118 protein-coding genes, 1 tRNA gene and 2 other RNA genes (2 of these 121 cut by a window edge) are annotated in these 111,066 nt (G+C 66.6%); 62 read left to right on the top strand and 59 right to left on the bottom strand.

Annotated elements, in window-relative coordinates; translation table 11 throughout:
• Both trpE and MF610_RS02030 read right to left on the bottom strand, forming a co-directional pair.
• Positions 1–1,028: the 5' portion of an anthranilate synthase component I gene (gene trpE, locus MF610_RS02035; protein ID WP_242192436.1), read on the bottom strand. Its footprint begins 469 nt before the window's first position; only the first 1,028 of its 1,497 coding nucleotides appear in the window; the start codon lies at positions 1,026–1,028; its stop codon lies beyond the left edge, outside the window.
• Complete coding sequence (locus tag MF610_RS02030; RefSeq protein ID WP_277923829.1) at positions 1,025–2,977, bottom strand: peptidylprolyl isomerase; 1,953 nt, start codon at positions 2,975–2,977, stop codon at positions 1,025–1,027. Before MF610_RS02030 ends, trpE begins: the two co-directional genes overlap by 4 nt.
• Positions 2,978–3,105: 128 nt before the next feature.
• On the opposite strand from MF610_RS02030, the gene tpiA reads away from it, so the two are divergent.
• The 3 genes from tpiA to ffs all read left to right on the top strand — a co-directional run bounded on the left by tpiA (position 3,106) and on the right by ffs (position 4,524).
• On the top strand, positions 3,106–3,852 hold the full coding sequence (tpiA, locus tag MF610_RS02025; protein WP_242192434.1) for a triose-phosphate isomerase: 747 nt from the start codon (positions 3,106–3,108) through the stop codon (positions 3,850–3,852).
• A 119-nt stretch (positions 3,853–3,971) separates the two neighbouring features.
• Entirely contained in the window at positions 3,972–4,391 is a 420-nt protein-coding gene (locus MF610_RS02020; RefSeq protein ID WP_242192433.1) for a hypothetical protein, read from the top strand.
• Positions 4,392–4,429: 38 nt separating this feature from the next.
• Positions 4,430–4,524: signal recognition particle sRNA small type (gene ffs / locus MF610_RS02015), an RNA gene on the top strand.
• On the opposite strand, the gene MF610_RS02010 is transcribed toward ffs, so the two are convergent.
• On the bottom strand, positions 4,524–5,852 hold the full coding sequence (locus MF610_RS02010) for a serine hydrolase (protein ID WP_242192432.1): 1,329 nt from the start codon (positions 5,850–5,852) through the stop codon (positions 4,524–4,526). The two genes, ffs and MF610_RS02010, sit on opposite strands and share 1 nt — an antisense overlap.
• 63 nt (positions 5,853–5,915) lie before the next feature.
• On the bottom strand, positions 5,916–7,895 hold the full coding sequence (gene parE, locus MF610_RS02005) for a DNA topoisomerase IV subunit B (RefSeq protein WP_242192431.1): 1,980 nt from the start codon (positions 7,893–7,895) through the stop codon (positions 5,916–5,918).
• 154 nt (positions 7,896–8,049) lie between these two features.
• Between parE and MF610_RS02000 the strand changes: the two genes are divergently transcribed.
• A complete protein-coding gene (locus tag MF610_RS02000; RefSeq protein ID WP_242192430.1) occupies positions 8,050–8,874 on the top strand; it encodes an outer membrane protein in 825 nt (274 codons plus the stop codon).
• Between the two features lie 150 nt (positions 8,875–9,024).
• Here MF610_RS02000 and MF610_RS01995 read toward each other — a convergent pair whose 3' ends face one another.
• Positions 9,025–9,780, bottom strand: coding sequence for a GcrA family cell cycle regulator (locus MF610_RS01995; protein ID WP_242192429.1), 756 nt, complete (start codon positions 9,778–9,780; stop codon positions 9,025–9,027).
• 85 nt (positions 9,781–9,865) lie between these two features.
• On the opposite strand from MF610_RS01995, the gene MF610_RS01990 reads away from it, so the two are divergent.
• From MF610_RS01990 to queE, 7 genes are all read left to right on the top strand, one after another.
• On the top strand, positions 9,866–10,702 hold the full coding sequence (locus tag MF610_RS01990; RefSeq protein ID WP_242192428.1) for an ABC transporter permease: 837 nt from the start codon (positions 9,866–9,868) through the stop codon (positions 10,700–10,702).
• Positions 10,703–10,799: 97 nt separating this feature from the next.
• Positions 10,800–11,990 carry an aspartate aminotransferase family protein gene (locus MF610_RS01985; protein ID WP_242192427.1) on the top strand — a complete coding sequence of 397 codons (1,191 nt, stop codon included), beginning with the start codon at positions 10,800–10,802 and terminating at the stop codon, positions 11,988–11,990.
• Positions 11,991–12,134: 144 nt separating this feature from the next.
• Entirely contained in the window at positions 12,135–13,052 is a 918-nt protein-coding gene (argF, locus tag MF610_RS01980; protein WP_242192426.1) for an ornithine carbamoyltransferase, read from the top strand.
• Positions 13,053–13,418: 366 nt separating this feature from the next.
• On the top strand, positions 13,419–14,333 hold the full coding sequence (gene hslO, locus MF610_RS01975; RefSeq protein WP_242192425.1) for an Hsp33 family molecular chaperone HslO: 915 nt from the start codon (positions 13,419–13,421) through the stop codon (positions 14,331–14,333).
• A gap of 24 nt (positions 14,334–14,357) precedes the next feature.
• Positions 14,358–14,777, top strand: coding sequence for a hypothetical protein (locus MF610_RS01970; protein WP_242192424.1), 420 nt, complete (start codon positions 14,358–14,360; stop codon positions 14,775–14,777).
• Positions 14,778–14,930: 153 nt separating this feature from the next.
• Positions 14,931–15,632 (top strand): 7-cyano-7-deazaguanine synthase QueC, encoded by a 702-nt coding sequence (gene queC / locus MF610_RS01965; protein ID WP_242192423.1) that lies wholly within the window; start codon positions 14,931–14,933, stop codon positions 15,630–15,632.
• Positions 15,629–16,264 carry a 7-carboxy-7-deazaguanine synthase gene (queE, locus tag MF610_RS01960; protein WP_242192422.1) on the top strand — a complete coding sequence of 212 codons (636 nt, stop codon included), beginning with the start codon at positions 15,629–15,631 and terminating at the stop codon, positions 16,262–16,264. Before queC ends, queE begins: the two co-directional genes overlap by 4 nt.
• On the opposite strand, the gene MF610_RS01955 is transcribed toward queE, so the two are convergent.
• Together MF610_RS01955 and MF610_RS01950 are read right to left on the bottom strand one after the other, a co-directional pair.
• The gene (locus MF610_RS01955) at positions 16,261–17,760 is read right to left on the bottom strand and encodes a sensor histidine kinase (RefSeq protein ID WP_242192421.1); all 1,500 of its coding nucleotides are present in this window, start codon (positions 17,758–17,760) and stop codon (positions 16,261–16,263) included. The two genes, queE and MF610_RS01955, sit on opposite strands and share 4 nt — an antisense overlap.
• Positions 17,761–17,851: 91 nt before the next feature.
• Complete coding sequence (locus MF610_RS01950) at positions 17,852–18,019, bottom strand: NepR family anti-sigma factor (RefSeq protein ID WP_242192420.1); 168 nt, start codon at positions 18,017–18,019, stop codon at positions 17,852–17,854.
• 236 nt (positions 18,020–18,255) lie between these two features.
• On the opposite strand from MF610_RS01950, the gene MF610_RS01945 reads away from it, so the two are divergent.
• The 3 genes from MF610_RS01945 to MF610_RS01935 all read left to right on the top strand — a co-directional run bounded on the left by MF610_RS01945 (position 18,256) and on the right by MF610_RS01935 (position 19,991).
• Positions 18,256–19,062 carry a response regulator gene (locus MF610_RS01945; protein WP_242192419.1) on the top strand — a complete coding sequence of 269 codons (807 nt, stop codon included), beginning with the start codon at positions 18,256–18,258 and terminating at the stop codon, positions 19,060–19,062.
• Between the two features lie 39 nt (positions 19,063–19,101).
• Positions 19,102–19,239, top strand: a complete 138-nt coding sequence (locus MF610_RS01940) for a hypothetical protein (RefSeq protein ID WP_242192418.1) — start codon at positions 19,102–19,104, stop codon at positions 19,237–19,239.
• 116 nt (positions 19,240–19,355) lie between these two features.
• The gene (locus MF610_RS01935) at positions 19,356–19,991 is read left to right on the top strand and encodes a sigma-70 family RNA polymerase sigma factor (protein WP_125658812.1); all 636 of its coding nucleotides are present in this window, start codon (positions 19,356–19,358) and stop codon (positions 19,989–19,991) included.
• Between the two features lie 6 nt (positions 19,992–19,997).
• Here MF610_RS01935 and MF610_RS01930 read toward each other — a convergent pair whose 3' ends face one another.
• Positions 19,998–20,174: a hypothetical protein gene (locus MF610_RS01930; RefSeq protein WP_242192417.1), complete on the bottom strand. Its 177-nt coding sequence runs from the start codon at positions 20,172–20,174 to the stop codon at positions 19,998–20,000.
• 85 nt (positions 20,175–20,259) lie between these two features.
• On the opposite strand from MF610_RS01930, the gene MF610_RS01925 reads away from it, so the two are divergent.
• The 8 genes from MF610_RS01925 to MF610_RS01890 all read left to right on the top strand — a co-directional run bounded on the left by MF610_RS01925 (position 20,260) and on the right by MF610_RS01890 (position 27,458).
• A complete protein-coding gene (locus MF610_RS01925; RefSeq protein WP_242192416.1) occupies positions 20,260–22,941 on the top strand; it encodes a bifunctional [glutamine synthetase] adenylyltransferase/[glutamine synthetase]-adenylyl-L-tyrosine phosphorylase in 2,682 nt (893 codons plus the stop codon).
• Positions 22,928–23,383, top strand: a complete 456-nt coding sequence (locus tag MF610_RS01920; RefSeq protein WP_242192415.1) for a peroxiredoxin — start codon at positions 22,928–22,930, stop codon at positions 23,381–23,383. The genes MF610_RS01925 and MF610_RS01920 overlap by 14 nt, the downstream gene beginning before the upstream one ends.
• Positions 23,384–23,641: 258 nt before the next feature.
• Positions 23,642–24,814, top strand: coding sequence for a M23 family metallopeptidase (locus MF610_RS01915; protein ID WP_242192414.1), 1,173 nt, complete (start codon positions 23,642–23,644; stop codon positions 24,812–24,814).
• Between the two features lie 63 nt (positions 24,815–24,877).
• On the top strand, positions 24,878–25,210 hold the full coding sequence (locus tag MF610_RS01910) for a HesB/IscA family protein (RefSeq protein ID WP_242193554.1): 333 nt from the start codon (positions 24,878–24,880) through the stop codon (positions 25,208–25,210).
• A 1-nt stretch (position 25,211) separates the two neighbouring features.
• Entirely contained in the window at positions 25,212–25,982 is a 771-nt protein-coding gene (xth, locus tag MF610_RS01905) for an exodeoxyribonuclease III (RefSeq protein ID WP_242192413.1), read from the top strand.
• Positions 25,979–26,737, top strand: a complete 759-nt coding sequence (locus tag MF610_RS01900; RefSeq protein ID WP_242192412.1) for a transporter — start codon at positions 25,979–25,981, stop codon at positions 26,735–26,737. The genes xth and MF610_RS01900 overlap by 4 nt, the downstream gene beginning before the upstream one ends.
• A 167-nt stretch (positions 26,738–26,904) precedes the next feature.
• A complete protein-coding gene (locus MF610_RS01895) occupies positions 26,905–27,222 on the top strand; it encodes a hypothetical protein (protein ID WP_242192411.1) in 318 nt (105 codons plus the stop codon).
• 23 nt (positions 27,223–27,245) lie between these two features.
• Positions 27,246–27,458 (top strand): hypothetical protein, encoded by a 213-nt coding sequence (locus MF610_RS01890; RefSeq protein WP_242192410.1) that lies wholly within the window; start codon positions 27,246–27,248, stop codon positions 27,456–27,458.
• A 211-nt stretch (positions 27,459–27,669) separates the two neighbouring features.
• Here MF610_RS01890 and MF610_RS01885 read toward each other — a convergent pair whose 3' ends face one another.
• The 11 genes from MF610_RS01885 to MF610_RS01835 form a co-directional block, all read right to left on the bottom strand.
• Positions 27,670–28,818: an N-acetyltransferase gene (locus MF610_RS01885; protein WP_242192409.1), complete on the bottom strand. Its 1,149-nt coding sequence runs from the start codon at positions 28,816–28,818 to the stop codon at positions 27,670–27,672.
• Positions 28,819–28,914: 96 nt separating this feature from the next.
• Positions 28,915–29,673, bottom strand: a complete 759-nt coding sequence (locus tag MF610_RS01880; protein ID WP_242192408.1) for a sterol desaturase family protein — start codon at positions 29,671–29,673, stop codon at positions 28,915–28,917.
• A 96-nt stretch (positions 29,674–29,769) separates the two neighbouring features.
• Entirely contained in the window at positions 29,770–30,861 is a 1,092-nt protein-coding gene (lptG, locus tag MF610_RS01875; RefSeq protein WP_242192407.1) for an LPS export ABC transporter permease LptG, read from the bottom strand.
• Complete coding sequence (gene lptF, locus MF610_RS01870; protein WP_242192406.1) at positions 30,861–32,054, bottom strand: LPS export ABC transporter permease LptF; 1,194 nt, start codon at positions 32,052–32,054, stop codon at positions 30,861–30,863. The genes lptG and lptF overlap by 1 nt, the downstream gene beginning before the upstream one ends.
• Before the next feature lie 193 nt (positions 32,055–32,247).
• Positions 32,248–33,507 (bottom strand): serine palmitoyltransferase, encoded by a 1,260-nt coding sequence (gene spt, locus MF610_RS01865; RefSeq protein ID WP_242192405.1) that lies wholly within the window; start codon positions 33,505–33,507, stop codon positions 32,248–32,250.
• Between the two features lie 22 nt (positions 33,508–33,529).
• Positions 33,530–33,775, bottom strand: a complete 246-nt coding sequence (locus MF610_RS01860; protein WP_242192404.1) for an acyl carrier protein — start codon at positions 33,773–33,775, stop codon at positions 33,530–33,532.
• Between the two features lie 45 nt (positions 33,776–33,820).
• Positions 33,821–34,711 (bottom strand): NAD-dependent epimerase/dehydratase family protein, encoded by an 891-nt coding sequence (locus MF610_RS01855; protein WP_242193551.1) that lies wholly within the window; start codon positions 34,709–34,711, stop codon positions 33,821–33,823.
• Between the two features lie 5 nt (positions 34,712–34,716).
• Positions 34,717–35,829: a glutamate 5-kinase gene (gene proB, locus MF610_RS01850; protein WP_242192403.1), complete on the bottom strand. Its 1,113-nt coding sequence runs from the start codon at positions 35,827–35,829 to the stop codon at positions 34,717–34,719.
• Positions 35,830–35,963: 134 nt separating this feature from the next.
• A complete protein-coding gene (obgE, locus tag MF610_RS01845; RefSeq protein ID WP_242192402.1) occupies positions 35,964–37,010 on the bottom strand; it encodes a GTPase ObgE in 1,047 nt (348 codons plus the stop codon).
• A gap of 42 nt (positions 37,011–37,052) precedes the next feature.
• Entirely contained in the window at positions 37,053–37,535 is a 483-nt protein-coding gene (locus MF610_RS01840) for a GNAT family N-acetyltransferase (RefSeq protein ID WP_242192401.1), read from the bottom strand.
• Entirely contained in the window at positions 37,535–38,116 is a 582-nt protein-coding gene (locus MF610_RS01835; RefSeq protein ID WP_242192400.1) for a TetR/AcrR family transcriptional regulator, read from the bottom strand. The genes MF610_RS01840 and MF610_RS01835 overlap by 1 nt, the downstream gene beginning before the upstream one ends.
• Positions 38,117–38,163: 47 nt before the next feature.
• On the opposite strand from MF610_RS01835, the gene MF610_RS01830 reads away from it, so the two are divergent.
• The 3 genes from MF610_RS01830 to MF610_RS01820 are packed head-to-tail and all read left to right on the top strand — an operon-like array spanning position 38,164 to position 39,729.
• The gene (locus MF610_RS01830; RefSeq protein WP_242192399.1) at positions 38,164–39,012 is read left to right on the top strand and encodes a metal-dependent hydrolase; all 849 of its coding nucleotides are present in this window, start codon (positions 38,164–38,166) and stop codon (positions 39,010–39,012) included.
• A gap of 41 nt (positions 39,013–39,053) precedes the next feature.
• Positions 39,054–39,251 (top strand): hypothetical protein, encoded by a 198-nt coding sequence (locus tag MF610_RS01825; RefSeq protein WP_242192398.1) that lies wholly within the window; start codon positions 39,054–39,056, stop codon positions 39,249–39,251.
• 25 nt (positions 39,252–39,276) lie between these two features.
• Positions 39,277–39,729: a GrpB family protein gene (locus MF610_RS01820; RefSeq protein ID WP_242192397.1), complete on the top strand. Its 453-nt coding sequence runs from the start codon at positions 39,277–39,279 to the stop codon at positions 39,727–39,729.
• A 173-nt stretch (positions 39,730–39,902) separates the two neighbouring features.
• On the opposite strand, the gene MF610_RS01815 is transcribed toward MF610_RS01820, so the two are convergent.
• The 3 genes from MF610_RS01815 to rplU form a co-directional block, all read right to left on the bottom strand.
• Entirely contained in the window at positions 39,903–40,445 is a 543-nt protein-coding gene (locus MF610_RS01815) for a GNAT family N-acetyltransferase (protein ID WP_242192396.1), read from the bottom strand.
• Positions 40,446–40,602: 157 nt separating this feature from the next.
• On the bottom strand, positions 40,603–40,872 hold the full coding sequence (rpmA, locus tag MF610_RS01810; RefSeq protein WP_055755412.1) for a 50S ribosomal protein L27: 270 nt from the start codon (positions 40,870–40,872) through the stop codon (positions 40,603–40,605).
• A gap of 30 nt (positions 40,873–40,902) precedes the next feature.
• Positions 40,903–41,229 carry a 50S ribosomal protein L21 gene (rplU, locus tag MF610_RS01805; RefSeq protein WP_055785208.1) on the bottom strand — a complete coding sequence of 109 codons (327 nt, stop codon included), beginning with the start codon at positions 41,227–41,229 and terminating at the stop codon, positions 40,903–40,905.
• 254 nt (positions 41,230–41,483) lie between these two features.
• On the opposite strand from rplU, the gene MF610_RS01800 reads away from it, so the two are divergent.
• Positions 41,484–44,057 carry a TonB-dependent receptor plug domain-containing protein gene (locus tag MF610_RS01800; protein WP_242192395.1) on the top strand — a complete coding sequence of 858 codons (2,574 nt, stop codon included), beginning with the start codon at positions 41,484–41,486 and terminating at the stop codon, positions 44,055–44,057.
• A gap of 174 nt (positions 44,058–44,231) precedes the next feature.
• On the opposite strand, the gene MF610_RS01795 is transcribed toward MF610_RS01800, so the two are convergent.
• The 8 genes from MF610_RS01795 to MF610_RS01760 all read right to left on the bottom strand — a co-directional run bounded on the left by MF610_RS01795 (position 44,232) and on the right by MF610_RS01760 (position 49,463).
• Positions 44,232–45,338, bottom strand: a complete 1,107-nt coding sequence (locus MF610_RS01795) for a Gfo/Idh/MocA family protein (RefSeq protein ID WP_242192394.1) — start codon at positions 45,336–45,338, stop codon at positions 44,232–44,234.
• Positions 45,339–45,395: 57 nt separating this feature from the next.
• Positions 45,396–46,502 (bottom strand): AI-2E family transporter, encoded by a 1,107-nt coding sequence (locus MF610_RS01790; protein WP_242192393.1) that lies wholly within the window; start codon positions 46,500–46,502, stop codon positions 45,396–45,398.
• A gap of 126 nt (positions 46,503–46,628) precedes the next feature.
• The gene (locus MF610_RS01785) at positions 46,629–47,099 is read right to left on the bottom strand and encodes a MerC domain-containing protein (protein WP_242192392.1); all 471 of its coding nucleotides are present in this window, start codon (positions 47,097–47,099) and stop codon (positions 46,629–46,631) included.
• Between the two features lie 164 nt (positions 47,100–47,263).
• A tRNA-Glu gene (locus MF610_RS01780) sits at positions 47,264–47,338 on the bottom strand.
• Positions 47,339–47,677: 339 nt separating this feature from the next.
• A complete protein-coding gene (gene rplI, locus MF610_RS01775; protein WP_242192391.1) occupies positions 47,678–48,271 on the bottom strand; it encodes a 50S ribosomal protein L9 in 594 nt (197 codons plus the stop codon).
• Positions 48,272–48,283: 12 nt separating this feature from the next.
• Positions 48,284–48,508 (bottom strand): 30S ribosomal protein S18, encoded by a 225-nt coding sequence (rpsR, locus tag MF610_RS01770; protein WP_010543816.1) that lies wholly within the window; start codon positions 48,506–48,508, stop codon positions 48,284–48,286.
• A gap of 12 nt (positions 48,509–48,520) precedes the next feature.
• Positions 48,521–48,937, bottom strand: coding sequence for a 30S ribosomal protein S6 (rpsF, locus tag MF610_RS01765; RefSeq protein ID WP_055761007.1), 417 nt, complete (start codon positions 48,935–48,937; stop codon positions 48,521–48,523).
• Positions 48,938–49,085: 148 nt separating this feature from the next.
• Complete coding sequence (locus MF610_RS01760) at positions 49,086–49,463, bottom strand: RcnB family protein (protein ID WP_242192390.1); 378 nt, start codon at positions 49,461–49,463, stop codon at positions 49,086–49,088.
• Between the two features lie 167 nt (positions 49,464–49,630).
• Between MF610_RS01760 and fabD the strand changes: the two genes are divergently transcribed.
• The 7 genes from fabD to mltG all read left to right on the top strand — a co-directional run bounded on the left by fabD (position 49,631) and on the right by mltG (position 54,957).
• On the top strand, positions 49,631–50,566 hold the full coding sequence (gene fabD / locus MF610_RS01755; RefSeq protein WP_242192389.1) for an ACP S-malonyltransferase: 936 nt from the start codon (positions 49,631–49,633) through the stop codon (positions 50,564–50,566).
• 41 nt (positions 50,567–50,607) lie between these two features.
• Positions 50,608–51,036, top strand: a complete 429-nt coding sequence (locus MF610_RS01750) for a GxxExxY protein (protein ID WP_242192388.1) — start codon at positions 50,608–50,610, stop codon at positions 51,034–51,036.
• A 3-nt stretch (positions 51,037–51,039) separates the two neighbouring features.
• Positions 51,040–51,777, top strand: a complete 738-nt coding sequence (fabG, locus tag MF610_RS01745) for a 3-oxoacyl-[acyl-carrier-protein] reductase (RefSeq protein ID WP_242192387.1) — start codon at positions 51,040–51,042, stop codon at positions 51,775–51,777.
• Positions 51,774–52,283 carry a hypothetical protein gene (locus tag MF610_RS01740; RefSeq protein WP_242192386.1) on the top strand — a complete coding sequence of 170 codons (510 nt, stop codon included), beginning with the start codon at positions 51,774–51,776 and terminating at the stop codon, positions 52,281–52,283. Before fabG ends, MF610_RS01740 begins: the two co-directional genes overlap by 4 nt.
• Before the next feature lie 92 nt (positions 52,284–52,375).
• Positions 52,376–52,612 (top strand): acyl carrier protein, encoded by a 237-nt coding sequence (locus MF610_RS01735; RefSeq protein WP_055760552.1) that lies wholly within the window; start codon positions 52,376–52,378, stop codon positions 52,610–52,612.
• A 115-nt stretch (positions 52,613–52,727) separates the two neighbouring features.
• A complete protein-coding gene (gene fabF, locus MF610_RS01730; protein WP_242192385.1) occupies positions 52,728–53,984 on the top strand; it encodes a beta-ketoacyl-ACP synthase II in 1,257 nt (418 codons plus the stop codon).
• Positions 53,985–53,988: 4 nt separating this feature from the next.
• Positions 53,989–54,957 carry an endolytic transglycosylase MltG gene (mltG, locus tag MF610_RS01725; protein WP_242192384.1) on the top strand — a complete coding sequence of 323 codons (969 nt, stop codon included), beginning with the start codon at positions 53,989–53,991 and terminating at the stop codon, positions 54,955–54,957.
• 224 nt (positions 54,958–55,181) lie between these two features.
• Here the strand turns inward: mltG and eda are convergent, their stop codons facing one another.
• The 8 genes from eda to MF610_RS01685 all read right to left on the bottom strand — a co-directional run bounded on the left by eda (position 55,182) and on the right by MF610_RS01685 (position 63,195).
• Positions 55,182–55,790: a bifunctional 4-hydroxy-2-oxoglutarate aldolase/2-dehydro-3-deoxy-phosphogluconate aldolase gene (gene eda / locus MF610_RS01720; RefSeq protein ID WP_242192383.1), complete on the bottom strand. Its 609-nt coding sequence runs from the start codon at positions 55,788–55,790 to the stop codon at positions 55,182–55,184.
• A complete protein-coding gene (locus MF610_RS01715; RefSeq protein ID WP_242192382.1) occupies positions 55,787–56,755 on the bottom strand; it encodes a glucokinase in 969 nt (322 codons plus the stop codon). The genes eda and MF610_RS01715 overlap by 4 nt, the downstream gene beginning before the upstream one ends.
• Before the next feature lie 121 nt (positions 56,756–56,876).
• Positions 56,877–58,697 carry a phosphogluconate dehydratase gene (edd, locus tag MF610_RS01710; protein ID WP_242193550.1) on the bottom strand — a complete coding sequence of 607 codons (1,821 nt, stop codon included), beginning with the start codon at positions 58,695–58,697 and terminating at the stop codon, positions 56,877–56,879.
• The gene (gene pgl, locus MF610_RS01705) at positions 58,697–59,401 is read right to left on the bottom strand and encodes a 6-phosphogluconolactonase (protein ID WP_242192381.1); all 705 of its coding nucleotides are present in this window, start codon (positions 59,399–59,401) and stop codon (positions 58,697–58,699) included. Before pgl ends, edd begins: the two co-directional genes overlap by 1 nt.
• A 128-nt stretch (positions 59,402–59,529) precedes the next feature.
• Entirely contained in the window at positions 59,530–60,990 is a 1,461-nt protein-coding gene (gene zwf / locus MF610_RS01700; RefSeq protein WP_242192380.1) for a glucose-6-phosphate dehydrogenase, read from the bottom strand.
• A 129-nt stretch (positions 60,991–61,119) separates the two neighbouring features.
• The gene (gene argC, locus MF610_RS01695) at positions 61,120–62,049 is read right to left on the bottom strand and encodes an N-acetyl-gamma-glutamyl-phosphate reductase (RefSeq protein WP_242192379.1); all 930 of its coding nucleotides are present in this window, start codon (positions 62,047–62,049) and stop codon (positions 61,120–61,122) included.
• Entirely contained in the window at positions 62,046–62,843 is a 798-nt protein-coding gene (locus tag MF610_RS01690) for a C40 family peptidase (protein ID WP_242192378.1), read from the bottom strand. Before MF610_RS01690 ends, argC begins: the two co-directional genes overlap by 4 nt.
• A gap of 28 nt (positions 62,844–62,871) precedes the next feature.
• Positions 62,872–63,195 (bottom strand): MarR family transcriptional regulator, encoded by a 324-nt coding sequence (locus MF610_RS01685; protein WP_242192377.1) that lies wholly within the window; start codon positions 63,193–63,195, stop codon positions 62,872–62,874.
• Positions 63,196–63,420: 225 nt separating this feature from the next.
• Between MF610_RS01685 and secG the strand changes: the two genes are divergently transcribed.
• Entirely contained in the window at positions 63,421–63,783 is a 363-nt protein-coding gene (gene secG, locus MF610_RS01680; RefSeq protein ID WP_242192376.1) for a preprotein translocase subunit SecG, read from the top strand.
• A 96-nt stretch (positions 63,784–63,879) separates the two neighbouring features.
• Positions 63,880–65,529 (top strand): CTP synthase, encoded by a 1,650-nt coding sequence (locus MF610_RS01675; protein ID WP_242192375.1) that lies wholly within the window; start codon positions 63,880–63,882, stop codon positions 65,527–65,529.
• Positions 65,530–65,742: 213 nt separating this feature from the next.
• Here the strand turns inward: MF610_RS01675 and MF610_RS01670 are convergent, their stop codons facing one another.
• Complete coding sequence (locus tag MF610_RS01670; protein ID WP_242192374.1) at positions 65,743–66,231, bottom strand: Hsp20 family protein; 489 nt, start codon at positions 66,229–66,231, stop codon at positions 65,743–65,745.
• A 650-nt stretch (positions 66,232–66,881) separates the two neighbouring features.
• Here MF610_RS01670 and MF610_RS01665 point away from each other — a divergent pair.
• From MF610_RS01665 to MF610_RS01655, 3 genes are read left to right on the top strand one after another with little or no spacing between them, the layout of a single operon-like run.
• Positions 66,882–68,132 (top strand): lipoprotein-releasing ABC transporter permease subunit, encoded by a 1,251-nt coding sequence (locus MF610_RS01665; RefSeq protein WP_242192373.1) that lies wholly within the window; start codon positions 66,882–66,884, stop codon positions 68,130–68,132.
• A complete protein-coding gene (locus MF610_RS01660) occupies positions 68,125–68,799 on the top strand; it encodes an ABC transporter ATP-binding protein (protein ID WP_242192372.1) in 675 nt (224 codons plus the stop codon). The genes MF610_RS01665 and MF610_RS01660 overlap by 8 nt, the downstream gene beginning before the upstream one ends.
• Positions 68,796–69,284: a glutathione peroxidase gene (locus MF610_RS01655; RefSeq protein WP_242192371.1), complete on the top strand. Its 489-nt coding sequence runs from the start codon at positions 68,796–68,798 to the stop codon at positions 69,282–69,284. Before MF610_RS01660 ends, MF610_RS01655 begins: the two co-directional genes overlap by 4 nt.
• Positions 69,285–69,335: 51 nt before the next feature.
• On the opposite strand, the gene MF610_RS01650 is transcribed toward MF610_RS01655, so the two are convergent.
• A complete protein-coding gene (locus MF610_RS01650; protein ID WP_242192370.1) occupies positions 69,336–69,887 on the bottom strand; it encodes an HdeD family acid-resistance protein in 552 nt (183 codons plus the stop codon).
• 98 nt (positions 69,888–69,985) lie between these two features.
• Here MF610_RS01650 and dnaE point away from each other — a divergent pair, with 98 nt between their 5' ends.
• Both dnaE and MF610_RS01640 read left to right on the top strand, forming a co-directional pair.
• Positions 69,986–73,573 carry a DNA polymerase III subunit alpha gene (gene dnaE / locus MF610_RS01645; RefSeq protein WP_242192369.1) on the top strand — a complete coding sequence of 1,196 codons (3,588 nt, stop codon included), beginning with the start codon at positions 69,986–69,988 and terminating at the stop codon, positions 73,571–73,573.
• 47 nt (positions 73,574–73,620) lie between these two features.
• A complete protein-coding gene (locus MF610_RS01640) occupies positions 73,621–75,195 on the top strand; it encodes a long-chain fatty acid--CoA ligase (protein ID WP_242193548.1) in 1,575 nt (524 codons plus the stop codon).
• 16 nt (positions 75,196–75,211) lie between these two features.
• On the opposite strand, the gene MF610_RS01635 is transcribed toward MF610_RS01640, so the two are convergent.
• Positions 75,212–75,655, bottom strand: coding sequence for a TetR family transcriptional regulator (locus tag MF610_RS01635; protein ID WP_242192368.1), 444 nt, complete (start codon positions 75,653–75,655; stop codon positions 75,212–75,214).
• 138 nt (positions 75,656–75,793) lie between these two features.
• Here MF610_RS01635 and MF610_RS01630 point away from each other — a divergent pair, with 138 nt between their 5' ends.
• Entirely contained in the window at positions 75,794–76,144 is a 351-nt protein-coding gene (locus MF610_RS01630) for a VOC family protein (RefSeq protein ID WP_242192367.1), read from the top strand.
• 12 nt (positions 76,145–76,156) lie between these two features.
• On the opposite strand, the gene MF610_RS01625 is transcribed toward MF610_RS01630, so the two are convergent.
• A complete protein-coding gene (locus MF610_RS01625; RefSeq protein ID WP_242192366.1) occupies positions 76,157–77,374 on the bottom strand; it encodes a TetR/AcrR family transcriptional regulator in 1,218 nt (405 codons plus the stop codon).
• A 130-nt stretch (positions 77,375–77,504) separates the two neighbouring features.
• On the opposite strand from MF610_RS01625, the gene MF610_RS01620 reads away from it, so the two are divergent.
• Genes MF610_RS01620 through MF610_RS01605 form a run of 4 tightly spaced genes read left to right on the top strand, consistent with a single transcriptional unit; the run spans position 77,505 to position 81,685 of the window.
• Positions 77,505–78,749 (top strand): acyl-CoA dehydrogenase family protein, encoded by a 1,245-nt coding sequence (locus MF610_RS01620; RefSeq protein WP_242193546.1) that lies wholly within the window; start codon positions 77,505–77,507, stop codon positions 78,747–78,749.
• Positions 78,739–79,752 carry a phosphotransferase family protein gene (locus MF610_RS01615; protein WP_242192365.1) on the top strand — a complete coding sequence of 338 codons (1,014 nt, stop codon included), beginning with the start codon at positions 78,739–78,741 and terminating at the stop codon, positions 79,750–79,752. Before MF610_RS01620 ends, MF610_RS01615 begins: the two co-directional genes overlap by 11 nt.
• A complete protein-coding gene (locus MF610_RS01610; protein WP_242193541.1) occupies positions 79,752–80,546 on the top strand; it encodes an SDR family NAD(P)-dependent oxidoreductase in 795 nt (264 codons plus the stop codon). Before MF610_RS01615 ends, MF610_RS01610 begins: the two co-directional genes overlap by 1 nt.
• A gap of 59 nt (positions 80,547–80,605) precedes the next feature.
• A complete protein-coding gene (locus MF610_RS01605; RefSeq protein WP_242192364.1) occupies positions 80,606–81,685 on the top strand; it encodes a catalase family protein in 1,080 nt (359 codons plus the stop codon).
• A gap of 239 nt (positions 81,686–81,924) precedes the next feature.
• Here the strand turns inward: MF610_RS01605 and MF610_RS01600 are convergent, their stop codons facing one another.
• The 4 genes from MF610_RS01600 to MF610_RS01585 are packed head-to-tail and all read right to left on the bottom strand — an operon-like array spanning position 81,925 to position 87,145.
• Positions 81,925–82,797, bottom strand: coding sequence for an acyl-CoA thioesterase (locus MF610_RS01600; protein WP_242192363.1), 873 nt, complete (start codon positions 82,795–82,797; stop codon positions 81,925–81,927).
• Positions 82,797–83,924, bottom strand: a complete 1,128-nt coding sequence (locus MF610_RS01595) for an acyl-CoA dehydrogenase family protein (protein WP_242192362.1) — start codon at positions 83,922–83,924, stop codon at positions 82,797–82,799. The genes MF610_RS01600 and MF610_RS01595 overlap by 1 nt, the downstream gene beginning before the upstream one ends.
• Before the next feature lie 21 nt (positions 83,925–83,945).
• Entirely contained in the window at positions 83,946–85,124 is a 1,179-nt protein-coding gene (locus tag MF610_RS01590) for an acyl-CoA dehydrogenase family protein (protein ID WP_242192361.1), read from the bottom strand.
• On the bottom strand, positions 85,121–87,145 hold the full coding sequence (locus MF610_RS01585; protein ID WP_242192360.1) for a 3-hydroxyacyl-CoA dehydrogenase NAD-binding domain-containing protein: 2,025 nt from the start codon (positions 87,143–87,145) through the stop codon (positions 85,121–85,123). Before MF610_RS01585 ends, MF610_RS01590 begins: the two co-directional genes overlap by 4 nt.
• 162 nt (positions 87,146–87,307) lie before the next feature.
• Here MF610_RS01585 and MF610_RS01580 point away from each other — a divergent pair, with 162 nt between their 5' ends.
• From MF610_RS01580 to MF610_RS01560, 5 genes are all read left to right on the top strand, one after another.
• Positions 87,308–89,059 (top strand): class I adenylate-forming enzyme family protein, encoded by a 1,752-nt coding sequence (locus MF610_RS01580; RefSeq protein ID WP_242192359.1) that lies wholly within the window; start codon positions 87,308–87,310, stop codon positions 89,057–89,059.
• A gap of 573 nt (positions 89,060–89,632) precedes the next feature.
• Positions 89,633–91,489 carry an ABC-F family ATP-binding cassette domain-containing protein gene (locus tag MF610_RS01575; protein WP_242192358.1) on the top strand — a complete coding sequence of 619 codons (1,857 nt, stop codon included), beginning with the start codon at positions 89,633–89,635 and terminating at the stop codon, positions 91,487–91,489.
• 712 nt (positions 91,490–92,201) lie between these two features.
• Positions 92,202–93,848 carry a DNA polymerase III subunit gamma/tau gene (locus tag MF610_RS01570; protein ID WP_242192357.1) on the top strand — a complete coding sequence of 549 codons (1,647 nt, stop codon included), beginning with the start codon at positions 92,202–92,204 and terminating at the stop codon, positions 93,846–93,848.
• Entirely contained in the window at positions 93,845–94,168 is a 324-nt protein-coding gene (locus MF610_RS01565; RefSeq protein WP_055761101.1) for a YbaB/EbfC family nucleoid-associated protein, read from the top strand. The genes MF610_RS01570 and MF610_RS01565 overlap by 4 nt, the downstream gene beginning before the upstream one ends.
• Before the next feature lie 71 nt (positions 94,169–94,239).
• The gene (locus MF610_RS01560) at positions 94,240–94,488 is read left to right on the top strand and encodes a hypothetical protein (protein WP_242192356.1); all 249 of its coding nucleotides are present in this window, start codon (positions 94,240–94,242) and stop codon (positions 94,486–94,488) included.
• A gap of 266 nt (positions 94,489–94,754) precedes the next feature.
• On the opposite strand, the gene mtgA is transcribed toward MF610_RS01560, so the two are convergent.
• The 3 genes from mtgA to MF610_RS01545 form a co-directional block, all read right to left on the bottom strand.
• Positions 94,755–95,486 carry a monofunctional biosynthetic peptidoglycan transglycosylase gene (gene mtgA, locus MF610_RS01555; RefSeq protein WP_242192355.1) on the bottom strand — a complete coding sequence of 244 codons (732 nt, stop codon included), beginning with the start codon at positions 95,484–95,486 and terminating at the stop codon, positions 94,755–94,757.
• 226 nt (positions 95,487–95,712) lie between these two features.
• Positions 95,713–96,618 carry an RNA polymerase sigma factor RpoH gene (rpoH, locus tag MF610_RS01550; protein ID WP_055761109.1) on the bottom strand — a complete coding sequence of 302 codons (906 nt, stop codon included), beginning with the start codon at positions 96,616–96,618 and terminating at the stop codon, positions 95,713–95,715.
• Positions 96,619–96,672: 54 nt separating this feature from the next.
• Complete coding sequence (locus tag MF610_RS01545) at positions 96,673–97,626, bottom strand: RluA family pseudouridine synthase (RefSeq protein ID WP_242192354.1); 954 nt, start codon at positions 97,624–97,626, stop codon at positions 96,673–96,675.
• 17 nt (positions 97,627–97,643) lie between these two features.
• On the opposite strand from MF610_RS01545, the gene MF610_RS01540 reads away from it, so the two are divergent.
• The 11 genes from MF610_RS01540 to MF610_RS01490 all read left to right on the top strand — a co-directional run bounded on the left by MF610_RS01540 (position 97,644) and on the right by MF610_RS01490 (position 106,241).
• Positions 97,644–98,138, top strand: coding sequence for a M67 family metallopeptidase (locus tag MF610_RS01540; RefSeq protein ID WP_380870620.1), 495 nt, complete (start codon positions 97,644–97,646; stop codon positions 98,136–98,138).
• A complete protein-coding gene (locus MF610_RS01535) occupies positions 98,135–98,773 on the top strand; it encodes a histidine phosphotransferase family protein (RefSeq protein ID WP_242192353.1) in 639 nt (212 codons plus the stop codon). Before MF610_RS01540 ends, MF610_RS01535 begins: the two co-directional genes overlap by 4 nt.
• A gap of 246 nt (positions 98,774–99,019) precedes the next feature.
• A complete protein-coding gene (locus MF610_RS01530) occupies positions 99,020–101,365 on the top strand; it encodes a chemotaxis protein CheA (protein WP_242192352.1) in 2,346 nt (781 codons plus the stop codon).
• Between the two features lie 2 nt (positions 101,366–101,367).
• Positions 101,368–101,808, top strand: a complete 441-nt coding sequence (locus MF610_RS01525) for a chemotaxis protein CheW (protein ID WP_242192351.1) — start codon at positions 101,368–101,370, stop codon at positions 101,806–101,808.
• A gap of 63 nt (positions 101,809–101,871) precedes the next feature.
• Positions 101,872–102,237, top strand: coding sequence for a response regulator (locus MF610_RS01520; RefSeq protein ID WP_242192350.1), 366 nt, complete (start codon positions 101,872–101,874; stop codon positions 102,235–102,237).
• A gap of 13 nt (positions 102,238–102,250) precedes the next feature.
• Positions 102,251–103,291, top strand: coding sequence for a chemotaxis protein CheB (locus MF610_RS01515; RefSeq protein ID WP_242192349.1), 1,041 nt, complete (start codon positions 102,251–102,253; stop codon positions 103,289–103,291).
• The gene (locus MF610_RS01510) at positions 103,288–104,124 is read left to right on the top strand and encodes a CheR family methyltransferase (RefSeq protein ID WP_242192348.1); all 837 of its coding nucleotides are present in this window, start codon (positions 103,288–103,290) and stop codon (positions 104,122–104,124) included. The genes MF610_RS01515 and MF610_RS01510 overlap by 4 nt, the downstream gene beginning before the upstream one ends.
• 65 nt (positions 104,125–104,189) lie before the next feature.
• Complete coding sequence (locus tag MF610_RS01505) at positions 104,190–104,879, top strand: N-acetylmuramoyl-L-alanine amidase (RefSeq protein ID WP_242192347.1); 690 nt, start codon at positions 104,190–104,192, stop codon at positions 104,877–104,879.
• A 33-nt stretch (positions 104,880–104,912) separates the two neighbouring features.
• Positions 104,913–105,318: RNase P RNA component class A (rnpB, locus tag MF610_RS01500), an RNA gene on the top strand.
• 70 nt (positions 105,319–105,388) lie between these two features.
• On the top strand, positions 105,389–105,925 hold the full coding sequence (locus tag MF610_RS01495) for a J domain-containing protein (protein ID WP_242192346.1): 537 nt from the start codon (positions 105,389–105,391) through the stop codon (positions 105,923–105,925).
• Between the two features lie 10 nt (positions 105,926–105,935).
• Complete coding sequence (locus tag MF610_RS01490; protein WP_242192345.1) at positions 105,936–106,241, top strand: (2Fe-2S) ferredoxin domain-containing protein; 306 nt, start codon at positions 105,936–105,938, stop codon at positions 106,239–106,241.
• A gap of 12 nt (positions 106,242–106,253) precedes the next feature.
• Here the strand turns inward: MF610_RS01490 and MF610_RS01485 are convergent, their stop codons facing one another.
• The 10 genes from MF610_RS01485 to MF610_RS01440 all read right to left on the bottom strand — a co-directional run bounded on the left by MF610_RS01485 (position 106,254) and on the right by MF610_RS01440 (position 110,448).
• On the bottom strand, positions 106,254–107,195 hold the full coding sequence (locus tag MF610_RS01485; protein WP_242192344.1) for a hypothetical protein: 942 nt from the start codon (positions 107,193–107,195) through the stop codon (positions 106,254–106,256).
• A 65-nt stretch (positions 107,196–107,260) separates the two neighbouring features.
• Positions 107,261–107,665, bottom strand: coding sequence for a SufE family protein (locus tag MF610_RS01480; protein WP_242192343.1), 405 nt, complete (start codon positions 107,663–107,665; stop codon positions 107,261–107,263).
• A gap of 23 nt (positions 107,666–107,688) precedes the next feature.
• The gene (locus tag MF610_RS01475) at positions 107,689–107,919 is read right to left on the bottom strand and encodes a hypothetical protein (RefSeq protein WP_242192342.1); all 231 of its coding nucleotides are present in this window, start codon (positions 107,917–107,919) and stop codon (positions 107,689–107,691) included.
• 26 nt (positions 107,920–107,945) lie between these two features.
• Positions 107,946–108,209 (bottom strand): hypothetical protein, encoded by a 264-nt coding sequence (locus tag MF610_RS01470; RefSeq protein WP_242192341.1) that lies wholly within the window; start codon positions 108,207–108,209, stop codon positions 107,946–107,948.
• An 11-nt stretch (positions 108,210–108,220) separates the two neighbouring features.
• Positions 108,221–108,529 (bottom strand): hypothetical protein, encoded by a 309-nt coding sequence (locus tag MF610_RS01465; protein ID WP_242193540.1) that lies wholly within the window; start codon positions 108,527–108,529, stop codon positions 108,221–108,223.
• A 20-nt stretch (positions 108,530–108,549) separates the two neighbouring features.
• On the bottom strand, positions 108,550–108,864 hold the full coding sequence (locus MF610_RS01460; protein WP_242192340.1) for a hypothetical protein: 315 nt from the start codon (positions 108,862–108,864) through the stop codon (positions 108,550–108,552).
• A gap of 35 nt (positions 108,865–108,899) precedes the next feature.
• Positions 108,900–109,280, bottom strand: a complete 381-nt coding sequence (gene pspC / locus MF610_RS01455; RefSeq protein WP_242192339.1) for an envelope stress response membrane protein PspC — start codon at positions 109,278–109,280, stop codon at positions 108,900–108,902.
• Positions 109,280–109,564, bottom strand: a complete 285-nt coding sequence (gene pspB, locus MF610_RS01450) for an envelope stress response membrane protein PspB (RefSeq protein ID WP_242192338.1) — start codon at positions 109,562–109,564, stop codon at positions 109,280–109,282. The genes pspC and pspB overlap by 1 nt, the downstream gene beginning before the upstream one ends.
• A 5-nt stretch (positions 109,565–109,569) precedes the next feature.
• Entirely contained in the window at positions 109,570–110,238 is a 669-nt protein-coding gene (gene pspA, locus MF610_RS01445) for a phage shock protein PspA (RefSeq protein ID WP_242192337.1), read from the bottom strand.
• Positions 110,239–110,304: 66 nt separating this feature from the next.
• On the bottom strand, positions 110,305–110,448 hold the full coding sequence (locus MF610_RS01440) for a hypothetical protein (protein ID WP_242192336.1): 144 nt from the start codon (positions 110,446–110,448) through the stop codon (positions 110,305–110,307).
• A 172-nt stretch (positions 110,449–110,620) separates the two neighbouring features.
• Here MF610_RS01440 and pspF point away from each other — a divergent pair, with 172 nt between their 5' ends.
• Positions 110,621–111,066, top strand: partial view of a phage shock protein operon transcriptional activator gene (gene pspF, locus MF610_RS01435; RefSeq protein ID WP_242192335.1) — the beginning only. Its footprint extends 583 nt past the window's final position; 446 of the gene's 1,029 nt are visible here — the first part of the coding sequence; it begins with the start codon at positions 110,621–110,623; its stop codon lies beyond the right edge, outside the window.

Raw genomic sequence — 111,066 nt, 5'->3', positions numbered from 1 at the left:
CCGAGGTCGAGCAGCATCAGATGCTCGGCACGTTCCTTGGGATCGGCGAGCAGGCTGGTCCGGTTCGCCTCGTCCTCCGCCGCCGTGGCACCGCGCGGGCGGGTGCCCGCGATCGGCCGAATGGTGACCTCGCCATCACGCAATCGGACGAGGATTTCGGGGCTCGAGCCCGTCAGCGCGAAGCCCGGCAGGTCGAGGTGATAGAGGAACGGCGACGGGTTGATCCGCCGCAGCGCGCGGTACAACTCGAACGGTTCGAGCGGGAAGGGCGTGGTGAATCGCTGCGCCAGCACGACCTGAAAGATGTCACCCGCCGCGATATATTCCTTCGCCGCCGCGACCATATCGCCATAGCGCCCGGCGGGCAGCGTGGGCGTCAGCACCGGTTCGGGCACGTCGTTCCGTCGCGTGGCCGGCGGCAGGATCGCGGCATCCAGCGCCGCTGCCGTCGCCTCGATCCGCTCTGCCGCCGCATCGACGCTGCCGTCCGGCCACACGGGTGCGACGACGAACAGCGTGTCCGACAGCCGGTCGAACACCAGCAGCACCGTCGGCCGCACGAACATCATGTCGGGCAGGCCCAGCGCGTCGCTGGCGGCTTGCGGCAGGCTTTCGACCAGCCCGACCGTCTCATAGCCAAAATAGCCGACGAGGCAGGCCAGCGCCCGGGGCAGGGGGGCGGGCACGTCCATCCGGCACTGCGCGACCAGCGTCCGCAACGCGGCGAGCGTCGGTTCGTCGCAATCGGCAAAGGCAGTGCGGTCGGTCAACCAGCGGTCGTTGATCGCCGCGCCGTGCCCCTGCGCGCGAAAGACGAGGTCGGGGGCAAGGCCGAGCAGGCTGTAGCGCCCGCGCACCGACCCGCCCTCGACCGATTCGAGCAGGAAGTCGCCGCGCCCCGACTGCATCAGCTTCAACGCGGCGGCGACCGGCGTTTCGGTATCCGCGACGCGCGTGGTCCACAACAGCGCCGGGCGCCCGTCCGCCAGCGCGGCGCGGGCGGCGGCTACCCCCTCGACGCCGGTCATTGCGCCGAAGCGGGAGCGGCGCCGCCGACCAGTTCGTTGCGCACGCGGTTGATGGCCTGTTCGTTGCGCTTTACGCCGACCTGCCGCCGCACCGCCTCGACGAACTGTTCGGCATATTCGTTGCCGGTCATCCGCCCCAGCTCGCGCCCGACGCCGGTGATCGCCGCCTTGTCATTGGTGGCATCGCCGCGCTGGATACCGTCGAGATATACCAGCAGCCAGCCTTCGCCATTCGGCGCCACGGTCAGCCGCACCTTCTTGGGCGCCATCGAGAACATCAGCGACAGCGCGGGCGGCACCTGCGGACCCAGCTGTGCCAGCTGTGCGCGCGATGCGGTGACCGGACGCGGCGCGGGCAGGCGGACGCCCGACTGCGCGACCGCGGTGCTGAGCGGCATGCCGCCATTCACCTTGTTCAGGATTTGCTGCGCGACCGCGCGCGCCGCCTTCAACGCCTGATCCTGGCGATACTGGCCGGCGACCTGATCGCGGATGTCGGCCAGCGGGCGCGGTGCGGCGCGGGTGACGTCGCCGGTCGCGACCAGCGCGAAGGTGCCGTCGGCGGCGGTCTGCACGATCTGCGGCGCGTCGCCGGCTTCGGCAGCGAAGCCCGCTTCGACGATCGGTGCCAGCTTGGGATCGGGCTGCGCCGGGCTCATCGGGTCGATGCCCTGCGCGGTGATCGGTGGCGTCGCCTGCGCGCTCAGCTTGGCGTCGGCCACGATCTCATCGAACGTCGCACCATCGGTGATGCCGCCGTCGATCGTTTCCTGGATCGCGCCCAGCGCGGTCGCGCCCTTGGTCTTGCTCAGCTCGGCGACCAGTTCGGGACGCGCTTGTTCAACCGTCTTGCCCGGTACCTGCGTCACGGCGTCGACCTTCAACACGACGAAGCCGAACGGTGACTGTACCGGCCCGACCACCGCGCCCTGCTGTGCTGCAAAGGCGGCGTCGGCGACGGCGGGCGACGTCTTGCCCGCCAACTGCCCGCGCGTCTGCCCGGCAAAGGTCGTCGCCTCCAGCCCGATCGCGCTGGCCCCGGCACCCAGCGCCTGTCCACCACGCACCGCCTGCGCCAGCTTGGTCGCGGCCGCCTGATCGGCGACGACGACCTGCGACACGCTGCGCGTCTGCGACGGCGCGAAGCGGGCGGCGTTGGCCTTGTACGCCGCCTGCACCTCGGCATCGCTCGGCGCCGATTGCGCCGTGACGCTGGCCGGCGTGACGATCGCGTAGCGGATCACGCGCCGTTCGGGCACGGTGTAGCGCGCGCGGTTGGCGGTGTAATAGGCCTGCAGCTGCTGGTCGGTCGGCGCGGCCGGCGCGGGGAAGGCGGCGGTCGGCACGATCGCGACCTGTCCGCTGCGCGCTTCCTTCGCCAGCGACGCATAGGGCAACGCCAGCTGCTGCGGCAGGAAGCTGCTTTCGATCGTCCGCTCCAGCATCAGGCGGGTCAGCGTCGCGCGGCGAATATCGTCGCGCAGCTGCTGCGGCGTGATCCGCGCGCGCGACAGCGTCTGTTCGAACGTCTGCTGGTTGAACTTGCCGTCCAGTCCCTGGAACGCGGGCAGGCTGGCGATCTGGCCATCGACATAGCGATCGGACACGACCAGCCCGTGCTCCTGCGCGAACTGACGCAGCGCCGCGTCGGAAATGGCGCGGTTCAGCGATCCGTCGAACCCGCCGCGCGCGATATATTGCGCGACGTCGAGCCCCGGCTGGCGCTGTGCCGCCTGCTGCACGTCGCCGCGAATCCGTTCGGTCAGCGCTGTGTCGGTGATCTTGTCGTCGCCGACCGTCGCCACGGCGGTCCCGTTGCTGCCGGTCGAACCCGGGCGCAGGCCGTTGAGATCGGCCATTGCGAAGCCGATGGCGATGACCGCCAGCAGCAGCAGGCCGACGAAGATGCCGACCTTCGACTTGGTCATGCGCCTGAAGAAACCGAGCATCCGTGCAACCGATCGAAAGGAATGAAAGGATGCCGCTTTAGAAGGCGGTTGCCGCCGCTTCAAGGTTGCGCGAAACGCCAGAGCCGCTATCGGCTGTAGAACATGTAAAACGCCTGGGGAGCCGTGGTATGAGTCGTCGCAAGCTGGTCGCGGGCAATTGGAAGATGCACGGGCTTCGCGGCCAGCTGGCGGAGATCGCCGCGATCGACGCTGCGGCTGCCGCCGCGCCGGGCGTCGATGTTGCGCTGTGCGTGCCTGCCACGCTGGTCCACCATGCCGCCGAAGTCGCGAAAGCGATGCAGATCGGCGGGCAGGACGTCCACGCGAACGAACGTGGCGCGCATACCGGCTGTATCTCGGCGGAAATGCTGGTCGAGGCGGGCGCGACGGTGGTCATCGTCGGCCATAGCGAACGCCGGGCCGACCAGAACGAAACCAGCCACGACGCGTGGGCGAAGGCGGCGGCGGCGCGGCGGCAGGGACTCGACGTGATCCTGTGCTGCGGCGAGACCGAGGCCGAACGCGACGCCGGTCGTGCCGAACGGGTCGTGCAGGCGCAGATCGAGAAGTCGGTGCCCGAAGGCGCCAGTGGCGACTGGTTCACGCTCGCCTATGAACCGCGCTGGGCGATCGGCACCGGCCGGACCCCGTCGCCCGACGAGATCGCGCAGGTCCATGCGATCGCCCGTGCCAAGCTGCGCCAGATGGTCGGCGACGCCGCCGATGGCATCCGCATCCTCTATGGCGGGTCGGTCACCGGCGCGAACGCCGCGACGATCCTGTCGATCGACGATGTCGACGGCGCGCTGGTCGGTGGCGCCAGCCTGACCGCGGAAAAGTTCGTACCGATCATCGAGGCGGCGGCCACGCTGTAACGGGCAGGCCAAGCCGCTGAACGGGATGGGGATTGCGTGGGAACCGAACCGGCGTCAGCATGCGTTCATGCCGGTGATGCTAACGACGGCATCGACCATCCAACGCGGGATTCCGAATCATGCGCCTGTTCAGCCTCTTGTCCGTCATGCTCCTGGCCGGCAGCGCGATACCGGCAGGCGCACAGGATCGCGCCGCCGAGCGCGCCGCTGCAGGCGAGGCGGCGCTGTCGCGGATCACTGCCGGGCGGACTAGCGACAAGCCCGTCGACTGCATCAACCTCCGCAACATCCGGTCGAGTGAGATCGTGCAGGATACCGCGATCGTCTATCGCATGAACAACGGCACATTGTTCGTGAACCGGCCGGCGGGGGGCGGGATCCTCGACCGTGACGATATCCTCGTCACGCGCACGATCGGCACCCAGCTGTGCCGGATCGACATCGTCAATCTGGTCGATCGTAATTCGCGGATGTTCAGCGGATCGCTGTCGCTCGGCGATTTCGTCCCCTATTCGCGGTTGCCGCGCACCCGCGACTGATGCTCTTGCGCGCGGGCCACGCTTCGCCCATATGGCGCTCGGGAGTCGGGCGGACGATGCCGTCGCCAACCCGGTCAGGTCCGGAAGGAAGCAGCCGCAACGATTTCGCAGCGGGTCGTCCGGCTCCCACCCCTAACGCGGCGCGGCCAGTTCCAGCGCGCGACCCATCAACCCGGTGAATTGCAGCGTATCGACCTCTTTCGCCGGGTCGTTGACCCCGCCCGCCATGGCATACCAGCTGCCGTCCTTGCCCTGCAGCAGCAACGCCATCGTCAGCACGCCGGGCTCCGACCCGCCCTTGTACCCGACATAGCGCCATCCCTTCGCCGCGTCGGGCAGGCCGGGGTTCTTCGATAGGACTGCGTGCAGATCGGCACCCGCCGGGCCGTCCATATGCCGCCGCAACCAGTCCAGCGCACGAACCAGATCGTTCGGGCTGGCGAACCATTCCAGTTCGGCGATGCGCAGCGGCTTGCCGTCCTGGAACAGCGCCTTCGGGATCGCCGCGATCGGCGTATCGTGGACCGGCCCGTCGAGGAATGCGCGACGTTCGGTGGGTGACAGCGCCAGATACCGCGCGCCGAGCGCACCGCCGTCCACCCCCTTCAGCTTGAACAGTTCGAGCGCGCCGAGGAACGGCACGTTGCGCGGCGCCCCGTCGGTGAAGCCGACGACAGGCAGCATCGCCTCCACCTTCCGCCGGCCCAAGTGGAACAGCAGGATGTCGGTCGCACTATTGTCGCTGACCGAAATCATCCGCTCGGCCAGTGCGCGGAACGCGATGCGGGTCCCCTTGGGCTCCTGCGCATAGCCGCCGCCGGGCAATGCCGACCCGTCGAGCGTCACGACGTCGCTCCACTTGCGCTCCCCCGCCTCGATCGAGCGGACCAGTTCGGCGAGGATGACCAGCTTGAACGCCGAGCCGATCGCGAGGGGGGTGGTGGGGTTGTGGCTTTTGTCGATGGTCGGCGCGCCAGTGCCGAGGCGTGCCAGCACGAACCCGCTCTTGCCGGGAAGCGCGGCCACCCGTTCGACGACCGCATCGATCGTTGCCGCCGCGGGGCCCCGTGGCTCGACGCCGCGCGTCAGCAGTCCACCGATACGATGAGCCGCCGCGGCATCGACCGCGATATCGGCGTTGAGAATGCCGCGTTCATAGCCGATCCGGATGCGCGCCGACCAAGGGCCGTTCGGTTGCACCGCCTCGATTCCCGTCGGTCGACCCAGCGCCTGTGTCAGTTGCGCAGCAATCGCGTCGAACTTCGCCCGCGGCACTGCGGCGCGAAAGGCGGAGGAAAAGATCGCGTCATAGTCGCCCGTGCCGGACAACACGGTCACGACGTCGCGGGCGCGCCGTTCGACCTCCGGGTTTGCCGCCACGGTAGCGGCCGGCGGGGCGGGGGGCGGTACCGTGGCTGCCTGCAACCCTGCCGCCATCAACGCGCTTGCCGCCACGAGCATCCGACTTCCCCTCATTCCCGAGAAACCAGGGTGGCGGATGCCATCGGCCCCGTCAACGCGACGTCAGGCGTCGATCACCTCGTCGTCCAGTCGCGCGGCATTCTCCTGGATGAAGGCAAAGCGATGCGCCGGATTGGTGCCCATCAACCGGTCGACCAGGTCCTTTACCGCCGCGCGTTCCTCGTATTCCTGCGGAAGGGTGATGCGGATCATGCTGCGGGTCTTGGGGTCCATCGTCGTTTCGCGCAGCTGGCCGGGGTTCATCTCGCCCAGCCCTTTGAAGCGCGACACCTCGACCTTCTTGCCTCTGAACGCCGTGCGCTCCAGCTCGGCACGGTGCGCGTCGTCGCGCGCGTAGAGCGACTTCGCTCCAACCGTCAGGCGGTAGAGCGGCGGTTGTGCAAGATGCAGGTGCCCGCGCCGGACGATGTCGGGCATTTCCTGAAAGAAGAACGTCATCAGCAGCGTCGCGATATGCGCACCGTCGACATCGGCGTCGGTCATGATGACGATGCGTTCGTAGCGCAGCGCATCGGGCTGGCAGTCCTTGCGCGTGCCGCACCCCATGGCGAGGATCAGGTCGGCGATCTCCTGGTTGGCGAGAATTTTGGCGCTGGTGGCGGAGGCTACGTTCAGGATCTTGCCGCGGATCGGCAGGATCGCCTGGGTCTTGCGGTCGCGTGCCTGCTTGGCCGAACCGCCCGCCGAATCGCCCTCGACGATGAAGAGTTCGGTGCCCGCGGGATCATCGGACGCGCAGTCGGTCAACTTGCCGGGCAGACGCAGTTTGCGCGACGACGTCGCGGTCTTGCGCTTGACCTCGCGTTCCGCCTTGCGGCGCAGCCGTTCGTCCATCCGGTCGAGGACGAGGCCCAGCAGCGCCTTGCCGCGTTCCATATTGTGGCTGAGGAAATGGTCGAAATGGTCGCGGACTGCTTTCTCGACGAGGCTGGCCGCCTCGACGCTGGTCAGCCGGTCCTTGGTCTGGCTCTGGAACTGCGGATCGCGGATGAAGACCGAGAGCATCAGCTCGCACCCGACCGTCACGTCGTCGGCGGTCATGTCCTTGGCGCGCTTGTTGCCGATCAGATCGGCGAATCCGCGCAGGCCCCGCACCAGCGCCTGCCGCAGGCCCTGTTCATGCGTGCCGCCATCGGGGGTCGGGATGGTGTTGCAATAATAGCTGTAGCTGCCGTCGCTCCATAACGGCCATGCGACCGCCCATTCGACGCGGCCCTGTTCGCCCGGAAAGTCCTGTGTGCCGGTGAAGAAGTCCGCGGTCGCACATTCGCGCCCGCCAATCTGTTCGCGCAGGTGATCGGCAAGGCCGCCGGGGAACTGGAACACCGCCTCGGCGGGCACGTCGGTTCCGGCGACCAGCTCGGGCGCGCATTTCCAGCGGATTTCGACGCCGGCGAACAGATAGGCTTTCGAGCGCACCAGTTTGTGCAGCCGCGCCGGCTTGAACTGGAGGTCGGCGAAAATCTCGGCATCGGGGGTGAAGGCGACCAGCGTGCCGCGGCGATTGGGGGCGGCGCCGACATGTTCGAGCGGGCCGACCGTCTGCCCCTGCGAGAAACGCTGGCGATAGAGTTGCCGGTCGCGCGCCACCTCGACCACCGTATCCACCGACAGCGCGTTCACGACCGAAATGCCGACGCCGTGCAGACCGCCCGACGTCGCATAGGCTTTCCCGGCGAACTTGCCGCCCGAATGCAGCGTCGACAGGATGACTTCGAGCGCTGACTTGTCCGGAAATTTCGGGTGCGGATCGACCGGGATGCCGCGGCCATTGTCGATGATGGTCAACCGGTTGCTGATATCCAGCTGGACCTCGATCCGCGTCGCATGGCCCGCGACCGCTTCGTCCATCGCGTTGTCGAGCACTTCGGCGGCGAGATGGTGCAGTGCGCGTTCGTCGGTGCCGCCGATATACATGCCCGGCCGGCGACGTACCGGCTCCAGCCCCTCCAGCACCTCGATCGACGACGCGTCATAGGCGGGGGTGGTGGGGACGTTCGCTTCGAACAGATTATCGGCCATGCCGGCGGTATAGAACGAAACGGGGTCATCCGCAAAGTGCGGTCGCGGCGCCCAGCGCCCGGATTTACGGCAACGAAATGTTACGCTGCATCGCGGGAGCGACGGCGCGCACCATCCGTTCGACGGGGGCACAGAGCGTGTTGGAGTATAGTATATGCGTTTTTCGATGTTCGTGGCGACCGGTGTAGCGGTGATGACGGCGATGCCCGCCATGGCCCAGGATGGCCGGAGCTGGACCGGTCCCTATGCCGGTATCAGCGCGGGGCTGGATTTCCAGGGGAACGACAGCAACGCGCCGGTCGAATTCGACACGAACCTTGACGGAACGTTCGGCGATACGGTGCGCACCACCGCTGGCGCCGATGCGTTCTCGCGCGGGTTTTGTGGCGGACGGGCGCTGGGACCGAACCCGACCGGGTGTCGGCGCGACAGCGACCGGCTCGGCTATGCCGGGCATGTCGGATACGACGTTCAGTTCGGCAACATCGTCGTCGGTGCGGTCGGCGAATTCGGCAACAGCAATATCGTCGATTCCTCCAGCGCCTATAGCACCACGCCTGCGCGCTATGCGTTCGTCCGGTCGATGGACTGGAATGCGCAGGGCCGGCTTCGTGCAGGCTATGCCATGGGCGATACGCTGCCCTACGTAACCGGTGGTGCGGCACTGGCTCGTGTGGATCGCGGGTTCGAAACGAGCAATGGTGCCAACAGCTTCACCCAGGATCGTGACAAGCGCAACGCATGGGGCTGGACTGCCGGCGGCGGTGTCGAACAGCGCGTATCGGACAATTTTTCGATCGGCGTGCTGTACACGTACACTACCGTCAACGATCGCTCGCCGACGGTGCGGGTCGGGCGGGGTACGGCCCTTCCAAACAACCCGTTCCTGCTGGTCAATTCGGCCGGTACCGATATGCGTCGTAGCGACAACCGGTTCGACTGGCACAGCGCACGCGTGCGGGCGAGCTTCCGCTTCTGAGGCAGCGCCCGACGGAAAAGCCGCTCCGTTCGGCACGGAGCGGCTTTTAAGGCGGGCATGGGCAAAGCCCATGCCGTCGATCGCGGCTTTGGCCGCGCCGGCCGCGCTGATCGCCGAGAGCGCGGTCGAGCTTTGCTCGACCTTGCGCGATCAGCGGACGCGCGGGCCGCCATAGGGCAGCGGTGGCGGCGGGCGGCGGTCGCGACGCGGAAGCTGCGCCTGATAGGCATGGCCGCAATGGTCGACGCAATAGGGGAAGCCTGGGTTCACCTTGTCGCCGCAGAAATGGAAGTCGGGCTCGCCGGGATGGCCGATCGGCCATTTGCAGATGCGGTCGTTCAGGTCGAGCAACGTCGTCTTGCCCGCGATCGCATCGCTCGGCCGTGCGGGCACGAGGCGACGCGGCGGTGCCGGCGTCAGCGGCGCGCTCTGCTCGCCCGGATTCTGGCGCAGGAAGCCACCGGGGCCGACCGAGCGCATCACCGGTTCGGCACGACGCGGCGCAGCGGCCGGGGCGTCGTCCTCTTCCTCTTCTTCCTCGACCTCATCCGCCTGATCCTCTTCAGGCAGCGGCGTGAAAGGATCGTCCTCAACCGGCGCAGCGGCAACGGGTTCGGGGGCAGGCGCGGGTTCCGGCGCCGGCTTGGGCGCGGGCGGCGGGGGGGGCGGCGGTGCGGCGACGACCGGCGCGGGTTCGGGGGCTGCGGGCTTCGGCGCAGGCGCCGCTGCCTTGGCCGCATCGTTCGAGCGCACCGGCGACGGGCGCGACTGCAGCCCCAGGCGATGTGCCTTGCCGATTACCGCATTGCGGCTGATCCCGCCCAGTTCCTCGGCGATCTGGCTGGCGGTCATGCCCGATTCCCACATCTTGGCCAGCGTCGCGATGCGTTCTTCGGTCCAGCTCATGCCCGTCCTTGTCCTTCAATTCACTCATGCGCGCCGCGACCATCGTCCTTGCCGCCGCGCGCGCCAGCGATTAGGCGACACAGCCATGCAGGAACAATCCCCGTTACGCGCGAAAATCACCATCGCCGACCCCGGCGTGCCGGTTATCCGGAACATCAACTGGGGTGGACTGCGCACGCTCTATATCAAGGAGGTGCGCCGGTTCTTCAAGGTGCAGCTGCAGACGATATGGGCGCCGGCGGTCACGACGCTGCTGTTCCTGGTCATCTTTTCGGTGGCGATGGGTGGGGCGGGGCGCACCGTTCTGGGCGTGCCGTTTCCCGATTTCGTGGCGCCCGGGCTGATTGCGATGGCGATGCTCAACAACGCGTTCGCCAATTCCAGCTTCGCGCTGCTGGTCGGCAAGATTCAGGGGACGGTGGTCGATTATCTGATGCCGCCGCTGTCGACCGGCGAGTTGCTCGCGGCACTGGTCGGCGGCGCGGTGACGCGCGCGTTCCTCGTCGGTATCGTCCTGTGGGGGGCGATGCTGCTGTATCCCGGCGTCCATGTGATGCCGCGGCATCCGGGCGCCGTTCTGTGGTTCGGGCTGTTCGGATCGACCTTCCTTGCGCTGGCCGGCGTGATGACGTCGATCTGGGCGGAGAAGTTCGACCATGCCGCCGCGATCACCAATTTCGTGATCGGGCCGCTGACGCTGCTGTCGGGCACCTTCTATTCGGTCGAGGCGCTGACCCCGCTGTTCCGGTCGATCAGCCACCTCAACCCGTTCTTCTACATCATCTCCGGCTTCCGCTACGGCTTCCTCGAAAGCGCCGATTCGCCGGTGCTGGTGGGCGGGGCGATCATCCTGCTGGTCGACATCGCGATGGCGTTCGGCTGCTACGCCTTGCTGCGGTCGGGATGGAAGCTCAAGAATTGACGGAACGGCATCGGGGGCGGTAGAGCGTCGCTCCGGGCGGCCCGGTTGGCCGCCCTTTTGCGTTTTCAACGCCGTTATTTCTCAAAGGAGCAGTTCGATGACGACCCCCGCGCTCATGCCCGTCTACCCACGGTGCGGCGTGCGTCCGGTCCGAGGCGAGGGCTGCTACCTGTACGGTGAAGACGGCACCGAATATCTCGACTTCGCCGCCGGCATCGCCGTCAACGCGCTGGGCCATGGCCATCCGCACCTGACGAAGGCGATCCAGGAACAGGCCGCGACGCTGATGCATGTCAGCAACCTCTATGGTTCGCCGCAGGGCGAGGCGCTGGCGCAGCGGATCGTCGACAACAGCTTTGCCGACACGGTGTTCTTCACCAATTCGGGTGCCGAAGCGGTCGAGTGCGCGATCAAGACCGCGCGCCGGTTCCACTTCGCCAATGGTAACCCGCAGCGGCACACGCTCATCACCTTCAACCAAGCGTTTCACGGCCGTACCCTCGGCACCATCTCCGCCACCAATCAGGCGAAGATGCGCGACGGGTTCGAACCGCTGCTGCCCGGCTTCAAATATGCCGAGTTCAACGATCTCGAAGGCGCGCTGGCGTTGATCGACGACAGCACCGCTGGCTTCCTGGTCGAACCGGTGCAGGGCGAGGGCGGCCTGCGCACCGCGACGCCGGAATTCCTGACCGGACTGCGCAAGGCATGCGACGAACATGGCCTGTTGCTGGTGCTGGACGAGGTGCAGTGCGGTTATGGCCGGACCGGTACGCTGTTCGCGCACGAGCAATATGGCGTGACGCCGGACATCGTCGCGGCAGCCAAGGGCATTGGCGGCGGCTTCCCGTTCGGTGCGTGCCTCGCGACCGAGGAAGCGGCCAAGGGCATGGTGTTCGGTACCCATGGCTCGACCTATGGCGGCAACCCGCTGGCTTGTGCCGCGGGGCAGGCGGTGCTCGACGTGATGCTGGCGGACGGGTTCTTCGCGCATGTGAAGGCGATGGGCGACCGCCTGCGCTCCAGCCTCGAACAGATGATCCCGAACCACGATCACCTGTTTCAGGAAGTGCGCGGCATGGGGTTGATGCTTGGGCTCAAGCTCAAGTCGGACAGCCGCCGCTTCGTGGCGCATCTGCGCGATCAGCACCAGTTGCTGACCGTGGCGGCGGGGGACAATGTCGTCCGCGTGCTGCCACCGCTGGTGATCGACGAAAGCCATATCGCGCAAGCGGTGGAGAAGCTGTCAGCTGCGGCCCGCGTGTACGTGCCGGTCGCCGACGATTGATTGAAACTCCTCCCCGCTCGCGGGGAGGGGGACCATGCAAAGCATGGTGGAGGGGGAGTTCCTCAAAGCGCAGCGCTGGTGGAGAACCCCCTCCACCGTCCTGCGGACGGTCCCCCTCCCCGTGCCGGGGAGGATCTACCCATAATGCGCCATTTCCTCGATCTCGCCTCGGCCGGTGCCGACGGCATCGCCGCTATTCTCAACGACGCCCTCGACGCGAAGGCCGCGCGCAAGGGCTGGCCCAAGGGCCGCGCCGACGCCGACGCCTCGCTTGCCGGCCACACGCTGGCCTGCGTGTTCGAAAAATCGTCGACCCGTACGCGCGTGTCGTTCGACATGGCGATGCGGCAACTGGGCGGATCGGCGCTGGTGCTCGACGCCGGCACGACCCAGCTCGGCCGCGGCGAGACGGTTGCCGATACCGCGCGGGTCCTGTCGGGCTATTGCGATGCGATCATGGTGCGCACCGATGACCCGGCGAAGCTCGATGAAATGGTGCGCTATAGTTCGGTTCCGGTCATCAACGGCCTGACGGATCACTCGCATCCGTGCCAGATCGTCGCCGACCTGTTGACGGTGATCGAGGCGGGCAAGGCGCTGCCGGGCACGAAATGGGCGTGGTTGGGCGACGGCAACAACGTGCTGCATTCGATCGTCGAGGCGGGCGCGCTGATGGGCTTCGATGTCGTCGCTGCCTGTCCGGAGGGCTATGATCCGTCGGCAGACGTCCTGTCGGCGGCCGGTGCGCGCGCGACGATCACCCGCGATCCGGTCGCGGCCGTGCGCGATGCCGATGTCGTCGTCACCGATACCTGGATATCGATGGGGCAGGCGCATGCCGATCAGAAGCTGGCGGCAATGGCGCCGTACCAGGTGGATGCCGCACTGATGGCGTATGCCAAGCCCGATGCGGTGTTCCTCCATTGCCTGCCCGCCCATCGCGGCGAGGAAGTCGCGCCGGACGTCATCGACGGTCCGCAGTCGCATATCTGGCCGGAAGCCGAGAACCGGTTGCACGCGCAGAAGGCGATCCTGCGCTGGTGCTTTGGATTGGTGGGGTAGGGCTGAACACACTCCCCGGCGTGCCGTAGATCATCCTCACTCTTCCGCGGCTTCGGCGCTCCCTCCCTCTCCCGCCGGGAGGGGGAAGGGGCCCGCACGGCGGAGCCGGGTGGGAAGGGTGAGGGTGCTTCAACCAAAGTGCAAAAGCTCGAAGGCCTTCAGGGAGCCGGCGAGGCTCCAGTTCCGCGCTATCATTGAGAAACCCCGGTCTTTGGGAATGAAGTCGGTTCGGCTGGACGAATTACGTCGCCACCTCCCGACATTTCGCAATCGCAGCATATCGCAAAGCGCTTGCGAAATCGGCGGCGGGCTCCCATGTGAGCGATCGATCACAGTTTGCCCGCTCAGGGTTTATGGAGCTTCCGCTTGACCGATACCGTCCGCCTGCCCGATCTCGACCGTGCGATCGGGTTCACCCTTCCCGATCATCATGCGCGCGGCCGCGTCGTACGGCTGGGGTCGGTGGCGCAGTCGATCCTTGCCGCCCATGCCTATCCCGCACCGATTGAAAAGCTGCTGGCCGAAACGCTGGCGTTGACCGCGCTGCTCGGATCGACGTTGAAGGAAGCCGAAGGCCAATTGACGCTACAGGCGCAGACCCAAGGCGGGATTATCCGCCTGATGGTGTGCGACTATAAGAACGGCGAACTCCGCGGTTATGTCGATTTCGACGCCGACCGCTTGGTCGAACTGGGCGAGGACCCGTCGCTGTTCGCGATGTTCGGGCAGGGCTATTTGGCGATTACGTTCGATCAGGTGACGTCGGGCGAACGCTATCAGGGGATTGTTCCGCTCGACGGCGATTCGATCGCGGCGGCGGCGGAGAGCTATTTCCTGCAGTCCGAACAGATCCCGTCGCTGGTGCGACTAGGCATCGGCTTCGACGATAATGGCCAGCGGATTGCGGGCGGCATGTTCCTCCAGCACCTGCCCGAGGGGGAGGAAGGGCGCGAGCGGCTCCATACCCGGCTCGACCATCCCGAATGGCATCATGTCGAGGCGCTGGGCGCGACGATGAGCCCCGACGAACTCGCCGATCCGATGGTGCCGCTGGAAACGCTGGTATGGCGGCTGTTCAACGAGGAACGCGAAGTCCGCGTCCTTGCCAGCACGACGCTCAGCCGCGGGTGCCGGTGCGACCGCGACTATATCACGGGCGTCATCTCGCGCTTTCCGGAGGAGGAACGGGCGGCGATGGCGGACGAAGCCGGGATCATCACTGTCGACTGCGCATTTTGCGCGACGAAATTTCCGCTGGCGCTGGCCGATATCGCCGCCTGACGCGGGCCATTTGGGGGAATGGGCATGGGGGGATTGCCGTTACGGGGCGCGCTGATCGGTGCGCTGGCCCTCGCCTCGGCGGGCGTCGCGCAACCGGTCGCCGCGCCGACATTGCGCGCGATGCAGTCGGTGGCGCCCGGGCAATGGGCGTTGCGCAGCCCCGGTTCGCCCGAGGCGGCACGCGACAGCTGCGTCGCCGATACGGCCGTGCTGTTCCGCCTGCGGCTGCGGTCGGCACAGTGCAGCCGGTTCGTGATCGACGATACGCCGCGCATCGCGACGGTCCATTACACCTGTCCGGGATCGGGCCATGTCCGCACCACGATCCATGTCGACACGCCACGGGCGCTGCGGATCGAAAGCGAGGGGATCGTCGACGGCATGCCCTTCGCCGATGCGTACGAGGCGCGGCGGGTGGGGACGTGCGGTGGCCGCTCGCGTTAAGCCGACGTTTAGCCTCCATCCTGTAAGACAGTGAAATGTCCTTACGGGCATGCATGTTATCCCTAAGCATGAACCCTCTTCGGGCCGCCGCCGTGCGGCCCGTTCTTTGTGTGGCGGTTGCCCTCCCTTCCCGAAAGCCCTAGCGAGCGCGGCATGACGAATACTCCCCTCAGCGTGGTGCTGGTGTCGGGCGGACTCGACTCGATGGTGTCGGCAGCGCTGGCCCGCGAGGCCGGGCACCGGTTGCTGGCGCTCTCGATCGATTACAACCAACGCCATCTGGTCGAACTGGCGGCGGCGCGGCGGATCGCGGCGGCCCTGGGTGCCGAACGCCATGTCGTACTGCCGCTCGACCTGTCGGCCTTTGGCGGCTCGGCACTGACCGACGCGTCGATCGCCGTGCCCAAGGACGGCGTGGTCGAGGACGTGATCCCGGTCACCTACGTCCCGGCGCGCAACACGATCTTCCTTAGCCTGGCACTGGGTTGGGCGGAGGCGGCGGGCGCGCGCGATTTGTGGATCGGCGTCAACGCGCTCGACTATTCGGGCTATCCCGACTGTCGGCCGGAGTTCATCGCCGGGTTCGAGCGGCTGGCCGAACTGGCGACGCGGGCAGGGGTCGAAGGCGATCCGTTCCGCATCCACGCCCCGCTGCAGAACATGACCAAGGCCGATATCGCGCGCGAAGCGGCCCGGCTGGGCATCGATGCCGGGATGAGCTGGTCGTGCTACGATCCGGTCGGCGATCTTCATTGCGGGCGCTGCGACAGCTGTCGCCTGCGCGCACGCGGTTTCGTCGAGGCGGGCCTGCCCGACCCGACGCGCTACGCGGAACAGCCCGACACCGGCCGATGACCTATTCGGTCAAGGAAATGTTCCTGACCCTGCAGGGGGAAGGGGTGCATGCCGGTCGGCGCGCGGTGTTCGTGCGCTTTGCCGGGTGCAATCTATGGACCGGGCGTGAAGTCGACCGGGCGAGTGCGATCTGCAAATTCTGCGACACCGATTTCGTCGGCACCGATGGGGCGGGCGGTGGCAAGTTCGTCGATGCGGCGGCATTGGTCGCGGCGGTGGTCAGCCACTGGGATGGTGCGATCAATCGCCGCTTCGTCGTGCTGACCGGTGGCGAGCCGATGTTGCAGATCGACGATGCGCTGGTCGACGCCCTGCATGCGACGGGCTTCACCGTTGCGATCGAGAGCAACGGCACGATTGCGGCGCATCCCGGCATCGATTGGGTCTGTATCAGCCCGAAGGCGGGCAGCGACGTGGTCCAACGCCGGGGCGACGAGCTGAAGCTGGTCTGGCCGCAAGCCGGGATCGACATCGACGCACTGGAACGCTGGGACTTCGCCCACCATCTGGTGCAGCCGATGGATGCGATCGGCATGGAAGCGATCAACCGCGACGCAGCGGTCGCCTTCGCGATGGCGAGGCCGAAATGGCGCCTTTCGCTGCAAACGCACAAGCTGCTCGGTCTGCGTTAGGCTGCCTTCGCGGCGATCGTGATCTCGTAGGCGCCGATCAGTGGGTCGTGATGCAGCGGCGCGCGCAGCTGACGCGACAGGCCCAGAACGATCCGGCCATAGCGGCTGGCGACGAGCGACTCCAGTTCCTCGCCTTCGACCAACGCCGGCGAGCTGGCGCGCAGCACCGCGGTATCGGTGCCCGCGACGTGACGAAGCGAGACGCCGATCTGCGCCTCCGCGTTCACCGACACCGCGAGTTCGATCAGCTCGGTCAGCAGGAACGACACCGCCACCGCGACGTCCTGCGTCACCAGTACGGATTCCACGTTCAGCGTGATGCCGAGCTTCGTCGCGTTGCTAGATGCGGTGGCGCGGATGTTCGAGGCCAGTTCGCCGATCACCGATTTCAGCTCGAGCCCGCGATTTTCCTCCATTTCGGCATAATGGTGCCGATGGACCACCGCGAGCGCGTCGACGCGGCGCTGGATCGTGGCATAGGCGTCGACCGCCGCCTCGCCATGCGCGCTGCGGGCGTGAAAATTGATCAGGCTGGCGATGACCTGCAGGTTGTTCTTCACACGGTGATGCACTTCGCGCGTCAGCTTGGTTTGCCGCACCAGTCCATCGGCCATCGATTGCTCGTGGCGCTCCACAGTGTGGGTCAGTTCCTGGAACGTCTCGCCCAGATCGGCGATTTCCTGCGCCGGTATTGCACCCAAATTGACCTGCGCCATCGGATGGCCGGGGCGATAGCGTTCAATATCATCGCGCAGCCGCCGCAGCGGACGGATCAGCAGCCGGTCGACCACGAACCAGCCGATACCGGTCGCCGCGATCCACATCACCAGCGGCAACAACATCGCCACGATCGCCGACGAGGTAAACGGCGCGCGCCGGACCGCCATGGTGAAGGCGAGGTCGTCGATGCCGAGCGGTATGCTGACCCCTTCGCGTCGGTCGATGCCCGACTGGACCGGCAACTGCGTCAGGGTGAGCTCGCCGTCCCGGCCATGCTGCAATCCGCCCTCGAACGGGGTGGCAAAGCCGCTGGGCTGCGCCAGTTCGCGCAGCATCGTCACCGGAAAGAACGCGACCGCGCGCGATTCGCTGACGCCACGGATATCCAGCACCAATCCGCCATCGGGCACGATCTGCGCACGAACGCCGCCGGCGTCGGGCGCACCGGTCATGCGCACGGGGATCGCGGTCCCGCATACCAGCCGCCCGTCGGACGAGTAGATGCCGAAACGCGCCCCGATCGAGGTCTGTTGCGCGAACACGCCTTCGACGCGCGCGCAGCTGGGCGAGTTGGCCGGATCGGTGCTGAGTGCGGTCATCGCGACGCGCAGCGCCGTCATGTCGCCGACCAGCTCGATCGCCAGCGCGCGCGACGCCTCGGTCGCAGCCACGCGCAGCCGCGCCCGCAGATCGATGTCGGCGATCCGCGACGTCTGCAGCGTCGCGAACAGCGCGATCAGCGCCAGCGGAAGGAGCGCCGCGCTGAGGATCAGCATCAGCTTCGCGCCGGTCGGTGCCCGGCGAAGCGCGGCGGTCGGACTGGGCGGTTTTAGTCGAGCGGATGAGGTGCTTGTCACGCCCCCGCGGCTATTTCAACTTGCTCAACAAGTCGAGCATCTCATCGGGAACGGCCTCGCCCGCTGCATCCTGATAGACGGCGCGCAGGGCATTGCCGAGGTTCGACGCATCCCTCTTGTCCGGCAGGGTCGCAGCGGTTTTCGCCTTCGACTGCTGAGCCGCCTGTTCATCCTTCACGAAGCAATGCCTTCCCCCGATGCGCGGTCAAATGCCGGCACGAAAATCACATGCCAGACAACGTCGATACAATCTGGCGTCAACGCGTCGGGCGCACATGAAACTAAAGACGCGCTCGCTGGTTCCATTACCCGACGCGAACTCGGGGGAGGCGTTTTCTCCGTGATTGTATCGTTGATGTTGAGTTTTGCGGTGACGGGTCGACCGGCGCCGCGTCCAAGGAGACCTATCTGACCATGTCGCTCGGACAGCAGCTTGCGCCGCACCTTCCTTTCCTCCGGCGCTACGCCCGGGCGCTCACCGGCAGCCAGAGCGAAGGCGATCAATATGTCCGCGCGACGCTGGAAGCGATCGTCGCGGCACCCGAAGAATTTCCGCGCGATGTCGATCCCCGGCTGGGCCTATATCGCACCTTCCAGGCGATCTGGGCCTCGTCGCAGCCCGAAGCGTTCGGTGCGGCCAGCGCATCGGGCGACGAGAACGAGGCGATCGCCCAGGCGCGCCTCGCCCGCATCGCGCCGTTGTCGCGTCAGGCACTGCTGCTGACCGCGATGGAAGGCTTCACCACCGAAGACGCCGCCTATCTGATCGAAGCGAGCCCCGACGAGGTCGAGGATCTGGTTGCCGAGGCGCTGCGCGAGATCGAGCAGCAGACCCGTTCGCGCGTGATGATCATCGAGGACGAGCCACTGATCGCGATGGACCTGGAGCAGATTGTCCGCGATCTGGGCCACGACGTCACCGGCGTCGCCGTTACCCGCGACGAAGCGGTCGCGTTGGCCATGCAGGATCGCCCCGGCCTGGTGCTGGCCGACATCCAGCTGGCCGACGACAGCTCGGGCATCGATGCGGTCAAGGATATCCTGTCGGAATTCAACGTGCCGGTGATCTTTATCACCGCATTCCCCGAGCGGTTGCTGACCGGCGAACGTCCCGAACCGACGTTCCTGATCACCAAGCCGTTCCAGCGTTCGACCGTGAAGGCGGCGATCAGCCAGGCGCTGTTCTTCGACGAAGCGACGGTGCCGGAAGCTGCCGAATAACGGTACGGACCCAAAACGAACTTCGGGGGTTGATAGGCCATGGCAGACGATCAAGACCGCATCCATGTGAGCGCCACCGAAGCGCGCGCAGGCGCAACCCCCGGCGTGACCCGCTATATCCTGATCGTGTCGCTCGTCGCCGCGATCGGGGTCATGGCGTATATCCTGCTCACCTGAAGGCGTCGGCCGGACCGTCCGGCACGGACCGCCGGGCAGTGCTGGCAATCGGCCATCGACAACCCTATGTTCGGGTCAGCCCCCACACGGGCCGACTGCGTAGCGAACGGATAAGAATGACTGAATCCGACATCAGCGAGGACGCGGCAGGCGAGGTGCGGGAGCACGTCGCGTTGCCGGACCCCGAGTTCAAGAAGCAACTGGCGCAGGTCATCCCGCATCTGCGCGCGTTCGGCAGGTCGCTGTCGGGCAGCCGCGATCTGGCGGACGATCTGGTGCAGGAAACGCTGCTGAAGGCATGGGCCGCGCGCCAGCGGTTCCAGGCCGGCACCAACATGCGCGCGTGGACCTTCATCATCCTGCGCAACCTGTATCTGTCGCAGATGCGCCGTGCGCGCTTCAAGGGCGAGTGGGACGATCTGGTCGCCGACCGCATCCTTGCCGCCCCTGCAAGCCAGGATCGCCACGTCGAACTGGCCGACATGCAACGTGCGTTGCTACACCTGCCACAGCCGCAGCGCGAAGCGCTGATCCTCGTCGGTGCCGGTGGCTTTGCCTATGAAGAAGCAGCGGAAATCTGCAATGTCGCGGTTGGCACGATCAAGAGCCGCGTGGCACGCGGTCGCGTTGCGCTGGAAGCGTTGATGACCGAAGGCAAGCTGCCATCGCGTGCGGAACAGCCGGACAACAACGGCCAGACCGTACTCGACACGATCATGGGCGAAGTGGACGACCTCAGCCGAGAGCGCTGAGGTCGATTACCGGTCGGACCATTTGTCCAGCCGTTGCACATATTGATCCCACATTCCCGGCAGGCGCATGTCCTGCCCATAGACATCGCGCAACGCCCGGCCGATCCCATCACCGGCGTTCGGCGCACGAACGACCTGCCCCGCAAAGGGCCGTTTGACGGAAGGGGGGACATAGGGTGCCATGCGTCTCTAACGAGCGCATCGTCGTTTCGTTTCACGCATTTACCCGATAGCTAGCCCCATTGGTCGCGGTTGCTACGAGGGCAAAATGGAAATTTCATCGGATGTGCTGGCGCGGGTGCGCGACGGTTCGCCCTTCCTGTCGACACTGATCGATCGTGAAGCCGATTTCCTGACGCGGACCCACGGGTTCAATGACGATATCCTGTCGGCGATCGCCGCGGAGCCAGATCTGCCATTGGCGCGGCAGTTGCGGATCGAGCGGCGGCGGGTCGCGTTGCTGGTGGCGCTGGGCGATCTGTCGGGTGCCTACGACCTGACGAAGGTGACGCGGACGCTCAGCGATTTCGCTGACCGCGCGCTGCACCGCGCGATCGTGCAGGCGATCGAGGAGCGCACGCCGGGTGCCGCGCCGGTCGGTTTCGCCGCGATCGCGCTGGGGAAACAGGGGAGCCACGAACTCAATTACTCGTCCGATATCGACCCGATCCTGCTGTACGATCCCGCCGTCCTGCCCCGGCGCGAATGCGACGATCCGGCGGAAGCGGCGGTGCGGGTTGCCAGGCGCGCGGTCGAGCTGCTGCAGGCGCGCGACGGCGATGGCTATGTGCTGCGGGTCGACCTGCGGCTGCGGCCGTCGCCCGAAGCCACGCCGATCGCGCTGCCGGTCGATGCCGCGGTATCCTATTACGAATCCGCCGCACTGCCATGGGAGCGCGCCGCGTTCATCCGCGCACGGGCGGTGGCGGGCGATCGCGCGCTGGGCGATCGGTTCCTCGAGGCGATCCGGCCGTTCGTATGGCGGCGTGCGCTGGATTACGGCGCGATCGGCGAAATTCGGGATATCACTCGCCGCATCCGCGACCATTATGCGCAGGGGCAGGCGTTCGGGCCGGGATACGACCTGAAACGCGGGCGCGGCGGCATCCGCGAGGTGGAGTTCTTCGCGCAGGTCCATCAACTGGTCCATGGCGGGCGTGATCCGGCATTGCGCGCGCCGGCGACCCGCGATGCGCTGTCGGCGCTGGCGACGGGCGGACGGATCGATCGTAGTGAGGCGGTGGCGATGGATGCCGCCTACACCTTGTTCCGCACGATCGAGCATCGGTTGCAGATGGTCGACGACCGGCAGACGCACAGCCTGCCCGAACAGGACGAGGCGCTGGACCGGGTGGCGCGGCTGCATGGTGCGGCGGATGGGCGGGCGCTGCTCGACCTGCTGGCGCCGCATGTTGCGGCGGTCGGGGCGATCTATGACCGGCTCGACGGAGCGGGGTCGAAGCGACTGCCGGTCGAGGCGGAGCCATTGGCGGAGCGATTGACGGCGCTGGGCTTCGCATCGGGCGAGCAGGGCGCGCGGCGGATCGCCGATTGGCGCGGGGGTGCCTATCCCGCGTTGCGCAGTCCGGCGGCGCGTGCGGCGCTGGAGGACAGCCTGCCCGGGCTGGTCGAGGGATTGGCGACCGCTGCCGATCCGCACGCCGCGCTGTTGCGGCTCGATGCGATGCTGGCGCGATTGCCGAGTGCGATCAACCTGTTCCGCCTGCTGGAGGCCCAGCCGGCACTGGCACGGTTGCTCAGCAGGATCCTGTGCCATGCCCCGACACTGGCCGAGGCGCTGGCGCGGCGGGCGACGTTGCTGGACGCGCTGATCGATGCGCGGGCGCTGGAACCGGTCGGCTCGGTCGAGGCGCTGGCCGCGGAGATGGATGCGCGGGGCGGCGACGGGTATGAGCGACTGCTCGACCATGTGCGCGACGTGGTGAACGAAAAACGGTTCATGCTGGGCGTGCAGGTGGTCGCCGGGACCGGCGATCCGCTGGCGGTGGCGGCGGGCTATGCGCGGGTGGCGGAAGCGGCGGTGCGGGTGCTGTCGGCGGCGACGACCGATGAGTTTGCGCAGCGGCATGGCCGGGTGCCATGCAGCGAGTTGATCGTGCTGGCGCTGGGGCGGCTGGGGGGCGGGGCGCTGACCCATGCCTCCGACCTCGACTTGGTCTATTGCTTCACGGGCGATTTTTCCGGCGAGTCCGATGGGGCGAAGCCGCTGGGGGCGGTACTCTACTACAACCGGCTGGCGCAGCGATTGACGGCAGCGTTGTCGGTACAGACCGCGTCGGGGCCGCTGTACGAGGTCGATACGCGGCTGCGGCCGTCGGGCGCGCAGGGGCCGCTGGTCGTGTCGCTGGCCGGGTTCGAACGCTATCAGCGCGAGGATGCGTGGACGTGGGAGCATATGGCGCTCGCCCGGGCACGGCCGATCGTCGGATCACCGGCGGGGCAGGCGGAGGCGGCGGCAATCATCGCGCGCGTGCTGGGTGGCGATCGGCCGGAGCGTGACGTGGCGGCCGAAGCAGCGACGATGCGCGCCGACATGGCGCGGCACAAGCCGCCTTCGGGACCGCTGGATGCGAAGCTGGCGCCGGGCGGGCTGGTCGATCTGGAGTTCGCCGTCCATGTCACGCAGCTGCGCGCCGGGCAGGGGCTGGTGCCGCAGCTGGGCGCGGCGATCGATGCGCTGGTGGAGCAAGGGCTGCTGCCCGCGGCACTGCGGCCGGCGCATGATTTCCTGACCCGGTTGATCGTCGCGATGCGGCTGGTGGCACCCGACGGGCAGGTGCCGTCGGCGGCGACACAGCCGATCCTGGCGGCAGCGCTGGGGTGTGCCGACTGGCCGGCGGCGCTTGCCACGCTGGACGACGCGCGGCAGATCGTCGCGGAAACCTGGGCCGATGTGGCGCAGCAGGAGGGCAACGATGGAAACCGGTGATATGCTACCCGAAGGCCGGCTGACGCTGGCTGATGGCACGGTCGTGGCGCTGCGCGACTATGTCGGACGCCCGCTAGTGGTCTATTTCTATCCCAAGGCCGATACGACCGGCTGCACGCGCGAGGCGCAGGACTTTTCGGCACTGGCCGAGGGGTTTGCGGCGCGCGATGCGACCGTGATCGGCGTGTCGCGCGACACGCCGGCCAAGCTGACGCGGTTCGTCGCCAAGCACGCGCTGACCGTGACGCTCGCCAGCGATGAGGACGGGTCGGTGTGCGAGGCATTCGGCGTGTGGATCGAAAAGCAGATGTACGGCCGCAGCTATATGGGGATCGAACGGGCGACGTTCCTGTTCGATGCCGCGGGAAAACTGGCGCAGCAATGGCGCAAGGTGAAGGTTGCGGGCCATGCGCAAGCCGTGCTCGACGCCGTCCCGGCGTGAGACGATCGAATCGATTGCGATGGCCGCGAACATGCTGAGCGAACGGAACAAATCGGCATTCCGCAAACAGGGTTAAACGACTCACCGTATGGGTACGACGGTTCGACGCGACGAACGGCCGTCGCGCTTGCGTAGCACGGGCCCCTTCCGGCAAGTCCTGCATCCGTCAGCACGCGGTGGGGCAGCCGTCGAGACATTGGGGTTCATCGTTCGTGTCGGCGTTCCGACGCGCGCATAACGCTCGGATAGCGGGACAGAATGTCGATTACTTCCGTATTGAAAAATAACGTCGCTCCGTTCGCGGGGTTCCGTTCGATCTTCCGGACCCGCCATTTCCTCCTGCACGACGGCAAGCAGCTGCGTCGTCACACGATCACCGGCCGGAACCAGGCGGCCGCCGCCGGGCTCGCCGCGATTACCGTCGCTTTTTCGGCCTATGGCATGGGGCAGGCGGCGATCGGGACCGCGGTCGCGTCGGACGACAAGGTCGCATCGATGCAGCAGCAGGTCGATGCGATGCGCGCCGATGTTGCTCGCCTGCACGCCGATGCCCGCGCCCATGCCGCCCGGCTGGACAAGCGGCAAGCGGCGCTGGCCGCGGTGCTGACCGGCGGCGACAATGCCGATGGGCTGGTGCTCGCCGCGCTCGAACAGAAGCCCGCCAGCGAAGCCAGCCTCGTCACCCGTCCGTTCGACCGCGTTGCGCGGCAGCAGGCGGCGATGGCGGTGCAGGCCAAGGCGATGGCCGACGCCCGCTATGCCGATACCGCGCGCACGCTGCGCAAGCTGGGGCTGAACCCGCGCCGCGTGATGCCGGCGATGGGCGGTCCGTACGAACCGGTCGACGCCGCGACCGCTGCCGCCGCCACCGCCGCGTCGGCGACCGCCGATGCGCAGGCCGACGCGCAGTTTCGCGCGCTGTTCATGAGCTGGAAGAAGCTCGACACGATCGAACGCGCCGCGATCTCAATCCCGTCGTACCAGCCGGTCGCCAGCCTGTCGTTCACCAGCAATTTCGGTGTCCGTTCCGACCCGTTCCGGGGTACCGCCGCGATGCACGCCGGGGTCGACATTCCCGGCCCGATCGGCACCCCGGTCTATGCTACCGCCGACGGCATCATCGCTCGCGCCGAACGCGCCGGCGGCTATGGCAACCTGATCGAAGTGAACCATGGCAAGGGCATCGCCACCCGCTATGGCCATTTATCGAAGATCATCGTGCGCGATCACGAGCGCGTGAAGCGCGGGCAGCTGATCGGACTGATGGGATCGACCGGCCGTTCGACCGGCAGCCACCTGCATTACGAAGTCCGCATCGACGGATCGGCGGTTAATCCGGCGCCATATCTGCAGGCCGGGCAGCTCGCGATGGCGGCGGACCGGGCGCAGCGGCAGCGGCTGGCGATGGGTGGACCGGTCGTCGACGAATAAGGCGTCCGATCGTCCGCGCCGGTTGCCGTTCGCAGCCCATGCGCTTATCTGCACGCGATGGATATGACCGTGACCGACGTGACCCTGTCCGCTGCCGCTGCGGCGCGCGTGGCGGCGATTGCCGCGAAGCAGGAAAAGCCCGCGATCCTGCGCCTGTCGGTCGAGGGCGGCGGCTGTTCGGGGTTCCAGTATCGCTTCGGCCTGGCCGATGGCATCGACGCCGAGGATAGCGTCGCGGAAACCGACGGCGTGAAGCTGGTTGTCGATAACGTCAGCCTCGACCTGGTGCGGGGCAGCGAGGTCGATTTCGTCGAATCGCTGGGCGGCGCGGCGTTCCGCGTGACCAATCCGCAGGCGGCGTCGGGCTGCGGCTGCGGCACCAGCTTCGCCGTCTGACGTGCGGATCGTCACCTACAACGTCAACGGCATCAAGGCGCGATTGCCCCGGCTGATCGAGTATCTGGCCGATGAACAGCCCGATATCGTCTGCCTGCAGGAACTGAAGTCGAGCGACGAGACCTTTCCCGAGGCCGATATCCGCGCCGCGGGCTATGGCGCGCTGTGGCATGGGCAGAAGGGGTTCAACGGCGTCGCGGTGCTGGCGCGCGGGGCCGATCCGGTCGAGCGGCTGCGCGGATTGCCGGGTGAGCCCGAGGACGAGCATAGCCGCTATCTGGAGGCGGAGGTCGACGGGCTGGTCGTCGCGTCGATCTATTTGCCTAACGGCAACCCGCAACCGGGGCCGAAATTCGATTACAAGCTGCGCTGGATCGAGCGGTTGCGCGCGCGGGCGGCGCTGTTGCTTGCCGAGGAACGCGCAGTGGTACTGGCGGGCGATTACAACGTCATCCCCAATGACGACGATGTGTTTTCGGTCCGCGCGATGGCGAGCGATGCGCTGATGCAGCCCGAGTCGCGCGCGGGCTATCGCGGGCTGGTGGCCCAGGGGTGGACCGACGCGCTGCGCACGCGCTTTCCGAAGGGCGGGGTGTGGACCTTCTGGGACTATCAGGCGGGCGCGTGGCAGCGCGATGCGGGATTCCGCATCGATCATCTGTTGCTCAGCCCGGTTGCCGCCGACCGGCTGGTCGATGCCGGCGTCGACAAGGCGTATCGCGGGCGGGAAAAGGCGAGCGACCACGCGCCGACCTGGGTCCGGCTGCGTTGAAGCGCCTGTGCGCCGCCCTGCTGGGCATGGTCGCTTTCGTGCCGGTCGCGGCGTCCGCGCGCGATTACTGCCCGACGCGGCCAAGCCTCGGCCAGTCGGCGTGTACGCTCGATACCGGGCGCGTTGCGATCGAAACTGCCCTGTCCGATTGGGAACGCGACAGCGACGCGGACACCGTGCTGTTCGGCGATACGTTGTTCCGGCTGGGGTTGGCCGATCGGGTCGAATTGCAGGTCGACTGGACACCGGTCGGTGTGGTCCGCGATCGCGCGACCGGTGGCCGTACCGCACGGAGTGGTGATCTGGAGATCGGCAGCCGCATCGCGCTCAAGAGCCCGGATGGCAAAGGGCTGTCCTATGGCCTGCAGCCATCGGTGACGGTGCCGGTCGGCCGCTCGCCGGTCGGGGCAGGGGGATGGGGTGCGGCGCTGGTGGCGCCGATCTCGTACGACTTGAGCAACAAGTTGAACCTGCAATTCTCGCCCGAGATCGCAACCATGCCGCGCGAGGATCGCGGCGGGAACATGGCGGTGGCGACGGCGACGCTGGGCCTGGGTATCGCGGTCAGCGACAAATGCCAGCTGACAGTCGAGGGCCAATGGTCGCAAGACGGCATGACGACCGAACACCGTGCAGCACTGGCGGTGGCGTGGCAGGTTTCGGACGATTTTTTCATCGATGCCGGCGGGGTGGCCGGGCTGGACCACGATACGCCGGCATTGCGCGTTTATAGCGGATTGTCGCGCCGCTTCTGATTGCCAAGAGTTGGTGTGGTGCGCGGCGTTTTGGTGGCATGTATCACACCTACAACTGTAGGCATTCGCTAAGTATCTGTAAAATAACGGCCTGAAAAACTGGCACGGTCGCTGCAAAGCTTGATGCAACTCCGGCAGGAAGCCGGAATGTTCAGGGAGACAGCATCATGACCACCATTCGTTTCGCCGCGTCGATCGTCCTCAGCCTTGTCGCCACGACCGCTGCCTTCGCCGCCGAACCCGAAGCCGCGCCCTCCGCAGCGACCACGGTAACCGCTGCTTCGACGGCAGTTACCAGCGTCGCGGGCGGCACTGTCACCGTCCGTGCGGGCAAGGAAGCGCTGGCGTACAAGGGCGCGCGGAACGCCCGCTACTGCTTCCGCGCCGAAACGACCGGAAGCCGCATCAACCGCACCCAGTGCAACAGCCGCGCAAATTGGGAAGCGATGGGTGTCGATCTCGACGCCGCGCTGGGCGGTCGCTGATTGCGCGTAAGGGAGGATATCCAATGACCATCGCCACGCTGCTCGCGGCACTTGTCGCCGCGACCAATCCGACTGCCGCTCAGCCCGCACAAGCAACCACGCCGCCCGTGAAGGTCAAGCGCTACTGCATCCGCGACCGTCGCGAAGGCGCGATCGACCGCCGCCGGATTTGCCGGACGCGCGAGGATTGGCAGGCGCGCGGTTTTGACCCGGTCGTCGCGATCGGTGAGCGTTGATCGATACATATCGAACCGGCGCGGCAAGGGCCGCTGGGTCACCCCCACCCTTCGCCGCCTTCGGCGTCTTTCCCTCTCCCGCCGGGAGAGGGAGGGAGGCGCGAAGCGCCGGAAGGGTGAGGGCGATCACATTCGATCAAAATCGGACCTGGAGACCCAGCCTTCGCCGGGTGAGGTTCCACAGAGTTGGATCGAACTCTGGCGTTCGCCGTCAGATCGTGCGTTCGTACATCTGATAGACGCGGTTGATCTTGCTATCGATCGTCGTCGCGATCGCGTTCATGCCCTGATTGTCGTCGAGCACCCAGCCGATCTCGCCCCGCGTCGCGCCGAATTTCGCCACGGCATCGCGGCGGATATATTCGATCATCATGAAGGCCAGCTGGCTCGCCATCCGCGACGCCTGCAACCGCTTGACCACGCCCATCAGCGGCACGCGCATCGTCCGCGCCTTGGGCGCGCGCAGCCACAGCAGCAGTTTCAGCCAGTTGAACGGGAGCAGCGATCCGCCCATCGGCTTCAGCGGCTCGTTCATGTCGGGCAGGGTGATCATGAAGGCGACCGGTTCGCCATCGAGTTCGGCGATGCGGATCAGGTCCTCGAACACCAGCGGCTTCAGCTTCTTGCCGACATCGTCGACCTCGGGCTGGGTCAGCGGCACGAAGCCCCAGTTGTCGGACCATGCGTCGTTCAGGATACGCAGGATGATCTCCGCCTCGTCGGCAAACTTGGCCTTGTTCACCCGGCGGATACGGATGCGATCGTTCTTTTCGCCCGCCGCGACGATGCGCTGCACGATCGGCGGGAAATCCTTGGTAATGTCGAGGTCGTAGGTGACGAGTTGTTTGACCGGGGCATAGCCGGCATCCTCGATCCACCCCTGATATTGCGGCAAGTGATGGCCCATCAGCACCGTCGGGCTATGATCGTGGCCCTTGATCAGCAGGCCGGGTTCTTCCCAGATCGACAGGGCACACGGACCGATCGCGCGCGTCATGCCCTTCGCCCGCAGCCATTGTTCGGCCTGCGCGATCAGTGCCTCGGCGGTCGCTTCGTCCTCTGCCTCGATCATGCCCCAGAAGCCGACGCCGGGACCGAAGCCCTTGTCGGTCGGCATGGTCAGCGCCAGCGTGTCGAGATGCGCGGATATCCGGCCGACGACCTTGCCGGCGCGCTCGGCGACGTAGAGTTGCGCCTCGGCATGGCTGAACCAGCCGTTTTTCTTCGGGTCGATCTGTCCGGCGACCTCGCTTTTCAGCGGTGGCACCCAATGCGGGTCGTTGGCGTACAGGCGATAAGGGAGCGCGATGAACGCCTTGCGATCGGCAGCGGTTACGACCGGACGGACGGTGATCGACATGGCTCTCCCCCAACATGCAACGGGGCGGCAATGCGCCGCCCCGTATCAAACTTCAAATGACAAATCGGTCATGCTCGCCCGACCGACGTCCGGCGATTATCCGCGATAGCGCGGATGCCCCTTGGCAACGCCGCCCGACAGTTCGGCGACCTTCGGGTACTTCTTCGCCACTTCCTCGGTATAGCCAAGGTTGAAGACCGTCGGGCTCTTTTCCGGGCGTTCCGAACGCTCGTAATGGGTGCCGAAAATCTTGTCCCAGAAGAAGTTGGTGATGCCGAAATTGCCATGTTCGTCATGGAAATGGTGCGCCATATGCTTGCGCTTCCATTCGACCAGCAGCTTGTTCTTGGGCTTGTAGGCCAGATGCTGGATGCAATGGCAGAATTCGTAAAAACAGGTGGTGAGCAGGCCCGTCGCCAGCGCGGCCATCGCCCCGCCGAATCCGCCAATCGCATAGCCGATCGGTGCTGTCGCGATCGCGATCGCGGGCAGGGTGGTGTGCAGCGCGCCGAACAGCACCTCGAGATGGTTCGGGTCCTGATGGTGATCGTAATGGATACGCTTCCACGTCGCGGCGAGCGGCGCGAACTTGAACATCCAGTTCGAATGAAGCACCCAGCGATGCAGCACATACCATACCAGCGGGTAGGCGATGACGGCGATACCGATCGACGCCAGTGTCGGAACAAGCGGCGCCGGGTTCCACACGAACAGGCCGATCGCGACGAAGGAAAGCGCGATATAGGCGATGATCGCCGGATACTGAAAATACGCGACGACCAGCTGCTTGAAGGTCATCTTGTCGAGATGGTGCGACTTCTTCCAGAAGCCCTGCTTCTCGGTGATCGCGTTCATCGGCCTAACTTCCTCAATCCATTCCTTTAACCGGACGATTCGTCCATATTGCCGGCTCTGCCCGCGCTTTGCGGCCAAAGTGCGACGGCGAAGGGGCTATTCCTCGGTCCGGATCAGCACCGCTTCGCCAATCAGGAAGAACAGCAGGAACGGTGCCCATGCCGCAAGAAACGGCGGATAGGCGCCAAGGTTGCCCATCGCCAGGGCGAAATTGTCCGCCACGAAATAGGTAAAGCCAAGCGCCATGCCAATGACCGCGCGGACGAACAATTTGCCCGACCGCGCGACGCCGAATGCCGCGACCGCAGCCAGCAGCGGCATGAGGACCGCCGACAATGGCCCGGACAGCTTGTGCCACAGCGCACCCTCCAGCGCCTTGGTCGGGCGGCCGGCTTCGGTCAGGTCGTCGATCGCTGCGGACAATTGTCCGAACGACAGGCCGTCGGGGTCGACATTCTGGAGCGTGAACTGGTCGGGCCGGACGCCGCCGGCGATCTTCAGCGACCCCAGCCGTTCGCGGATGCCGGTGGTGACCGTGAAGCGTTCGGCATTCTCGATCCGCCACGCGCCGTCTTCGCGCCAGCCGCTACTGGCGGTGACCAGCGCGCGCAACGTGCTGCCCTCGCGGGTGTAGACGGTGATGCCCCGCAGCCGCGTCGCCTCGCCCCGCCCGGCGACGCGTGCGGTCTGGATGAGGTTGTCGCCATCGCGGACCCAGACATTGGTCCGCTCGCCCCGGTCGACCGGCATCGGGCCGTAATCGACATTGTCCCAGACGGTCAGCGTCGCGGTCGCCCGCGCCACCACCCGGTCGTTGAACGCGAACGACAGCGCCGCCACGCCGAAGCTGGCCAGGATCAACGGGGCCAGCACCTGATGCGCCGACAGGCCGGCGGCCTTCAGGCTGATGATCTCGCTATTCTGGTTCAGCTGGGTCAGCGTCAGGATGGTGCCGAGCAGGACCGAGAAGGGCAGGAACCGCGCGATGATCTGCGGCGTGCGGAGCGAGACGTAGCGCAGAATCTCCGCCTGGCCGTTGCCAGGCACCGCGAGGATCTTGCCGCTTTCGCTGAGCAGGTCGAGCGCCTGCAGCACCAGCACCAGCGCGAACAGGATGGCGAAGGTGCGGACGAGGAACAGCCGCGCCATGTAGACGGCGACGGTCGAGGAGGGAAAGAAGGCGCGCATCACGCCGCCGCCTTGCGCCGGCCGGGCAGGTAACGGCCGATGAACTTGCCGATTTTCGCCGCGCCGCGTTCCAAGCCGCCGATCGGTTCGCCGCCGGGGACGCGCGCGATTACCCAATAGAGGCGGAACACCAGCGCGGTGAACAGCAGGAACGGACCCCACAGCGCGATGATCGGGTCGATCCGGCCGAGACCGCCGACCGCTTCGCCATATTCGTTGACCTTGTGATAGGTCACGATGATCACGATCGACAGGAAGACGCCGAGCGCCGAGGACGATCGTTTCGGCGGCACGCCCAGCGCCAGTGCGAGCATCGGCAGCAGGAACATCGTCGCCACCTCCGCCAGGCGGAAGTGGAAGTTCGCGCGTGCGCCGTCGCGATCCTCCTCGCTGACGTTCGGATTATGGCCGGTGATGGCGAGCTGCGGCAGCGTCTGCTCGAGGTCGCGGCCACCGCGCGGGCGGAAGCTACCGAATTTGGGCAGGTCGATCGGGAGGTCGTGCGCGGTGAAGGTCAGCGTGCGCGGCACGCGGAAATCGGGGGCGTTGTGGATCAGCGTGCCGTTGGTCAGGCGAAAGATGATCGTGTTGGGATCGTCGGTGCGCAGGAACTGGCCGCGCTCGGCGGTGACCGCCAGCCATTGGCCGTTGGGGCGGCTGGCCTGTACGAAGATGCCGCGCAGGTCGGCGCCCGAATTGCGGCTTTCCTCGATCCGGAGCGTCATGCGTTCGCCCAGCTTGGTGAACTCGCCGACCTTGATCGACGCGCCGAGCGCACCGGTGCGCAGTTCGAAGCGCAGCGCCTCGTAGTTATAGCGCGCCAGCGGCTGGACGAAGCCGACGATGGCGAGGTTCGCGGCCGCCAGCACCGTCGCATACATGAAGGGCACGCGCAGCAGCCGCCAATAGCTCATGCCGACGCCCAGCATCACGTCCAGCTCGGACGAGGTGGCGAGTTTGCGGAAGGCGAGCAGGATGCCGAGCATCAGCCCGATCGGGATGCCGAGCCCCAGATATTCGGGCAGCAGGTTGGCGAGCATCCGCCACACGACGCTGACCGGACCGCCTTCCGCCGCGACGAAATCGAACAGCCGCAGCATCCGGTCGAGGACGAGCAGCATCGCCGAGATCAACAGCGTCGAGAAGAGCGGCACCGCGATCAGCCGGGCCATGTAGCGATCGATCGATGGCATGGGGCAAGGCTATAGCGAAGGTAGCGCCATACGCCAGCCCCAAGCGATGCGGCAAAATCCTCCTCCTTACATGGGGAGGGGAACCATCCGCAGGATGGTGTAGGGGGTTTCCGCGTACGGGACGGTCGCGTTCGCGGCCATCCCCCTCCACCACTGCTTCGCGGCGGTCCCCTACCCACGGGGTGGGGAGGATTTAAATGACGCCGACCGCTTTTCCAGCCGCTTCGAACATGCCGAGGATCGTCTCGACCTGCTCCGCCGTATGTTCCGCACACAGCGAACAGCGCAACAGGAACGTGCCCGCAGGCGTCGCGGGCGGGCGGGCCATGTTCACGTACAGCCCGCCTTCAAGCAGCGCCTGCCACATCAGGACCGCCTGCTGCTGATCCTCCAGAATCACCGCGATGATTGCCGATTGCGGGGTGTCGGTGCCGAGCGTGAAGCCGAGGTCCTTCAGGCCGCCATGCAACCGCTTCGAATTGCGCCACAGATGCGCGCGCTTGTCGCCGGCATGCATCAGTTTGCGGATCGACGTCGCAGCGGTCGCCACGACCGAGGGCGGCAGCGACGCGGTGAAGACGTACGGACGGCACACCAGCCGCATCACGTCGAACTTCGGATGGTTCGACACGCAGAAGCCGCCGACCGTGCCGACCGATTTGGAGAAGGTGCCGACGACGAAATCGACGTCCTGCTCGACGCCTTGTTCCTCGTACACGCCGCGACCGTTGGGCCCAAAAAAGCCCATGCCATGCGCTTCGTCGACCAGCACCATGCAGCCATGCTTCTTGGCGACTGCGACCATTTCGGGCAGCGGGGCGACGTCGCCGAGCATCGAATAGACGCCCTCCAGCACGACCAGCTTGCCCGGTTCCTTGGGCAGGCGCCCCAGCCGCTTGTCGAGGTCCTCGACCGAATTGTGGCGGAACCGCACGATTTCGGCATTGCCGAGCGAGCAGCCGTCGTAGATCGACGCATGGCTGTCGGCGTCGAGGATGATGTATTCGCCCTTGCCCGCCAGCGTCGAGATGATGCCGAGGTTCGCCTGGTATCCGGTCGAGAACACCATGGCATGGTCGGTACCGTAGAACTCGCGCAGCGCCGCTTCGCAATCCTTGTGCGGGTCGTAGGTGCCGTTCAGCACTCGGCTGCCCGTGGTGCCCGATCCGTATTCGTCCAGCGCCTTCTTGCCCGCCGCCACGACGTCGGGGTCGAAGGTCATGCCCATGTAATTATAGGTGCCGAGCAGGATCGTGTCCTTGCCCCGGATCACCGCCTGGGTCGGCGACGTCACCTTGTCCATCACGATCGCGAACGGATCGCGCACGCCGGTAGCCAGCAACGCCTCGCGTTCGGCGATCAGCGCGTCGAACTTGCTGAACAGGTCGCGCTCCGGCGCGATCGCCGGCGGCGAATCGGGCAGGGCGTGGGGCGTGGCGGCGGCTTCGGTCATGATGTCGGTCTTTCGGGGGAGATCAGGCGGTCTTCAGCTTTTCGACGGCATCGGCCAGCTGACCGACGGTTTCGATATCCGCCTGCATGTTCATGGTGATGACGATGTCGAATTCGTCCTCCACCGCCGCGACGAAATCCATCACGGTCAGGCTGTCCCATTCGAGATCGCCGGCAAAGGTCGTCGCCTCGGTCAGTTCGGCACCCTTCTTGTTGAACGGTTCGATCAGGTTGGTGATCGTGGCGAAGGTGGCGGCGCGGTCGCTCATGCGGGTCTTTCCAAAAAACGGGCCAAAGTACGGGGTTGCGCGCGGCTATAGCAGACGATGCGCGCGATACCATGCCGCGGTGTCGGCGAGCCCACGCGCCGTGTCGATCCGTGGCTCCCACAGGCTGGGTGGCGGACGGCGGGCGGGGGAGGCGGTCCAATCGGGATGGGCAAGGTAGCGCGCCCGGTCTTCGGTCAGCTTGGCGGCAGACCCGCGGAATGTGCCGTCGAGCTTCGCGCCCAGTCGCAGCAGTTTTGCCGGCAGGTGCAGCGGCAGCACCTTGCGCCCCACCGCATCGCCGATCAGCCGGGCGAGATCGGCGTGGTGCATCGGGTTGCCGTCGTCGACCTCCAAGATCGTACGCGGTCCGTCGCTGTCGGCGAGCGTCAGCAGCAGCCGCGCGAGATCGTCGACCGCGACCAGCGCAACGCGTCCCGGCGGCGGCAACAGCGCCAGCCCCAGCTGCGCCATGCGGAACATGTCGCGCATCTCGGTATCGCCGGGGCCATAGACGCCGGTGGGGCGGACGATGGTCCAGTCGCGATCGCTCGCGGCGACCAGTTCCTCGCCCGCGCGCTTCGACGCGCCGTAGCGCGACAGCTGCGGCTCGCGCGCCGACAGCGAGGATACATGGACGAACCGCCGGACTCCTGCGTCTTGTGCAGCATCCAGCACCGCCTGCGTGCCGGTCACGTTGCCGGCGGTGAAGCCTGCGTCGTCGGCTGCGCTGACGACGCCCGCGACGTGCAGGACGACGTCGGCGCCGGTCATCAGTTCGCGCAAGGCGTCAGGCTTGTCTAGCGCGCCGCGCACCCAGCTGACATTGGGTTCGGCCGGTTGCGCGCGCCGGGTCAGCGCGCGGACGTGCCAGTCCTGCCCCACCGCTTGCGCGATCACGCGGCGCCCGACAAAGCCGGTGCCGCCGGTCAGTGCCATCGTCCTCACAGCAGGGCCATATGGCTGCGATGGACCAGTGCCGATCGCGGGGCATAGCCGAGCAGCTCGGACAGTTCGTCGCTGCGCCGGCCGACGATCCGCGCGGCATCGGCGGCGTCATATTCGGTCAGGCCACGGGCAACGACCCGGCCGCTGGCATCGACGATGCGGACCAGATCGCCGCGGGCGAAGTCGCCCTCGACCCCGATCGCGCCGGCGGGCAACAGGCTGCGCCCGGTCGCCAATGCGTGCGCGGCGCCGTCGTCGATGCGGATCGATCCGCGATCGGTCAGCCCGCCCGACAGCCACGCCTTGCGCGCGGGCGCGCTGCCGGCGGTTGCGAACACCGTGCCGTGGCCGGTGTCGCCGAAGCGGGCGAGCGGATGGTCGATGCGACCGGTGGCGATGGCGAGGTTCGCCCCGGCGCCGGTCGCGATCCTTGCCGCCTCGACCTTCGATACCATGCCGCCCGATCCCATGCCTGACGACGATTTGGTGTCGGCCATGCCGGCGACCGTCGCGTCGATCTGCGCGACATAGGGGATCAGTTTGGCGTGCGGGTTGCTGTGCGGGTTCGAATCGTACAGCCCGTCGATATCGGACAGCAGCACGACGCCGGTCGCACGCGCCGCTGCCCCGACACGCGCCGCCAGCCGGTCGTTGTCGCCGAAGCGGATTTCCTCGGTCGCGACGCTGTCATTCTCGTTGACGACCGGCACGACGCCCAGCTTGAGCAATCGCCCGAGCGTGGCCGAAACGTTGAGGTAGCGGCGGCGATCCTCGAGATCGTCGAGCGTTACGAGCAACTGTGCGGCGGTCAGACCGTGATGGCCGAGCAGCTCGGCCCAAATGCTCGACAATGCGATCTGTCCGGTGGCGGCGGCCGCCTGCGCGTCCTCGAGGCTCGCGCGGCCGCCCTTGGGCAGGCCCAGCCGGCGGGCGCCCAGTGCGATCGCGCCGGAGGATACGATGACGATCTGCTGTCCGGCGGCGAGGCGCACGGCGACGTCGGCGACGAGCGACGCGAGCCAGTCGCGGCGCGGCTGGCCATCGGGCGAAACGAGCAGCGCCGACCCGACCTTGACGACGAGACGGGGGCAGTTCGCCGCGCCAAACAAATCCTCCCCACCCCGTGGGGAGGGGGACCGCTGCGAAGCAGTGGTGGAGGGGGAGCGCCGCAAGCGCTCCGCCTGCGGCATCTCCCCTCCACCGTCCTTCGGACGGTCCCCCTCCCCATGATATGGGGAGGATCTTAGATCGGCGACCATTCGCGCGGTTCCTCGTCGTCGCCGGTGTCCTGCGCGTGCATCTCGAGCGGGCCGATCGCCTCGATCAGCCGGTCGAGCACCGCCTCCAGCCCCTGACCGGTCGCGCCCGACAGCGGCAGGACCTGCGCCCCGCTCTCCGCCTCCAGCTCGGCGATCAGCGCCTCGGTCAGTTCGTCGTCGAGCAGGTCGGCCTTGTTGAGCGCGATGACCTCGGGCTTGTCGGCGAGGTCGGCGCCGTACGCCTCCAACTCGCCACGCACGATGCGATAGGCGGCGACGGGATCGTCGGCATGGCTGTCGATCAGGTGCAGCAGCACCCGGCACCGCTCGATATGGCCGAGGAACCGGTCGCCGATCCCGGCACCGTCGGCGGCACCTTCGATCAAGCCGGGAATGTCCGCCACGACGAACTCGCGCTGCTTGTGGCTGACCACGCCCAGCTGCGGCCGGGTGGTGGTGAAGGCATAGGCGCCGACCTTCGCATTCGCATTGGTCACCGCGTTGATGAACGTCGACTTGCCGGCATTGGGCAACCCGACCAGCCCGGCATCGGCCAGCAGCTTCAGCCGCAGCCACACCCACGCCTCGTCGCCGGGCCAGCCGGTGCCGTGTTGGCGCGGGGCGCGGTTGGTCGAGGTCTTGTAGCTGGCATTGCCGCGCCCGCCGTCGCCGCCGCGCAGGAACACCTCGCGCTGGCCTGCACGGGTGAAGTCGGCGAGGACGGTTTCCTTGTCCTCCGACAGGACCTGCGTCCCCACCGGCACGCGGATGATCAGGTCGCGCCCGCCCGGACCGGTACGGTTCGACCCGGCGCCGCCGCTGCCACGCGGCGCGCGGAAGTGCTGGGTATAGCGGAAATCGATCAGCGTATTGAGGCCGGGGACCGCTTCGAAGATGATGTCGCCGCCTTTGCCGCCATTGCCGCCGTCGGGACCACCATATTCCATGAACTTTTCACGGCGAAAACTGACGGCGCCGGGGCCGCCCCCGCCCGAACGGACGAAGATCTTGGCTTGATCGAGAAAATGCATGGTGTTCGCTTAGTCGGAGTCGCCCCAAGGGGGAAGGGGCTTCTACAGCCGCCGGTACAGCACCAGCGCGTCGACCTCGCCCTGCGCGGGATGCTCGAACGCCCCGGGCAACCGCCCGACTTCCTCGAAGCCGAGCGACAGCCACAACCGTACGGCGCGCACGTTGGTCGCGATCACGAAGTTATATTGCATCGCCCGAAAGCCGGCGGCGCGGGCATGGTCGAGCGAATGCGCCGCCATCGCACGGGCGACGCCACGGCGGGATGCCGGTGCCGCAACGGCATAGCCGCAATTGGCGACGTGCCGCCCGCCGCCGGCCTTGTTCGCGCGACAGAAATAGCTGCCGACGACCGCGCCATCGATTTCCGCCACGAATACCGCATGGTCGGGCGCCGTCCAGAAGGCGAGGATTTGCTCAGGGGACAGGTCGCGGTCGAGCGCATAGGTTTCGCCCGCGCGGACGATCGGCAGCAGGAGGTCGACGATCGCCGCCGCATCTGCGCCCGTCGCCGGACGGATGTGCATCAATGGCCGTCCCGCGCAATTGTCAGGTGCCGCACCGCCAGTTCGCGCGCCTTGTCGCGGGGCAGGCGCAGCGCCTTCGCCATCGCGCCGCCGAGCAACGCATCGCCCAGCGCCATCAGCACCAGCTGCAACGTTTCCTCCGCCAGCGGCATCTCGCTCAACGCCTGCTCGCTGCCCAGCCGGTCGACCAGCGCGTGGATCGCGTCAAGGATCGGGTCGAGCGCATCGTCATTGCCCGACAGGATCATCCAGCTGGCCAGCGCCCCCGCACCCTCGCGGTCGAACGCGTCGAAGGTCAGGTCGACGATCTCGCGCGGGTCATGATCGCCGTCGCGCGCACGCAGCACCGCGGCACCGATCGTCGCGGTGATCGTGGTCGCCATCCGCTCGGCCAGCGCCTTTTGCAGCCCCGACGCCGATCCGAAATGGTGCAGCAGATTGGCATGAGTCCGCCCGATCCGCGTCGCCACGGCCTTCAGCGTCACCGCCTGCGGCCCCGCCTCGATCAACAGGTCGCGCGCGGCGTCCAGCGCGGCATCGCGCGATGCCTCGGGCGACAGGCGGCGGCGTACTATTGACATGAATGTAAGTAATCAGCAGGATGCATGCTATCAGTTGGAGCAGATTCATGGCGAAAGCAAAGACTCCCGACGATCTGACGATCACCCCGCGCGATGTCCGCTTCGGGCGCGACGGGTCGGTCCGGCGCTATTGGTTGAACGACGATCCGATCGCGACCGCGTTCTACAACGCGCTGTCGGTGACCTTTCCGAAGGGCGAGGGCTTCTTCATCGACAGTGTTCGGCAGTTTCGCGACGACGTGCCGCCGCGCCTCGCCGCCGAAATCCGGGCGTTCGTAAAGCAGGAGGCGATCCACACGCGCGAACATGTCGCGTTCAACCGCCACGTCACCGATCAGGGCTACGACACGTCCCGGCTGGAGGCGCGGGTCGACCATGAGTTGGCGATCACGCGGGGCAAGCCGCCGATCGCCAATCTGGCGGCGACGATGTGTCTCGAGCATTTCACCGCGATCCTCGCGCACGAACTCGTCGCGAACCCGCGGCATTTGGCCGGCGGGGACCAGGCCGCGGCCGATCTGTGGCGCTGGCACGCGATCGAGGAGATCGAGCATAAGGGCGTTGCCTACGACACCTGGCTGCACGCTACGCGGCACTGGAGCCGGTTCAAGCGCTGGCGGATCAAGACGTTGGTGATGCTGATCGTCACCGCGAAATTCTTTCGCGGGCGGACGGTCGGCATGCTCGACCTGCTGGCGCAGGACGGTTTGAAGGGCCCCCGCGTGCAATGGCGGCTGTTCGCCTATGCGTTCGGACGTCCCGGCATGGCGCGCAAGGTGATGGGCATGTGGCTCGGCTTCTTCCTGCCCGGCTTCCATCCGTGGAACCATGACGATCGCGCACTGATCGGGCTGGTCGACAGTGAGTTCGCCGCAGCGCGACTGGCCGGCGGCTGACCCCTTGCCCCGCCCGGTGTAGCGGGGCAGGGATGGTCTCCATGCGAACGGTATCCGAAGACGCGGCGGTCCGGCTCTATCACCTCGACGACGAGGGCGGGGTCGCCACGACCATCCTGTACGGCACGCTGGCCGAAGCGATGGCGGCCGCGGCCCGCGAGCCCGAGGAGATGCAGTCGGGCCTGTACCTCCAGACGAGCAGCGACGTGGTCGGCTATCTCGACCTGCTGGAGGGTTGACGGCCGATGGTTCGTCTGGTGCCGCATGATCCGGGCGCCGTATCGCCTGATGGTGCACCATATCGGATCGACCTCGATCCCCGGCATTCCGGCCAAGCCGATGCTGGACCTGCTCGGTGTTGCCGCAACGGAAGACGATCTCGACGGGATTACTTCAGGACTGGAACGGCTTGGCTATGTTGCGCGTGGCGCGTTCGGTCTGCCGGGGCGCCGCTATTTCATCCGTGATGGCGACGACAGCGGCGAACGCTTGGTCAACCTGCATTGCTGGGTTGCGGGTGATCCCGCGATCGACCGGCATCTGGCGTTTCGCGATCATCTGCGCAGCGATCCCGACCTCGCCCGCGACTATGCCGCACTGAAAGTCCGTTGCGCCGCCGATAACCCGGATGACCTTGGCGGCTATTGTGATTGCAAGGACGCGTGGATCAAGCGGGTCGAGGCGGACGCCGTACGGAAATACGCGTCCGCCTCGTAGACGGCTTACTGATAACCGCCCTCTTCCTCGCGTTCCTCGGCGGCTTCTTCCTGTACCTCTTCCATTTCTTCCTGCTCGGCGGGCGTTTCGGGGTCGGTCATGAGGCTTCCTCTCGCGCGGCAGCAGTGCCGCGCGGTATTAACTGGCCGGGAAGCCGAGCCGTTCCGACGCCGTCATGCCGCGATTCGAGTCTCGCCCCGCCACGCCGACAGGTCGATCGCATATTCGACCGAATCGACCGTCGCGTTCCGACCGGTCGAGAACACCGACAGCACCTCGCCGGTTGCCGTGAAGCCCAGCTTGCGCAGCACACTGCCCGATGCGGGATTGTCGACGAAGTGCCCGGCGACGACCTGTCGCACGCCCAGCGTACGTGCCAAGTCCAGCACCGCGCGCGCGGCCTCCACCGCATAGCCCCGTCCCCACGCCGCGGGCGTCAGCCAATAGCCGAGATTATGGGCATGATCGCGAAACGGGCCGAGCCCGATCCCCCCGACCAGATCGCAGCGACGGCCATCATGCGCGAAGATCAGGAAGCTGGGGCCGGGCGTCGCATAGCCGCGCTCGATCGATCCTTCCGCATCAGCTAGCGTGTACGGCCACGGTGCGCGCGACAGGTTGCGCACGACCGCTTCATGGCCGATCGCGGCGAGCAAGGCGGGCGCGTCGTCGGCCCAGCCGGGGCGCAGGGTCAGGCGTTCGGTACGGGCGAACATCAGCGTCTCTCCAATGCGCCGCGCCTCCGCGTCGGGGCGGGCAGGGGCCGGAGAGAGCAATAAAAAAAGGGAGCCGGGGTGACCCGCCTCCCTCTTGTTGGCTGGCTCCGTCGCCGGAACCCGGGTCACCCTGGTGGGCGACCCGTGTGGTAGCCCGTTATTCTGCGGCCTGGGCCTGCATCTCGACATACGCAAATTTGCGGCCGAGCTTGCCTTCCTTGAACGCCACGCGGCCGTCGACCAGCGCGAACAGGGTATGGTCCTTGCCCATGCCGACGTTCACGCCCGGGTAGAACTTGGTGCCCCGCTGACGCACGATAATGTTGCCTGCGACCACTTCCTGGCCACCGAACTTCTTCACGCCAAGGCGACGGCCGGCCGAGTCACGACCGTTGCGCGACGAACCGCCTGCTTTTTTATGTGCCATGGTTCAAACTCCTCGTATTCGCTCAGGCGCTTATGCGGCGGCGCTGTCGTCGGCGCGCTTGTCGCCGATCGCGGTGATCTTCAGGATGGTGTGCTGCTGGCGATGACCGTTCTTGCGACGGTAGTTGTGCCGGCGGCGCTTCTTGAAGACGATGACCTTCTCGCCCTTCGCCTGCGCGATGATTTCCGCCGAAACCGTCAGCCCTTCGACCGACTTCAGTTCCGAACCTTCGCCAGCAAGGAGCACGTCGCCGAGCGTCACGTTGCTGCCAGCTTCGCCATCGAGCTTCTCGACGACGATCTTGTCTCCTGCGGCAACGCGATACTGCTTGCCGCCCGTGCGCACGATTGCGAACATGGCCCTTGCTTCTTTCCCAAATGCATATGTCCGCGCGGAGATACCCCACGCGGCAAGTGGATTGTGACTAGGCAAGGTGACCCTGCCTGTCAATGCCGAACGAACGATTCGACCGAAAAGCGATGTTGCAGCGCGGCAACGGTGGCGTGACATTCGTGTGGCGGCAACCGATGGAGGCTTGCGTCAGAAAGTTGCCCAAGGGAGGTTCGGAGTGCAACGACGCCACTACCTGGTTGCGTCCGGGGGAGATTTTCATGCGTAAACCCGTTTTCGCGGCCTTGTTCTTGTCGAGTGCGTTGGTCGCGGTTCCAGCCTTCGCCCAGGTAGCGGCCGCGCCGCCCCCCGCTGACGAGGTCGCTGCCGGGGAAGAGATTCTGGTCGTCGGCACGCGTGCGCAGGGCCGCACCGTCGCCGAAAGCCCGGTGCCGGTCGACGTCATCACCGGCGATGCGCTGGTCAATGCCGGCTATACTGAAACCAACAAGCTGCTGAACCAGCTGGTCCCGTCATTCAACTTCCCGCAGCCGTCGATCACCGACGGCACCGACGTCGTCCGCCCGGCCACGCTGCGCGGCCTGTCGCCCGACCAGACGCTGGTGCTGGTCAACGGCAAGCGCCGCCACACGACCTCGCTGCTCAACGCCAACGGATCGGTCGGGCGCGGTTCGTCGGCGGTCGACCTCAACACCATCCCCAGCCTCGCGATCGAACGGATCGACGTGCTGCGCGACGGCGCGTCGTCGCAATATGGCTCGGATGCGATCGCCGGCGTCATCAACGTCCAGCTCAAGCGCCGCGAAGGCGGCCGGGCGACGATGACCTATGGCAAGTACGTCTCGTCGATGGAGGGCGTCCGCGAAGTATCGGGCGTCGCGCGTCAGGCGAACGGCCAGCCGCAGGTCCGCGCCGACGGCACCTATGTACTGGAGGAAACCGGCCGCGACCGTGAAGTGCGCGATGGCCGCACCGTCACCTTCGCCGCGAACATGGGCCTGCCGATGGGCGAAACCGCCTATCTCAACCTGACCGGCGAGTATCGCGATCGCGCGCCGACCGATCGCGCCGGCTATGATCCGCGCCGCCTCTACCCGCTGCTCGCCAACGGCAATGTCGATCCGCGCGAATTCAGCGCGAACCGCGTCAACCATCGCTATGGCGATGCGAAGACCACCGACTTTAACTTTTTCCTGAACGGCGGCGTCGATATCGGCGCGACGTCCGAACTCTATATCTTCGGCAGCTATGGCGTGCGCGATGGGGAAAGCGCCGCCTTCTTCCGCCGCGCATCGGGTCGCGACGCGAACAGTAATATTCAGGATTTGCGTAACTGCACCTTCACCGGCACGGTCTGCACGCCGTTCTACGCCGACGGCTTCCTGCCGCTCATCACCAGCCAGATGGAGGATTTCTCTGGCGCACTGGGCGTGAAGGGCGAAGTGGCCGGGTTCAAATACGACCTGTCCTATGTCTATGGCACCAACAGCTTCGATTTCCGGATCGAGAACAGCTACAACGCGTCGTTCGGCCCGCAATCGCAGCGGGCGTTCAACGCGGGGGGCACGCGGTTTGGGCAGCAGACCGTCAACCTCGACCTGCAGCGCGAGTTGAGTGTCGGCTTCCTGTCGTCGCTGTCGCTGGCACTGGGCGGCGAATATCGTAACGAGAATTACCGCATCGTCGCCGGCGAGCTTCAGAGCTATGCCGCCGGCCCGTTCGCGTTCAGCAACGGCGCGGCGGCCGGGTCGCAGGGCTTCCCGGGCTTCTCGCCGACCAGCGCGGTCGATACTTCGCGCGACAGCTTTGCGGGTTATGCCGAACTGGACGCGAAGGTCAGCGACGCGTTCAACGTCGTCGCCGCCGGCCGCTACGAACATTACAGCGACTTCGGCGATACGGTGAACGGCAAGCTCGCCGCACGCTTCGCGCCGGTCGAATGGGCGGCGGTGCGCGGGTCGATCTCGACCGGGTTCCGCGCGCCGAGCCTCGCGCAGCAGTTCTTCTCGTCGTTCGCCACGCAGAATATCGGCGGCACGCTGGTCGAGATCGGCACCTTCCGCGTCGGCGACCCGGTCGCCCGCGCGCTGGGATCGCGCCAGCTGGAGGCCGAAAAGTCGGTCAATATCGGGGGGGGCCTGACGCTCAGCCCGATCCGCGGGCTGACGCTGACCGCCGACTATTACAACATCAAGATCAACGACCGCATCATCCTGTCGGAAAATCTGCAGGGCGCGGCGGTCGTCGCGGTGCTGCGCGGTGCGGGGATTCAGGACATCACCTCGGCCCGCTTCTTCATCAACGGCATCGATACCCGTACGCAGGGCGTCGAGGTCGTCGGCACGTACCGCGTGCCCGATCTGGGCATCGGCAGCGTCACGCTGACCGCCGGCTACAACTACAACCAGACCGACATCACCGATCGCTCGACGCTGTCGTCGATCCCCGGCGTCACGCTGTTCGGGCGGCAGGAATCGCTGCGCCTGACCGACGGGCAGCCGCGGTCGAAGATCAATGCCGGGCTCGACTGGTCGCAGGGCATTTTCGGCGTGACCGCGCGTACCAACCGGTTCGGCAACACGCTGTCGCCGGGTGGTGCTGCGATCACCGATGTCGAGCTGGAACCGAAATGGCTCACCGACCTCGAAATCCGGGCGACGCCGGGGCAGTTCGAGCTGGCGATCGGCGCGAACAACCTGTTCGACGTCTATCCGACGCGCAACCCGATCCTCGGCGCGACGGCGATCAACAACTATTTCATCCCTTATTCGAGCTTCTCGCCGTTCGGGTTCAACGGGCGCTATCTGTACGCGCGCGCCGGCGTGAAGTTCTGATCGGCCGGGGCGGGCAGGGGGCTTTCCCTTCCCGCCCGCCACACGCCGGGTATTCCCCCACCGCAACGAAACGTCGCCCCAGCAAAGGTTGGAGCCTCACGCGGCTCTTGCCCCGTGCGATTACCGGGAGATCCCAGCCTTCGCTGGGATGACGTTCGTTGCAACCCGAGTGAACTATGCCCGCCCGTCGAGCCGAATGGTGCGGCCTTCCCGCGCGGAGCGATAGATCGCCTCGATGATCCGCATGTCGCGCAAACCCTCTTCGCCCGACACGATCGGCGTGCGGCCATTTGCGGCACATTGCGACATATGGTCGAGCTGCCCGGCGAACTGGGTCTTGCCCGGCCCCGGCGGCGGCGTCACGACCTGGTCACGACCATTTTTGCCGAGCCACATCTTCTGCCCGGAATAGCCGGTCGCGGGCTCCAGCTCGATCCGCCCCTTGTCACCCATCAGCAGGATATGGTTCTGGTTGGCGCTGTACATCGACTGGCAACTGCCGAGCGCCCCGGACGGAAATTCCAGCGTCCAGTCGATCATGTCCTCGACCTCGCGAAAGCGCGGATCGCGGCGGTTGGTCGATTCACGCGCGGTGACGGCGACCGGCTCCTCGCCGGTCATGTAGCGCGCCGCCTGCAAGCTGTAGATGCCCATGTCCATCAGCGACCCGCCGCCCGACAGCGCGCGCTTCAGCCGCCACGCGTTCGGATCGCCCGCGACGAAGCCATGTTCCGACCGGACATAGCGAATCTTCCCCGCCGCCCCGCTGCGCGCCAGTCGCATCGCCTCCAGATTATACGGCTCGAAATGGCAGCGATACCCGATCATCAACTGGCGGTCGGCCTTGCGCGATGCGGCGATCATCGCCTCGCATTCGGCGACCGAGATCGCCATCGGTTTCTCGCACAGCGCATGCTTGCCCGCCCGCGCCGCGCGGATCGAAAATTCGGCATGCATCGAATTGGGCAGGCAGACATAGACGATGTCGACCTCTGGATTGTCGCGGATGCGGTCGAAGTCGCGATAGGAATAGATCGAGCGGGCCGGCAGTTTGTGGTCGGCCGCGACCTTCGCCGCCTTGGCCGGATCGCCGCTGACCACCGCCGCCAACCGGCTATGGCGGCAATTGGCAAATTCGGGAATGATCCGCCCGAGCCCATAATTGCCCAGCCCGACAATGGCATAGCCCAGCGGTCGGTCGTCGGAGGCGAGTACCCGCGCGCTGGAGGCGAGCGAGAGCGCGGCGGCGCCCAGGATCAGGTCGCGGCGGGCAAGTTCCATGGCGGCGTCTCCGGCAGTTGCGGTAACAGGATGCCGTGGGGCGGCGCTACGTTCAAGCTATGTGGTTGATTCCACGCCTTCTGCCTCGACCGTCCCGTCGTCCGCCGCGCGCAACCGGCGCTGTTCGGTCAGCACCTGCCACCCGGTCAGGAACAGCGCGCCGGCGACCGGGCCGACGACGATACCGCTCAACCCCATCAGGTCGATCCCGCCCAGCGTCGTCACCAGCACCAGCCAGTCGGGCAGCCCGGTATCGCGCCCGACCAGCACCGGCCGCAGGATATTGTCGGCCAGACCGATCACCAGCACGCCCGACAGGATCACGACGACCCCCTGCCAGATCGCACCGGTCGCCAGCAGGTAGATCGCGACCGGCGTCCAGATCAGCGCCGGGCCGACCGCGGGCAGCAGCGCGACGATCGCCATCACCACCCCCCATAGCAGGGCGGCGGGCAGGCCGACGATCCAGAAGGTGATCGCGCCCAGTGCGCCCTGCACCAGTGCGACGACACCCGACCCCTTGATCGTGGCGCGAACCACCGCCACGAACTTGTCCGACAGCCGACGCGCGACCGCGGGTTCGAGCGGCAGCGCGCGGACGACCGACGGCCCGATGCGGTCGCCGTCGCGCAGCAGGAAGTAGGTGACGTACAGGCCGACGCCGAATGCCAGCAGGAATGCGGCGGCATTGGCGCCGATCGACAATGCGCTGCGGGCCAGCACGCTGGCGCTGGAGCCGACCGCCTGCGAAATCTTCGTCTGGGCGCGTTCGAAGCTGCCGAAGCCCGCGCTGTCGATCGCCCGCTGGATGCGGGACGGCAATGCGTTATGGACCTGTTCGAAATAGGTCGCGAAATTGATCTGTCCGGTGCGCAACTGTCCATAGACGCCCGCCGCCTGGTCGATGACCATGCTGGCGATGATCAGCGCCGGGATGACGACCGCGACGGTGATGATCAGCAGGGTCAGCGCCGCCACCAGGTTGCGCTGTCCCGGACGCCAGCGCAGCAGCCGCTGGAACAGGGGCTGGAACAGCAACGCCGCCAGTGCCGCCCATAGCAATGCGCCGACGAAGCTCGACACGACCAGCGTGAGCGCGATGGTGACAAGCGCGAGGAACAGGATGAATCCGCCGGATTCGACGCGCTGACGGACGATGGGCATGCTGGACAGCCTCGGTTTCGGAACGGGCCGGCGGGGCTGCCGGGCGGTTATCGTTGCGGGGGCGAAACGCCGCACGACGTTCTATGCTCCCTACCGCCGCGTCGATAGTCCGAATTACTTGGGCGATCAGTCCCGCCACGGCCCCCGGACCGCTAATCCGGTCGCTACCGATCCGTTGCGGGCAACCGGGCGATGCGCCGCGCCGCGCCAGTTCAGCAGATGCGCCGCCGCCAGCAGCACGGCACCGGACGAGGTCACGATCCGCTCGGCCGTCTCGCTATCGATCGCGAACGCCCCGATCCCGAGCAGGCCCAGCGCAACGGCTGCGAGCATCGCCGGTGCCGGCCGGCCATGTCGGGCATAGCCTGCCCCCAGCGCCAACAGACTGGTCGGCACGGCGATGGCGAACGCCACCGCGTGAAACGCCTCGGGCACGACCAGCATGGTCGCCAGGACGGGAATGGCGATCAGCAGCAACGGCAGGAGCAGGCAATGGATCAGGCACAGCAGCGATGCAGTGACGGCGAACCCGTCGAGCAGGCGCTGGCGCTTGTCGAGGACGGGCGGCTGGACGGCGTGAGGCGGGGCACTGGGCATGGCAGGACGACCTATAATGATATGTTGTATCATTGTAAGTGCGCAGATTGTCGCTGCAACCCCGCAGCGCAAAAGAATATGCGCGTTGCGACCAGAATCGAATGTAGGTGGCAGATCCGCAAGTGCCGCGACCGCGGATCGCGCTCGGCAGAACCATCGAAGGATGGTGACCCCTACGAGAATCGAACTCGTGTTTTCGCCGTGAGAGGGCGACGTCCTAACCGCTAGACGAAGGGGCCATTGGCGGGAGGGGCGCTCCTACGCCCCAAACAAAGTGTCGTCAAGCGCGTCGCTTGTACCGCCCGGCACTCGGGCAGGTTGCAAAACCGAACGTATACCGTTCAGCAAAATGAAACCTTTTATTTTGCCGTGCTTTGAAGGGCTCGAACCAAGTAATGCAGGGCGTTCCCAATGGCCAAGGCACTTCCCGTCATCCTGTCGCTGATCCCGCTGGCCGCCGTGATCGGGGCGTGCGTGACCTGTCCCTGACGGTCCGCGCCGACCGCTAATCACAGCCAAACGAAAAAGGCCGCCGGATCGCTCCGGCGGCCTTTCGCTTGGTCGAACGCGGCGGGGCTTCAGCCCTGCGCTTCTTCCTCGTTCGCGTCGTCGCGAGCGATGTCGCCCGGTTCGGCGTTGGGATCGTAATCCTCGGTGAAGCCGGCATCGTCACGCTCGAACATCGACGCCATGACGTCGACGCCCTGCGCCTGCATCTCGGCTTCTTCCGGCGAACGGGCGACGTTGACCTTGACGGTCACGGCGACTTCCGGGTGCAGCGAGACCTTCACCTCGTGCAGGCCGATCGCCTTGATCGGACGATCGAGCGCGATCTGCGACTTGTCGACCTTATGGCCGTCGGCGACCAGCGCGTCGACCAGATCGCGCACCGCGACCGAACCGTAGAGCTGACCGGTGTTCGACGACTGACGGATCAGCGTAACCGAAACGCCCTCGAGCGTCTTGGCCTCGGTCTCCGCGTCGGTGCGACGGGCGGCGTTGTCGGCGACGATCCGCTCGCGGTTCGCCTCGAACACCTTCTTGTTGGCTTCGTTGGCGCGCAGCGCCTTCTTGCGCGGCAGCAGGAAGTTGCGGGCGAACCCGTCCTTCACCTTCACCACGTCGCCGATGGCGCCGAGCTTCTCGACGCGTTCCAGCAGAATGACGTCCATGTCGGGCGCTCCTTACTTAACGATGTAGGGCAGCAGGCCCAGATGGCGGGCGCGCTTGATGGCCTGGGCCAGTTCGCGCTGCTTCTTCGCGCTCACCGAGGTGATGCGCGACGGGACGATCTTGCCGCGTTCGGACACGAAGCCCTGCAGCAGACGAACATCCTTATAGTCGATCCGGGGAGCATCCTTCGCGGAGAAGGGGCAGCTCTTGCGGCGGCGGAAAAACGGACGTGCCATGGGTGCTGCTCCTTACGCTTCGACTTCGGCCGACGGCTCGCGCTCGCGGCGCGGACCACGGTCGTCACGATCACGGCCACCACGACGGTCGCCACGCTCCGAACGCTCGCTCTTGCGCATCATCACGGTCGGACCTTCCTCGTGGCCGTCAACCTTGACGGTCATGAAGCGGATCACGTCTTCGTTGATCTGCGTCTGGCGCTCCAGCTCGGCAACGACGTCGCCCGGCGCGTCGATTTCGAGCATGACGTAATGCGCCTTGCGGTTCTTCGCGATGCGATAGGCGAGGCTGCGCAAGCCCCAGGTTTCGGTCTTGACGACCTTGCCGTTCATGTCCTGAACGATCTTGGTGGCGGTTTCCGCCAGCGCGTCCACCTGCGCCTGTGCCAGATCCTGGCGCGCAAGGAACACGTGCTCGTAGAGAGCCATATTCTTTCTCGTCTGTTGGCCGATCGCTGACGCCGCGCCTGTCGCGGAGCCCCTCCGGCTGTCGTCTTCAAATGCAGTCCGGGGCGACAGGACATGCCCGCCACCCCGGAGGTCGTCGCACTTACCCGAAACCGGGAAAGATGCAAGCTCAGTTCGCGATCGCGCCACCGATCACCGCGCCGATCACGCCGCTGGCGATCGCGATCAGCACCGCGTCGTTGCCCGAACGCACCCACTGATAGCCGCGCGGGGGTGCATAGACGCCGCGCTGGCGATAGGCACGATAGTCGATCTGGCGATAGTTCGGGGCGCGATTGCGGTCGAACCGCTGCCCGCGCTGCCACTTGGCGTAGCGCACCGGCTGTTGCCGGACGACGGTCTTGCGGACGTTCTGGCCGTGACGATTCTTCTCGACCACCACGGTCCGGCCGGGGCGCTCCTTGATAACGGTACGGCTTTGCGCCGATGCGGCCATCGGGGTCGCGAGCAGCGATGCGGTCATCGCGGCGAGGATCAGCTTCTTCATCTTGGGTCTCCTGTGTGTTGCCGTTGAGACCAAGATGGGGACCGGCTGTATCGCGGGTTTGTCAGGCGTGCGCCGAAATGGTCGCAGCGTGTCGCGACGCGCCCTCTTGCGTTCAGCTTGGGCAAACGACTACCCCGCGCGGCGTGGATTTGCAGGAGACGTCGGCGATGCGCGCATTCATCTTTCCGGGGCAGGGCAGTCAATCGGTCGGCATGGGTGCCGCACTGGCCGCGGCCAGCCCCCATGCCCGCGAAGTGTTCCAGGAGGTCGACGAGGCGCTGGGCCAGAACCTGTTCCGCCTGATGGCCGACGGCCCCGATGCCGAGCTGCTGCTGACCGAAAATGCGCAGCCGGCGATCATGGCGAACGCCATCGCGACGCTGCGCGTGCTGGAACGGGAGGGCGGTATCCGGCTGTCCGACAAGGCCGATTTCGTCGCGGGCCATTCGCTGGGCGAATATACCGCTTTGTGTGCGGCGGGCGCGCTCGACCTGTCGACCACCGCGCGGCTGCTGAAGCTGCGCGGGCAGGCGATGCAGGCGGCGGTGCCGGTGGGCGAGGGGGGGATGGCCGCCCTGCTCGGTGCCGACCTGACCAAGGCGCAGGCGCTGGCCGATGCGGCTGCCGAGGGCGAAGTCTGCACCGTCGCCAACGATAACGACCCGTCGCAGGTCGTGATCTCGGGCGCAAAGGCCGCGATCGACCGCGCGGTGCCGCTGGCCAAGGAAATGGGGATCAAGCGCGCGGTCGTGCTGCCGGTATCGGCGCCGTTCCACTGCCCGATGATGCAGCCCGCGGCCGACGCGATGGCCGCCGCGCTCGCCGATGTGGTGCTGTCGGCGCCGGTCGTGCCGGTCTACGCCAATGTCACCGCTGCTCCGGTCGCCGATCCCGAGGGGATCCGCGCACTGCTGGTCGAGCAGGTGACCGGCATGGTCCGGTGGCGGGAATCGGTGCTGGCGATGCAGGATGTGGGGGTCAGCGACTTCGTCGAGCTGGGCGGCAAGGTGCTGGGCGCAATGGTCAAGCGCATCGCCCCGGACGCGAACGCGACCAGCGTGGTGACGATGGCCGATATCGAGGTGTTGGTGGGGCGGTTGTAGGTTAAGGATTCGATTTCACGCGAAGGCGCGGAGGCACGAAGATGAGGGATCGTAAGGATGTCTGCCGCGACATCATCGACGTTGCACTGCGCCTGCACCGTGAATTGCGACCGGGGCTGCTTGAAAGCGTCTATGAGATGCTACTTGCCGGTCGGCTAGCCGCGATGGGGTATGACGTCGTTCGCCAACATCCGGTCGACGTAATGTTCGATGGCATTCGGTTTGACGCTGCGTTTCGGATCGACCTTATCGTCGATGGGATGATATTGGTCGAGGTCAAATCTGTCGAACGGCTGAGCGCCGTTCACGCAAAGCAACTGCTGACCTATCTCCGTCTTACTAAGCAGCCCATCGGGCTGCTTCTCAACTTCGGTGGCGAAACGCTCAAGGAGGGGCTGCGCCGGATCGTCAATGACTACCGCCCCTCCGCGTCTTCGCGCCTTCGCGTGAATCAAAATCAGGAAGACTGACCAATGTTCGACCTAACGGGAATGACCGCCCTAGTAACCGGCGCCAGCGGCGGCCTGGGTTCGGCGATTGCGAAGGGCCTCGCCGCGCAGGGCGCGCGCCTTGCACTGTCCGGCTCCAATGCCGCCAAGCTGGAGGCGTTCGCCGTTGAACTCGGCGGGGACCATGTGCCGCTCGTCTGCGACCTGTCCGACGGTGCCGCGGTCGATGCGCTGGTGCCGCAGGCGGTGGCCGCGCTCGGCAAGCTCGATATCCTCGTCAACAACGCCGGCGTCACCCGCGACAACCTCGCCATGCGGATGAAGGATGATGAGTGGGATCAGGTGATCCGCGTCAACCTGGAAGCCGCGTTCCGCCTGTGCCGTGCCGCCGCCAAGCCGATGATGAAGGCGCGCTTCGGCCGGATCGTGTCGATCACCTCTGTCGTCGGGCAGACCGGCAATCCGGGGCAGGCCAACTATGCCGCGTCGAAGGCCGGCCTGGTCGGCATGTCGAAGGCGCTGGCCGCCGAACTCGCCAGCCGGGGCATCACCGTCAACTGCGTCGCACCCGGCTTCATGGCCTCCGCGATGACCGATGTGCTGCCCGACGCGCAGAAAACCGCCCTGCTGGGCAAGATTCCGGCCGGGGCGTTGGGCACGGGCGGTGACGTCGCCGCCGCCGTCGCCTATCTCGCCAGTCGGGAGGCGGGTTACGTGACCGGCCAGACGATCCATGTGAACGGCGGGATGGCGATGATATGAGCATGATGCTGATGGCGGCGATGCTGGCCGCGGGCGATGCCAATGTCGTCAGGTGCGCCGTGGCGAAGCTGCCCAAGGGCGATCTGGCGAAGCTCCAGCAGGGGATGATCGTCGGCGTGCTGGAGGGCAAGAAGCCGACGCCCGCGACCGAGACTCTGGTCAAGACCACGCGCCGCCACGCTGCGACCTGCCACCCCGGTACGGGGAAGGCGGATACGCGCGCCGGCGACGTCGTCGTCACCAGCATTGCGGTCGAGGCGCTGGCATCGGGCCTGTCGGCCAAGGGCGTCGATCCGGTCGCGGTCAACCGCCGCCTCAGCCAGACGTCGCCCGCCGTCCTGAACGCCTTCCTCGCGCGCAAGCAGACGCCCGAGGTCGACGCGTTCATGCAAGGGATGATGGGGCTGGCGGGATCGAACAAGGCCGATACGCGGTTGCAGCGGTTGATGGGCGGCTATGCCTTCAACGCCGCCACGCTGGCCCGCTTGTTCGCCGCCAAGGGTTAATTTACGTCCGTACCCGCGCACTTGCGCAAGGAGCGGACGCGCTTTAGGGGCATTCAGGTAAGAAACACCCCGAATGTGAAGAGGGAATGCATATGAGCGAGACCGCCGAACGCGTTAAGAAGATCGTCGTCGAGCATCTCGGCGTCGAAGCGGAAAAGGTTACCGAAGACGCGAGCTTCATCGACGATCTGGGCGCCGACAGCCTCGACATCGTCGAGCTGGTCATGGCGTTCGAGGAAGAATTCGGCGTCGAGATCCCCGACGATGCCGCCGAGAAGATCACGACCGTCAAGGACGCGATCACCTATATCGACGAGCACAAGGGCTGATCCGGCCGGGGCGGCCCCGCCGCCCTGCCGACTGCCAGGATTTCACGGCCCCCCGTCCCGGCGAACAGCCATGGGCGGGGGGTCGTTCGTTACGTATCTGAACGGAGAGAATGCCATGCGCCGCGTAGTCGTGACCGGCCTCGGCCTCGTGACCCCGCTGGGTGCCGAGGTGGAAACCGCCTGGAAGAACCTGATCGCCGGCAAGTCGGGGGCGGGGCCGATCACGCATTTCGATGCGTCGAACCAGAAGTGCCAAATCGCGTGCGAGGTGAAGCCGGCGGACCATGAATATGGCTTCGATCCGAACAAGCGCGTCGACCACAAGGTTCAGCGACAGGTCGATCCGTTCATCGTCTATGGCATCGACGCCGCCGGACAGGCGCTCGAAGACGCCGGCCTGACCGACATGACCGAGGAACAGCGGCTGCGCGCCGGTGTCTCGATCGGATCGGGGATCGGTGGCCTGCCGGGGATCGAGATCGAATCGGTCAATCTGCACGAACGCGGTCCCGGCCGGGTCAGCCCGCATTTCGTCCATGGCCGCCTGATCAACCTGATCAGCGGGCAGGTGTCGATCAAGTACGGCCTGATGGGTCCGAACCACTCGGTCGTGACCGCATGTTCGACCGGCGCCCATTCGATCGGCGATGCGGCGCGGATGATCCGCGACGACGATGCCGACGTCATGCTGGCGGGCGGTGCCGAAAGCACGGTCAACCCGCTGGGCGTCGCCGGCTTCGCGCAGGCGCGTGCGCTCAACATGAGCATGAACGACCGCCCGACCGAGGCCAGCCGCCCCTATGACAAGGACCGCGACGGCTTCGTGATGGGCGAAGGCGCGGGCGTGGTCGTGCTCGAGGAATATGAGCACGCCAAGGCGCGCGGTGCGAAGATCTATGCCGAAGTCGTCGGCTACGGCCTGTCGGGTGATGCCTATCACGTCACCGCGCCGCACCCCGAGGGCAAGGGCGCCGAGAATGCAATGCGCATGGCGCTGCGCAAGGCGGGGATGGAGCCGTCGGACATCGACTATATCAACGCGCACGGCACCTCGACCATGGCCGACACGATCGAACTCGCTGCGGCCAAGCGTGTGTTCGGCGACGACCTGTCGGGTGCGTCGATGTCCAGCACCAAGTCGGCGATCGGCCATCTGCTGGGCGGCGCGGGTGCGGTGGAGAGTATCTTCTGCATCCTCGCGCTCCGCGACCAGATCGTGCCGCCGACGCTGAACCTCGACAATCCCGACGAGGGCACCGAGGGCGTCGACCTGGTCCCGCACGTCGCGAAGAAGCGGCCGGTGCGCGCGGTGTTGAACAACAGCTTCGGCTTCGGCGGCACCAACGCGTCGCTCGTCATGAAGGCGATCTGACCCCGTGCGCCGGATCGGTTGCTTCGGCCTGATCGTCGGACTGCTCGCCATCGGCGCGCTGTTCGTGGTGATGCAGGGCTGGGGCGGGGCCGGTCCGGCGAAGCGCACCGTGACGGTCACGGTGCCGCAGGGCGCCAGCCTGTCGGCGGCGGCGGACGAACTGGAAAAGGCGGGGGTGATCCGCTCCGCCGATCGCTTCCGTCTCTACGCGCGCTTCCTCGGCGACGACGAACCGATCCGCGCCGGCGAATATCGCGTGCCGCCGCGCATTTCGCAGTCGGACGTGCTGAAGCTGTTGCAAGGCGGCCGCACGCTGCAACGCTTCGTGATGGTGCCCGAAGGCTGGCCATCGGTGCTGGTACGCGATGCGGTGGCAAAGGCGCCGCAGATGGAGGGCACCGCGCCGCTTCCGGCAGAGGGCAGCATTCTGCCCGACAGCTACAGCTACGAACGCGATGGCGACCGCGCGGTGCTGGTCAAGCGGATGCAGACGGCGATGGACCGCTATCTGGCCGAGGCATGGAAGAAGCGGAAGGCGACGGCGGTGGTGAAGACGCCGCGTGAGGCGATTATTCTCGCGTCGATTGTCGAGAAGGAAACGGCCAAGGCGTCGGAGCGGCGGATGGTCGCCGCGGTGTATTCCAACCGGCTGCGCACGGGGATGCGGTTGCAGGCTGATCCGACGGTCATCTATCCGATTACCCAAGGAAAACCGCTTGGCCGGCGTATCCGCAAGTCGGAGTTGCAGGCGAAGAACGGGTATAACACCTATGCGTCCGCCGGGCTGCCGGTCGGTCCGATCGCCAATCCCGGGCGGGCGTCGATCGATGCGGTGCTCGATCCGGCGGATACGAAGGCGCTGTATTTCGTCGCGGACGGCACCGGCGGGCATGTGTTCGCCGATACGCTGGCCGAGCATAATGCCAATGTGAAGAAGTGGTATGAACTGCGCCGGGCGCGCGGCGAGATGTAGGGTGCGGGGGTGGGACAGCGTTCCCTCCCCGTCGTCACCCCGGATCAGGGCCGGGGTGACGGCTGGTGATGTTCCAGCCGGATCCTCCCCGGTGCGGGGAGGGGACCATGCGCAGCATGGTGGAGGGGGGGGTAGCCGCCTACGCCACGGTATCGTTCGTGGCGCTCCCCCTCCACCATCCGGCTTTGCCGGACGGTCCCCCTCCCCATGAAATGGGGAGGAGTTTAGGCGCGCAATCCGCTTGCCGCGTGCGCCCGGCTTTCGGTTTCGGCATGGGTCGGGCCGACGATCCAGCTGCCGCCGACGCATAGCACCGGATCGAACGCCAGCCATTCGGGTGCGGTCGCTTCGGTAATGCCGCCGGTCGGGCAGAACTTCGCCTGATAGAAGGGCGCGGCGAGCGCCTTCAGTGCCTTGAGCCCGCCCGATGCCTCGGCCGGGAAGAATTTGAAGTGGGTGAGGCCGAGGTCGAGCCCGCGCATGATGTCGCCGGCGTTGGCGATGCCCGGCAGGAACGGTACGCCGCTTTCGATGATCGGGCGGCCGATCGTTTCGGTAAGGCCGGGCGAGACGATGAATTCGCTGCCGGCGTTCATCGCCTGCCGGAATTGTTCGGTGCTGACGACGGTACCGGCACCGACGATCGCGCCCTCGACCTTTTTCATTTCGGCGATCGCTTCGAGCGCGGCGGGCGTGCGCAGCGTCACTTCGAGGACGCGCAGGCCGCCCTTCACCAGCGCTTCGGCCATCGGCCGGGCGTCGGCCGCGTCGTGGACGACGAGGACCGGGATGACCGGGCTGGTTTGCATGATGTCGGAAATGGTGACGGTCATCGTGCGTGCTCCTGAGCGAATGCGGCTGCGGCCCCGAACAGGCCGGGCTGGGGATGGGTGATGAGCTTGACCGAGATGCCGGCCATCAGCTGCTGGAAACGCCCCTTCGAAGTGAAGCGCGTACCGAAGCCGGATTCGAGCAGGTGATCCTTCAGCCGCAGGCCGAGCCCACCGGCGATCACCACCGCCTTTGCCCCGTGCGCCAGCGCGAGGTCGCCGGCAACGGCACCCAGCGTCAGGCAGAACCGGTCGAGCGCGGCGACGGCGATGCTGTCGGTACCGTCCAGCGCGGCGGTCCAGATCGTCTTGTCGTCGCTATGCGGTACCGACACGCCCTCGATCTCGGCAAGGGTTTCGTACCACGCGACGATCGACGGGCCGGCACAGGCACGCTCGGTCGATCCGCGCCCATGGGCGCGGCGCAGGCGCCGGAGCAACGCGTCCTCGATCCCGTCGAGCGGCGCGAAATCCTGATGCCCGCCCTCGGTTTCCAGTACGTGATAGCGCTCGTCGGTGCGTAGCAGCTGCGCGACGCCAAGGCCGGTGCCGGGGCCGCAGATGGTGACGACGCCCTTGTCGGGCAGCGGGCCTTCGGGACCGCACAGATGGATGAAATCGTCATCCGCGACCTGCGCCACGGCATGGCCGACCGCGCCGAAATCGTTGATGATCGTCCAGGTATCGACCCCCAGCCGCTCCTTCATCAGCGGCGGGCGGATGATCCACGGATTGTTGGTGAACTTGATCAGCGTGTCGTTGACCGGCGAGGCGACGGCGAGGCTGGCGGCGGGGGGTAGGGGGCGGCCCAGATCGCGTTCGAACGCGCGCCATGCGAGTTGCAGACTGCCATGTTCGGCGACCTTCTGCGTGATCGGTTCGCCCAGATGGACGACGCGGCCGTCCTCTACCTGGGCGATCGCGAAGCGGGCGTGGGTGCCGCCAATATCTACCGCAACGACTTCCATGACCTCTCCCTTATGTCCCGGTTGCGTATCCCCGCGTGGGCGGGGATCCAGAGCCGCGCGCGTATCGCCTGTGGCTCCGGACCCCCGCCTCCGCGGGGGTACGGTTAGGTGTTGGCGGGCGTTAAAGCCCCGCCGCGGCCAGCATCGCCGATGCGCCGGCTTCCGCTTCGCTCGCGCCCTGGCGCATCATCGCAAAGATTTCGCGCCCGGTGCCGTCCGCCGGTGGCGGGACCGGCGCATGGTCGCGCGCGGCCCATTCGTCGGCCGGGACCAAAGCCTCCAGCGTGTTGGCATTGGCGTCGAGGCGGATGACGTCGCCGTCGCGCAGCTTGCCGATCGGACCGCCGCCCAGCGCCTCGGGCGACAAATGGATCGCCGCCGGCACCTTGCCCGACGCGCCCGACATGCGCCCGTCGGTGACCAGCGCAACGCGGAAGCCGCGATTCTGCAGCACGCCCAGCGGCGGGGTCAGCTTGTGCAGTTCGGGCATGCCGTTGGCACGCGGGCCCTGATGACGGACGACGACGACGACGTCGCGGTCGAGTTCGCCGGCCTTGAACGCGGTCTGCACCGCTGCCTGATCGCTGAACACACGGCATGGGGCTTCGATCACCCAGCGATCGGGGTCGACCGCCGACACCTTGATGCAGGCGCGACCGATATTGCCCTGCAGGATGCGGAACCCGCCTTCTGCCGCGAACGGTGCGTCGATCGTGCGGACGATGGTGTCGTCGCCGCTGACCGGCGCATGGTCCTTCCAAACCAGTTGATCGTCCTCGATGGTCGACTGGCGGCCATAGGCGGCCATGCCGTCCTTCGCGATGGTCAGCACGTCGCCGTGCAGCAGCCCGCCGCGCAGCAGTTCGCGGATGACGAAGGACGGGCCGCCGGCATCCTCGAACCCGTTCACATCGGCCGATCCGTTGGGATAGACGCGGGTCAGCAGCGGCACGACCTCGCTCAACCGGTTGAAATCGTCCCAGTCGATGATGATCCCGGCGCAGCGCGCGATGGCGGGCAGGTGGATCAGGTGGTTGGTCGATCCGCCGGTGGCGAGCAGGACGATCGCGGCGTTCACGATCGCCTTTTCATCGACAACCCGGCCGATCGGGCGATAGTCGTCGCCGTCCCAGCCGATCTCGGCGAGGCGGTGCACGGCGTACCGCGTCAGTTCCTGCCGGCGCTTGGTGCCCGGATTGGCGAAGGCGGCGTCGGGGACGTGCAGGCCCATCGCCTCGACCATCATCTGGTTCGAATTGGCGGTGCCGTAGAAGGTGCAGGTCCCCTTGCCATGATAGGCGGCGATTTCGGCGTCGAGCAGTTCCTCGCGGCCGACTTTCCCTTCCGCATAGGCTTCGCGAACCGCCGCCTTCTGCTTGTTGGGGATGCCCGACCGCATCGGCCCGCCGGGGATCAGCACCATCGGCAGGTGGCCGAAGCGCAGCGCGCCCATCAGCAGCCCCGGCACGATCTTGTCACAGATGCCGAGCAAGGCCGCGCCCTCGAACGTGCCGTGGCTGAGCGCAACCGCAGTCGACAGCGCGATGGTGTCGCGGCTGAACAGCGACAGCTCCATGCCGGGAAAGCCCTGCGTCACGCCGTCGCACATCGCCGGTACGCCGCCCGCGACCTGCGCGGTCACGCCCGCTTCGCGCGCCCAGACCTTCATCTGTTCGGGATAGCGGTAATAGGGCGCGTGCGCCGACAGCATGTCGTTATACGCGGTGACGATACCGATGTTCATCCGGTTGGCCGGCCGCATCGCGTCGCGATCCTCGTCGGTGCCGGCATAGGCGTGGGCAAGGTTGGCGCAGCCCAGCATCGGCCGGTCGACGCCGCTCTCGCGCTCCCGGTCGATCAGCGCGAGATAGGCGGCGCGCTTGTCACGCGATGCCTCGATGATCCGGTCGGTGACGGCGGCGATCGTGGCGTTGAGTACCATCATGCGTTCCAGTGAATATCGACGGGAAGTTCGACTTCGGCCAGCACGCGGCCGATCGGATAGGCGGACGATGCGCCCTGATCGATCGCGCGTTCGAGCACCGATTTCTTTTCGTCGCCGGTGATGGCGATCATCAGCGCGCGGGCCGATGCGATCGCGGCGTGGCTGAGCGTCACGCGCGCGACGGGTGCCTCGGGCGGGAGCGGGTCGGGCATCACGCCCAGTGCGCGGCGTTCCTTCGGCCCGGTCAGCGCCTCGGTCAGGTCGGGGCCGGGGAAGATCGACGCGGTATGCCCATCGGCGCCCATGCCGAGCAGGCAGAGGTCGAGCGGCCAGTGCAGGTCCTGCAACCGCGCATCCGCCGCGCGGCCGGCGGCCTTGTAATCCGGCGCCTTTTCGGCGGTCAGCGGGATCACCCGCGCGCCCTTGGGCAGGAAGATCTTGGCAAGGCCGGTGACGTTCGACAGCGCGTCGCCCATCGGCACGATGCGGTCGTCGGTGGGGACGATCGTCACGCGCTTCCAGTCGAGCTTGGCCTTGACCAGCTTGTCATAGATCGGGGCCGGGGTGCGACCGCCGGCCAGCGCGATCACCGCCGCGCCGCGCGCGTCGATCGCCGATTCGATGATGAACTGGATGTCCCCGGCAAGGGCGTCGGCAAATTCGGCGGGTTCATCATATTCCCACCATTCGATCTCGGTCATGTGTCTCTTATCCTGCAAAAATCCGTTTGGTTCGAGCTTGTCGAGAACGACTTCTCGACGGACGCATCTCGACAAGCTCGATGCTGCTCGAAGCGAGCGGAGGACTTGGACGGGAGCGCGTCAGCCGCTCACTCGTTCCACGTCACCCCGTCGCGTTCGGTCAGCGCGACGCTGGCATTCGGTCCCCAGCTGCCCGACGGATAACCCCTGGGGCTGGTGCCATTGGCCTTCCACCCGTCGCGGATGGCGTCGATCCAGACCCATTGCGCCTCCACCTCGTCGCGGCGGACGAACAGCGTCGGGTCGCCCTCGATCAGGTCGAGCAGCAGCCGTTCGTATGCAATGCGGCGGCGGGTGCCGGCAAAGGCGGTGGTGAGCGACAGGTCGAGCGGCACCTCGCGCAGGCGGACGCCGTCGCGGTCGAGGCCGGGTTCCTTGGCCATCACCAGCAGGCGGACATATTCCTCCGGCTGAAGGCGGATGACCAGCGTGTTCGGCTGCAACTGTCCGCCGCGATCGGCGAAGATCGAATGCGGCACCGGCTTGAACTGGATCGAAATTTCCGAATGGCGGTCCTGCATCCGCTTGCCGGTGCGCAGGTAGAAGGGCACGCCCTGCCAGCGCCAGTTGTCGACATGCGCCTTTACCGCGACGAAGGTTTCGGTATCCGAATCCTTGCCCAGCTCCTCGTCATAGCCGCGGACGATCTCGCCCTTCACCGCGCCGGTGTCATACTGGCCGGTGACGGTGTGGGTGTTGACTTCTTCGGGACCGATCTTGCGCAGCGAGCGCAGGACCTTGACCTTTTCGTCGCGGATCGAGGTGCCGTCGAAGCGCGCGGGCGGCTCCATCGCGATCAGCGCGACCAGTTGCAGGACATGGTTCTGCACCATGTCGCGCAGCGCGCCGACTTCGTCATAATAGCCCGCGCGCCCTTCGAGGCCGACGGTTTCCGAGATGGTGATCTGGACGTTGTCGATGCCGCGGGCGTTCCACACAGGCTCGAACATCGCATTGCCGAAGCGCAGCGCGAGGATGTTCTGGACGGTTTCCTTGCCGAGATAATGGTCGATCCGGTAGGTCCGCTCTTCCGGGAAGGCGGCGGCGACCAGATCGTTGATCTCGCGGCTGGACTTCAAATCCTTGCCCAACGGTTTTTCGAGGCTGATGCGGACGTTGGGACCGGCGAGGCCGGCGCTTTTCAGGCCGGTGATGGTCGGGCCGAACAGCCACGGCGCGGTCGACAGGAAAATGGCGAGCCCGCCCGAAATGTCGCCCAGCTTTTCGGCCAGTGCGCCGAAGCCGTCGACGTTCGATGCGTCGAGCGGCTGATAGTGGAGGCGCGCGAGAAAGCCGTCGATCGCCGCTTCGTCCTTGCGGTCGTCGGGCAGGAACTGGTCGAGTGCATGCTTGGCAAAGTCCCGGAACCCCGCATCGTCATGCTCGTGCCGGGCGGTGCCGGTGATCGTCAGCCCTTCGGGCAGCAGGTTGTCGGCGTGCAGGCCGTAGAGCGAGGGGAGCAGCATCCGCTGCGACAGATCCCCCGTCGCGCCGAACAACAGCAGCTTCGCTACCGGTTGCCTCGTCATGCAAGCTCCTGTTTTCCAAAAATCGAAATCCCATGGGCTCCTAGCAGCCTATTTCGCAAACGCGAAGGCGGCATGGCTATGCGATGCGCAACGATTGCTTCGTTCGTTACGAAATTGCGTGGGAAGCCCCTACAGCGTCAGCCCGGCGGTCTGGTCGAACCCGGCCATCAGGTTAAAGTTCTGCACCGCGGCGCCAGATGCGCCCTTGCCCAGATTGTCGAGCGTCGCGACGAGCCGCGCCTGGCCGGTGTCCATGTTGCCGAAGACGCGCAGCGTCAGGCGGTCGGTGCCGGCATCGGCCTCGATAGGGATGGCGCTATCGTCGCCGGGCAGGACGCGTACGACGGGCGATTCGCGATAGGCTTCCTGTAGCGCGGCCTCGATCGCTGACAGGCTGGGGCGGCGGTGGAAGGCGAAGAGCGGCAACGGCACTTCGACCACCATCCCGCGATAGGTGCGCGCGACCGATGGCTGGAACAGCGGCGGATGGGCGAGGCGGGCGTGGCGCTGCATCTCGGGCACATGCTTGTGTGCGAGCGTCAGGCCGTAGCCGAGCCACGCGGTGTCGGTCTCACCATTCTCGAACGCGGCGATCATCGCCTTGCCGCCGCCCGAATAGCCCGACACCGCGTTCACGCTGACCGGCCAGTCGTGCGGGACCAGCCCGGCACGGACCAGCGGACGGACGAGCGCGAGGAAGCCGGTCGGGTAGCAGCCGGGGTTCGACACCCGCATCGCGGTGGCGATCGCGCCGGGTTGCGACGGTTCGAGTTCGGCCATGCCGTACGTCCAGCCATCGGCGACACGGTACGCGGTCGAGGCGTCGATGACGCGGGTGCGATCATTGTCGATCATCGCCACCGCTTCCCGTGCGGCATCGTCGGGGAGGCAGAGGATGACGAAATCGGCGTCGTTCAGCGCCTCGCGCCGCGCGGTGGCATCCTTGCGCCGCGTATCGTCGAGCGTGATGAAGTCGACCTCCGACCGGCCGGACAGCCGATCGGCGATTTCGAGGCCGGTCGTGCCAGCGGCACCGTCGATGAACACGCGGACGGTCATGCAGGGCGCCTCCGGGCGGTAACGGGGCCGAAGCGATCGAGCGCGGCGACGGGTTCGCAGCGCACGGTGCCATCGGCATGGATCACGGTATCGGCATCGACCAGCATCGCGACGTGCCCGGCAAAGAACAGCAGGTCGCCGCGCCGGAGCGTATCGCCCTCGGCCAAGGGCGTGCCGAAGTCGTCCGCCTGCAGATCGACGAAGCGGGGCGGAGGCGTCCCGGCCAGCGACCACGCCAGAAAGATCAGCCCCGCCGCATCGACGCCTTCGCCCGACCGGCCGCCGGCAACGGCTGCAACGCCCTGCAGCGCCAGCGCATGCTCGACGGCATCGCCGATCGTATCGCTCAGCGGCAGGAGCGTCGCCGACGCGACATAGCCGCCATCGACCTCACACCAGTCGTCGTTGACCGGCGTCGCCGCGACTCGCGTGCCGATCGGCAGGGTGAAGGGGAGGGGCCGCGCGCTCGACGGGTCGGCGTGGACAAGCGCCGTGGCAGCGATCACGACATGCGAAACGTCGAACTGCTCGACCAGACTGTCCCGCGCAACGAAGCCGACCGTGCCGTCGATCGGCGATCGGCCCCAGCCATGGGTCGAGGTGAATTCGAGGACATCGAACGGCTCGCCGGCCAGCGCCTGCGACAGCACCGGCCCGCCGGCCGTTTCGAGAACAGGAGTGGCGCGACCGACCGTGCGGCGCGCCGGTACGGCATAATGCGGCGCGAAGACGCGCTCGGCGAGGCGGATATCGGCCAGATCGCGGCGGACCGCGTCGACCCGGGAATCGAGCACGGCCGATCGCGTCCTCAGGGCAAAGCGTTTACGCGCTGGCGTGCCGCCGGTGGTAGTCGACGCCGTCGCCGCCCATGAACTGCCCGAACTCTGCAAGAAAATTTGCCCCTTCGCTGGTCTGCGCGACGAAGATGTTGCGCTTGTCGGCATCGTCGCGTTGGCGGCGGAGATAGCCGAGCGTGCCCAATCGATTCAAGGCGCGCGTTACGACCGGTTTGGAGACGTTGAGCGCACGGGCAAGGCCGCGCACCGTATGGGGGCCGGGTTGCAGATAGACGATCATCATGAGCGCCATCTGACGGTTGGTCAGGTCCGGCTCGCCAGAGCGGACATAATCGACCAGGCCGTCCATCCATTTCTTGAGAGGAATCGTAGGGAACATCGCTGGAACCTAACGTCGGTACAAGGCCGTAGGGCGGGGTCGAAAGATGAACGTCGCAATCGCGCGCTTGGTTTCCCGGTCGATACGATAATGTTACAGAAGGAACGCTGGCGCTCAGTTGATCGGGCGGCTTCGCTCGCCTATGTGGCGCCCTTCGACACCCGCACTCCCTTCTTTCGGAAATGTTCCCCGACCATGTTCACCTTCCTGCTCGTCGTTCATGCGATCATCGCCGCGCTGCTCGTGGCCGTGATCCTCATGCAGAAGTCGGAAGGTGGCGGGCTGACCACCGGCGGTAGCCCGTCGGGCCTGATGTCGGCACGCGGTGCTGCCGATTTCCTGACGCGGGCGACGGCGGTGCTGGCCGGGCTGTTCATCGTGATGAGCATTTCGCTGGCGGTGATCGCCGCGAATCGGGGCGGCGGTACGTCGATCGATACCTCGCTGGCGCGGCCGACGACTCCGCCGCCCGCCGCCACCGCGCCGGTCAATCCGGCCGCCGATCCGATCGGCAACCTGACCGGTGCCGACAACGGCGCGGTCCCGCTGGCCCGCTAAAAACCCCTTTCCATCCACCGGTCCGTCGTATTTCGCGGGCGCAGGAGCAATCCTGTGCTTGGCGGCGATGGCGTTCGACGCTAGGCGATATCTCCCATGGCGCGGTATATTTTCATCACCGGCGGCGTGGTCTCGTCGCTCGGCAAGGGGCTCATGGCAGCCTCGCTCGCAGCACTCTTGCAGGCACGCGGCTACAAGGTCCGCATCCGCAAGTTCGATCCCTATCTGAACGTCGATCCGGGCACGATGTCGCCCTATCAGCATGGCGAAGTCTATGTGACCGACGACGGGGCGGAAACCGACCTTGACCTCGGTCACTATGAACGCTTCACCGGTGTGGCGGCGCATCAGTCGGACAACGTCACCTCCGGCCGCATCTACCAGACGATCATCCAGCGCGAGCGGCGCGGCGATTATCTGGGCGCCACGGTGCAGGTGGTCCCGCACGTCACCGACGCGATCAAGGCGTTCGCACAGGCCGATACCGTCGACGACGACGGGCAGGACCTCGATTTCGTGCTGTGCGAGATCGGCGGGACGGTCGGCGATATCGAATCGCTGCCGTTCATCGAGGCGATTCGCCAGCTGAAGAACGATTTGGGCCGGGGCCGCTCGATCAGCATCCACGTCACGCTGGTGCCGTATATCGCGGCAGCGGGCGAGCTGAAGACGAAGCCGACGCAGCATTCGGTGCGCGAGCTGGCGGCGCTGGGCGTACAGCCCGACGTGCTGGTCTGCCGCTGTGAAAAGCCGCTGCCGGCGAGCGAACGGGCGAAGATCGCGCTGTTCTGCAACGTGCCGGCCGCGGCGGTCATCCCCGCGCTCGACGCGTCGAGCATCTATGCGGTGCCCGAACAATATCATGCCGAGGGGCTGGACGCCGAAGTGTTGCGTGCGTTCGGCATCGAGCCCGGCGACGCCCCCGACCTGTCGCGCTGGTCCGACATCATGGACCGGCTGCAGAACCCCGAGGGCGAAGTGACGATCGGCGTGGTCGGCAAATATGTCGGGCTGCAGGATGCGTACAAGTCGCTGAACGAGGCGCTGGTCCATGGCGGCATTGCCAACCGGGTGAAGGTCAAGATCCGCTGGATCGACGCCGAACTGTTCGAGGGCGATCACGACATGGTCGCGGCCGAACTGGAACCGTGCCACGCCATCCTCGTCCCCGGTGCGTTCGGGGAACGCGGTGCCGAGGGCAAGATCGCCAGCGTCCGCTTCGCGCGGACTCGGAAAGTGCCGTATTTCGGCATCTGCTTCGGGATGCAGATGGCGTGCATCGAAGGGGTGCGCGATATCGGCGGTATCGCCAATGCCTCGTCGACCGAGTTCGGGCCGACCGAGGAGCCGGTGGTCGGCATGATCACCGAATGGATGACCCCCGAAGGCATCCAGAAGCGCGAATCGGACGGCGATCTGGGCGGCACGATGCGGCTGGGCGCCTATGAAGCGTCGCTGGCAGGCAATTCGGTGGTCGCGTCGATCTATGGCGGGACCAGCATCAGCGAGCGGCATCGCCATCGCTACGAAGTGAACACCGGCTATCGCGAGATGCTCGAATCGGGCGGGCTGGTGTTCTCCGGCATGTCACCCGACGGCATGTTGCCGGAAATTGTCGAGCGACCCGACCATCCGTGGTTCGTCGGCGTGCAGTTCCACCCGGAGCTGAAGTCGAAGCCGTTCGACCCGCATCCGCTGTTCGCGAGCTTCATCGCGGCGGCGGTGAAGCAGTCGCGGTTGGTTTGAGGGCGTTCGCCCTCCAATTCGTCATTCCCGCGAAGGCGGGAATCCATAAACGCAGCGATCGCGACTCCAGCACGAACGTTAGCGCATATGGATTCCCGCCTTCGCGGGAATGACGGTCTAGCCGGTAGGTTCACCCGAAACACGAACGGGCGCCCGAACCAGATAGGTCCGGGCGCCCGCCCACGGCGCGCAAGGGAGCGACGCGCCGTAGGGTTATGCTGCGTGTGCCGCGTCGTCGTCCTTGACGGCATCGTTGGCGATCACTGGCTGGGCGGTGGTTTCGCCGATCGCCACGCGGCGCGGCTTCATCGCATCGGGAACCTCGCGGCGCAGGTCGATGGTCAGCAGGCCATCGGCCAGGTCGGCGCTTTCCACGACGATGAAATCGGCCAGTTCGAAACGACGCTCGAAGCTGCGGTTGGCAATGCCCAGGTGCAGGACCGCGCTCTTCTGCGCATCGGTCTGGTCGGCCTTGCGGCCCGAGACGACGAGCAGATTCTGCTGGGCGGTGATCTCCACCTCGCCCCGCTTGAAGCCGGCGACCGCCAGCGTGATGCGGTAGCGATCTTCGGCGACGCGTTCGAGGTTGAAGGGCGGGTAGTTCTCGCTCGTGGTCGTCCGCGCGTTGTTTTCGAGCAGGTCGAACAGGCGGTCGAAACCGATGGTCGAGCGGCGATAGGGGGTGAAATCGAAGCTACGCATGTCAAATCCTCCAAAAGAAGCGAGTTGATCCGATCGGCATCCGGAGCGCCCGCGATGCCCGTTCGTGAACGGCCCCGGAGGCACCGTTCACGAACCGATATGGTTCGCGATCAAAGGGGTTCAAGGGGATTTGGCGGCAGTTTTTTGTGGCGTTGCGCGTACTTCTTCCACCAGCAAAGCTACGTCACCCCAGCGCAGGCTGGGGTCTCTCGCGGCTCTTGTCTCGTACTGCCACGGGTAGATCCCGGCCTGCGCCGGGGCGACGAATATGGTGATGGGGTAGGGCGAAGCTGGTCGATGTGGGATCGGGAGCGAAGGGGCATAGGCCCAAACGCCAAACGGCCGGACTGTCGCCAGCCCGGCCGCCTGCGTGACGATCGCTCGTCAGCCCCCTTGGTTGCCACCGCTTCTACGCCCCTTCCCCCCTTCCAGGGCGGAGCCGGTTGGCCTCCCCGAACCGTGGCCTGTATTGCCTGCGCTTCGTGGGGTCGTCGTAGGATGCCTGTGCCCGCCTGTCACCGGGGGAGCGGCATGTTTGCTACGGTTTTGCTAACCATGTGTCGATTCGGCAACAGCATAGATTGCCGCGCGCGCTTCGCCTACCTACAGCGCCAACTTGCGTCCCCCGTGTCAGGATATCGACCGCCCCTATGCTGCTATCGCGTTACGAGCGGATGATCGCCCGCCGCTATCTGCTCCCCGGCCGGGGGGAGGCGTTCATCGCGCTGGTCGCTTCGATCAGCCTCGTCGCGGTCATGCTGGGCGTCGCCGCGCTGGTCATCGTCATGAGCGTGATGAACGGGTTCCGGGCCGAGCTGTTCGACAAGATCGTCGGGCTGAACGGCCATGCGCTGATCCAGGGATATAACAACCAGCTGCCCGACTGGCGCAACATCGCGGCGGAGGCGCGGCGGACGCCGGGCGTCACCAGCGCGACGCCGTTGATCGAACAGCCGCTGTTCGCGACCTATAACGGGCGGTCCGAGTTCATCCTGATGCGCGGCATGCGGGTCGAGGATATCCGGGGCACGCCGACGATCCGCGACAATGTGAAGCTGGGCACGCTGAACGCGGTGACGCCGGGCAGCGGCAACGTCATCATCGGCAGCCGGCTGGCGCAGGCGCTGGGCGTCACCATCGGCAGCGAGATCACGATCATCAGTCCGCAGGGACCGACGACCCCGTTCGGCACGATGATCCGGCAGGTGCCGTACCGCATCGCCGCGATCATCGAGGTCGGGGTCTACGACCTCGACAAGGCATACGTCATCATGCCGATCGAGGATGCGCAGACGCTGCTGCTGAGCGGCGACACGGTCGGATCGATCGAGCTGGAGACGACCAATCCCGACAAGGTGCAGGACATTGTCGCGCCACTCGCCCGTAAATATGTCGCCAGCGCGCAGATCGTCGACTGGCGCCAGTTGAACGGCGAGCTGTTTCAGGCGCTGGCGGTCGACCGGATCGTGACCTTCACCGTATTGTCGATCCTGATCCTGATCGCGGTGTTCAACATCCTGTCGTCGCTGATCATGCTGGTCCGGGCCAAGACGCGCGACATCGCGATCCTGCGGACGATGGGCGCGACGCGCGGCGGGTTGCTGCGCATCTTCATGACGGTCGGCACGACCATCGGCGCGCTGGGCGTCGGCGCGGGGCTGGTGCTGGGCTTCGTCTTCCTCGCGTTCCGCCAGCAGGTGGTAAGCGCGATCGGCGCGGTTACGGGGATCGACATCTGGGACCCGACGATGCGCTACCTGACCGAACTGCCGTCGAAGGTCGATCCGGTCGAGATCGTCACCATCGCGCTGGTTGCGTTGCTCTTCTCGTTCCTCGCCACGCTGTATCCGGCGTTCAAGGCGGCCAATACCGATCCCGTGCAGGTGCTGCGTTATGACTGAGTCGGTTCTCGAAACGCGGGGCCTCCGCCGCAGCTTCACGCAGGGCGAGGCGACGATCGATGTGCTGCGCGGGGTCGAGCTGACCGTCGCACCGGGCGAGATCGTCGCGCTGCTGGGGCCGTCGGGGTCGGGCAAATCGACGCTGTTGCAGGCGGTCGGGCTGCTGGAGGGCGGGTTCGAGGGCGAAATCCTGGTGTGCGGCGAACAGCTTGCCAAGGCCGGCGCGCATCGCCGGACCGAGGTGCGGCGCGACCGGATGGGCTTCATCTACCAGTTCCACCACCTGCTGCCCGATTTCAACGCGGTCGAGAATGTCGTCCTGCCGCAGCTGGTGCAGGGCCGCGGCCGCGCCGAGGCGGATGCGCGGGCGACCGAATTGCTGAGCGCGCTGGGCCTCTCACAGCGGCTGCACCACCGGCCGAGCCAGTTGTCGGGCGGCGAGCAGCAGCGGGTGGCGGTGGCGCGCGCGCTGTCGAACCGGCCGGCGCTGGTGCTGGCGGACGAGCCGACCGGCAATCTGGACGAGGCGACGGCGGACGTGGTGTTCGCCGAATTCCTGCGGCTGGTGCGTGGACAGGGGTCGGCGGCGCTGGTCGCGACGCATAACGAACGGCTGGCCAGCCGGATGGACCGGGTGGTGCGGCTGCACGACGGGGTGTTGCGATGAGCGATCTGTACGACGTGGCGGTGCGAACCGCCGATGGGGCCGAGACGACGCTGGCGGGCTATCGCGGCAAGGTACTGCTGATCGTCAACGTTGCGTCGAAATGCGGTTTCACCCCGCAATATGCCGGGCTGGAGGCGCTGCACCGGCGCTATGGCGAACGGGGGTTCGCGGTGTTGGGGTTTCCCTGCAACCAGTTCGGGGCGCAGGAACCGGGCGATGCGGCGGAGATCGCGTCCTTCTGTTCGCTAACCTACGACGTCAGCTTTCCGGTGTTCGGGAAGGTGGACGTCAATGGCGCCGATGCCGCGCCGGTGTTCCGGGCATTGAAGAAGGCGGCACCGGGCGTGCTGGGCAGCGAAGCGGTGAAGTGGAACTTCACCAAGTTCCTGGTCGGGCGCGACGGTGAGGTGACGCGGTTCGCGCCGACGACCAAGCCGGAAGAGCTGGCCGGCGCGATCGAGGCGGCGTTGGTCGAACCGTCCTGATCGTCGGCCCCGCGGAAGCCTGGCCGGATCGGACCGCCGCGGGCGGAAGCGCTATGCCCCCCGCCGCTCGGTAATCGCGTTCATCACCGCGACGATACCGCCGAACAGGAAACTGGCGCCGAGGATATAGCCCGGCAGGGTCAGGGCCGACCACGGGACCGTCGTGTAGATCACGATCGCCAGCAGCAGGTTGAGCGCCCCGAGCAGCAGCATCGGCACCCGCAGCCGTTTGAACCGGATGCCGACGAGCAGTTCCGCAACACCGCGCACCCCCAGCCACAGGATCGCCATCAGCGTCAGTGACAGCGCACCGCCGACCGGCACCACCACCATATAGCCGCCGGCGATCACCGACAGGATGCCGAGGAAGATCGTGTAGCCACGGTGGCTGGTGCGGCTGGAAAATCCGGCGACCAGCGACGCGACGCCGCCCGCCAGGAAGAAGAAACCGATCACAATCGTCGCCGCTAGCGTCGCGGGGAAGGGCGCGGAAAAGGCGAGGATGCCGACAAGGATCGAGACAATGCCGTAGCCGAGCGTCCAGCCCCACCCCGATCCCGCACTGGTTCTGACATGGTGGGCGTCGCGCGCGAAATCGGTCATCGGTATACTCTCCTGTAGGCGCAGGAACGGGTGCGGTTCGTCGTGGTTCCTTCGGCGCCGCACTGGTCGAATCGCGACCGGATGGTTACGTCACGGGGATGGCGCATTCCGGGTTCGTACCGCTTCGTATCTTTTCGTCCTTCACCATGCTGGAGGGCGCGATCGATCCGAAGGCGATCGCCAAGGCCGCGCGCAAGCTGGGCTTTCCCGCCGCCGGCCTGTCGGATCGCAACGGGCTGTATGCCGCAATGGCGTTTTCCGACGCGTGCAAGGATCAGGGCGTGCAGCCGGTGGTCGGCACGCTGCTGGCGGTGGCGCGACCGGGCGGCGCCGAGGGGCAGGAGCCCGAGATCGACTGGCTGCCGCTCTATGCGCAGAACCCCCAAGGCTACGACAATATCTGCGCGCTGGTATCGATGGCGCATCTCGACCGACCGGTGGAAATTCCGGCGCATGTCCCGATCGACGCGTTGATCGGGCGGAGCGAGGGGCTGGTCGCGCTGACCGGCGCGGGGGATGGCGCGATCGCCCGGCTGTTCGCCGCCGGGCGCGCGGACGAGGCGCTGACCTATGTCGACCGGTTGCAGGCGCTGTTCGGCGACCGGCTCTATGTCGAACTGGCGCGACGCGGCGAAGCCGTCGAGCAGCGCGCCGAGCCGCAGCTGCTCGACCTCGCCTATGCCCGCGACTTGCCGCTGGTCGCGACCAACCCGTGCTGTTTCGCCGAGGCCGATTTCCACGACGCGCACGACGCGATGCTGTGTATCGCCTCGTCGAGCTATGTCGCGAGCGAGGATCGCCAGCGTTCCTCGCCCGAGGCGTGGTTGAAGCCCGCGCCGGTCATGCAGGAAATATTCGCCGACCTGCCCGAAGCGCTGGCGAATACGCTGGTCGTCGCGCAGCGCTGCGCCGTCGCGGCACCCAAACGCAAGCCTATCCTGCCCAGCCTTGCCGGCGACCGCGAGGGCGAGGCGCTGAAACTGCGCGTCAATTCGCGCGCCGGGCTGGTCGACCGGTTGCGCAAGATCGTCGCGCTGGAAGCCGGGATGGTGCAGGCCGAGGTTGCGGTCGACACGCCCGCGCCGTGGGAGGATGCGCCGACCCCGGCAGATACCGGCACGATTCCCGCATTGTCGGAGGCCGAGCTGGAGGGACGCTTTCCCGACTATTTCCAGCGGCTGGACTTCGAACTCGACGTCATCTGCCAGATGGGGTTTCCGGGCTATTTCCTGATCGTCGCCGACTTCATCAAATGGGCGAAGGATCACGACATTCCGGTCGGGCCGGGCCGCGGTTCGGGCGCGGGCTCGGCGGTCGCATGGGCGCTGACCATCACCGACCTCGATCCGATCAAGCTGGGGTTGCTGTTCGAACGCTTCCTCAATCCGGAACGCGTGTCGATGCCCGACTTCGACATCGATTTCTGCGAAACGCGGCGGGGCGAGGTCATCCGCTACGTCCAGCAGAAATATGGCCGCGATCAGGTGGCGCAGATCATCACCTTCGGTAAGCTGAAGGCGCGCGCGGTGCTCAAGGACACCGGCCGCGTGCTGCAGATGAGCTATGGCCAGGTCGATCGCCTCGCCAAGCTGGTGCCGAACCACCCGACCGATCCATGGACGCTGGACCGCGCGATCAACGGTGTGTCGGAGCTGCACCAGCAGTACGAGCGCGAGGAGGATGTGCGTCGCCTGCTCGACCTCGCGATGAAGCTGGAGGGGTTGCCACGGCACTCGTCCACCCACGCGGCGGGAGTGGTGATCGGCGACCGGCCGCTCAGCGAACTGGTGCCGCTGTACCGCGATCCGCGATCGGACATGCCGGTCACGCAGTTCGACATGAAATATGTCGAGGGCGCGGGGCTGGTGAAGTTCGACTTTCTCGGTCTGAAAACGCTGTCGGTGTTGAAGTTCGCGGTCGAATTGCTGGCGCGGCGCGGGATCGTCGTCGATCTCGACGCCTTGTTGTGGGACGATCCGGCGACCTACGAACTGCTCAAGCGCGGCGATACGGTCGGCGTGTTCCAGCTGGAATCCGAAGGGATGCGGCGGACGCTGACCGCGGTGCGGCCGACCAATTTCGGCGACATCATCGCGCTGGTGTCGCTGTACCGGCCGGGGCCGATGGACAATATCCCGTCGTTCGGCGCCCGCAAGGCGGGGCGCGAGGAGATCGTCTATCCCCACGACCTGTTAGAGCCGATCCTGAACGAGACCTACGGCATCTTCGTCTATCAGGAACAGGTGATGCAGGCCGCGCAGATCCTTGCCGGCTATTCGCTGGGCGGCGCCGACATGCTGCGGCGCGCGATGGGCAAGAAGGTCAAGGCGGAGATGGACGCGCAGCGCTCGATCTTCGTGAAGGGCTGTGCCGAGGTGAACGGCATCAAGGAGGCGAAGGCCAACGAGCTGTTCGACTTGATCGACAAGTTCGCCGGCTATGGGTTCAACAAGAGCCATGCGGCGGCCTATGCGTTGCTGGCGTATCAGACGGCGTGGTTGAAGGCGCATCATCCGCACGAGTTTTTCGCGGCGTCGATGGCGTTCGATTATGCGCAGACCGACAAGCTGGCGATTTTCGTCGATGATATGAAACGGCTGCGGATCGACTGCCTGCCGCCGTGCATCAATGCCAGCGACGCGACGTTCGGGGTCGAAGAGACCGAGACTGGCCTCGCGGTGCGCTATGCCCTGTCGGCGCTCAAGGGCGTTGGCGAGCGGGCGATGGAGCTGATGGTCGAGGAGCGCACGGCCAAGGGGCCGTACAAGTCGCTCGACGATTTCGCGTCGCGGGTCGACCCCAAGCTGCTGAACAAGCGGCAGATCGAGACGCTGGCGGCGGCGGGCGCGTTCGAATGTGTCGAGGGCGACCGAGCGGGCGTCCATGCGCTCGCCGATACGTTGATGGCGACCGCCCAGCGGACCGAGGCGAACCGGTCGAGCGGGCAGGGCGGCCTGTTCGGCGAGGCGAGCGGCGCTACCGAGGCCGCGATCCGCCTGCCCGACGTCCACTGGACCTTGACCGAGGCGATCGCGGCGGAAAAGGACGCGTTCGGCTTCTATTTCTCCGCGCATCCGCTCGATCGCTACGCCCATCTCGCCAGCGCGCATGGCGCACGCAAGATCGCCGATCTGGCAGGAACGCAGGTGCCCGAGGGCGGACGGGTCGGCGCGACGGTCGCGGCACTGGTCGAGGATGCACGCTGGCGTACTTCCGCGCGGGGCAAGCGCTACATGATGGCGACGCTGTCCGATGCGACGGGACAGGTGCCGGTGACGTGTTTCGACGAGGGGCCGGCGAACGATCTGGAGGCCGCGGGCAAGGTCGGCGGATGCGGGTTGTTTACGCTCGAGCTCGATCGCCGGGCGGGCGATGAGAGCGCGCGCGCGACGGTCAAGTCTTTGAAACCGTTCGATGTCATTGCCCGCGACGTACGGTTGCGGCTGGACCTGACGATCGACGATCCGGCCGCCTATCCGGCGCTGGCCGGGCTGGTGTCCGGCGAGCGCGGCGGGCGCGGCGAGATATGGGTCGCGGTGTCGGCCGTGGACGGAATCGAAGCACGGGTATGCCTTGGCCGCGATTTTCGGATCGACGGCGAGCTTGCGGATCGCGCCGGCAGACTGCAAGGTATCGCCAGTGCGGCGTTCGATACGGTGAAGGCACCGCTCGCCGCCGTAGGATAGGGGCGACTACGCCCCGTTCGCGAAGGAGAGCGTGCGTGCTGGGCGGAATGCAGGATTTCGAACTTCGAGTACCGCGGTTGCTCGATCATGCCGAGCGCGAACATGGTGGCCGCGAGATCGTGACGCGCTGGGCCGATGGCAGCGAGACGCGGACCAACTGGGCGGGCATCGCGCACGATGCGCGGCGGCTGGCGCAGGCGCTGGAGCGGCTGGGGATCAGGCCCGGCGACCGGGTGGCAACGATGGCGATGAACCATGCCCATCATCTGGTCGCATGGTATGGCGTGATCGGGATGGGCGGGCTGATCCACACCATCAACCCGCGGCTGTTCGACGATCAGCTGGCCTATATCGCCGAGCATGCCGGCGACCGCGTACTGCTGTACGATGCGGTATTCGCGCCGATCGTCGAGCGGATGAAGCCGCGGCTGGGCGGCATCGAGCATTTCGTGGTGATGGACGGCGACGGGCCGGGTACGCTGCGCGCGCTGATCGATGCCGAGGATGGCGACTATGCGTGGGTCGAAGGCGACGAGCGCGACCATTGCATGATCTGCTATACCAGCGGCACGACCGGCGATCCCAAGGGCGTGGTCTATTCGCACCGATCAAACGTGCTGCACGCGATCGCCGAACTGCAGCCCGACGAATTCGACCTGTCGCAGCGTGCGGTGTGCCTGCCGGTGGTGCCGATGTTCCATGCGGTCGGCTGGGGCCTGCCGTTCGCCGCGCCGGCGGTGGGGGCGAAGATCGTGTTTTCGGCGGTCAACGACCCGGCGGTGCTGTGCGACCTGATGAATAGCGAACGGGTGACGCATTCGGCTGGCGTGCCGACGGTGTGGTTCGCGATGTTCCAGTATATGGATGCGACCGGCCGCAGCCCTGAGCATCTGAAGGTCGTGACGATCGGTGGATCGGCGGCACCGCGCGCGATGATCGAACGGATCATGCGGATGGGCGTGCGGGTCAACCACGCCTGGGGCATGACCGAGACGTCGCCGATCGGCACGATGGGCGCAGCCGGCGCCGACTGGGACGATCTGAGCTTCGAACAGCGCGTCGATCAGGTGTGCCGTCAGGGCAAGGTGCCGTTCGGGGTCGAACTGCGCACGGTCGATGACGAGGGCAAGGTGCTGCCGCGCGACGGCGCGACATCGGGACAGTTGCAGGTGCGCGGGCCGTGGGTGCTCAAACGCTATTTCCGCGACGAAAGCGGCGATGCGCTGACCCCGGATGGCTGGTTCGACACCGGCGACGTGGCGATGCTGCACCCCGACGGGACCATGCAGATCACCGACCGGGCGAAGGACGTGATCAAGTCGGGCGGCGAATGGATCAGCTCGGTCGATCTGGAAAACGCTGCGGTCGGCTGTGCCGGCATTGCGGAGGCGGCGGCGATCGGCGTGCCGCACCCGCGCTGGGACGAACGCCCCGTACTGTTGGTGGTAAAGCGGCCGGGGGCGGAGGTCGAGCCGCAAGCGGTGCTTGAACATCTGGCGACGAAGGTCGCAAAATGGTGGCTGCCCGACCGGGTGATCTTCGTCGACGCGCTGCCGCATAGTGCTACGGGGAAGTTGAAGAAGGCGGCGCTGCGGGAGGAATATCGCGGGGTGCTTGCATAGCCTGCGCCGCGGTCGGTCAGCCGGGTTTGCCCCCGTCGCGCAGCCGGGGACAGGCGATCAGCCGGTCGGTCATTTGATCGATCGTCGCGGTGACCTGTCCGGCAAGCCAGCATCGCAGCATCGCCAGTTGCGGCGCGGCGATGCCGGGCGCGGTCAGCGATGCGTCGGTGGTGGGGGCTGTTCCCGCGCCGTGGGTCGCGATGCCGTCCGCCAGACGGCGCTGGAGGATTGGCGCAGCGGACGAATCGAGCAGCGACCTGACGAGCGCGCGGCGCTGCCACAGATGGTCGACCATCTGGCGGACATAGGTCGGTGCAGCTCGACCCGATGCCACGGCGGCCAGCGCCAACGGCAACGGGTCGAGTGCCGCCAGCAGCACATCGTCCTTGCCGCGAAAATGCTCGTAGAAGGTCGATCGTCCGATGCCCGCGCGGTCGATCAGGTCGGCTACCCGGATCACGTCGTAGCGCCGATCGCATGTTAGCACGATGAAGGCGTCGACGATGGCCGCTTGGGTCCGCCGGGCGCGCGTTGCCTCTCGTCAATGACCGCCGGCAGCGTCACAGCAAGGGCCGACTTCAATCGAGGACGCTCCGCCATGGATCATCGCGCCGTTGCAATCATACCCACCAGCGATCTGGATGCGAGCGAGGCATTCTATCGGCGGCTCCGCTTCCGGGTCGTCAGCGACTATGGCCACTATCGCATCCTCGAGGACGGTCGGGGATGGCATTTGCATCTGACCCACGCACCCGGCTGGCCGAAGCATATCGAGGATAATCCGTTCGGGCTGTACCTCTATGTCGACGATGTGGACGCAATCGCGGACGACGTGCGCGAACTGATCATCGAAGAGGGCGCGCCGCGCGCCAAGCCATGGGGGACGTACGAATTTGCGGTCAGCGATCCTAGCGGGCTGCTGGTCCGCATCGGCCGGGTTCTCGATTGAGGACGACCGTCCCTACACCACCGGTTCGGCGAACAGTCCGGTCATGATCGTCGAGGCATAGAAGCCGACCGCGCGGTCGCGCGGCATGGTGGCGGCCCAGTTGCGCATGTCGAACGCGGCGTTCTGCAACGCCATCAGCGCCTGCGCCGCGATCAGCGGGTCGACCGCACGGAGCGAGCCTTCGGCGATACCGTCGCTGATCGTGCCGGCGAAGCGGCGGGCGATGCGGTTCGAGCGGTCGACCATCGCCTGTCGCACGCCGCCGGGCAGGCCGGCGAGCGCGGTGGTGCGCAGCAGCGGCCCCTGTTCGGTGAACTGCGCGTCGACCAGCGTGGCGAGCGTGCTCGACAGACGTTGCCAATGGCTGCCGCCGTCGCGGTCGGCGGCGCGCTGCGCGGCGGAAATGGTGTCGAAGCTGCGCTGATAGCAGGCGGCGACCAGATCGTCCTTGGCATCGAGATGGTGGTAGAACGACCCCTTGGTCACGTTCAGTTCGGACGCGATCCGCTGTACCGATGCGCCGCGATAGCCGAGTTCGTTGATGAGCCGGGTGGCGGCACGCAGAAAGGCGTCGCGCGCCGGTTCGGCATTGGCTTGTTCAAGCAATAGCGGCTGTGGGCTCCAATGCTGGCCGGCACCGGCAAGACCGTGGGTGAAGACGTCCATCAGGCGCGCCTCGATCCGGTCGTACTGATCGGGTTCGTAGCGATCGAGCCATACGGTCAGCCAGAAGCAGTTTTCGAGAAGCATGTGCGCCCGCGCGCCCTGAATATCCTTGGCGATGCGGTCGCGGGGTTCGCCCCATAAGGTCCGGGTCTTGCGGAACACTTCGCGCCAGCCGGCCAGCAGCCGGGCCTTGAACGGGTCCTCCATCGCGCGCAGGTCGGACAGCATGGCGACGGGGCGTTCCTGGCCCGCCTCGATCCGGCGCTGGCGGTCGAAATGGATGTGCAGGAACTTCGCGACGCGGGCGTGCGGGGTCGGCTCCACCAGCGATTCATCCAGCGTCGCCTGCAGCCATTCGAGCGTGTGGTCGAACGCGGCGGCGGCAAGGTCCTCCTTGCGCTTGAAGTAATAGGTGACGCTGGTGGTGTTCAACCCGACGCGGCGCGCGACATCGGCGAAGGTCATGCCCTTGGCACTCGCTTCGTTGATCGCCTCCGCCGCTGCGGCAAGGATGGCGTCGCGCTTGGCGCGATAGCGTTTGGTGGCCCCGTCGGTCGTCGTCATCGCCGGACCCTAGCAGATCGGGTGTGGAGCCCAAGTGCAATTTTCGCTTGGGTCCGCAGCGTCATCCGCGCTTTACCGAATATGCGGTATGGCATAGACCGGGCAAAACAGTTGCAGCGGGAGACGGATGTTGGACTTTCGGTTCAGTGCGCGCGAAACCGAATATCGCGACCGGGTGAAGGCGTTCCTTGTCAGCCATGTCGCCCCCGCCGATGCCGCCTATCACCATGCGGTGGCGACCGGCGATCGCTGGGCACCGGTGGCGATGCTGGAGCCGTTGAAGGCGAAGGCGAAGGCGGCGGGGCTGTGGAACCTGTTCATGCCGCCGCATTCGGGCGCGCCGATGGTGGACGAGAGCTTTGCGTTCGAGGGCACGCAGCTGAGCAACGTCGAATATGCGCTGTGCGCCGAGGAGATGGGGCGGTGGCATTGGGCGAGCGAGGTGTTCAACTGCTCGGCGCCCGACACCGGTAATATGGAGGTGCTGCACCGCTATGGCACCGCCGAGCAGAAGGATGCGTGGCTCAAGCCGTTGATGGACGGGACGATCCGATCCGCCTTCCTGATGACCGAGCCGGCGGTGGCGTCGTCGGATGCGACCAACATCGAGACGCGGATCGTCCGCGACGGCGACGATTACGTCATCGACGGGCGTAAATGGTGGTCGTCGGGGACCGGCGATCCACGCTGCAAGGTCGCGATCGTGATGGGCAAGACCGATCCGGACGCGCCGCGGCACAGTCAGCAGAGCATGATCCTGGTGCCGATGGATACGCCGGGCGTACGGATCGAGCGGATGCTGCCGGTCTATGGATACGACCATGCCCCGCATGGCCATGGCGAGGTCGTGCTGGAGCAGGTCCGGGTGCCTGCCGCCAATCTGTTGCTGGGCGAAGGGCGCGGGTTCGAGATCGCGCAGGGGCGGCTGGGGCCGGGGCGCATCCATCACTGCATGCGCACGATCGGCGTCGCCGAAATGGCGCTGGAGGCGATGGCCACGCGGCTGCAATCCCGCGTCGCGTTCGGCAAGAAGATCGCCGACCATTCGATCTGGGAACAGCGCGTCGCCCGCGCGCGGATCGATATCGAGATGACGCGGCTGCTGTGCCTGAAAGCCGCCGACATGATGGACCGTGCGGGCAACAAGGCGGCGCAGAGCGAGATCGCGATGATCAAGGTGCAGGCGCCGACGATGGCGTTGCAGATCCTCGACGATGCGATCCAGGCGCATGGCGGCGGCGGGGTGTCGGAGGATTTTCCGCTGGCCGCTGCATGGGCCGGGGTGCGCACGCTGCGCTTCGCCGACGGGCCGGACGAGGTCCACAACCGGGCGATTGCCCGTGCCGAGTTCAAGCGCGTGTCGCATGAGCGCTGACCTCGACCTCGCACGGCTGACGCCGTGGCTGGCGGCGACGGTCGGCGACGAACCGGTCGAGGTGACGCGCTATCCCGGCGGACAGAGCAATCCGACCTACCGCGTCGACATGCGCGCGGGGTCGTTCGTGCTGCGGCGCAAGCCGTTCGGCCCGTTGCTGCCCAGCGCGCATGCGATCGAGCGCGAATATGCGCTGATCGCGGCGCTGTATCCGACAGGCTATCCGGTGCCGCGGCCGGTGGCGCTGTGCGAGGATGGGGACGTCATCGGCGCGCCCTTTTATCTGATGGAGCGGGTCGCGGGGCGGACGATCTGGGACGGGTCGATGCCCAATGCGACGCCCGACGAACGGCGCGCGCATTATGACGCGATGGTCGATGCGCTGGCGGCGCTGCACGCGATCGATCCGGTCGCTGTGGGCCTGGGCGATTATGGTAAGCCGGGCAATTATTTCGAACGGCAGGTCGCGCGATGGACCCGGCAATATCGCGCCAGCCAGACCGACGACCTGCCGGATGTCGAGCGGCTGATCGAATGGTTGCCGCGCACGGTGCCGCCGCAGGACCGGGTGTCGATCGTCCATGGCGACTACCGCATCGACAATCTGATCTTTGCCGAGGATGGCCCGCGGGTGGCAGTTGTACTCGACTGGGAGCTGTCCACGCTGGGCGATCCGCTGGCCGACTTCACCTATCTGCTGATGAACTGGGGCACCGAGCCCGACGGGCGGTCGGGGATCAAGGGGCTGGCGGGTCCGGAGAGCGGCATCCCGACGATCGAGGAGGTCGTCGCGCGCTATTGCGCCGCCACCGGGCGCAGCGACGTGCCGCAGCTCGACTGGTATTTTGCCTACAACCTCTTCCGCCTGACCGGGATCGTGCAGGGCATCAAGCAACGGGTGCGCGACGGCAATGCCGCAAGCGCGCAGGCGGCGGCGATGGCGGAGCGGGTGCCAATGCTGGCGGCGATGGCGTGGGACTTTGCGAAGAAGGCGGGGGCGTGATGCGGTTTGCGGGCAAGTCAGTGCTGGTCACCGGCGCGGGATCGGGCATCGGGCGGGCGAGTGCGCTGGGCTTTGCCGGCGAAGGGGCGGGGGTGGTGTGCGCCGACCGGTCGGGTGCAGGGGTGACCGTCGCGGCGATCGAGGCGGCGGGCGGTCGGGCGGTCGCCTGCGAAATGGACGCGGGTAGCGACGGCGACGTGGCGCGCGCGGTCGCGCTGGCGGGCGAGCGGTTCGGCGGGATCGATGTCGTCCATGCCAATGCCGGCATTTCGGGCGGGATCGCCGGGCTGTTCGAGACGACTGCGGAGGACTGGGCGGAAATCCTGCGCGTCAATTTGATCGGGCCATTCCTCGCCATCCGCCATGCCGCGCCGATCATGGCGGCGGCGGGCGGCGGGGCGATCGTGTGTACCGCCAGCGTCGCGGGCCTGCGGTCGGGAGCAGGAGGCGCGGCCTATTCGGCGTCGAAGGCGGGGGTCATCAATCTGGTCCAGACCGCCGCGCAACAGCTGTCGGGATCGGGCGTGCGCGTCAACGCGGTATGCCCCGGGCTGATCGAAACCGGCATGACCGCGATGGTGTACGACCATGCCCGCCAGCACGGCAAGGAAGCGCGGATCGGGCGGCTGAACCCGTTGCGCCGCGGGGGCGAGCCCGAAGAGATCGCCGCGGTCGTGATGTTCCTCGCATCGGCGGAGGCGAGCTATGTCAACGGACAGGCATGGGCGGTCGATGGCGGGCTGTCGTCGAGCCATCCGGTGACGCGGCAGGACTATGGGCGTACCGCCATCTGACGGTCCGGAACGAATAGCGGTCGTGACCTTTGTCGTTGGAACGACGAAGGAGTTTGCCGATGACCGCCATATTGAAACCGCCGATCCGCTATTCGGCGGCGCTCGAGCAACCGCAGCCGACCGAGGCCGAGACGGTCGCGCAGATGGAGGAATCGTTCGACACGATCCTCGAAACGACGTCGAAGGATTATGGCAAGGCGGTGCGCGCGGTCCATGCCAAGAGTCATGGCATCCTGAAGGGCGAGCTGAGCATCCGTGACGACCTGCCGCCCGAACTGGCACAGGGGCTGTTCGCCACGCCCGGTACGCATCCGGTGGTGATGCGGTTCTCGACCAATCCGGGTGACATTCTCGACGACGCGATCGCCCTGCCGCGCGGGCTAGCGTGGAAGGTGATGGAGGTCGATGGCGACCGCCTGCCCGGTGCCGAGGGGCGGACGCAGGATTTCGTCATGGTCAACGCCCCGGCCTTTGCCGCGCCGACGCCGGAAAAATTCGCCGGCAACCTGAAGCTGCTCGCCAAGACGACCGACAAGGGTGAATGGGCCAAGAAGGCGCTGTCCTATGTGCTGCGCGGGGCCGAGGCGGCGCTGGAGGCGGTCGGGACCGAGAGTACGCTGCTCAAGACGATGGGCGGCTCGAAGAACGTCCATCCGCTGGGTGAGACCTATTTTTCCGCCACGCCGTTCCGCCACGGGGCATTCGTTGCGAAATATCAGGTGGTGCCGGTGTCGCCCGATCTGACCGCGCTGACGGACACCGTCGTCGACACCAGCGGCCGCCCGAACGCGATCCGCGAGGATATGCAGCGCTCGGCGGCAACGGTGCGCGGCGAATGGGAGGTACGGGTGCAACTGCTGCGCGATACCGATGCCCAGCCGATCGAGGATGCGGCGACGCCGTGGCCCGAGGACGTCAGCCCGTACGTCACGGTGGCGACGATCCGTACCGCGCCACAGGATAGCTGGTCGGCGGACAAGGTGGCCAAGGTCGACGAGAATCTGCGGTTCAGCGTATGGACCGGGCTGGCGGCGCATCAGCCGTTGGGTGGGGTCAACCGGGTGCGCAAGCCGGTGTATGACCACTCGGCTGAGTATCGGCGGCGGTTCAACGGGTGTCCGTTGCATGAGCCGGTTTGAGGCTTTGCTTTAGCGATGCCGTGCCGCCGCGCAGGGGGGGGCTCAGGTCCGCGGAAACCGACGTTGCGGCGACGTAACCCTGGACCCCCGCCTGCGCGGGGGTATGCCGCTGCTCCTGGTCCGGCTCTGCCCCAAGGCGTCGCCCCGGCGAAGGCTGGAGCCCTTGGCGGCTCCTGTCCTGTGCTACCGCGGGAGATCCCAGCCTTCGCTGGGATGACGTTCGGGGCGGAAGGTTGCCGCTACTCCCGGACCCGCACCAGCCCCTCCTGCGCGACGCTCGCCACCAAACGGCCATCGCGGCTGAAGAAGCGACCGCGGTTGAAGCCGCGGGCGTGGCCGGCCCAGGGGCTGTCGGTCTGGTACAGCAGCCAGTCGTCGGCGCGGAACGGTTCGTGCAGCCACAGCGCATGGTCGACGCTGGCGGTCTGTACCTTGTCCATCATCCAGTGGATGCCGTGCGGCAGCATGCAGGTGCCCAGCAGCATCATGTCGCTGGCATAGGCCAGCATCGCACGGTGCAGCGTCATGTCGTCGCCGATCGGCGCGACCGCACGGAACCACCCATGTTGTAGCGGCGCGCGCGGCGTCGGGTCGGTCCAGTGCTCGGCCTCGACCGGGCGGATCTCGATCGGGCGGGCGCGCAGGAACAGGCGGCGATATTTCTCTGGAATGCGATCCTGCATCGCTTCCCGCAGTTCGCGGTCGGTCGGCAGCGATTCGGGCGGCGGCACGTCCGGCATCGCGTCCTGATGCGCGAGGCCGTCCTCGGGCAGTTGGAACGATGCCGCCATGTTCAGGATCGCCTGGCCCCGCTGCATCGCGATCACCCGCGCATTGGCGAAGCTGCGCCCGGCGAAGTCGCGGACCACGCGGTAGATGATCGGATGCTGCTCGTCGCCCGGCCGCAGGAAATAGGCATGCAGCGAATGCGCGATCTTTTCGCCGCCGATCGATCGCTGCGCCGCCTGCAACGCCTGCGCGATCACCTGTCCGCCGAACACGCGGCCGACGCCGCCGGGATTGCGTGCCCCGCGATAGAGGTCGGTGTCGATCTCCTCGATATCGAGCAGGCGGACGAGGCCGGCGATCAGATCGGCGGGCGTGGGCTCCATCAATAGCCCCCGGCGCGCGCCACGCGGTCGCTGTGATAGCCGATATCGCCGAACATCTCGGTCAGAACGCGGGCGCGCTTCATGAAGAAGCCAATATCGGCGGCGTCGGTCATGCCGATCCCGCCATGCATCTGCACCGATTCCTGCACCGACAGCGTCATTGCCATGCCCGCCATCGCCTTTGCCACCGATACCGCGACATCGGCGTCAGACGACGCGTCGTCGAGCAGTTGCTGGGCCTTAAGGACGGCGGCGCGGGCGACCTCCATCTCCGCATAGAGATGCGCGGCGCGGTGTTGCAGCGCCTGGAAGCTGCCGATCGTCTGGCCGAACTGCTTGCGCTGGCGCAGATAATCGATCGTGCGGGTCATCGCGCCGTCGCCGACGCCAAGCGACTCCGCCGCCGCGCCGGTCCGGGCGGCGGACAGCAGGCGGGTGAGCGCGGTGCGGCCATCGTCGACGTCGCCAATCACCGCATCGCCATCGACCTCGACCCCGTCGAGCGTCAGGCGTGCAGCGATGCTGCTGTCGACCAGCCGGCGCGGATCGGCGGTCAGGCCGGGCGTGTCGGCAGGCAGGGCGAACAACGTCAGGCCATCGGCATCGTTCGCGTCACCGGCGGTGCGGGCAACGACGAGGATCAGGTCGGCGACATGGCCGTGCGCGACGAACTGCTTGGTGCCCGACAGGCGGAAGCCGTTGCCCGACCGTTCGGCGCGCAGCGCGACGCTGTCGCCATGCTTGGCGCGTTCGTCGATCGCCAGTGCGGCGACGGTCTTGCCTGCGGCGATCTCCGGCAACCAGCGCTCGCCCGGCGCCGTGCCGGTCAGCGCAGCGACTGCGGCGACCGAGGTGGCGAGGAACGGCGAGGGCGACAGGTTGCGGCCGATTTCCTCCAGTACGATCCCCGCCTCGACATGGCCGAGCCCCAGGCCGCCGGCGGCTTCGGGCACCATCATGCCGGTAAAGCCCATCTCGGCGAACTTCGCCCACAGGTCGCGGTCGAAGCCGGTCGCGTCATCGGCATCGCGGAGCGCGCGCAGGTGATCGACCGGCGCGGCTTCGGCAAGGAACTCGCGCGCAGTGTCGGCGAGCATCGTCTGATCTTCGTTCAGAAACAGGGGCATGGGATCGATCCTGTCAGAAGGTCACTGCGTCGGCAGGTCGAGGATACGACGTGCGACGATGTTCAGCTGGATTTCGGACGTGCCGCCCTCGATTGAATTGGCCTTGGTCCGCAGCCATGCGCGCGGGGCGGCGCCCTGATGGCTGTCGGCGCTGTCCCATTCGAGCAGGTCGCTGCCGCCCGACGCCATCAGCAGTTCGTGGCGGGTCTTGTTCAGTTCGGTCCCGACATATTTCATCATGCTGGGCTGGGCAGGGTGCGCGCGGTTGGCCTTCAGCTCGTCGCGGAAGCGTTCGGACATGGCGGCGAACGCGCGGGCACGGACGTCGAACGTCGCGATCGCGGCGCGCAGCATCGGGTCGGCAAGGCGGCCTTGCGTGTCGAGCCCGATCGTCTCCACGGCTCGCGCGATCAGCGGGCCGTTGCCGGTGGTGCCCATGCCCGAGATCATCTCGCGCTCATGGCCCAGCAGGTATTTGGCGACATCCCACCCCTTGTCCCGTTGGCCGACCAGATTGGCCTTGGGCACGCGGACATCGTCGAAGAAGGTTTCGCAAAAGGGCGAATTGCCCGAGATCAGCTTGATCGGGCGGGTGGTGATGCCCGGTGTCGCCATGTCGAACAGCAGGAAGCTGATGCCCGCCTGCTTGGTCGTACGGTCGGTGCGGACGAGACAGAAGATCCAGTCGGCCTTGTCGGCATAGCTGGTCCATACCTTCTGCCCGTTGACGATGAAATCGTCGCCATCGTCGACCGCGCTGGTCTGCAGCCCGGCAAGGTCGGAGCCGGCACCCGGTTCGCTATAGCCCTGGCACCAGCGGATTTCGCCGCGGACGATCTTGGGCAGATGCTCCTGCTTCTGTTCCTCGGTCCCGTATTTGAGCAGCGCCGGGCCGAGCATCGAGATACCGAACGAATAGAGCGGATTGCGGGCGCCCAGCGACGCCATTTCCTCGCGCAATATCTTCGCTTCCGCCGGCGACAGGCCGCCGCCGCCATAGGCGTTCGGCCAGTCGGGCACGGTCCAGCCGCGCGCCGCCATCCGGTCCAGCCACAATTTCTGATCCGGATTGGCATAGGTCGGATTGCGGCCGCCCCAGGTGACGTCCTTGTCCGACTGGACCGGCTCGCGCATCGACGGCGGGCAATTTTCCTCCAGCCAGGCGCGGGTATCGGCGCGGAATTGGGCGAGGTCGGTCACGACGTGAACCGCCCGCCCTTGTCGGCCTTTTCGCGCAGCAATGGTGAAACCTCGAAGCCGTGACGGTCGAGACCTTCGACGATCTTCTTAGCGCCCTCGATATCGGCCCAGAACATCGGCCCGCCGCGATAGACCGGCCAGCCATAGCCGTAGATCCACACCACATCGATGTCCGACGCGCGCTGCGCCTTGCCCTCGGCGAGGATCTTCGCGCCTTCGTTGACCATCGGGTACAGCGTGCGCTCGACGATCTCCTGGTCGGTCACCTCATGCTGCGGCGTGTTGGTCTTCTTGCGGAAATCCTCGATGATCTCGGCGACGCGCGGGCTGTTCGATGCGGTGCGCTTCTCGTCGTAATCGTAGAAGCCGGCCTGCTTCTTCTGGCCCCAGCGACCCTCGGCGGCGAGCGCGTCGCGGATGTTTTCGATCCGGGTCGGATCGCGGTGCCAGCCGATGTCGACGCCGGCCAGATCGGCCATCTGGAACGGCCCCATCGGCATGCCGAATTCGACATGGACGCGGTCGACCTGTTCGGGGGTCGCGCCCTCCATTAACAGTTTCATCGCCTCGACCTGGCGCGGCTCCAGCATGCGATTGCCGATGAAGCCGTGGCAGACGCCGGCGATCACCGCGACCTTGCGGATCTTCTTCGACAGCGCCATCGCGGTCGCCAGCACGTCGTCGGCGGTCGCATCGCCGCGCACGATCTCCAGCAGCTTCATGATGTTGGCGGGCGAGAAGAAATGGAGGCCGAGCACGTCCTGCGGGCGCTTCGTCGCCTGCGCGATGACGTTGACGTCGAGATAGCTGGTGTTCGACGCGAGGATCGCGCCGGGTTTGCAGATCGCGTCGAGCTTGCCGAAAATGTCCTGCTTGACCGACATTTCCTCATACACCGCCTCGATCACCAGATCGACGTCGGCGAGGTCCTGCATCGACAGCGTCGGGGTGAGCAGGCCCATCGCCTGTTCGACCTGTTCGGGCTTCATCCGCCCCTTGGCCGCGGTCGCTTCGTAATTCTTGCGTATGGTCGCGGTGCCGCGGTCGAGCGCGTCCTGCTGCATCTCGACGATCGTCACCGGGATGCCGGCCGACAGGAAGTTCATGGCGATCCCGCCGCCCATCGTGCCCGCGCCGATGATGCCGACGCGCTTGATCGGGCGCAACGCGATGTCGTCGGCGATGCCGTCGATCTTCGATGCCTTGCGCTCGGCGAAGAAGATGTGACGCTGTGCCGCCGACTGGACGGAGAACATCAGCTTCATGAATTGCTGCCGTTCGAACTGGATGCCTTCGTCGAACGGCGTCTCGCTGGCCTTCACCACGCAGGCGATGTTGGCGGCGGGCGCCTCGAAGCCGCGGAAGCGGCGGGCATTGGCCTTTTCGAAGGCGGCGACCGCTTCCGGATCGGGCGAGAGCGACTTTTCCGAAGCGCGCGGCAGCGGGCGGGTGTCGGCGACTTCGCGGGCATAGGCGATGGCGTCGTCGAGCAGACTATCCTCACCGGCAAGGCGGTCGACGATGCCGGCGTCCTTCGCCTTGGTCGCCGAGATCGGATCGCCCTTGGCCACCAGCTCCAGCGCGACCGCGACGCCGGCAAGGCGCGGCAGGCGCTGCGTACCGCCGGCGCCGGGGAGCAGGCCGAGCTTTACCTCGGGCGTGCCGAGCTTGGCGCTGGGCACGGCGATCCGGTAATGGCTGGCGATGGCGACCTCGCAGCCACCGCCCAGCGCGGTGCCGTGAATCGCGGCGACGACCGGCTTTTCCGACGCCTCGATCATGTCGACCAGCTGCGGCAGGAGCGGTTCGACCGGCGGCTTGCCGAATTCGGTGATGTCGGCGCCGGCGAAGAAGGTCTTGCCTGCGCAGGCGATGACGACGGCCTTGACCGATGCGTCCCCGGCGGCTTCCTCGATCGCGGCCTTCAGTCCCAGCCGGACCGGGGCCGACAGGGCGTTGACCGGCGGGTTGTCGGCAAGCGCGACCAGGATGTCGCCATGGCGCTGCGTAGTCACGGACATGTTCGGCCTTCTCCATCGTTTTGCATACCGGTCATTCTAAACCGGCGCGTCGCTGTCGCATTCTATTGCCTTTCGCGGGATCACAATCAATAGTGCGCGGCACGAAATGCGGCAGGTGCGGGGCAAACCCGACCTTCGATGGACCGATAAAACGGGAGCAGGATGGTGCAGGCGAACGAAGCGACGATGGTGGTGCCGTCCGATTGGCCGCGCATGTCGATGGCGCAGGTGCAGGCCGCGCTGACCGCGCCCGGTGCACCGTTCGAGATGGCGAACGAGACGATCGACGGCATCGACACCCGTGTGTGGAAGAACGCGCCGGCCAATCTGGTGCAGCTGATCGCGCTGTCGCGCACGCACGGCGATCGGCTGGCGACGATCCATGAGGACCAGCGGGTCAGTTACGAGGCGCAATATCGTGCCATCGCCACGCTGGCGGCGGGACTGCAGGCGATGGGCGTCGGCAAGGGCGACCGGGTGGCGCTGGCCATGCGCAACATGCCCGAATGGCCGGTCGCGTTCTTTGCGATCGTTGCGATCGGGGCGGTGTGCGTGCCGCTGAACGCATGGTGGAGCCCGCAGGAACTGGCCTATGGCGTCAACGATTCGGGCGCGCGGGTGCTGATCGTCGACCGGCAGCGGCACGACCGGATCGGCGACTATGCCGCGATGCCGGCGCTGGAGGCGGTGCTGGTCGCGCGGGCGCGGGTGCCGTTGACCGGGATCGTGCGGCGGATCGAGGATATCATCGGCGACTGTGCCGGCTACGCGACGCTGCCCGACACTGCGCTGCCCGAGGTGGCGATCGCGCCCGACGATCCGGCGACGATCTTCTACACCAGCGGCACGACCGGCCGGCCGAAGGGGGCGCTGGGCACGCATCGTAACCTGTCGACCAACATCCTTTCGGCAGCCTATGTCGGCGCGCGCTCTTATCTGCGCCGGGGCAAGATGCCGCCCGAACCGCAGCCCAAGGTCGGGTTGCTGGTCATCCCGTTCTTCCACGTCACCGCGTGCAGCGCGTCGCTGATGGGCGCGCTCGCCAGCGGGACGACGCTGGTGCTGATGCGCAAATGGGATGCGGGCGAGGCGCTGGCGCTGATCGAGCGCGAGCGGGTTCAGATCACCGGCGGGGTGCCGACGATCGCGTGGCAGTTGCTGGAACATCCCGAACGAGCGAATCATGACCTGTCGTCGCTGGAGGTCGTGCAATATGGCGGCGCGCCGTCGGCACCCGATCTGGTGGAGCGGATCTTCGAAGTGTTCGGCGCGCTGCCCGGCAATGGCTGGGGCATGACCGAGACGATGGCGACGGTGACGCAGCATGTCGGCGAGGATTATCTGGCGCGGCCGACCAGCTGCGGCGCGCCGGTGCCGGTCGCCGACCTGAAGATCATGAATGCCGACGGTTCGGCCGAACTGCCGGTCGGCGAGGTTGGTGAATTATGGGCGCGCGGGCCGATGATCGTCCGCGGCTACTGGAATGCGCCCGAAGCGACCGCGCAGACCTTTGTCGACGGCTGGGTCCGTACCGGCGACGTCGCGCGGCTGGACGACGAAGGCTTCTGCTATATCGTCGACCGCGCCAAGGACATCATCATCCGCGGCGGCGAGAATATCTATTCGATCGAGGTCGAGGACGTGCTGTACGCGCATCCGGCGGTCACCGATGCCGCGCTGGTCGGCGTACCCGACCGGGTGCTGGGCGAGGTGCCGGCCGCGGTCGTCCACCTCTGCCCCGGTTGCGCAGCGAGCGAGGGCGAGTTGCAGGACTTCGTGCGGGCGCGGCTGGCGGGCTTCAAGGTGCCGGTGATGATCCGGTTTTCGGATAGTGTCCTGCCGCGCAATGCCAATGGGAAAATCTTGAAGGACGAGCTGCGGGCGATGTTCACCGCCACGCCGGGCAAGGCATAGCGCAGCCATGCCGAGCCGAATAAGGCGCGGCCGGCCGGCGGCGCGGTGAGCGCCGACCGACGGCACGGGCTTTGCCCGTGGCGGGGCTCGAAGTCCGCAGGACACCGTCAAAGTTCACTAAGTTCACACTCGCCGCGCCGGGCAAGGCGTAGCGCAGCTGGGCCGAGCCGAATAAGGCGCGGCCGGCCGGCGGCGCTGTGAGCGCCGATCGACGGCACGGGCTTTGCCCGGGCGCCGAAGTCCGCGGGAAACCGTCAAAGTTCACTAAGTTCACACTCGCCGCGCTGTTGGTGCGGGTGTTGCAATTCACTCGCAACGCGCATCACCCCAGCGAAGGCTGGAGTCTCCGGCGACTCCTGTCTCGTGCTGCCACGGGAAGACCCCGGCCTCCGCTGGGGTGAAGTTTGGGGCAGGGAGGGGTAGCGCGGCTGGCGTCATCGGACGTGTCAAAGAGCAGGCGCGCGATGCGGCCGGGGCGGATCATGGCGTGGCGCACCCATGTAGGAAAGCATCGACACGACCCCGTCCGCCGCTCCCTTCGCAAACGCGGCGAAAACTGCTACGCGCCCGGCCATGCTCAATCTGAACGGTATCACGGTGCGCCTGGGCGGGCGGACGATCCTCGACAATGCCAGCGCGGCGCTGCCGCCCGGCAGCCGCGTTGGGCTGATCGGCCGCAACGGCGCCGGCAAGTCGACGCTGGTTCGGGTGATCGCCGGGCAGCTGGAGCCGGACAACGGCACCGCCGAAATGCCGCGCGGGTCGCGGCTCGGCTATGTCGCGCAGGAAGCGCCCGCCGGACAGGCGACGCCGTTCGAAACGGTGCTGGAAGCCGATGTCGAGCGCGCGAAGCTGATGCACGATGCCGAGACGGTGACCGATCCCGACCGGCTGGGCGATATCCACGAACGATTGCTGGCGATCGACGCTTATGGCGCACCGGCGCGGGCGGCGCGCATCCTCGTTGGGCTGGGCTTCGACGAGGAGATGCAGGGCCGGGCACTGGAAAGCTATTCGGGCGGCTGGCGGATGCGCGTGGCGCTGGCGGCGCTGCTGTTCAGCCAGCCCGACGTGCTGCTGCTCGACGAACCGTCGAACCACCTCGACCTCGAAGCCGTGATGTGGCTGGAGGACTTCCTCAAAGGGTACAAGGCGACGATCGTTGTCGTCAGCCACGAACGCGATTTCCTGAACAACGTCGTCGACCATATCCTGCACCTGCATCAGGGCAAGATCACCTTGTATCCCGGCGGATACGACGCGTTCGAGAAGCAGCGCGCCGAGCGGCTGGCGCAGCTGGAAGCGGCGCGCGTCAACCAGGCGGCGCAGCGCGCCAAGCTGCAGGAATATGTCGCGAAGAACTCGGCGCGGGCCTCGACGGCCAAGCAGGCGCAGTCGCGGTTGAAGATTCTCGCCAAGATGAAGCCGATTGCGGCGATGGCCGAGGATCCCAGCCTGTCGTTCGACTTTCCCGATCCCGACGAACTGCGCCCGCCGCTGATCACGCTCGACATGGCGAGCGTCGGCTATGGCGACGTGCCGATCCTCAAGCGATTGAATTTGCGGATCGATCCGGAGGATCGCATCGCGCTGCTGGGTCGCAACGGCAACGGCAAGACGACGCTGGCGCGGCTGCTGGCGGCGCAATTGGCGCCGATGGACGGCGACATGAATGCCGCGGGCAAGATGAAGGTCGGGTACTTCACCCAGTATCAGGTCGAGGAACTGAGCACTGACGACACCCCGCTGGAGCATATGACGCGCCAGATGAAGGGCGCGTCACCCGCCGCCGTCCGCGCGCAGCTCGGGCGGTTCGGTTTTTCGGGCGACAAGGCGATTACGCTGGTCGGCAAACTGTCGGGCGGCGAGCGGGCGCGGTTGGCGCTGGCGCTGATCACGCGCGATGCGCCGCATATGCTGATCCTCGACGAACCGACCAACCACCTGGACGTCGATGCGCGTGAGGCGCTGGTGCAGGCACTCAACGCCTATACCGGTTGCGTGCTGTTGGTCAGCCACGACCGGCATATGCTGGAGGCGACCGCCGACCGGCTGGTACTGGTCGACGAAGGTACGGCGAAGGAATTCGACGGGACGATCGACGACTATATCGCGCTGATCCTCGGCAATTCGGCGAAGGAAAAGGCGAAGAAGGCCAACAAGAAGGACGACCGCAAGGCCGCCGCCGAAGCGCGCGAAAAGGCGCAGGTGCTGAAGAAGGGCGCGCAGGCGATCGAGCGCGATCTGGCGCGGCTGACCGAGCAACGCGACGCGCTGGACGCGGCGATGGCGGGCAAGCCGATCCCGGCGCTGGCGAAGCTGACCATGGCGCAGCTGATGAAGCGCCGCGCGAGCCTCGATACCGAGATCGAGGTGGCGGAGACGAAGTGGATGGAGGCGAACGAGGCGTTGGAGGCTTTGGCGGCGTAGGAGGCGCGAAGCCGCTTGCAGGTCAGAGCTGAGAGGTAGAGCATGCCCTATGCCCTATGCCCTATGCCCTATGCCCTTTGGATTGCGGCTATTGTTGGCATCGTGCGCGATTGCAGTCGCTGTCAGCGCTGGCGTTATCGCCGGCTGGCGTTATCGCGTTTGGGCTGAGCAGCGTAACATAGAACAGAATGTCTGTTTAGCTCAATACTTTGACGGTCAGTCAAAGGGGCTGACGTATGTCTACGTCGGCGATACGGAATGCATAGGATAGCGGCTCGGAGACGCGCCGATTAGCCAAAGAAAAGACTCTGATCGATATGGGCGATGCTCAAAGGGCGGATGGTTACCTAAAGCCGGGTACTCGCGTTCGTCTGGACGCCTTCATCAACGACGATGATGAAACGACGCCTGAGTTCGGTATCGTAGTCCATTGCTGGCTGGAACAATCGATCGGGATGTTTGACTGCTATGTCGCTTTTTTCGGTCCTAAAATGCCGGCGGGGCAGCCCGCAGACGCACCTTACATCCTTAGGTATGCCGCAACTTCGCTCACCGTTCTACCGGACGCAATCTAGGGGCTGACGCATATAGCGTTAAACCGCCATCCCCTTCTCGCTATCAAACCAGCCCAATCAGGCTGACGAAAGGATGTTTGGGCAGGACTCTCGCACGACAGGCGACACCGCCGCCGCCACCCGCTAAGACACCCGCAATGTCCGACTCCTTCCTCGCCCTCGACATCCCCGAACAGCCTGCCGCCGCGCAGCCGTACCGCGTACTCGCGCGCAAATATCGGCCGCAGACGTTCAGCCAGCTGATCGGGCAGGATGCGATGGTCACGACGCTGGGCAATGCGATCAAGCGCGGACGCCTTGCCCATGCGTTTTTGCTGACCGGGGTGCGCGGGGTCGGCAAGACGTCGACCGCGCGGCTGATCGCCAAGGCGCTGAACTGCATCGGGCCGGACGGGCAGGGCGGGCCGACCATCGATCCGTGCGGGGTGTGCGAGCCGTGTCGGGCGATCGCCGAGGGGCGGCATATCGATGTGGTCGAGATCGACGCGGCGTCGAACAACGGCGTCGACAGCGTGCGCGAGATGACCGAGGCGGTGCGCTATGCCGCGGTGTCGGCGCGCTTCAAGATCTACATCATCGACGAAGTGCACATGATGTCGACGCCGGCATTCAACGCGCTGCTGAAGACATTGGAAGAACCCCCCGCGCACGTCAAATTCCTGCTGGCGACGACCGAGGTGCACAAGGTCCCGGTGACGGTGCTGTCGCGCTGCCAGCGCTTCGATCTGCGGCGAATTCCGGCCGACCTGCTGGCCGGGCATTTTGCGCATGTCGTCGCGGCGGAGGGCGTCGAGGCTGAGCCGGAGGCGCTGCAGCTGATCGCGCGCGCGGCGGAAGGGTCGGCGCGCGACGGGCTGTCGATCCTCGACCAGGCGATCGCCCATGGCGGGCTGGACGGCGAGGGCGTGCGGGCGGACGCGGTGCGGCAGATGCTGGGCCTGTCCGATCGCGGGGCGATCCGCGGGTTGTTCGATCTGTTGCTGAAGGCCGATGCGCCGGGGGCGCTGAAAGCCCTGCGCGCGCAATATGATCTGGGCGTCGATCCGGCGTCGGTGCTGCGGACGCTGTTGGAAACCGTGCATGCGGTGACGATCGTCAAGGTCGGCGGCGATCGCGGGCCGGGCCAGTCGGCGGAGGAACGTGCCGCGTTCGATGGCTGGAGCGCGCTGTCGTTCCCGATGCTGCACCGGTTGTGGCAGCTGCTGCTCAAGGGCCATGAGGAAGTGTCGCGCGCGGCGCTGCCGATCGAGGCGTGCGAGATGGCGTTGCTGCGCATCGTCCATGCATCGTCACTGCCCGATCCCGGGACGCTGGCGAAGCAGCTGGCGGCGGGACAGGTACCCACGATGGGCGCGCCTGCCGCCCCGGCATCCGCGCCCGCCGCCGAACCGGTCGCGGAGGCCGATCCGGTGCCGGAGACGATGGAGCAGGTCGCCGCCTTGCTGTCGAAACATGGGCGGCACTCGCTGGAGGCGCAGTTTCGCAATTGCGCGCGGCTGATCCGGCTGGAGCCTCAGTTGATGGAGTTGAGCGGCGCGCGGCCCTTGCCCGCCGACTTCACCCGTGATCTGGAAAATGCGCTGAAGGGGATCACCGGCAGCCATTGGCGCGTTCTGATCGGCGAGGGTGCGGGGGAGCCGACCCTGCGCGAACAGGAAACGGTCAAGGCGGAATCCGAGCGCGAACAGGTTCTCAATTCGCCGCTGGTACAGGCGGCGCTGGCGGCGTTTCCGGACGCCACCCTCGATCATTGGCAACGCAGCGACGGGAGTATCGCGCGATGAAGAATCTCGACGACATCATGGCCATGGCGCAGAACGTGCAGAACGAACTGACCAAGGCACAGGCGAACCTCGACACGATCGAGGTCGACGGACAATCGGGCGGCGGACTGGTAAAGGTCCGCGCCTCGGCCAAGGGACGCATCCTCGGCGTCGATATCGACGATTCGCTGCTGCAGCCGGGCGAGAAGCAGATGCTCGAAGACCTGATCGTCGCCGCGTTCAACGACGCGCGGGCCAAGGCAGATGCGGCCAGCTCGACCGAAATGTCGAAACTGACCAACGGCCTGCCGCTGCCGCCGGGGTTCAAGCTGCCCTTCTGATCGGAACGCTGCTGGAACAAGCGGCGGGACCGGCGGTTCTTTGATGCATCAGTCCTCGAGGGAGATGCGCCATGGAACCCGATCGTATCGAAACCACGCCCGGCGGCGCACCGCAAACGGTGATCGTCGAGCGGCGTGGCTCGGGCGGCGGCCTGCTGATCGGGCTGGCGATCCTGCTCGCGGTAATCGTCGGGGCGTATTTCCTGCTGAACAACGCGAACAACGACGATGCGCGGACCGGGGCGGTGACGTCGGCAGCGAAGAGCGTCGGCGATGCTGCGGACAAGGCGGGGGATGCGGTGGAGCGGGCGACGAAATAGGGTTGTTGGCTGCCCCTGCTCGCCACATATCACCCCAGCGCCTGCTGGGATCTCTCTCGTTGAGAGCGCAACACCCACCACGGGGGAAACCCCGGCCTGTGCTGGGGTTGACGTTCCTGGGTGGGTGTGATGATCGGTTCGTGCGCCGCGATCGTCACGTCATCCCGGCGTAGTCCGGGATTTATGGTCACGGCACGTGGCCGCTCCATCGAAACCGGCCGTATCCGTGGACTCCGGCCTGCGCCGGGATGACGATCAGTCGGCGCTTACTTCAAACACCCATCCAGCCCCTCGCGCCGTACGATGCCGATGCGGCGTTCGATCGTGCGGGCGTAGCGGCCGGTGAAGCCGGTCGGCGCGATGCCGGCGCGCTTCTTGGGGAGCGGCAGGACGGCGGCGATCTGTGCGGCTTCGCGGCCGCTGAGCTTGGCGGCGCCATGCTTGAAATAGCGGCGGGCGCCGGCTTCGACGCCGTAGGTGCCGATGCCGGTTTCGGCGACGTTCAGATAGACTTCCATGATACGGCGCTTGCCCCACATCGCCTCGATCAGGACGGTGAAATAGGCTTCCATGGCTTTGCGGAAATAGCCGCCGCCTTGCCACAGGAAGACGTTCTTGGCGGTCTGCTGGCTGATGGTCGATCCGCCGCGGATGCGGCCGCCCTCGGCATTGCGGCGTGCAGCGTTGGCGATGGCGATATAGTCGAAGCCGTTATGCGCGCAGAAGCGGCTGTCCTCCGCGGCGATGACCGCGCGGGGCATGTCGGGGTCGATCGCGGACAAAGGGCGCCATGATTTGGTGATGCCGTGGCCGGTAGGAACGTCGCCCAGCATGGTTAGGGTGATCGGCGGGGGTACGAAGCGCAGGATCAGGACCCAAAGGACGGACACGATGACGAAGCCGAGGACGCCCCTGATCGCCCAGCCGGTGAGGCGGCGGCCCCAACCGCGGGTGGCGGCGGGTTTGGGGCGGGGGCGTTGGGTCGTGCGGGCGGCCATGGCGCACGCCTAGCCGGGGAGAGCGGGGGACGGCAAGCGGGTGTCCCAGCCCCAAACGTCACCCCAGCGCAGGTTGGGGTCTCAAGCGGCCCCGGCCCCGCCCCTAACCGCGAGACCCCAGCCTGCGCTGGGGTGACGTTTGGGGCTGGCGGGTCGGCTGGAGTCGCGGGCGACATAGGTTATGGATTCCGGCCTTTGGCGGTGGTCCGTTGCCACCCCCACAACCTTACACCGCAGCCAGCATCCGGCGGTCGCCCGCCAGGCGCATCATCGCCTTCTGCAGCTTTTCGAAGGCGCGAACCTCGATCTGGCGGACGCGTTCGCGGCTTACGCCGTAGACCTGGCTCAGTTCCTCGAGCGTCTTGGGATCGTCGGTCAGGCGACGTTCGGTCAGGATGTGCTTTTCGCGGTCGTTGAGGTCGTCCATCGCCTCGACCAGCATCCCGTGGCGGACGTCCGCCTCCTGCGCTTCGGCGACGACCGAATCCTGCAAGGGGCTGTCGTCGGCCAGCCAGTCCTGCCACTGGCTCTCGCCATCCTCACGCATGGGGACGTTCAGCGACGTGTCGCCGCCCATCGCCATGCGGCGGTTCATCGACGTGACCTCGTCCTCGGTCACGCCGAGGTCGGTCGCGATCTTGGCGAGATGTTCGGGGCTGAGGTCGCCGTCCTCGAACGCGTCGAGCTTCGACTTCATCCGGCGCAGGTTGAAGAACAGCTTCTTCTGCGCGGCGGTCGTGCCCATCTTTACGAGCGACCACGAGCGCAGGATGAATTCCTGGATCGAGGCGCGAATCCACCACATCGCATAGGTGGCGAGGCGGAAGCCGCGATCGGGCTCGAATTTCTTCACGCCCTGCATCAGCCCGATATTCCCTTCGGAAATCAGTTCGCTGACCGGCAGGCCATAGCCGCGATAGCCCATCGCGATCTTCGCGACGAGGCGCAGGTGCGAGGTGACGAGTTGGGCCGCCGCCTCCGGATCGCCATGTTCCTGGAATCGCTTGGCGAGCATGTATTCCTGCTCGGGCGCGAGGATCGGGAACTTGCGGATTTCGGAGAGATAGCGGTTGAGGCTCGCCTCGCCGCCGAGCGCCGGGATCGTCGCCGGGACGTTGCTGCCAGTTGCCATCGTCAAAACTCCCTTTGTCCTTGTAGCGACGCCGCACTGCGGAATCACCGAAACCTATACGAGAAGATGGTCCAACAGTTCCTGCATGTCTGCCGGAAGGTCACTATCGAACGCCAAAGCGTTTTTTGTGACGGGATGGATGAACCCCAGATGTGCGGCGTGCAACGCCTGTCGCCGGAAATGCAGCGTTTCCAGCTGGCCTTTAAGCGCCGGACGCCGCCCGGCATAGACCGGGTCGCCCAGCAGGGGATGGCCGATCGACGCCATATGCACCCGTACCTGATGCGTGCGGCCGGTTTCCAGCCGGCATTCGACCAGCGACGCCTCCCGAAGTTGGCGAAGTTTGCGAAAGTGGGTCACCGCGTGCTTGGCGGTGGGGCTGTGGACGATCGCCATCTTTTTGCGATCATTGGGGGATCGCGCCAGCGGGGCGTCGATCGTACCCGCCGAAGTTGACACCCGACCGGCTGCGATCGCCAGATAGCGACGGTCGATGCTGTGATCCTTGAACTGCTTCGCGAGGCCTTCGTGTGCCACGTCGCTTTTGGCGACGACCAGCAGGCCCGACGTGTCCTTGTCGATGCGGTGGACGATTCCCGGCCGCGCGACGCCGCCGATGCCCGACAATTGTCCCGCGCAATGGTGGAGCAGCGCGTTGACCAGCGTGCCGTCGAGGTTGCCGGCGGCCGGATGGACGACCAGCCCGGCCGGCTTGTCGACGACGATCAGGTCGTCATCTTCGTACGCGACGACCAGCGGAATATCCTGCGCGACATTGTCGAGCGGTACCGCGGCGGGCACGGTAATGGTGTAGGATTGCCCGGCCGCGACCTTCCGCGACGTGTCGGACACCGGACCGGCGTCGCCCGCGACGTGGCCCGCGGCCATCAGCGCCTTGATGCGTTCGCGCGAAAGGTCGGCGACGACGTCGGCCAGAGCCTTGTCGATCCGCTGCCCATGCGCCGCATCGGGAATGCGCGCTTCGATCGTGGAAACCCCCCGGTCCATTGCCTACAAAGATGGGGATGGAGCCTGAATTTTCAAGCGAGGCGCTCGGCGCGTTGATCGAGCAGGCGGATGGCAGCGGCGTCGAAATCTGTGGGCTGCTGCTGGGCCGGGCCGGGCGGATCGAGACGATGGTGGCGACGCGCAACGTCGCGGCGGACCCGGCGCGGCATTTCGAGATCGATCCCGCGGCATTGTTCGCGGCGCTGCGCGCGGGGCGGCGGGGCGGGCCGGAGATCCTCGGCCATTATCACTCGCATCCGTCGGGCAGCGCCGACCCTTCCCCGACCGACGCGGCGCAGGCGGCAGCGGACGGGCGGCTGTGGCTGATCGTGGGTGGTCGCGCCGCGCGGTTGTGGCGGGCGGTCGCGGAGGGAGAACGGCATGGCCGGTTCGATGCCGTCCGCTTTGCCGTAACGACCGGTGGCCACGTTGAAAAAAACTGCGAAGCGGTGCACATGGACGGGGCCGGGCGGACGATGACGTTCGCCAAAGCACAAGGGTCGCCGCATTGAACATCAGCCCCGCCGATTTCGCCAGCCTGCTGTGTTCGCGATTGTGCCATGACCTGCTGAGCCCCGTGGGGGCGCTCAACAACGGGCTGGAATTGCTGGCCGACGAACATGATCCCGACATGCGTGCCCGCTGCCTCGAACTGCTGGCCGACAGCGCAAGGGCGTCTGCGAACAAACTGAAATTCTTCCGCCTCGCCTTCGGCGCCGCCGGGGGGCTGGGCGATTCGATCGATACGCGCGAGGCGCGCGCCGCGCTCGAAGGGCTGTTCGGCGACAATCACCGGGTTCAGCTGGGCTGGATGGTCGATGCGCCGTCACTGCCCAAGCCGGCGGTGAAGGTGCTGCTGAACCTGGCGCTGATCGCGGGCGACGCGCTGGTGCGCGGCGGGCAGCTGGATATCGGGGCGGAGCGGACCGTGAACGGGATCGACATCGCGGTGCGCGCCGATGGGCTGCGGATCGTGCTGGATGCCGAACTGCGCGGTGCGCTGCTGGGTGATGCGGCGATGATGACGCCGCGGGCGGCGGCGGCGTGTCTGGCGCGCGAGCTGGTCGAGCAATGCGGCGGCACGCTGCAGGTGTCTCCGGTCGATTCGCCGGTGCTGTTGTTCGGGGCGTCGTTGATTACGGGGTGATTGCCAACCACCGCGCTGCCGCGAACGTCACTCCAGCGAAGGCTGGGGTCTTGCGGTTATAGCGCGGGACAGGAGCCGCTTGAGACACCAGCCTGCGCTGGGCTGACGTTGTGGGTAGAAGGGCAAGAAGAAGCGGGACCCCGGGTCAAGTCCGGGGTGACGGTTGGGGGTGCCGCCGTCTTCTCCCTCACTAACCGCCTCTTAACCTGATCCCGCCATGGTCACGCCACAACCGGGCGGGGCCGCATGGACGATCTGTTACAGGAATTCATTGCCGAGACCCGCGAGACGCTGGAGGCGTTGTCGACGGAGGTCGTCGCGTGGGAAGCCGCGCCCGACGATCGCGCGCGGCTGGATGCGATCTTCCGCTTCGTCCATACGGTGAAGGGGAGCTGCGGCTTCCTCGACCTGCCGCGGCTGTCGCGGTTGAGCCATGCCGCCGAGGACGCGCTGTGCGAGGTCCGCGACGGCAAGCGTCGGCCCGATCGCGCGCTGGTCGATGCGGTGCTGGCGATCATCGACCGGATCGGCGAACTGGTCGAGGCGATCGATTCCGGCCTGCCGCTGACCGACGAGGGCGAGGACGACCTGATCGCCGCGCTGGCGCCGGGGGTGGCGGGCGCGCAGGGTGCGACGCCGCTGGCCGCCGCGGCGATCGCGCAGGGGCGGGCGCCGCTGCGCAGCGTGCGGCTGAACGTCGACTTGCTCGACCGGATGATGAGCGGCATGTCGGACATGGTGCTGGTCCGCAACGAACTGTTCCGCCGGCTGCGCGACCTCGACCTCGATCCGGCGGTCGAAGGCGCGCTGGAGCGGCTGTCGGCATCGGTCGCCGACATGCGCGACGCGGTGACGCGGACGCGGATGCAAAAGATCGAAACGCTGTTCTCGCCGCTGCCGCGCATCGTGCGCGATACGGCGGCGGCGGTGGGGAAGGCGGTGACGCTGACCGTCGATGGCAGCGACGTCGAGCTGGACCGCGAGATGATCGAGGTGATGCGCGATCCGCTGGTCCATGTCGTGCGCAACGCGATCGACCATGGCATCGAATCGCCTGCACAACGCCGGGCGGCCGGCAAGCGCGAGAGCGGGCGTCTGCACATCTCGGCACGCCAGTCGGGCAACCAGATCGTGATCGAGATCATCGACGACGGCCGCGGCATCGATACCGAACGGTTGATCGCGAAGCTCGCCGCCAACGGCCAGCGCAGCGAGGCCGATCTGCGCCGGCTGACCGAGCGGCAGCAATGCGAGCTGGTCTTCGCGCCCGGATTGTCGTCGCGCGACGTCGCGACCGAGATTTCGGGCCGTGGGGTCGGCATGGACGTGGTGCGGGCCGCGATCGACCAGATCGGCGGACGGATCACGCTGGACAACAAGCCGGGCCGCGGCCTGCGCATCGCGGTACAGGTGCCGCTGACGCTGTCGATCGTGTCGACCATCGTCGTGCAGGCGGGGACGCATCGCTTCGCCATATCGCGCCAGACGATCGGCGAGATCGTCAAGGAGCGCGGCGCGAACATCCGCATGGACCGGCTGGGCGACATGCGCATCGCGCAGATTCGCGACCGGCGGCTGCCGGTGGTCGACCTGTGCGACGTGCTGGGCATTCCGTGTGGTGCGGCGCCGGGCAACAAGATGCTGGTCGTCGTCGGGCTGGGCGCGGGCGACTTCGCGGTCGCGGTCGACGATGTGCTCGATACCGAGGAACTGGTGGTGAAGCCCGCTGCGCCGTCGGTGATGGCGACCGGGCTGTATGCCGGGCAGACGCTGCCCGATACCGGCCAGCCGATGCTGATGATCGATTGCGCCGGGGTGGCGCAGGCGGCAGGGCTGAACTTCACCGATGCGATGGACCGCGAAATAGAGCTGGAGGCCGATGCGGTGGTTGATCCCGGCATCGCCGCGCTGCTGTTCGACGACCTTGACCGACGGCGGCGGGTCATTCCGCTGGCAGTGATCGACCGGATCGAGCGGATTCGTGCCGGGAGCCTGCAGTACAGTGCCGGGGGATTGTGGTTGTCGATCGACGGGCGCGTCGTGCCGGTCGCGGCGCAGATACCCGAATTGGCGGCCAAGGTGACCACTGTGCTGCGGCTGACCGACGGCATGGTCGAGGTTGCCTATGCCATCGACGATGCGGTCGATATCGTGATGCTGCCCGAACTGGCGGCAGCGGCTGCGAAACCGGGGCCGATCTGCGGTATCGTCCTGCTGGATGGTGAACAGGTCGAACAGGTCGATCCTTTGTGGCTGTTCGAACGCCATACCCGCGATGTGGGCGTCGCGCCGGCGCGCGCGGCACCGGGGCGGCCGACCTGTCTGCTGGCCGACGGCGGCAGTGGGTGGATGCGCACGTTCCTGCGCCCGATGCTGGAACAGGCGGGCTATCACGCGGTTGAGCGATTGGCGTCTGACGAGCGGCCCGCGCTAGTGCTGGCGCAGGCCGACGATCCGATGGCCGACGTTTCGGTGGGGGCGGCACCGGTGGTCCGGCTGCGCACCAGCGCCGTCGATACCGGGGACGGCAGCGTCTATCGCTACGACCGCGAAGGCGTGTTGCGGGCGGTTCGCCAAGCGGTGGGGAAGTGACGATGAACGCCTTGTTCCTGCTGGCCCGCGTCGCGGGTCAGGACGTCGCGATCCTGTCCGATCATGTCGAATCGGTGGTCGATATCGGCCCGGTGGCACCGGTTCCGCGTACCGCGCCTGCCGTGTGCGGCCTTGCCGCGCTGCGCAGCCGGGTGGTGACGGTAATCGATACCGCGCAGGCGATCGATCCCGCGAACCGGAGCGACGGCGGGCGGCGGGCAGTCGTGACGCAAGTCGACGGCCATCATTACGCATTGCTGGTCGACATGCTCGACGATGCTTATCGCTGCGTCGCACGTCCGCTTTCGGCTGGCCTGACGCCGGGGCCGGCATGGGCGCCGGTCGTCGACGGGGTGATCGATCACGACGGCCGTCCGGTGCTGGTCCTGAACCTCGCCGCGGTGGTTGCCCGTACGGCGGGCGGCGAGCAGGCCGCGGCCTGACGCCTTTAACGTGGCGCTTACGAGTTCGCGCTACGCTGTAGCCTTGTACAATGGGGTGCCGAAATGAAGAGCTGCCTGGTCGTCGATGATTCCAAGGTGATCCGCAAGGTCGCCCGGCACATTCTGGAAACGCTGCAGTTCGAGGTCCGCGAGGCGGGCGACGGGCGCGAGGCGCTGGATCGCTGCGCCGAACAACAGCCCGATGTGATCCTGCTCGACTGGAATATGCCGGTGATGAGCGGCATGGATTTCCTGCGCGCGCTACGCCAGAGCGACGGGGGTATGCATCCCAAGGTCGTATTCTGCACGACCGAGAACGGCATGGCCTATATCCGTGCCGCGATCGAGGCCGGCGCCGACGAATATGTGATGAAGCCGTTCGATCGCGAAACGCTGGAGAGCAAGCTCCAGATCGTCGGCGTCGCGTAACGGCCCGGCCGGCGTGGTCACAGCCTCGCTCAGGCAGGCGCTGCTCGACGATCCCACGCTGCGGGTGCTGATCGTCGACGATTCGGCGGTCACGCGTTGCGTGCTGTCGCGCATCGTCGATACGCTGCAGGGTGCGCAGGTCGTCGCGGCGGTCGGCGGCATCGCACCGGCGATCGCGGTGCTGCGCGAACGGCCGATCGACCTGATCCTGCTCGACATCAACCTGCCCGGGACTGACGGGCTGTCGGGATTGCCCGACCTGTTCACGGTCGCGCCGGATGCACGGGTCATCATCCTGTCGGGCGAGTGCGCCGACGGTTCGCCGGTCGCGCTGCACGCGCTGGCGCTGGGAGCGGCGGCGACGATCGCCAAGCCGCTTTCGACGCCGCTGGCCGGCGGGTTCGCGGCGCGGCTGGCCGCGCTGGTCGCCGAGGTGATGAAGGGGCCGGTGCGGCCGGCGAGCGGGACGCAGGGCGATGCGTTCGACATCATCGCGATCGGCGCATCGACCGGCGGCATCCACGCGCTGGCGCCGCTGCTGCAGGCGATCCCGCCCGAGCTGGACGTGCCGATCCTTGTCACCCAGCACCTGCCCGGATCGTTCACCGAATATTTCGCGCAACAGCTGTCGGCCCTTGCCCGCCGACCGGTAGACGTGGCGCGCGACAGCTTGCGCATCCAGCGCGGGCGGCTGGTGCTGGCGCCGGGCGATGCGCATATCCGCGTGGTGCCGACGACCGACGGTGCCGCGACCCGGCTCGACCGCTCGCCCAGCCTGAGCGGCTGCATGCCCTCGGTCGATCCGATGTTCGAAAGCGTCGCGCAGGTGTACGGCGCGCGGGCGCTGGGCGTCGTGCTGTCGGGCATGGGCCGCGACGGGTGTCGCGGTGCCGAACGCATCCGCGCGCAGGGCGGCGTCGTCGCGGTACAGGACCAGGCCAGCTCGGTCGTGTGGGGCATGCCCGGCGCCATCGCCGAAAGCGGCCTCGCCACCACCATCGGAACTCCCGTACAGCTGGGCGAATTCATCGCCCGCAGAAAGCGTCCCGCATGAACATGCCGTTGCAGGCCCCGCCGTTGGGCAGCGCCGCGCACAAAATCGTCACGCTGCTCGAACAGCGTACCGGACAGCATCTCGACGTCGGACGCGCGTGGCGAATCGACAGCGCGCTGCAACCGATGCTGCGCGAGCGGGGGCTCTCGTCGCTCGACGAACTGGTCGCGCGGATCGCGGCCGGCGGACGCTGCGAAGAGGGGCTGGCCGATCTGGTCGTCGATGCGCTGCTGAACCAGGAAACCTCGTTCTTCCGCGATGCGGGCGTGCTCGATCTGGTCCTGACCGCGGCGATGGACATGGTCGCAGAAGCGCCACGGCGGCTGCGCATCTGGTCGGCGGCGTGCTCCACCGGGCAGGAGCCGCTGTCGCTGGCGATGTTGTTCAGCGAGGCGCAGGAACGCAGCGGCCTGCCGCTGCCCGAAATCCGCGCGACGGACATCTCCGCACGGGCGCTCGCGCGGGCACGCGCCGGCCGCTACACCCAGTTCGAAATCCAGCGCGGGCTGTCGATCCGGCGGATGATGGCATGGTTCGAGGTGCGCGAGGAATATTGGGAAGCGAAGGCCGAGCTGCGCTACCGCCTGTTGTTCGCACAGCAGAATCTGATGTCCGACCCGATGCCGAGCGGCAAGTTCGATATCGTGTTGTGCCGTAACGTGTTGATGTATCTGTCGCCTGCTGCGCGCAGCCAGGTGCTGAACCGGATCGCCGGCGTGTTGCGGCCGGGCGGGTTGCTGGTGCTGGGCGCGGGCGAGACGGTGATCGGGCATACCGAGGCACTGGTGCCGTCCGAATGCTATCGCGGGCTGTATCGGCTCGCCGCGCACTGACCCTGTTGCCTTTCCCCGCGTCCCGCCGCAATCGGGGGTGAGCGCCGCGAGGGGAGGGCCGTTGGATGCAGATGATCGAGACGCCGTCGCCCAATTTCGGCGAACGCACGCTGCCGGTGACGATGATCGTGCTGCATTATACCGGCATGCTCGATGCCGCATCGGCGATCGCGCGGCTGACCGATCCGGCGGCGCAGGTGTCGGCCCATTACCTGATCGACGAGGACGGCACGATCCACCGCATGGTGGCGGAGGACAAGCGCGCATGGCATGCCGGCCGGGCGCATTGGCGTGGCATCACTGACGTCAACAGCGCGTCGGTCGGCATCGAGCTGGTCCATCCAGGCCATGAGTGGGGCTATCGCGCCTTCGCCGATGCGCAGATCGACGCGCTGATCCCGCTGGTCCACGCGATCAAGGATCGTCACCAGATCACGCGCGGGAACGTCGTCGGCCATTCGGACGTCGCCCCCCTGCGCAAGCAGGACCCGGGCGAGCTTTTCCCGTGGAACCGGCTGGCGCGCCTGCGCCTCGCGCTGCCGCGGCCGGCGCGTAACCTGATGGACCCGGTATGGAGCGATGCGGGGTTCCTGCTCGCGCTGGAGCGCTTCGGCTACGACGTGGCCGACGCCACCGCGGCGGTCACCGCATTCCAGCGGCGCTTTCGCCCGGAGGTGGTCGACGGGATCATCGACGGCGAATGTCGCATGCTGCTGCTCGCGCTGCTGTTGCCCAAGCCGCAAGGGGACGATTGAACCGGGCGGTCCGCTCGGCTAGGGACCGGAGCGTCAGAGGGTCGGGCGGCCGCGTCGCGCGTTATGCGTGCCGAGGAAAGTCCGGGCTCCACGGAAACGACGGTGCCGGGTAACGCCCGGCGGGCTTCGCGGCCCTGGCTGCGGGGTTCAGGGACAGTGCCACAGAGAGCAGACGGCCTTTGGCTTCGGCCGGGTTACGGTGAAAGGGTGCGGTAAGAGCGCACCGCGCGGCCGGTAACGGCAGCGGCATGGCAAACCCCACCGGGAGCAAGACCGAATAGGGGCGGCATGGAGCGTAGCGATACGCTTCGGGGCAGGTTCCGGCCCGCTGCCCGGGTTGGTTGCTGGAGGCGGCACGCAAGTGTCGCCCGAGAGGAATGGTCGCCTATCCTGTCGCAAGGCAGGTGGACAGAACCCGGCTTACAGACCCTCTGACATTTTCGTCCGGGTTCGCCCGGCCTGCGCTGCAATGGGTTGCGTAGGGGCAAGGGCGGCTTATCTCGAAGACAATGGCACGACACACGCGATCGAACGACTGGGGCTTTCCCCGCTGGCGCGGCTATAGCGAAGGCCGCGAGGCGCAGACGGTGAAGCTGTGCGATCGCCACGGTTGTGCCGACCCCGGCAAATGTCCCGCGCCGAAATCACCCAACAGCCCCGACCGGTGGTATTTCTGCGAAGCGCATGCCGCCGAGTACAACAAGGGCTGGAATTACTTCGAAGGGTTGGACGAAGAGGAAGCCAAGGCGCGCGAGGCCGAGGAGCGGCGGACGGCGAATGGCTATACCGCGTCGGCGTCGAATACATGGGCCGGATCGGGTGACGGCAGCCGCTCGCGCGACGAGATGCGCGCGCTCGATGTGTTGGAATGCGATCCCGACGCCGATTTCGACACGATCCGGCTGGCGTGGCGCAAGCTGGCCAAGGTGAACCATCCCGACGTTCGCCCCGGCGATGCCGAAGCGGCGAAGCGATTCCACGCGATCCAGGCCGCCTATGACGTGCTGCGCACCGCCGAGGAACGACGGAGCTGGAAACCGGCGTGAGGACGCCCAAGTGAGAACCCGCGTCCGGTCGCGTTGGGACAAGGCGGTACTGGTCTGTGCCAAATGTTCGAAGAAGCTGGACGGCGGGTTCGGCGATGGGGGCAAGCCGCTGGCCAAGGCGCTGCGCCGGCATCTGAAATTGAAAAACGGGCCGAAGGCGCGGGCGGGCGTGGTCGAGGTCAAGTGCCTCGACGTGTGTCCCAAGGGTGCTGTGGTGGTGGTCGACAGCGAGCGGCCCGGCGACTGGCTGCTGGTGCGGCCGGGCGACGATCTGGACGCAGTGGCGGACCTGTTGGGAATCCAGCAGCGTAGCTGAGCCGATGGCACCCTATTCCGAGAACAGCGCGAGGATCGCGTCGTTCGCGTCGAGTTCGTCGCGGCGTTGCTTGATCGGACATTCGCCGATCCGTGTGGCGGTCACTTGCCAGCGATAGCCGACAGGCCGCGCGGGGTTCCAGCCGGCCCCGCCGCCGCGTTCGAGGCCGTTGTGCTCCTGTTCGACGCTGTAGTTCAGCGTCAGCTGCCGCTTGTCGTAGCGGCCGGTCATCGTCAGTTGGCGCTCGCTCCGGGCGTTGACGCACGAGCGCGACGCATCGATCCGGCCATCGGCCATTTTGGTGCGCAGCCGCCCGCAATGGGTCTGGGTGATCAACGCGCTCAGCATATTGCCTTCACCGGCGGCGCGGCGCAGCATCGCCTCGATCGTGCCGTCGGGCAAGCATTGCGTGAAGCGCGCCGGTCGGCCGCCGCCTCCACCCCCGAACGTGAGCGTGGCACCGCGATGAAACTGCCAAAGCCCGTCGCGGAGCGAGGGAACGTTGCCGATGACGATGATGTCGGGAAGCGATCCGCGCACCACGATGTCCGACTGGCCGCTGCCCGCGGATGGCGATGGGATTTTCGGGAGTGGCGCGACGTCGGGCGGCGGCGCGGCGGCGACCGCGACCGGGGCGGGCGCGCCCTCGGCCAGCTGGTCGATCCGGCCGGCGACGCAGGCCTGGGTTTCCTTCACCTCGCGATTGCCTTCGCGGACGCAGGCCTTGACGATCGCGCACATGATCCGGTCGATCCGCGGATCGTCGCTCGAGATTTCCGCGTCGCATTTTGTTACCCACGCGCCGCGGGTGGCATAGTCGATCCGCACCTTGCGCAGCTTGCGCGCGATGACGACGATTTCGTCCTCGGGCTCCACGGTCGGGACCTGTCCGGGCAAGGGAACGGCGACCAGTCCGGCGAACAATAGCGGGTTCACCCATCGCACGCGCATCATCCCGCCGCTCCCCCACCGGTGTTTCGGGTGATGCCAGCGGGCGGCGGAAGGGGCCGCCAGCGGCTTCACGCCAGCCGCGCCGCCGTCTCTCGGATCAGCGCGATCATGTTCGGAATGCCCTGCGTCCGATTGGAACTGAGCTGGTTGCGCAGGTCGAACGGCGCCAGGGTCGCAGCGATATCGGTGTCGAGGATCGCCTGTGCCGACCGGTCCTGCACCGTTGCCAGAACCAGCGCGATGATCCCCTTCGTGATCGCGGCGTTGCTGTCGGCAAGGAAGTGGAGCGTGCCGTCCCCCTGTTGCTGGGGATAGACCCAGACCGATGCCGAACAGCCGCGGACCAGCGTCGCATCGGTCTTGAGCGGGTCGGGCATCGGTTCGAGCTGGCGGCCCAGATCGATCAGGAGCCGGTAGCGGTCGTCGCCGTCGAGAAAGTCATATTCTTCGCGAATGTCGTCGATGCTCTGCATGACGTCGCTATAGGCGTTCGGCGTTAGAGTTCCACCCCGGCGGCAATCGCTTCCAGCTTGCGGATGCGTTCCTTCAGGTCGGCGATCTCGATGCGGGTGCCGGCGTTCGGGGTCGGCTGGGCCATCGGCCGGTCGCCGATCCGCTGTTGCTGCAGCGCCAGCCAACCGCGCCAGCCCGACAGCATCGTGACCGATACGATCGCCACGGCGGCAAGGGTGGTGGCAGCGAGGGCGAGGGTAAGCGTGAGGTTCATCGGACTGCCCTTTTTCGTCGGGTTTGTCAGTTGAGGGGTTTGTCGCGAAGCCGCTCGATCTCGTCCGAGAGGTCGACGCCGCGGTCGGTGATGATGCGTTCGAGGACCCGAACCCGCTGTTCCAGCCGTTCGGTCTGCGCGGCGTATTGCGCGGCCTTTTCGGCGGTTTCGGTGCCGCGGACCTCCAGTTCGCGTTCTTTCAGCGCCAGCCAAGGCTTGAACAGCGTACCGGCCAGGATCGCGACGATCGGGATCATCAGCGCGAGAATCGGTATGAGAAGCGGGCTCATCGTGGTTCCTTTCAGTTCGTCCGGCCGCGCAGCTGCTCGATCTCGCGGTCGAGGCTGTGCGCGCCGTCGGTCACGATCCGCTCGACATTGGCGAGCCGGTCCTTGATCGATCCCAGTTCGGCCTTCAGCTGGGCGTTTTCCTGGCTGAGCAGCTTTACCCGCTCGACCGTCTCGTCGTCGCGTTTGGGGTAGATTGCCTGGCCCCATCCGCCCTGCAGCGGGTAGCCATTCTTCACCCGCAGCCAAGTCGTGAACACCCAGGCGGCAACGGTGATCAGGACGATTGCGACCATCAGCGGGGCGGTATCGGGGTTGGTCATCATGACAATATCCTCGTGGATCAGCGCAGCGCGTCGATTTCGCGGGCGGTGCGGGTCGCGGGGTCGGTGGCGATGCGTTCGAGGACGGCGATGCGTTCCTCGAGGCGCAGGACCTTGGCCTGCAGCTGCTCGTTCTGGTCCGCCATCAGCTGCGCCTGCCGTTCGACGGCGATCCGGTCGCGCTGGCGGCGATGCCGGCGCTTGCCGCTGCCGCCGTCTTCATCGTCGTCATCCAGCGGATAGCCATGCTTCGCGCGGATCGCGGTTTTCACGATGCTGGCGACCATGACGATCGCGATGATCGCCAGTACGAACCCGGGTCCACCCCAATTCATCGTCTCTCTCCCTCATCGCCGCAGCGGGGATCCGATCAGCGCAGGCTGTCGATCTCGTCCGCCAGACGGGTGTTGCGGCTGGTATAGTACATTTCGATGTCGGCGAGGCGACGGTCGATGTCGCGGAAGGTCGAGCGCATTTCCGATGCGGTGCGGGTCGGGTTCGACCGCACGCCCTGCCAGAATTTCGCGTCCTCGTGGCTTTCATAGAGGCCGACCGGCTTCTTCTGCGCCATCCAGGCGATCATGAAATAGGCGATCACCGTCCAGGGAAAGCCACCGGCCAGCGTCAGCAACACCGTGCCGATGCGGATCCACATGACTTCGACACCGGTATAGTCGGCGATGCCGGCGCACACGCCAGACATCTTGCCATTCGCCTTGTCGACATAGAATTTGGTGCGTGCGCCGGACATCAGTCCCTCCGTGCGTAATCGTTGTTGCGGAAATCGCTTTCCGGATATTCCCGGCGCGGCATCGAAGGGCGGAAGTCCGGATTGTCGGCGGCGATGATCCGCTCGATCGTCTGGAGCCGCTCTTCGAGCCGGCGGGCAGTGACGTGCATGTCGTCGAGCAGGCGCTCGTCCTCGTTGGTCAGCGTCGGCGACTGTTTCCACTTCGTGATGTAGTGGAGGATCAGCCACGGCAGACCGATCAGGAGCGCCGCGACGGCGACCATGCCGATCAGGAAATCGCCCATCGCGCTCAACCCTCCCGGTTCAGGCGGGCCTTGAGCGCGGCCAGCTCGGCATCGATCTTGTCCGACTGCCGCAGCTCGGCGATCTCGTCTTCGAGGCTCTTGCCGCCCTGGCCCATGCCGGCCGCTTCGGCGCGCCCTTCGGCAAGGTCGGCACGGCGTTCCAGCACGTCGAAGCGGCTGAACGCCTCGGCGGTCTTCGACCCTGCATACATCTCGCGCAGCTTGGTGCGGTTGGTGGCGCTTTCCATCCGGGTCTGGATGGCGTTCTGCCGGGTCCGCGCCTCGCGCAGCTTGGTCTGCAGTTTGGCGATGTCGGTTTCCGATGCGCGCAGCGCATCGTCGAGCACCACGATCTCGGCACCCAGCTGTTCGATCATGTCGACCGCCTTCTGCCGTTCGACCAGCGCAGCCTTGGCGAGGTCCTCACGGTCCTTGCTCAGCGCCAACTCGGCCTTTTCGGTCCAGCTGTCCTGCAGCTTTTCCAGCTTGCCGATATGGCGGCGCATTTCCTTCTGGTCGGCGATGGTGCGTGCCGCGGAGGCGCGGACCTCGACCAGCGTTTCCTCCATTTCGAGGATGATCATGCGGATCATCTTCGCGGGGTCTTCCGCCTTGTCGAGCAGGTCGGTGACGTTGGCGGCGATGATGTCGCGGGTGCGGGAAAAAATGCCCATCGGTTACTCCTGACAGATACTATGGTGGCCGGGGTGGAACGGGGCGGAACCACCCCGGCCGCCGCCTTACGCCATCGGCGCGGCGGCAACGGTTGCGGCGGACGGACCCGATGCGGTCGTCGCGCCAAAGGCGAACATGCAGACCGCGACCGCGCCCATCAGGCTAAGGATCGACTGGCGGGCGGTCACATTCTTGTTGATGCGGATCATGGTGGAACTCCCTGAAGCTGTGTCGTGCGCCCTGTCTCGGGCTTGCAAGATACATTGCATGAGCTGTGCCAGTTTGAAAAATGACGGATTTACGTCGGTTTCGGTATCGGTCGTGACGATCTCAAAATGACTACTTGCGAACTATTGGGAAATTACGCCACACATCCGGGCCATGGAACGTGCAACGCAGGTCGTGGGCCAATCCGGCCCGTTTCTGGATGCCCTCGAACGCGCCAGCCGCGCTGCTGCGCTCGATCGCCCGGTGCTGGTGATCGGCGAGCGCGGGACGGGCAAGGAGCTGGTCGCCGAACGGCTCCACCGCCTGTCGGGGCGGTGGGAAGAGCCGCTGGTCGTGATGAACTGCGCGGCGCTGCCCGAGACGCTGATCGAAGCCGAGCTGTTCGGGCATGAGGCGGGGGCGTTCACCGGCGCGACCAAAGCACGGGTCGGGCGGTTCGAGGAAGCCGATGGCGGCACGCTGTTCCTCGACGAACTCGGCACGCTGTCGATGGGTGCGCAGGAACGGCTGCTGCGCGCGGTCGAATATGGCGAGGTGACGCGCATCGGATCGTCGCGGCCGATCCGGGTCGATGTCCGCATCGTCGCGGCGACCAACGA

This window comes from Sphingomonas hankookensis (assembly GCF_022664465.1).
Lineage (GTDB): Bacteria > Pseudomonadota > Alphaproteobacteria > Sphingomonadales > Sphingomonadaceae > Sphingomonas > Sphingomonas hankookensis.
This window is presented reverse-complemented; position numbering and strand designations above follow the sequence as displayed.

Bases quoted from the DNA above. Each gene is read 5' to 3' on its own strand.
- MF610_RS02030 (WP_277923829.1), bottom strand. From the start codon at position 2,977: ATGCTCGGTTTCTTCAGGCGCATGACCAAGTCGAAGGTCGGCATCTTC.
- tpiA (WP_242192434.1), top strand. From the start codon at position 3,106: ATGAGTCGTCGCAAGCTGGTCGCGGGCAATTGGAAGATGCACGGGCTT.
- MF610_RS02020 (WP_242192433.1), top strand. From the start codon at position 3,972: ATGCGCCTGTTCAGCCTCTTGTCCGTCATGCTCCTGGCCGGCAGCGCG.
- MF610_RS02010 (WP_242192432.1), bottom strand. From the start codon at position 5,852: ATGCTCGTGGCGGCAAGCGCGTTGATGGCGGCAGGGTTGCAGGCAGCC.
- parE (WP_242192431.1), bottom strand. From the start codon at position 7,895: ATGGCCGATAATCTGTTCGAAGCGAACGTCCCCACCACCCCCGCCTAT.
- MF610_RS02000 (WP_242192430.1), top strand. From the start codon at position 8,050: ATGCGTTTTTCGATGTTCGTGGCGACCGGTGTAGCGGTGATGACGGCG.
- MF610_RS01995 (WP_242192429.1), bottom strand. From the start codon at position 9,780: ATGAGCTGGACCGAAGAACGCATCGCGACGCTGGCCAAGATGTGGGAA.
- MF610_RS01990 (WP_242192428.1), top strand. From the start codon at position 9,866: ATGCAGGAACAATCCCCGTTACGCGCGAAAATCACCATCGCCGACCCC.
- MF610_RS01985 (WP_242192427.1), top strand. From the start codon at position 10,800: ATGACGACCCCCGCGCTCATGCCCGTCTACCCACGGTGCGGCGTGCGT.
- argF (WP_242192426.1), top strand. From the start codon at position 12,135: ATGCGCCATTTCCTCGATCTCGCCTCGGCCGGTGCCGACGGCATCGCC.
- MF610_RS01970 (WP_242192424.1), top strand. From the start codon at position 14,358: ATGGGGGGATTGCCGTTACGGGGCGCGCTGATCGGTGCGCTGGCCCTC.
- queC (WP_242192423.1), top strand. From the start codon at position 14,931: ATGACGAATACTCCCCTCAGCGTGGTGCTGGTGTCGGGCGGACTCGAC.
- queE (WP_242192422.1), top strand. From the start codon at position 15,629: ATGACCTATTCGGTCAAGGAAATGTTCCTGACCCTGCAGGGGGAAGGG.
- MF610_RS01955 (WP_242192421.1), bottom strand. From the start codon at position 17,760: ATGCTGATCCTCAGCGCGGCGCTCCTTCCGCTGGCGCTGATCGCGCTG.
- MF610_RS01945 (WP_242192419.1), top strand. From the start codon at position 18,256: ATGTCGCTCGGACAGCAGCTTGCGCCGCACCTTCCTTTCCTCCGGCGC.
- MF610_RS01940 (WP_242192418.1), top strand. From the start codon at position 19,102: ATGGCAGACGATCAAGACCGCATCCATGTGAGCGCCACCGAAGCGCGC.
- MF610_RS01935 (WP_125658812.1), top strand. From the start codon at position 19,356: ATGACTGAATCCGACATCAGCGAGGACGCGGCAGGCGAGGTGCGGGAG.
- MF610_RS01930 (WP_242192417.1), bottom strand. From the start codon at position 20,174: ATGGCACCCTATGTCCCCCCTTCCGTCAAACGGCCCTTTGCGGGGCAG.
- MF610_RS01925 (WP_242192416.1), top strand. From the start codon at position 20,260: ATGGAAATTTCATCGGATGTGCTGGCGCGGGTGCGCGACGGTTCGCCC.
- MF610_RS01920 (WP_242192415.1), top strand. From the start codon at position 22,928: ATGGAAACCGGTGATATGCTACCCGAAGGCCGGCTGACGCTGGCTGAT.
- MF610_RS01915 (WP_242192414.1), top strand. From the start codon at position 23,642: ATGTCGATTACTTCCGTATTGAAAAATAACGTCGCTCCGTTCGCGGGG.
- MF610_RS01910 (WP_242193554.1), top strand. From the start codon at position 24,878: ATGACCGTGACCGACGTGACCCTGTCCGCTGCCGCTGCGGCGCGCGTG.
- MF610_RS01895 (WP_242192411.1), top strand. From the start codon at position 26,905: ATGACCACCATTCGTTTCGCCGCGTCGATCGTCCTCAGCCTTGTCGCC.
- MF610_RS01890 (WP_242192410.1), top strand. From the start codon at position 27,246: ATGACCATCGCCACGCTGCTCGCGGCACTTGTCGCCGCGACCAATCCG.
- MF610_RS01885 (WP_242192409.1), bottom strand. From the start codon at position 28,818: ATGTCGATCACCGTCCGTCCGGTCGTAACCGCTGCCGATCGCAAGGCG.
- MF610_RS01880 (WP_242192408.1), bottom strand. From the start codon at position 29,673: ATGAACGCGATCACCGAGAAGCAGGGCTTCTGGAAGAAGTCGCACCAT.
- lptG (WP_242192407.1), bottom strand. From the start codon at position 30,861: ATGCGCGCCTTCTTTCCCTCCTCGACCGTCGCCGTCTACATGGCGCGG.
- lptF (WP_242192406.1), bottom strand. From the start codon at position 32,054: ATGCCATCGATCGATCGCTACATGGCCCGGCTGATCGCGGTGCCGCTC.
- spt (WP_242192405.1), bottom strand. From the start codon at position 33,507: ATGACCGAAGCCGCCGCCACGCCCCACGCCCTGCCCGATTCGCCGCCG.
- MF610_RS01860 (WP_242192404.1), bottom strand. From the start codon at position 33,775: ATGAGCGACCGCGCCGCCACCTTCGCCACGATCACCAACCTGATCGAA.
- MF610_RS01855 (WP_242193551.1), bottom strand. From the start codon at position 34,711: ATGGCACTGACCGGCGGCACCGGCTTTGTCGGGCGCCGCGTGATCGCG.
- obgE (WP_242192402.1), bottom strand. From the start codon at position 37,010: ATGCATTTTCTCGATCAAGCCAAGATCTTCGTCCGTTCGGGCGGGGGC.
- MF610_RS01840 (WP_242192401.1), bottom strand. From the start codon at position 37,535: ATGCACATCCGTCCGGCGACGGGCGCAGATGCGGCGGCGATCGTCGAC.
- MF610_RS01835 (WP_242192400.1), bottom strand. From the start codon at position 38,116: ATGTCAATAGTACGCCGCCGCCTGTCGCCCGAGGCATCGCGCGATGCC.
- MF610_RS01830 (WP_242192399.1), top strand. From the start codon at position 38,164: ATGGCGAAAGCAAAGACTCCCGACGATCTGACGATCACCCCGCGCGAT.
- MF610_RS01825 (WP_242192398.1), top strand. From the start codon at position 39,054: ATGCGAACGGTATCCGAAGACGCGGCGGTCCGGCTCTATCACCTCGAC.
- MF610_RS01820 (WP_242192397.1), top strand. From the start codon at position 39,277: ATGATCCGGGCGCCGTATCGCCTGATGGTGCACCATATCGGATCGACC.
- MF610_RS01815 (WP_242192396.1), bottom strand. From the start codon at position 40,445: ATGTTCGCCCGTACCGAACGCCTGACCCTGCGCCCCGGCTGGGCCGAC.
- rpmA (WP_055755412.1), bottom strand. From the start codon at position 40,872: ATGGCACATAAAAAAGCAGGCGGTTCGTCGCGCAACGGTCGTGACTCG.
- rplU (WP_055785208.1), bottom strand. From the start codon at position 41,229: ATGTTCGCAATCGTGCGCACGGGCGGCAAGCAGTATCGCGTTGCCGCA.
- MF610_RS01800 (WP_242192395.1), top strand. From the start codon at position 41,484: ATGCGTAAACCCGTTTTCGCGGCCTTGTTCTTGTCGAGTGCGTTGGTC.
- MF610_RS01795 (WP_242192394.1), bottom strand. From the start codon at position 45,338: ATGGAACTTGCCCGCCGCGACCTGATCCTGGGCGCCGCCGCGCTCTCG.
- MF610_RS01790 (WP_242192393.1), bottom strand. From the start codon at position 46,502: ATGCCCATCGTCCGTCAGCGCGTCGAATCCGGCGGATTCATCCTGTTC.
- MF610_RS01785 (WP_242192392.1), bottom strand. From the start codon at position 47,099: ATGCCCAGTGCCCCGCCTCACGCCGTCCAGCCGCCCGTCCTCGACAAG.
- rplI (WP_242192391.1), bottom strand. From the start codon at position 48,271: ATGGACGTCATTCTGCTGGAACGCGTCGAGAAGCTCGGCGCCATCGGC.
- rpsR (WP_010543816.1), bottom strand. From the start codon at position 48,508: ATGGCACGTCCGTTTTTCCGCCGCCGCAAGAGCTGCCCCTTCTCCGCG.
- rpsF (WP_055761007.1), bottom strand. From the start codon at position 48,937: ATGGCTCTCTACGAGCACGTGTTCCTTGCGCGCCAGGATCTGGCACAG.
- MF610_RS01760 (WP_242192390.1), bottom strand. From the start codon at position 49,463: ATGAAGAAGCTGATCCTCGCCGCGATGACCGCATCGCTGCTCGCGACC.
- fabD (WP_242192389.1), top strand. From the start codon at position 49,631: ATGCGCGCATTCATCTTTCCGGGGCAGGGCAGTCAATCGGTCGGCATG.
- MF610_RS01750 (WP_242192388.1), top strand. From the start codon at position 50,608: ATGAGGGATCGTAAGGATGTCTGCCGCGACATCATCGACGTTGCACTG.
- fabG (WP_242192387.1), top strand. From the start codon at position 51,040: ATGTTCGACCTAACGGGAATGACCGCCCTAGTAACCGGCGCCAGCGGC.
- MF610_RS01740 (WP_242192386.1), top strand. From the start codon at position 51,774: ATGAGCATGATGCTGATGGCGGCGATGCTGGCCGCGGGCGATGCCAAT.
- MF610_RS01735 (WP_055760552.1), top strand. From the start codon at position 52,376: ATGAGCGAGACCGCCGAACGCGTTAAGAAGATCGTCGTCGAGCATCTC.
- fabF (WP_242192385.1), top strand. From the start codon at position 52,728: ATGCGCCGCGTAGTCGTGACCGGCCTCGGCCTCGTGACCCCGCTGGGT.
- eda (WP_242192383.1), bottom strand. From the start codon at position 55,790: ATGACCGTCACCATTTCCGACATCATGCAAACCAGCCCGGTCATCCCG.
- MF610_RS01715 (WP_242192382.1), bottom strand. From the start codon at position 56,755: ATGGAAGTCGTTGCGGTAGATATTGGCGGCACCCACGCCCGCTTCGCG.
- edd (WP_242193550.1), bottom strand. From the start codon at position 58,697: ATGGTACTCAACGCCACGATCGCCGCCGTCACCGACCGGATCATCGAG.
- pgl (WP_242192381.1), bottom strand. From the start codon at position 59,401: ATGACCGAGATCGAATGGTGGGAATATGATGAACCCGCCGAATTTGCC.
- zwf (WP_242192380.1), bottom strand. From the start codon at position 60,990: ATGACGAGGCAACCGGTAGCGAAGCTGCTGTTGTTCGGCGCGACGGGG.
- argC (WP_242192379.1), bottom strand. From the start codon at position 62,049: ATGACCGTCCGCGTGTTCATCGACGGTGCCGCTGGCACGACCGGCCTC.
- MF610_RS01685 (WP_242192377.1), bottom strand. From the start codon at position 63,195: ATGGACGGCCTGGTCGATTATGTCCGCTCTGGCGAGCCGGACCTGACC.
- secG (WP_242192376.1), top strand. From the start codon at position 63,421: ATGTTCACCTTCCTGCTCGTCGTTCATGCGATCATCGCCGCGCTGCTC.
- MF610_RS01675 (WP_242192375.1), top strand. From the start codon at position 63,880: ATGGCGCGGTATATTTTCATCACCGGCGGCGTGGTCTCGTCGCTCGGC.
- MF610_RS01670 (WP_242192374.1), bottom strand. From the start codon at position 66,231: ATGCGTAGCTTCGATTTCACCCCCTATCGCCGCTCGACCATCGGTTTC.
- MF610_RS01665 (WP_242192373.1), top strand. From the start codon at position 66,882: ATGCTGCTATCGCGTTACGAGCGGATGATCGCCCGCCGCTATCTGCTC.
- MF610_RS01660 (WP_242192372.1), top strand. From the start codon at position 68,125: ATGACTGAGTCGGTTCTCGAAACGCGGGGCCTCCGCCGCAGCTTCACG.
- MF610_RS01655 (WP_242192371.1), top strand. From the start codon at position 68,796: ATGAGCGATCTGTACGACGTGGCGGTGCGAACCGCCGATGGGGCCGAG.
- MF610_RS01650 (WP_242192370.1), bottom strand. From the start codon at position 69,887: ATGACCGATTTCGCGCGCGACGCCCACCATGTCAGAACCAGTGCGGGA.
- dnaE (WP_242192369.1), top strand. From the start codon at position 69,986: ATGGCGCATTCCGGGTTCGTACCGCTTCGTATCTTTTCGTCCTTCACC.
- MF610_RS01640 (WP_242193548.1), top strand. From the start codon at position 73,621: ATGCAGGATTTCGAACTTCGAGTACCGCGGTTGCTCGATCATGCCGAG.
- MF610_RS01630 (WP_242192367.1), top strand. From the start codon at position 75,794: ATGGATCATCGCGCCGTTGCAATCATACCCACCAGCGATCTGGATGCG.
- MF610_RS01625 (WP_242192366.1), bottom strand. From the start codon at position 77,374: ATGACGACGACCGACGGGGCCACCAAACGCTATCGCGCCAAGCGCGAC.
- MF610_RS01615 (WP_242192365.1), top strand. From the start codon at position 78,739: ATGAGCGCTGACCTCGACCTCGCACGGCTGACGCCGTGGCTGGCGGCG.
- MF610_RS01610 (WP_242193541.1), top strand. From the start codon at position 79,752: ATGCGGTTTGCGGGCAAGTCAGTGCTGGTCACCGGCGCGGGATCGGGC.
- MF610_RS01605 (WP_242192364.1), top strand. From the start codon at position 80,606: ATGACCGCCATATTGAAACCGCCGATCCGCTATTCGGCGGCGCTCGAG.
- MF610_RS01600 (WP_242192363.1), bottom strand. From the start codon at position 82,797: ATGGAGCCCACGCCCGCCGATCTGATCGCCGGCCTCGTCCGCCTGCTC.
- MF610_RS01595 (WP_242192362.1), bottom strand. From the start codon at position 83,924: ATGCCCCTGTTTCTGAACGAAGATCAGACGATGCTCGCCGACACTGCG.
- MF610_RS01585 (WP_242192360.1), bottom strand. From the start codon at position 87,145: ATGTCCGTGACTACGCAGCGCCATGGCGACATCCTGGTCGCGCTTGCC.
- MF610_RS01580 (WP_242192359.1), top strand. From the start codon at position 87,308: ATGGTGCAGGCGAACGAAGCGACGATGGTGGTGCCGTCCGATTGGCCG.
- MF610_RS01575 (WP_242192358.1), top strand. From the start codon at position 89,633: ATGCTCAATCTGAACGGTATCACGGTGCGCCTGGGCGGGCGGACGATC.
- MF610_RS01570 (WP_242192357.1), top strand. From the start codon at position 92,202: ATGTCCGACTCCTTCCTCGCCCTCGACATCCCCGAACAGCCTGCCGCC.
- MF610_RS01565 (WP_055761101.1), top strand. From the start codon at position 93,845: ATGAAGAATCTCGACGACATCATGGCCATGGCGCAGAACGTGCAGAAC.
- MF610_RS01560 (WP_242192356.1), top strand. From the start codon at position 94,240: ATGGAACCCGATCGTATCGAAACCACGCCCGGCGGCGCACCGCAAACG.
- mtgA (WP_242192355.1), bottom strand. From the start codon at position 95,486: ATGGCCGCCCGCACGACCCAACGCCCCCGCCCCAAACCCGCCGCCACC.
- rpoH (WP_055761109.1), bottom strand. From the start codon at position 96,618: ATGGCAACTGGCAGCAACGTCCCGGCGACGATCCCGGCGCTCGGCGGC.
- MF610_RS01545 (WP_242192354.1), bottom strand. From the start codon at position 97,626: ATGGACCGGGGGGTTTCCACGATCGAAGCGCGCATTCCCGATGCGGCG.
- MF610_RS01540 (WP_380870620.1), top strand. From the start codon at position 97,644: ATGGAGCCTGAATTTTCAAGCGAGGCGCTCGGCGCGTTGATCGAGCAG.
- MF610_RS01530 (WP_242192352.1), top strand. From the start codon at position 99,020: ATGGACGATCTGTTACAGGAATTCATTGCCGAGACCCGCGAGACGCTG.
- MF610_RS01525 (WP_242192351.1), top strand. From the start codon at position 101,368: ATGAACGCCTTGTTCCTGCTGGCCCGCGTCGCGGGTCAGGACGTCGCG.
- MF610_RS01520 (WP_242192350.1), top strand. From the start codon at position 101,872: ATGAAGAGCTGCCTGGTCGTCGATGATTCCAAGGTGATCCGCAAGGTC.
- MF610_RS01510 (WP_242192348.1), top strand. From the start codon at position 103,288: ATGAACATGCCGTTGCAGGCCCCGCCGTTGGGCAGCGCCGCGCACAAA.
- MF610_RS01505 (WP_242192347.1), top strand. From the start codon at position 104,190: ATGCAGATGATCGAGACGCCGTCGCCCAATTTCGGCGAACGCACGCTG.
- MF610_RS01495 (WP_242192346.1), top strand. From the start codon at position 105,389: ATGGCACGACACACGCGATCGAACGACTGGGGCTTTCCCCGCTGGCGC.
- MF610_RS01485 (WP_242192344.1), bottom strand. From the start codon at position 107,195: ATGATGCGCGTGCGATGGGTGAACCCGCTATTGTTCGCCGGACTGGTC.
- MF610_RS01480 (WP_242192343.1), bottom strand. From the start codon at position 107,665: ATGCAGAGCATCGACGACATTCGCGAAGAATATGACTTTCTCGACGGC.
- MF610_RS01475 (WP_242192342.1), bottom strand. From the start codon at position 107,919: ATGAACCTCACGCTTACCCTCGCCCTCGCTGCCACCACCCTTGCCGCC.
- MF610_RS01470 (WP_242192341.1), bottom strand. From the start codon at position 108,209: ATGAGCCCGCTTCTCATACCGATTCTCGCGCTGATGATCCCGATCGTC.
- MF610_RS01465 (WP_242193540.1), bottom strand. From the start codon at position 108,529: ATGACCAACCCCGATACCGCCCCGCTGATGGTCGCAATCGTCCTGATC.
- MF610_RS01460 (WP_242192340.1), bottom strand. From the start codon at position 108,864: ATGAATTGGGGTGGACCCGGGTTCGTACTGGCGATCATCGCGATCGTC.
- pspC (WP_242192339.1), bottom strand. From the start codon at position 109,280: ATGTCCGGCGCACGCACCAAATTCTATGTCGACAAGGCGAATGGCAAG.
- pspB (WP_242192338.1), bottom strand. From the start codon at position 109,564: ATGGGCGATTTCCTGATCGGCATGGTCGCCGTCGCGGCGCTCCTGATC.
- pspA (WP_242192337.1), bottom strand. From the start codon at position 110,238: ATGGGCATTTTTTCCCGCACCCGCGACATCATCGCCGCCAACGTCACC.
- MF610_RS01440 (WP_242192336.1), bottom strand. From the start codon at position 110,448: ATGATCCGCATCAACAAGAATGTGACCGCCCGCCAGTCGATCCTTAGC.